Raw genomic sequence first — 114723 nt, 5'->3', positions numbered from 1 at the left:
CACCGGCCCGGGAGACGACCACCACGCCGCCGAGGCCCGCATCGAGGCGGCCCGGCTGCTGCTGCGGGCGGGGGAGACCGCCGTGCCGGTCCGGGTCGCCGCCGACACGCTCGACGGCGGCGGGCGCGTGGCGGCCGGGGCCGAGCTCGCCGGTCTGATCGGACCGGCCGCCGGGGAGCTCGTCCCACGGCTGCGGGCCCTGCTCGACGACCCGTACGACTTCGACGCCGCGGCGCTGGCCATCCGCCGCGTGACCGGCGAGGCCGCGCCGCTCGTCGACGCCGTACGCAGGGAGCTCGCCCGGCTGGGCGCCGGCCCGTGGCTCGCCGAACCGCTGCGCGAGCTGGCCGCCGACGCCGCCCCGCTCCTGCCCGAGCTACGCGAGCAGGCGTACGGCGACGCCCCCGCATCGCGCTACGGCACCTACGGCCGGCAGGTGCGCGAGGACGACGAGGCCCGCGCCGAACTTCTCGCCGCATTGACACGGCTGGAGACCTGACGAGGACCCGGCCGACGGCCGGAACCGACCGACCGGTGGGCACCGGGGCGACAGCGGACCGGTGCCCATGGTCACGGACGTTCGGACGCGCTGGGTCGCGGACGTTCGGCGCTCAAGGCCGAGGCCACCCGACGCCCGGGGGCGGGGGTCACGGGCGCCCGACGCTCATGTACGTGAAGCCCAGCCCCCGCATCTCCGCCGGTTCCAGCAGGTTGCGCCCGTCGAACAGCACCGGGCGGCGCATCACCGACCCCGCGTGCGCCCAGTCGACGTCCTTGAGCTGCGGCCACTCGGTGACCACGATCGCCGCGTCCGCGCCTTCGAGCGCCAGCTCCGGTGTCGCGTGCCGGGTCGTGGACGTCCACGGCTCCGTCTCGGCCGGGCGGGCCATCGGGTCCCAGCACCGTACCTCGGCGCCCTCGGCCAGCAGCCGGCCGGCCAGCACCGTGCTCGTCGCCTCGCGCATGTCGTCCGTGCCCGGCTTGAACGTCAGCCCGAGCAGCGCCACCCGCATGCCCGTCAGCGTGCCCAGCTCGTCCTTGAGCTGCTGGATGGCGCGGCGCTTCTGCAGGTTGTTGACCTCGATCACGGCCGACAGGAGCTGCAGGTGATAGCCGGTGTTGCTGGCCAGCTGGCGCAGCGCCTCGGAGTCCTTCGGGAAGCAGGAGCCGCCCCAGCCGATGCCCGGGCGCAGGAAGTGGGGGCCGAGGCGGTGGTCGAGACCGACGGCGCGGGCGACCTCCTCGACGTCGGCGCCGGTCTTCTCGCACAGGGTGGCGATCTCGTTGATGAAGCTGATCTTCGTGGCGAGCAGCGCGTTGGAGGCGAGCTTGACCATCTCGGCCGAGCGTACGTCCATCACGACGACCGGGCCGTCCACGCCGTCGTGCAGCTCGGCGATCAGCTGGGCGGTCGCCTCGTCGGCCGCGCCGATGACGATGCGGTCGGGGTTCAGGAAGTCGGAGACCGCCCGTCCCTCGGCGGTGAACTCGGGGTTGGCGGCGTACCCGACGTGGGCCAGGCCCGCCTCGTCCAGCGCGGTCCGCACCCGGGCGCCGGTGCCCACCGGAACGGTCGACTTCACCACGACCGCCTTGAGCTGGGTGGCGCCCTCCAGCGACCTGACGACCGACCAGATCCGCGACAGGTCCGCGTCGCCGGAGGCGGACGGCGGGGTGTCGACGCACACGTACGCGATCTCGGCGCCGTCCAGGGTCTCCCGCAGGTCCGTGGTGAAGGTCAGGCGCTCCTTGTTCCTGGCGATCATGTCGCCGAGGCCCGGTTCGTAGATCGGCACGTCGCCGGACCGCAGAAGGGCGACCTTCTCGGGGTTGATGTCCCGGACCACCACCCGGTGACCGAGCTCGGCGAGGCAGGCACCGGTCACCAGACCGATGTACCCGGCACCGAACACGGCCACCTGCCGTTCCGGCTTGCCAACCATGGCTGACCATCCATTCTCGCGGGCGCCCGTCGGGCGTCCCGCTTAGCTCGGGAAGCTGAGTTGCCGAAACCGGCGGAGGATCATCACCCTACTGTCCTCCCCGTTATTGTCCTCGCCCCGCCACCACCCCGGCCCCCGGGTACCGCCCCCGGCCCCCGTCCGATCGCCCCACCCGACACGCCCCGTGCGCGCTCCGCTCGGCCCTGCCATGATCGCCGCTTGTGGATACCGATGAGTTCTGGCGCCTGATAGAGCAATCCGGGCGCGAAGCGGATGGGAAGAAGGCGCGCGCGGCATGGCTTCAAGACGTGCTGGAACAACGCTCCGCCGAGGACGTCATCGATTTCGCGTCGCACATGATCGCGGCCCGGCGCCGAGTGGACACGTGGTTGATGTGGGGTGCCATGCGCGCTCTGTTCGGGTTCGGCTCCGGCGACGGCTTCTGGTACTTCCACATGTGGCTCGTGGGCCTGGGACGGGAGGTCTTCGAACGGGTGGCCGGTGACCCGGACGCCCTGGCCGACGTGCCGGAAGTGCGGCGCCTGGTGACCATGGAGCATCGTGGACCCTCATGGACGAACGACGACCGGCCGCAGTTCGAGATCTTGGACTACGTGACTGGTAGAGCCTGGGAACGAGTGACAGGAAAGGACCGCGAAAGCTTCTCCGACGCTCTGCAGGCACGTGGCCATGAATTGCTCGCATTGCCCTGCCCCGGCGACGAGGCCTGGGAGTTGGACGACGAGGAAGAATCAGCCCGAAGGCTGCCAAGAATCAACCGTTACGTGCACGAGGTGTACGGCCGGTCCTGAATCGCGAGAGCCATGCCGTTGCCGCTGAGCTCCTCGGGAGCCGCCGGGGGTGGTTGGTGGGGGGACACAACGGGGGCGGTGGTGTTCGTCGGGGAGACCGAAGCAGGGCGGGTGGCGGTGGCCTACGGTTCGGATATGCCACGTCTCTCCCTGGACGATCTCTACCGCTTCGCCGTACCGTCCGATCCCGCGCTGCGGCCCGATGGCGGTGCGGTCGCGTACACGCTCACCACCGTCGATCGGGATGCCGACGAGAACCGCGCGGAGATCTGGCTCGCCGCGCCCGGCGCGCCGCCGCGGCGGCTGGCCGAGGGGAGCGCGCCCCGGTGGTCGCCGGACGGGAGGTGGCTGGCGTTCCTGCGGGCCGTGGACGGTAAGCCGCAGCTTCATCTGCTGCCCATGGACGGCGGCGAGCCGGTCGTGGTCACCGAGGCGCCGCTCGGCGCCGGCGCGGCGCGGTGGTCGCCGGACGGGGCCCGCATCGCCTACGCCGGTCCGGTCGGCTCCGGTGGGCAGGCGCCTGATCCGCATGCGCCCGTCGTGGCCGAGCGGCTCGACCACAAGGCCGACGGGGCCGGGTTGCTGCGCGGGATCACCACGCACCTGTTCGTGGTGGACGTCGAGTCCCGGGAGGCGGTGCGGGTCACCGAGGGTGACTTCCACGCCGGTGAGCCGTCGTGGTCGCCGGACGGGAAGCGGCTGGCGTTCGTGGCGAGCATGGCGCCCGACGGTGACCTCGAGGCCGAAGGGGCCGTGTACGCCGTGCCGGTCGCGGGTGGGACGCCCGAGCGGCTGACCGGGCCGGAGATCATCTGTACCGGCGTGTGGTGGACGGGGGATGACGAGCGGCTGATCGTCGCGGGGCTGAAGGGCGGTCCCGTCGGGCACACGCGGCTGTTCACCCTGGAGTCCGGCGGCCTGGCCGAGGTGGAGACGGGGCTCGATCGCAACGTGATGACGGGGCATCCAGGCTACCCGGGCGCCTCCCCGGCGCTGCTCGGCGATGACCTGCTGTTCTGCGTGCGTGACCGGGGCTCGACGCACCTCTACCGGGCGCCGGCCCACAGGCTCGTCCCCGAGGACGTCAGCGTGTCGGGGGTGAGCGTGGCGGCCGGGCGGGTCGCGTACGTGGCCGCGACCGCGCACAGCGCCGGCGAGGTCTACCTGCTGGAGCCCGGCGAGCAGGCCCCGCGCCGGCTCACCGGGCACGCCCTCCCGGACGTGGAGCTGTACACGCCCGTCCGCCGCACCTTCACCGCGCCCGACGGCACCGAGGTCGAGGGCTTCGTCCTGCGCGACGAGAGCGCCACGACCCCCGGCCCGCTGCTCCTGGACGTCCACGGCGGCCCGCACAACGCCTGGGCCCCCGTGCTCGACGGCTTCCACCTCTACCACCAGGCCCTGGCCGCCCGCGGCTGGACCGTGCTCGCCCTCAACCCCCGCGCCAGCGACGGCTACGGCGAGGACTTCTACACCGCCGCCGTGGGCGCCTGGGGCCTGGCCGACGGACAGGACTTCCTCGCCGCCGTCGACGACCTGGTGGCCGACGGGATCGCCGACCCCGAGCGGCTGGCCGTCACCGGCTACAGCTACGGCGGCTACATGACGTGCTGGCTGACCGCCGCGACGGACCGGTTCAAGGCGGCCGTCGCGGGCGGCTCCGTCACCGACCTGACCAGCGTGTCCGGCACCTCCGACATGGGATTCGCGCTCAAGGCGTACGAGTGCCCGGGCGACCTGGCCGCCCAGTCCCCGATCACCCGCGTCACCGAGGTCACCGCCCCCACCCTCATCCTGCACGGCGAGAGCGACGACCGGTGCCCGGTCGGCCAGGCCGAGCAGTGGTTCGCCGCGCTGCGCGAGCGGCGGGTGCCCGTCCGGCTCGTCCGCTACCCGGGGGCCTCCCACCTGTTCATCCTGAACGGCCGGCCCTCACACCGGTACGACTACAACGAAAGGATCATCGCGTGGCTGGAGCAATGGGTCAGCGGCTCCCCGAGCTGATCGCCGAGTACGAGGTTCCCGGAGCGGCGCTGGCGTACCTGCACGAGGGAGAGCTGCACGAGTTCGCCGCCGGTACCCTCAACACCGCCACCGGCGTCGACTCCACCCCCGACTCGCTCTACCAGATCGGCTCGATCACCAAGGTGTGGACCGCCACGCTGCTCATGCTCCAGATCGAGCGGGGCAGGCTCGGGCTCGACACCCCCGTGGCGGAGGTGCTGCCGGACTTCAAGGTGGCCGACCCCGAGGTGACCAAGACCGTCACGATCAGGCACCTCCTCACCCACACCAGCGGCATCGACGGGGACCTGTTCCTCGACACCGGCCGCGGCGACGACTGCGTCCAGAAGTACGTGGAGGCGTGCGCCGACCTCGTCCAGAACCACCCGCTGGGCGTCACCCAGTCCTACTGCAACTCCGGCTTCACCATCGCCGGCCGCGTCCTGGAGGTGCTGACCGGCAAGCGCTGGGACGACGTGCTCCAGGAGGACATCGTCGAGCCGCTCGGCCTCACCCACACCTGGACCCTGCCCGAGGACGTGCTGCGCTTCCGTGCCGCCATGGGCCACGTGGAGGGCGGCCCCGCCCCGATGTGGGGGCTCATGCGCTCCGCGGGGCCGGCCGGGCTGATCTGCGCGCGCCCGGCCGACGTGGTGGCCTTCGCCCGGGCCCACGTGGAGGGCGGGCTGCTCGCCGACCCTCAGGCGATGTGGGAGCCGCAGGTGGAGATCCCCAACCCGTACGCGCTGGGCCGCCAGTGGGGCATCGGCTGGATCCTGGACGAATGGGACGGCCAGCGCGTCATCTCCCACGGCGGCAACACCATCGGCCAGCACGCCATGCTCTGGGCCGTGCCCGGCACCGGCACCATCGCCTGCGTCACCACCAACGGCGGCCACTCCGGCTCCTTCACCCGCGCCGTGGCCACCGAGCTGTTCAAGGAGCTCGACGGCCTGACCGTGCCGCCCACGCTGGGCCCGCCCGAGACGCCGGTCGAGGTGGACGCCGGCCGCTACACCGGCGTGTACGAGCGCGCCGGCGCCCGGATGACGGTGTCGCTGCGCGACGGGGAGCCGTGGCTGCGCATGGAGGCCACGGGCGCGCTGGCCGACCTCCACAAGCCGCAGGAGAGCCGGCTCGTCGCGGTGGACGACACCACGTTCGTCTTCAGGTCGCCGGAAGACCCCGACTGGATGTCCGCCGTGTTCTACGAGCTGTCCGACGGCTCCCCGTACGTGCACCTGGGCGCCCGCGCGACCCCGAAGACCGGGTGAGCCGATTCCACCGGCCGCCGTGGGATGTGCCGTGGATTATCGTGAGCGGATGAGAAACCGCCCGCGCGCCAGTCTCGGGCGGATCCTCCACGACCTCGGCACCACCGTGCTCGATGTGGCCGCCTCGCCCGGTGAGCTCGACGCCGAGGTGACCGGCGTGCACGTCTACGACCCCCTCGACGAGCTGATCGTGCCCTCGGGCGCGATCCTGCTCGCCGTCGGGGTGCAGGGCGCCGGCGAGATCTGCGCCCTGCTCGACCGGGTGCCGCACGCCTCCGGCGTGGTGGTGAAGCTGCCGGTGGACGTGGACGAGCGGGTGCGTGCCGCGGTGCTGGAGACCGGCGTGGCCGTGCTCGGCCTCACCAGGGCCGCCTCCTGGGCGCAGGTGGCCGCGCTGCTGCGGTCCCTGCTGGCCGAGGGCGAGCTGGCCGAGCCGGACGGGGAGGGCGCGCACGGCGACCTGTTCTCCCTCGCCAACGCCGTCTGCGCGCTCCTCGACGCGCCCGTCACGATCGAGGACAGGTCCTCGCGGGTCCTGGCCTTCTCGGGGCGGCAGGACGAGACCGACCCGGGCCGCGTGGAGACCGTGCTCGGCCGCCAGGTGCCCGAGCGCTACCTGCGCCAGCTCGAGGAGCAGGGCGTCTTCAAGCGGCTCTACCAGAGCCACGGGCCGATCCACATCGAGCTCGACGACGAGACCATCGTCAACCGGGCCGCCATGGCGGTGCGGGTCGGCGACGAGATCCTCGGCTCCATCTGGGCGGTCGTGCGCGAGCCGCTCAGCCCGCAGCGGCAGCGCGCGCTCGCCGACGCGGCCAAGATCGTGGCGCTGCAGCTCCTGCGCGAGCGGGCCGGGGCCGACACCCAGCGGCGGCTGCGCGCCGACCTGCTGTCCACGGTGCTGGCCGGGGGCGCGGACGCGGCCGAGGCGGCGGGCCGGCTCGGCATCGCGACCACCCGCCTGTGCGTGCTGGCCGCCCAGCTCGCCGGCGTGCCCGCCGACCCGGCCCAGGGCGAGAACGACCGGCAGCGCTTCTGCGACGCGCTCGCGCTGCACGTCGGCGCCATCCACCCGAAGGCCGCGGCGGCGCTGGTCGGCTCAGTCGCGTACGCGGTGCTGCCGCTGGCCGCCGGCGGCGACGAGGAGGCGCGGGCCGTACGGGTGGCCGAGAGCTTCCTGGCCAGGGTCGGGCCCCGGCACGCCGCCAACATCGGCGTCGGCCGCCTCGCGCTCAGCCTCGCCCAGGTGGCCAGGTCCCGGGCCGACGCCGACCGGGCCCTGCGCGTGCTGCGCACCCGGGGCACCGCCGGGCAGGCCGCCGGCTACGCCGAGGTGCACTTCGAGTCGCTCCTGCTCCAGGTCGCCGACGTGGCCGCGGCCGAGGAGCAGGCGCCCACCGGGCCCTACCAGCGGCTGCTCGACCACGACGCCGAGCACGGGACGGAGCTGGCCGCCACGCTGGGGGCGTACCTGGACGCGTTCGGGGACGTCAACCTGGCCGCCGCCCGCGTGCACGTGCACGCCAACACCTTCCGCTACCGGCTCAAGCGCCTGGTCGAGATCAGCGGCCTGGACCTGGCGGACCCCGACGCCCGGCTCACCGTCATGCTGCAGATGCGGATCTTCGGCCGGTAGGACGAGGCGGCCCGGCTTTTTCGTGATCGGCCACGAAGAAGCGGCACCTGACAGCGGCGAAGGTGGTGCTCTCCCCCCACGCTCGTCTGGAGTACCCATGAGAACACCACAAGCCGCGGCGCTCACCGCACTCGCCCTGCTCGCGGCCGCCTGCGGAGGAACGGGAGGAGGTGGCGAGCCGGCCGGGGGCGGCACGTTCACCTACGCGCTCCCCTCCGACCCGGGCGTGCTCGACCCCGCCACGGGTGTCCTGAACGTCACCCTCACCACGCTCTCGCTGGCCTACGACACCCTGGTCGGCGTCACGGCCGACGGCAAGATCGTGCCAGGCCTGGCGGAGAAGTGGACGGTCGAGCCCGACAAGGTCACCTTCAACCTGCGCAAGGGCGCCACCTGCTCCGACGGCGCGCCGGTCACGCCCTCCGACGTGGCCGCCAGCGTCAACCACATCGCCGACCCGGCGACCAAGTCGCCCATCTACGGCGTGCTGGTGCCCACCGGCATGAAGGCCGCGGCCGACGACGCGGCCGGCACGGTGACGCTGTCCATGCCGAACCCGTTCAGCTTCATCCTGGACAGCGCCCGCATGATCTACGTCGTGTGCGGCAAGGGCGTCAAGGACCGCTCGCTGCTGGCCCGCGGCACCTCCGGCAGCGGCCCCTACAGGCTCACGGAGGCGGCGCCGGGCGACCACTACACGTTCAAGGTCCGCAGGGAGTACACCTGGGGCCCGTCCGGCGGCACCGCCAAGGACGTGCCGGAGACCGTGGTGCTGAAGGTCGTGCCGAACGAGCAGACCGCCGCCAACCTCCTCGTCTCCGGCACCATCCACGGCGCCACCATCTACGGCCCCGACCGCAGCCGCCTGGAGGCCGCCCCCGGGCTCACCAAGGAGGTCATCCCGGTCGCCAACGGCCAGTTCTTCTACCACCAGGGCGACGACCGGCCCACCCGCGACCCCGTCGTGCGCAAGGCGCTCACCCAGGCCATCGACCTGAAGGAGCTGGCCGGGATCGCCTCCAGCGGCACCGGCAAGCCCCCCACGGGCCTCGTCCTGCACCCGCGCCCCTGCCAGGGCGACACCGTCACCGGGCACGTGCCCGCCCACGACCCGGCGGCCGCCGCCGCGGCGCTCGACGCGGCGGGCTGGCAGGCGGGTCCCGACGGCGTGCGGGTCAAGGACGGCAAGCGGCTGACCCTGCGCCTCCTGTACGCGACCACCCGGGGCGCCGGCACGCAGGCCGCCGCCGAGTACCTGGCCGCCGCCTGGAAGAAGGCCGGCGCGGAGGTGAAGCTGAACGGCGCCATCGACACCAAGCTGTCGGAGTCGCTGAACGCCACCCAGGACTGGGACGTCGTCTGGCTGCCCATCGGCGTCACGCTGCCCAGCCAGCTCGTCGGCTTCCTGTCCGGCCCGGCCGCGCCCAAGGGCGCCAACTTCGCGCACCTGGCCAACAAGAAGTACGACTCCCTTGTCGCCGAGGCCACGCTGAAGCCGGCCGCCGAGGGCTGCGCGCAATGGCTGGCGGCCGAGTCGGCGCTGTTCGAGAGCGCGGACCTGGTGCCGGTGGTCGAGACGACGGTGGTGCAGGCCGCCAAGGGGGCCACGTACCAGATGGTCGCCGGGCTGTTCGCGCCCACCTCGATCCGCCTCGCGCAGGGAGGCTGAATGGCAGGCCGTGCAGGCGTGCGGCGGGTGGTGCGGCGGGTGCTGCGGTTCGTGGTGTCGCTGGCCGTGCTCATGGCGGTCTCGTTCGCGATGATCCACCTCATCCCGGGCGACCCGGTGCGTGCCGCTCTGGGGCCCGCCGCGCCCGTGGAGCTGGTCGAGGCGCGCCGGACGGCGCTCGGCCTCGACCGGCCGCTGCCGGAGCAGCTCGTCACGTACGCCACCAACGTCATATCCGGAAATTTCGGGACCTCGTTCCTGACCGGGGAGCCCGTCGGGGAGGTCATCCTGACCCGCCTGCCGAACACCCTGACGCTCGCCCTGCTCGCCACGGCCCTGTCCCTGCTGGTGGCCGTCCCCCTGGGCATGTGGGCGGCCGTGCGCACCGAGAACGGCCGCAACCGCGGCACCGAGCTCACCTTCAGCGCCACGACCGGCACCGCCGTGGCCGTGCCCGAGTTCCTGTACGCCATCGGGCTCGTGGCCGTCTTCGCCATCGGGCTCGGCTGGTTCCCGCCCGCGGGCAAGGCGGGGGCGGTGACGTACGTGCTGCCCGTGCTCGCCCTCGCGGCCGGCCCGGCCGCCATGATCGCCCGCATCTCGCGCGTCGAGACGCTGCGCGAGCTGGGCAAGGACTACGTCCGGCTGGCCCGGGCCAAGCGCCTGCCCGCCGCCCGGCTGCACCTGCGGCACGTGCTGCCCAACACGCTGACGGCCACCCTGACCGTCGGCGGGCTGCTGCTGAGCTCGCTCATCGCCGGCGGGGTGCTGGTCGAGTACGTCTTCGCCTGGCCGGGACTCGGACTGAAGATCGTCGAGTCGATCACCCAGAAGGACTATCCGGTGGCCCAGGGCGTGATCCTGGTCTACGGGGCGATCGTGCTGGTGGTGAACCTGGCCGTCGACCTGACGCTGGGCGCCCTCGACCCGACGTCCGCGATCAAGGAGGCCTGATGACCCTGCTCGGAAACAGGGTGCGGACCACGGGCCGCCCGCGCGCGAACGGGCCCGGGGGGCGCGGCCGGTTGCGCAGGAACGCGCCCGGGGTGGCCGGGGCCGTCATCGTGGTGGCCATGGCGGTCCTGGCCGTGGTGGGGCCGATCTTCTGGGGCGCGGACGCCGAGCGCATCGACGCCGCCGCCATCCTCCAGGGCGCCTCGCCCGAGCACCCGCTCGGCACCGACAACCTGGGCCGTGACCTGCTGGCCAGGGTCCTGGTGGCGGGCCGTTACTCGCTGCTGCTGGCCCTGGCGGCCACGCTCATCGGCGCCGTCGCCGGCGTCGTGCTGGGCACGCTGCCCTCGGTGCTGCCCAGGCGCGCCGCCCGGCTGGCCACCGGCACGGTCAACGCCCTGGTGGCCTTCCCCGGGCTGCTGCTGGCCATGTTCACGGCGGTCGTCGCCGGGCTCGGCGCGCGTGGCGCGGTGCTCGGCATCGGGGCGGCGATCGCGCCCGGCTTCGCCCGCCTCACCCAGACGCTGGCCGCCACCGTCGCGGGGGCCGACTACGTCGCCGCCGCCCGCATGCTCGGCGTGCCCCGCCGCCGCATCCTGACCAGGCACGTGCTGCCCAACATCGCCGAGCCGCTCATCCTCAACCTCACCCAGGCGCTCGGCGGCGCGCTGCTCGGCCTGGCCGGGATGTCGTTCCTGGGGCTCGGGGTGCAGCCGCCGGACTTCGACTGGGGGCGGGTGCTGTTCGACGGGTTCCCGCGCATCTACGTCACGCCCGAGGCGGTGCTCGGTCCCGCCGCCGCCATCGCGCTCGCCGGCATCGGCTTCAACCTGCTGGGCGACGCCCTGGCCAGGGCCGCCGCGCGGGCTCCCGTACCGGGAAGCGAGCGTGGGCGGCGGGCCGGGCCCGTCGCGGGGGAGGCCCCCGACCCGGACGCGGTGCTGGAGGTGCGGGACCTGAGCGTCACGTTCCCCGGCGGCGTCACCCCGGTGCGGGAGCTGTCGCTCACCGTGGCGCCCGGCGAGATCGTCGGGCTGGTGGGCGAGTCCGGCAGCGGCAAGAGCCTGACCGCCGGCGCCATCGGCGGGCTCGTGCCCTATCCGGGTGCCGTCACGTACGCGGCGCTCCGCCTGGGCGGCAGGGACGTGGCCACGCTGTCGGACCGCGAGCTCGGCACCGCGCTCGCCATGGTGTTCCAGGACCCGCTGGCCGCGCTCAACCCGGCGCTCAAGGTGGGCGGGCAGCTCGCCGAGGTGGCCATCGTGCACCAGGGCGCGAGCCGCGCCGAGGCCCGCCGCCGCGCCGTGGACCGGCTCGGCCACGTCCACCTGCCGGAGCCCGGGAAACGGGCCGCGCAGCACCCGCACGAGCTGTCCGGCGGCATGCGGCAGCGCGCCGTGATCGCGATGGGCCTCATGGGCACGCCGCGCCTGATCGTCGCCGACGAGCCCACCACGGCCCTGGACGTGACCGTGCAGCGGCAGATCCTGCGGCTGCTGCGCGAGGTGGTCGAGGAGACGGGCGCGGCGAGCCTGTTCATCTCGCACGACATCGCCGTCGTGGGGGAGCTGTGCGACCGGGTCGTGGTCATGTACGCCGGGCGCGTGGTGGAGGAGCTGCCCACCGACCGGCTCGCCGCCGGGGCCGCGCACCCGTACACGAAGGCGCTGATCGCCTCCCTGCCCGACCTCGACACCGACCGCTCCCTGCCGCTGGCCGGCATCCCCGGCACCCAGCCGGCGCCCGCGCAGGTCGGCCCCGGCTGCGCCTTCGCCCCCCGCTGCGCCCTGGCCACCGACCGGTGCCGGGACGAGCGCCCCGAACTCGTCGCCCACGGCCCCGCCCAGCGGGTCGCCTGCTGGGAGGTCAAATGATCATCAAGAACCTGAGCGTGCGCTTCGGCGCCTTCACCGCCGTGGACGACGTCACCCTGGAGATCCCCGACGGCAGCGTCGTCGGGCTCGTCGGGGAGTCGGGGTCCGGCAAGTCGTCGCTGGCCCGGGCGGTGTGCGGGCTCGTCCCCCACACCGGCACCGTGGAGGGCGCCCGCCGCGTGCAGATGGTGTTCCAGGACCCGTACGCCTCGCTCGACCCCCGCATGACCGTCGCCCAGACCATCGCGGAGGGCGCCGGCGCCGGCGAGGTGGAGCGGCTGCTCGGCCTCGTCCGGCTGCCCGCCGAGCTGGCCGGCCGCTACCCGCGCGAGCTGTCGGGCGGGCAGCGCCAGCGCGTCGCGATCGCCCGCGCCCTCGGCGGCGACCCCGGGCTGCTGGTCGCCGACGAGATCACCAGCTCGCTCGACGTGTCCGTGCAGGGCGCGGTGCTCAACCTGGTGCGCGGGCTGCGCGACGAGCTGGGGCTGGCGATGCTGTTCATCTCGCACAACCTGGCCGTGGTCAGGTATGTCGCCGACGTGGTGGCCGTCATGCACCACGGCCGGCTGGTCGAGGTCGGGCCCACCGAGCAGGTCGTCGGCGAGCCCGCGCACGACTACACCCGCGCCCTGCTGGCCGCGGTGCCCAGGCTCAGAGGGTGATCCACTCCGTCGAGGTCGTCACCTCGTCGAGCACGGACGGGATCGGCTCGACCCCCAGGCCAGGCCCGGCCGGCACCTCCAGGTGCCCGTCCACCAGCTCGAACGGCTCGGTGATGTCGGTCGCGTAGTAGCGCCGCGACCCGGAGGTGTCGCCGGGCAGCGTGAAGCCCGGCAGGGCGGCCAGCGCCACGTTCGCCGCCCGGCCGAGGCCCGTCTCCAGCATGCCGCCGCACCACACCGCGATCCCGTTCGCCCGGCACAGGTCGTGGATGCGGCGGGCCTCCAGGTAGCCGCCGATCCGGCCCGGCTTGATGTTGACGATCGAGCAGGAGCCGAGCGCGATCGCCGCGGCGGCGTGCTCGGCCGACTCGATCGACTCGTCCAGGCAGATCGGCGTCTTCAGCCGCGTGGCCAGCTTGGCGTGCTGGACCAGGTCGTCGTTGGCCAGCGGCTGCTCGATCAGCAGCAGGTCGAACGCGTCCAGCCGGGCCAGGCGGCGGGCGTCGGTCAGCGAGTAGGCGGCGTTCGCGTCCACCTGGAGCAGCACGTCGTCGCCGAACCGCTCGCGCACGGCCCGCACCGGCTCGACGTCCCAGCCGGGCTCGATCTTCAGCTTGATGCGGACGTACCCCTCCTCCAGGTAGCCCCCCACGGCGTCCAGGAGCTGCGGGACCGAGTCCATGATGCCGACCGACACCCCGCACGGCACCCGTGGCCGGGCGGCGCCGAGGAAGCGGCCGAACGACTCGCCCGCCGCCCTGAGCTGCGCGTCCAGCACCGCCGTCTCCAGCGCGGCCTTGGCCATGCGGTGGCCCTTGATCGGCTCCAGTGCCCGGCCGACGTCGTGCACGTCGAGGTTCGCCGGCAGCGCGGGCAGCAGGAAACGCCGGATCACCTCGGCGGCGCCCTCGACGTACTCGGAGGAGTAGAGCGGCTCGGACATGGCCACGCACTCGCCCCAGCCCTCGGCGTCCGGCGTCACGACCCTGACCAGCAGCACGTCGCGGGACGTCTCGGTGCCGAACGAGGTGCGGAACGGCGCCACGAGCGGCATCGCGATCCGGCGCAGCTCAACTCCAGTGATCTTCACATCTTCTCCACTACGTAGTACGACTTCCCGGAGAACCCCGTGACCCGGCGGCCCTCCGCCATCAAACCGCCCAGCACATCACGTACGGCGTGCCGCCACGCCTTGCCCGTCCCCGGGTCGGCGCGGCGCAGCGCCTCGATGTCGGCCGGCACCGCGACCAGCACGGTCCCGGCGTCCGCCGCCCCGGGGACCGTCACCGGCCGCCCGCCCTCGTCGGCCAGCGCCACCACCGCGTCATCGGGGACCGGCGCGACGCGCGGCTCCCGCCGTGCCAGCGCCTCCACGTGCGGCGCGGTCAGCGGCCAGGAGGCGAGCACCCGGTCGGACTCGTCGCCCTGGTTGATCGCGTCCTCCATGACGCCGTAGAAGCACGGCAGGTATTCCAGCGGGCGGGCGCCCAGCTTGGCCAGGTTGAAGTGGGCGTTGCGGCGGACCAGGGGGTCGTAGGTCCAGGTGATCCGCTCCAGCCCGCGCGCGAGGGCCCAGCGGCGCTGGTGCTGCTTGAGCTGGAACCCGATGCCGCGGCCGGCCAGTGTGCCGGTGACGTGCGAGTGCAGGGCGCCCCCGGTCGCCAGGAAGCCGGCCGAGGCGCCCACCATGCGCTCCCCGTCGAAGGCGCCGGCCACGTAGCCTCCCGCGTGCGCGAGCGCCCGCATCAGCTCCAGGGTGATGGGCGGGTCGCCGGCGCCGAAGTGCCAGATGCCGTCGAACAGCGCGTAGACCCGCTCGAGCTCCGCCAGCTCGTGGAGCTCCCTGACCTCGATCAACGTGCCAACCCTTCCCCTCACGGACATCCCATGGCGACGGTATGCCATCGCCGGTCGCCGGGATTCGTCCGGGACCACCAAGAGGGCGGCGGTCTTTCGTAGCATCGCCTCACCGCCGGCGGGGGAGATTGTTACCCGTACGCGCCCGGCGGGCGGCGGCGCGTACGGGCTCAGCGGGATCCGGCGCGCAGGGCGATGCGGATCCGGCTGGGCGCCTCCTGGCTCAGGCGTACGGACTCCAGCGGCACCGTGACCTCCGGCGTGCGGTAGCGGCCACCCGGGAAGCGGGCCGCCAGGCGCGCGCGCACGGCCGCGGCGGTCACGTGGCCGTCGAGCGAGCTGCGGCCGTCGCGCCAGATCTCCACCGAGCACGGGCCCGCCTGCGCCGCCATCGCCAGCCCCGCCACGGTCGCCCCCGCCAGCGCCCCGACGTCGCCCCGCGTCCAGCCGTAGTGCCACATCCCCGCCGCCACCACGGGCGCGGCCGGGCAGCAGCCGGGAGCGGTGAGCACCACGTCCAGCCCCTGGCACAGCAGCTCGGCGATCTCCTCGGCGCCCTGTGCGGGCCGGGCGCCGACGCGCAGCCCGGGGAGCTCCGGCACCCGGCCGCCCGTCCCGTAGATGAGCTTGATGCCCGTCGCGAGGGCTCCAGGGCCGCTGTCGTGCCAGCCGCAGGCGACGACATCGACCGACTCGGCAGACCTCCATGTGCCGATGCGCAGCATGTTGGTTGACTACCCTTTGCCGCGAACCATCACACACCGTTACTCACGGAAGGCGGCCGCGAGGACGGCGACCATGCCGCCGGAGGCGCTCAGCGCAGGCTCCAGGCGTCGAGCCGGCGCGCCGCCGGCAGCAGCCACACCAGCCGGACGAGCACCACGACCCCGATCACGACGGCGCTCCAGCCGAGCGGGGAGGCGACCGTGTGCCCCCTCCCAGGTCAGCGGTCGAGGACGTGCAGGGTGTGCGGGCTGGACCCCAGAACCACCGCACCCGTCTCCGCACCCATTTCCGCACCTATCTCAGGGCCGGGCTCCGCGCAGGCCACCACGTCCGCCACCCGGGCGCCGAACAGGTCGGGCACGTAGATGGCCGGCTCCAGGCAGAACGTCATCCCGGCCGCCAGCACGGTGTCCTCGCCGGTACGCGGCCCCTCGTCGGGCCCCAGCCCGACACCCCGGCCGACGTGCGCCGCCGCGAACCGCCCGTACCCGCTGCCGTCGATCACCTCGCCGATCACCCTGGCCACCTCGGCCACCGGCGCGGCGGGGCGCATCGCGGCCAGCCCCGCCCGGTGCGCCGCCAGCACCACCGAGTACATCGCCTCGAAGTCCTCCGGCGGCTCGGCCACGACGAACACCCTGGCCGACTCGGCGCAGTAGCCGCCCCACCGCCCGCACACCGACACCGTCACCGCGTCGCCGGGGTTGATCACCCGCTCGCCGGGCACGTGCGCGGGCCGGGCCGTGTGCTCGCCCGCCGCCACCCGCAGCGCCACCACGTCCTCGCAGCCCGACTCCACCAGCAGCAGCCGCAGCCGGTGGGCCATCGCCCGCTCGGTCGCCCCGAACCAGGCCAGCTCCCGCGCCTGCCCCAGCACCCCTTCCGCGGCGGCGGCCGCCCGTGCGACGGCCTCGACCTCGTACGGCTCCTTGCGCAGCCGCAGCGGCGCCAGCACGGAGGAGGCGGGCACGAGCTCGGCCTCGATCGCCAGCCCGAACAGCTCCCGCACCCGCATCTCCGGATCCACCCCGACCCGCCGCGCCCCCTCGGGCACCACCCCGGCCGGATCGGCGGTCTCGGCCAGCGCGTCGGCCGTCACCACGAGGAAGGCGCCCCCACCGCCTTCTCCCGTGCCCCCGCCCAGGAACCGGTAGTCGGGCGAGGGCCGCAGCACGATCGCGTCCACCCCGGCGTCGGCCATCGCCTCCCGCACGGCCGCCAACCGCCCGGCGGCCAGGCCGTCCGGCACCGTGAGGGCGTCCCCCACCGTGAGGGTGGCCCGCGGCGCCAGGTCCTCCAGGGCCGCGGGCCGCTCGTCCCGGGCCGCGGGCTCCCGCGGCGCGGCCCCGTCGTACGGCCGCGGGCTCACTTCGGCTCGTGCAGCCAGCAGGCGACCGGCCCGAAGTCCGGCTCCTTCTCGCGGCACACGTCCATCACCAGTGGGCAGCGCGGGTTGAACCGGCACCCGCCCGGCGGGTTCGCCGGATCCGGCACGTCCCCGGGCAGCTCCGCCGGCAGCACGCCCAGCCCGTCCGGCTTGGGAATGGCCCCCAGCAGCGCCTTCGTGTACGGGTGCCGCGGATCGGCCCACACCTTGGCCGTGTCGCCCACCTCGACGATCTTGCCCAGGTACATGACCGCGATCCGGTCCGCGATCAGCCGCACCACGGACAGGTCGTGGCTGATGAACAGCAGGCCCGCGCCCGACTCCACCGCCAGGTCCCGCATCAGCCTGGCCACCTGCGACTGCGCGGAGGCGTCCAGCGCCGAGATCGGCTCGTCGCCGATCAGCAGCCGCGGCCGTGCGGCCAGCGCCCTGGCGATGGCGATGCGCTGCCGCTGCCCGCCGGAGAACTCGTGCGGGTGCCGCCCCGCGAAGTCGCGCGGCAGCCCGACGCGTTCCAGCAGGTCGGCGGGGGAGGTGGCGGTGTCCCGCGCGGTGCGCAGCCCGTCGGCGATCTGGTCGCCCACCCGCCGGCGGGGGTTCAGCGACGCGTACGGGTCCTGGAACACCATCTGGATCCCGGTCAGCTTCCTGCGCCGCAGCCCGAGCGGCGTGACCGGCTGCCCGTCGAACGCGATCGAGCCCGCGCTGATCGGGTTCAGCCCGCAGACCGCGCGGGCCAGCGTCGACTTGCCGCACCCGGACTCGCCGACCAGCCCCACGACCTCGCCCGGGCCGACCGCCAGGCTGGCCCCCGCGACCGCCCGCACCACGGGACGGCCGGGGGAGCGGTGCTCGACGACCAGGTCGTCGATGGTCAGCAGGCTCATGACGTCTCCGCTTCGGGTAGCGAGTCCAGCAGCGATCTCGTGTAGGCGTGCGCCGGCTCGCGCAGCACCCGGCCGCGCGGCCCCGACTCCACGACGAGGCCGTCCTTCATCACGCTGACCTCGTCCGCCACCGCCGACATGACCCCGAGGTCGTGCGTGACCAGCAGCACGGCCAGCCCCAGCTCGTCGCAGAGCCCGCGCAGCAGCCGCAGCACGCCCGCCTGCACGGTCACGTCCAGGGCGGTGGTCGGCTCGTCCGCGATCAGCACCTTGGGCGAGCAGGCCAGCGCGATGGCGATCGCGACGCGCTGCCGCATCCCGCCGGAGAACTGGTGCGGGAAGCGCCCGTACGCCTCCTCCGGCCCCGGGATGCGGACCTTGCCGAGCAGTTCCACCGCCCGTGCCCGCGCCTCGGCCCTGCCCAGGCGGAGGTGGTGGCGCATGTGCTCGGTGAGCTGCTTGCCGATGGTCAGCATCGGGTGCAGGCTGGTCGCCGGGTCCTGGAAGACCATGGCGACCTCGCCGCCGCGCACCCGGTTCAGCTCCTTGGGCGGCAGGGCCAGCAGGTCGCGCTCGCCGAGCGCGATCGTCCCCGACACGCGCGCGCCGTGCGGCAGCAGGCCCAGCGTGGCCAGGCCGGTCATCGTCTTGCCCGACCCGCTCTCCCCGGCCAGCCCGTGCACGCGGCCGGCCGCCAGCCGCAGGTCGACGCCGCGCAGGATCTCCTTGCCGCCGATCGACACCTTCAGATCGCGGATGTCCAGCGTCACAGCGCACGCTCCTTGATCGCGCGAGCGGTACGGGGGTCGAGGGCGTCCCGCAGGGTGTCACCGAGGAAGTTGAACGCCAGCACCACCGTCAGGATCGCCAGCCCCGGGAACGTCGCCACCCACCAGCTGTCGAACACCTCCACGCCGGAGGCCACCATCGCGCCCCACTCGGGGGAGGGCGGCTTGGCGCCCAGGCCCAGGAACGACAGCCCGGACAGCAGCAGCAGCGCGGTGCCGATGTCCAGGGTGGCCAGCACCAGGACGGGGCCCGTCACGTTCGGGAGCACGTCCACCCGCAGCGAGCGCCACACCGAGAAGCCCAGCAGCCGCCCGCTCAGCACGAACTCCCGCTCCCGCACCCCCAGCACGAGCCCGCGCGTCACCCGGGCGTAGGCGGGCCAGGCGACGACCAGCACGGCCAGCACCGCGTTCGTCAGGCTCGCGCCCAGCGCCGCGGCCACCACCATGGCCAGGATCACGGTCGGGAACGCGAACACCAGGTCCGCCACCCGCATGATCGTCTCGTCGACCCACCGGCCGAAGTAGCCGGCGCACGCGCCGAGCAGCCCGCCGATCAGCACCGACAGCGCCACCAGCAGCAGCGTCAGCGGGATCGACACGCGCGCCCCGTACATCACCCGGCTGAGGATGTCGCGGCCGAGCTGGTCGGTGCCGAACCAGTGGCCGGGCCCGGGGGGCGCCAGCCGCGGCAGCTCCTGGGCGAGCGGGTCGTGCGGCGCCAGCAGGGGCGCGGCCAGCGCGATGACGAGCCAGGCCACGGCCAGCACGCCGCCGACGATCGCCAGCGGCTGCCGCCACGCCTCGGGCAGCCGCCGCAGCAGCCCCTTGCGGGCGAGGGGGTCCCGCCGTCTCATTGCAGCCTCACTCGGGGATCGATGACGCCGTACAGGACGTCCACGATCAGGTTGATGACCAGGTAGACGACGCCCACGACCAGGCCGACGCCCATGACGGCGGGCAGGTCGAGGGTGGTGGCGCTCTTGTAGGCGTACTGGCCGACGCCGGGCCAGGCGAAGATGGCCTCGACCAGCACGGTGCCGGACAGCAGGCTGCCGAAGGCCAGGCCCGCCACGGTGATGATGGGCACCAGGGCGGAGCGCAGGACGTACCGGAAGAGGATCGTCCGGCCCGGCAGGCCCTTGGCCCTGGCGGCGCGCACGTAGTCCTGCCCCAGCACCTCCAGCACCGCCGAGCGGGTGAAGCGGGTGAGCAGCCCGATCGTGTAGAGCGCCAGCACCAGGGCGGGCGTGATCAGGTGGCCGACCGCGGAGGAGAAGATGTCCCACCGCCCGGCCAGCAGCGCGTCGATCGTCTGCAGCCCCGTCACGGGCGGGGCCGAGCCGAGCGCCGCGTCCACCCGGCCGCTGCCCGGGGTGAGCTGCAGCCGGTAGAAGAAGATGTAGAACGCCACCAGCGCCAGCCAGAACGTCGGCACGGAGATGCCGATGAGGCTCAGCACCCGCAGCGCGTGGTCTGCCAGCCGGTCCCGGCGCAGCGCCGCCACGACCCCGAACGCCACGCCCAGCACGAGCGAGACGAGGATCGCCGCGCCCGCCAGTTCCAGCGTCGCCGGGACGAACTCGGCCAGGTCCTGGCTGACGGGGCGGTGGCTCTGCTGGCTCGTGCCCAGGTCACCCTGGACCAGGCCCTGCAGGTGGATGAGGTACTGCTGCCACAGCGGCTTGTCCAGGCCGTGCTCGGCCCGCCACTGCGCCACGATGGCCGGGTCGCCCAGGGCGCGCTGGCCGAGGTTGGCGGCCACGGGGTCGCCCGGCACGAGGTTCGTCAGGACGAACGTCACCAGGGTGATGCCCCAGGCCATCAGCACGGCCAGCAGGATGCGGCGCACCAGGAACCGCGCCAGCGGATGCGCCCGCGGCCGCCGCGCCCGCGCGGGTGCCGGGCCGGCGGGCGGCGTGCCCGCCGGATCCGGGGATTCGGACACCTGGGAATCCCTACTTCACGCCGAGGTCGGCGACGTCCACCGTCCACACCGGGTGGTACTCCAGCCCGGTCACCGACGCGGCCGTCACGATGTTCTGGCCCGGCTGGATCAGCGGGATGAACGGCCCGGACGCGTTGAGCTTGGTCTGGACGTCGACGTAGGCGGCCGTACGGGCGTCGTCACCGATCGCCGCCGCGGCCTTCTCGCCCGCGGCCTCGATCTCCTTGGCCGCGCCCTCCTTCCAGCCGGCCCGCAGGCCCACCGTCTTGCCCGGGAGGAAGGCCAGGTAGTCGCTGGGGTCGGGGTAGTCGGGGCCCCAGTACCACAGGCCCATCTCCTCCTTGCCGTTGCGGTAGTTGTCCAGGGCCGTGGTGACCGGCGCGGGCTGCAGGTCCACCGTGATGCCGACCTCCTTGAGGTTGGCCTGGACGCGCTCGGCCAGCGGCTGGAACGACAGGCCGTTCACGGTCAGCTCGCTCGGGTACTCCAGCTTGACGGTCGGGTTCGACAGGCCGCTGGCGGCCAGCGCGGCCTTGGCGCCCTCGACGTCCCGCTTGGCCCCCTGGTCGGCGGGCAGCGCGCCGAGCAGCTGCGACGGGATGACGCCCGGCGCCTGCGTGGAGCCCTCGCCGGCCAGCTCCAGCAGCCCCGTGTAGTCCACGCCCTTGCGCACCGCCTCGACGAACTTGGCGTTCGTCGTGGTCTTGCTGATCGCGGAGTCCTGGTTGGCCAGCAGGAAGATGACGTTCGCCGAGGCGGTCTTCTTGACCTGCAGGGTCGCGGGCATGCCGGTGACCTGGTCACCCGACAGGTTGAGCGCCACCTGGCTGTCGCCGCGCTGGACGTTCAGCTTCTGGGTGGCGGCCTCGACGTTGCGCAGGACGATCTTGTCGTAGGCGGGCTTGGTCCCGTAGTACTTCGGGTTCGCCTTGAGCGTGACCTGGCTGCTCACGTTGAACGACTCGATCTGGTACGGGCCCGAGCCGGCCGAGTTGGCGTTCAGGTACTGCTCGGCCTTGTCCTGCGGGTCCGTGGTGGCGCCGTTCTGCTTGGCGAGCTTGCTGTTGATGATGCCGAGGGCCGGGTTCGGCAGGATGTACGGCAGGGCCGGGTTGGGGGCCTTCGACGTCAGCGTGATCGTCGTGTCGTCGGTCTTGGCCACCTCGACACCGTCCAGCAGGAACGACGGCGTACCCTTCATGTCACGCACGCGCGTCAGCGAGAAGACCACGTCGTCGGCGGTCACCGGCGAGCCGTCGGCGAAGGTGGCGCCCTGCTTCAGCTTGAGCGTCAGCGTCTTGCCGTCCTCGGACAGCTCGTACGACTCGGCCAGCGCCGGCACCGGCTTGGTCACGTCGGCGCCGTCGAAGGTCAGCAGCGTCTCGTAGAGCGCCTTGCCGACGATGAGGCCCGTCGGCTCGTAGGTGCGGCCGGGGTCGGCCGTCTTGAGGTCGAAGGACGTGTCGATGACGAGGGTCTTGCCCCCGGAGGCCCCGGAAGCGCCGGGGGCCGGGGAGGTGCCGCCGCCGCTTCCGCAGGCGGCGAGGGCGAGTGCACCGGCGAGCAGTACAGCCGCCGTCTGCGAGCGGGTCGCCATGTTGGTCCTCCAAGATTGGACGTTCAGCAGAAGGATGTCGAGGATTGTCCGGCAGAACGTCCAGGTCCTGTGCGGTCGGCGAGACGTATATAAAGGTCGATGAGGTAATGATGAGTGATATTTCCAGGAATGGTGTCGGCGGCGGCGGTCAGGCTGGACGGATCGGTATCGGTCTCGAGCTGGACGACATCCACATGAAGATCCTCGAGGTCCTGCGCGAGAACGGCAGGATCTCGGTCGCCGCGCTGGCCGAGCGGGTGGGCATCTCCCGGGCCAACGCCTACACCCGGTTCGAGGCGCTGCGCGCGGACGGCGCGATCAAGCGGTTCACCGCCGAGATCGACCACGTCAGGACCGGGCTCGGCATCACGGCGCTGATCTTCGTGACCGTGCGCCAGCAGATGTGGAAGCAGTTCAGGGCCGAGCTGGCCAGGATGCCGGAGGTGGAGTACTGCGCGATCACCACCGGCCAGCACGACGCGATGATCCAGGTACGCGTGTCCGACGTGGCCGCGGTGCACACCATGGTGACCGACCGGCTGGCCAACATCCCGGCGGTCAAGGCGACGGAGACGGTGTTCATCCTGGACGAGGTGCTCAGGCGGCCGTACGTGCTGCCCAGCGACCGCGACCAGGCCCGTCCCCAGCGGCGGCCCGCCCAGGAGGCGCAGGGCGACGTGCCGCTCGGCAAGATGCGCTTCGTCGGCGCCGCCGAGGGCCGGGCCGCCCTGCGCAAGGACGGCTGACAGGCGGATGTGACGGATCGGGCGGGGTCAGGCGACCTCGGCGCACACGCTGACGTGCGGCGTGTCGTCCCCCTCGAACGTGAACTCCTCCACCAGGCGCAGCAGCCCGTCGTCCCCGGTCTCGATGCGGCTGCTGCTCTTCCCGCCCGCCGTGCCCCCGGCCACCAGGGCGTGCACGTAGGAGATGGAGACCCGGTCGCCGTCGCGGGTGCCGACGAAGCGTCCCTCGGTCACGGTGTCGCCGGTGTAGCTGCCCCACACCACCCCGTCCGTCTCCCAGTACTCGAACGCCGTGGGGCTGCCGGGGTTCACCGCGCTCGCCGTCGAGCTCACCATCACGAATTTACGACCGTTGAGATTCACGCCCCCATGGTCCCCAGATTTCGGAAATATCAGCAATCGGTTGGACATACGGTGAGGGATGCTAGTCAGCGGTCGCAATCCGTCCAGCCGGGAGCGGAACGGCGGCCGTACGCCGGCGGCTCAGTCCATCGGCGCCTGGATCTTGGTGGTGAGCGCCACCCGCGAGGCGACGCCGAGCTTGGCGAAGGCGTTGCCCAGGTGGTATTCGATGGTCTTCACGCTCAGCACCAGCTCCCTGGCGACCTGCCTATTGGTCATCCCGGTCGCCACCAGCCGCGCCACCGCCTGCTCCTGCGGCGTCAGCCGCATCAGCGGGGAGGACCCGGTCTCCGCGCGCGGCAGCCCGCAGGCGCTCAGCTCCCGCTCGCACCGGTCCACGTACGGCCGCGCGCCCAGCCGCGCGAACATCCCGAGGCCCACCTCGAGCTGCGCCTGCGCCTGCTTGCGCCGGCCCAGCCTGCGCAGGAACCGCCCGTACGCCAGCCGCAGCCGCGCCTCGTCGAACGGCAGCCCCGCCACCCCCGAGTGCGCCAGCCCGGCCGTGAACGCGGCGTCGGCCAGGTCGTTCTCGTGCCGGGCCGCGTGCAGGCCGCCCCGGCAGCGGGCCGCCGCGGCCAGCGCCGAACTCCTGCGCCGCCGCCCGGCCAGCCGCTCCATCCCGGCGAGCTGGAGCTCCGCCCGCTCCAGGTCGCCCAGCGCCACCAGGGCGTCGACGAGCAGGTCGAGCCACTGCACGATGCCGGGCTCGTACACGATGTCGTGCACCCGCACCGCCAGCAGCGGCTCCAGCGCCTCCACCGTACGGCCGTGCTCGCCCCTGGCGGCGGCCAGGTGGGCGGCGGCGCTGCACGCGTGCGCGAGCGCGGCCACCGCGTCCATGCTCGAATCCCTGGCCGGCATGGCCGCCGCCACGTGCGACTCCGCCGCCGGCCAGTCGCCGCGGGCGGCCGGGACCAGCGCGGCCAGCGCGTGGCAGACCGGCGCCAGCCACCGCTGGTCGGCGTCGTCGGCCACGGACGCCGCGGTCGCGGTGTGCAGGTGGGCGTCGTCCCAGCGGCCCGCCCGGTACTCGGCCTGCCCCAGCATCGCCATGGACAACATGCGGAACGGCACCGAGCGCTCCCCGCAGGCGGTCACCACCCCCGACAGGTCGGCCAGCCCGCCCGCCAGGTCGTCGCTGCACGTGCGCAGCAGCCCGCGGCCGAGCAGCGCGTCCAGCTCCGCGATCGACGCGGTCGCGGCCGGCGGCAGGTCCGCGGTGGCCGCCAGCGCGGCGTCGATCTGGCCCGAGATGCCCAGACCGGTCAGCAGCATGTAGCGGTTGTAGTCGATGCTGAAGCGGTAGCCGGGGGAGCTCCTGGCGCGCTCGGCCCACCGCGTGGCCTGCCTGCCCTCGGCCCTGACCAGGCAGAGCATGGCGAGCTGCTGGGCCGCCCGCGCGGCCAGGCCCGACTCGGGAGGCCCGGCGCGCTCCCACGCGGTGACGAGGTGCGCGCGGGCCTCCTCGACCTCGCCGCGCACCATGGCCAGGTGCCCCAGCGCGTAGCCGCGCACCGCGGGGTGCGCCCGCTGGGGCAGGCTCGCGGTCAGCCGGGCCGCCTCCTCCACCCGGCCGTCCAGCAGCAGCGCCTCCACCGCCTCGGCGGCCAGGGGGTCGGGATCGCCCGACAGCTCCGCCGCGGCCTTGAGGTGCTCGGCCGCGCTGCCGAACGCGCCGAGCCGTACCTGTGCCCGGCCCAGCTCCGCCAGCTCGGCGGCCAGCTCCGGGTTCGGGCCCGACACCGCCTCGATGCGGTGCCGCAGCCGCGCCTGCTCGCCCTCGGCCACCAGCGCCGCCCGCGCGTGCAGCGCCGAGCGGCGCGCCGGGCCGAGGTCGCGGTAGACGGCCGCGCGGACCAGCGGATGCGGGAACGCCGCCACCGTGCCGCGCGTGGAGGAGCGTTCCAGCAGCACCCCCTCGCGCACCGCCTGCTCCAGCGCCTGCAGCGGCTCCTCCACCCCGGCCACTCCGGCGGCCAGGTGCAGCGGGGCCGAAAGGCCCAGCACGCTCACCGCGCTGACCAGCTCCCGCACCGGCGGCGCGCACCTGGCCACCTTGCCCAGCACCAGCAGCGCGTACGAGCGCGGCGCCGGCAGCGGCTGCCCCAGGTCGTCCAGCGCCGCCGGGGGCACCTCCTCCAGCAGCGCCCGCAGGTGCAGCGGCACCCCCTCGGTGTGCGCGACCAGCCGCGCCAGCCCCCGCTGCGACACCGGGCCGCCGACCAGGCCGCTGACCAGGGCCTCCACCTCGGGTGCCCGCAACCCCGGCAACCGCAACCGGGTGGAGCGCGCGGCGACGAGCCGTACCAGGCCTTCGGGACCCGACAGCGCGGCCGCGTCCCGCAGCATGAGCACCGTCAGCACCCGGTCCACGCGCAGCCGGCGCAGGCAGAACGTCAGCGCCCGCAACGTCGGCTCGTCCGCCCAGTGCACGTCGTCGACGACCAGGCAGAGCGGCTCGCCGAGCTGCCGCTCGCTCAGCACGTCCAGCAGGGCCGCCCCGACCGCCAGCGGGTCCGGCAGCCCGGCGGGGTCGTCGAGCCCGGGCGCCAGCGCGGCCAGCCGCCGCGGCAGCCCGCCCGGCCCGCCGAACAACCTGACCAGCGTCCCGTACGGGAGCAGCACCTCGCCCTCGTCACCATCGGTGAACAGCACGTTCGCCGTCCCGGACCGCTCCAGGAACCGGTGGATCAGCGTCGTCTTCCCGATCCCGGCCGGCCCCTCCACCACCACCAGCCGCGGCTGCCCGGCACGGGCGCGCCCGAACTCCTCCGCCAGGTGCCGGAGCTCCTGATCTCGCCCGACGAACGTCGCGATCGGCTCAGCCATGGCGGCCTCCGCTTCCCGGGGAATCCCACGGTTGCGCGGGACGGCCGGAGCCTCAAGTAAGAGTTGCCTGTCTACCTGTCCAGAGGCCGCGCGAAAATCAGGGGTTATCCCCAGGATGCCGTCCCGGGGCGGGTCTCTTACGCTCGCGGTGAGCCGGGAGGCGTGATGCGGTTCATCGTGGAGCTGGAGTACGGTGCGGACGGCGTCCACGGGCTGGTCACCCGTGAGGACGCGGACCGGGCCGTGCCGTTCCACGGCTGGCTGGAGCTGCTGCGGCTGCTCGAGGGGCCGCACACCCCGGGTGATCCCCGGGACGAACCCTGACGCGCGCCCTCCCGCCGGACCGGAACATGTGAGGCGTCCCCCGTGGGAGGGGCGCAGGTGGAGGACCTCACGGCCGTTCGCGGAGGGACGGCCAGGCCCCCAGGGCGCGCAGGGGGGACGGGTGCCCGCCGGACCCCGTGGAGCAACTGCCACGATGCCGCGCAGGTTCGCGCCGACCCGGCGCCGGGTCCGGCGGCTCCCGCGCGTGGCCGTGCGGCCCGCGCGTAGGCGGGAAAGCGGCCCGGGCCGCCTTCCGGGTCAGGGGCGGCCGCGGGGCGGGCGGGAGCGGGCTTGCCCGGGACTTTACCTTTCAGGGGCCTGACGCCATCATTGCGCTGTGTGATAGTAATGTGACACTGCGTATCCGAAGAGATCCGGGAGATCTTCATGGTGGCGTACACGCTCTCGATATTGGCGGCGGTGGGCGCGGTGGCGCTCACCGCGCTGGTGTTCAGGCGGGTGAAGAGAGCCGGCGAGGACCGCGACCCCAACGGCCCGTCCGCCGCGCACGCGGGGGCGATGTTGTCGGCCATGTTCCTGCTGGTGTTCGCCATCGCGATCATCGTGCCGTGGACCACCGCCGACGCCGCCCGGCTCAACACCCACGCCGAGAGCCAGTCCGCGGTCGACGCCTACTGGGCGGCCTCCGACCTGCCCGGCTCGGCGCCCGAGGAGGTGCGCAGGTCGCTGCGTGACTATGTCACGTTCGTGATGCGGGACGAGTGGCCGCTCATGGCCGAGGGCAAGATGCACCCGCTCGGCGCCGAGCGGATGGACGACCTGCGCGGCCGCGTCAACGAGCTCCAGACCCGAGACGGCGACGAGGAGGACGCCAAGGAGACCGTGCTGGAGCACATCAGCGCCATCTCCACGGCCCGCGCGCAACGCACCGCCGACGCCGCCGCGACGCCGCCCGAAGGGCTGCTGCTCCTGACGATCCTCACCGGCGCGCTGGTCATCGTCTTCCCGTTCCTGGCCGGGGCCAGGCCGCGCGGGCTGGCGATGCTGCCGCTGGTGGCCACGGCGGCGCTGCTCGGCTTCGGCATCTACCTGACCTGGGACATCTCGCACGCGTTCGCCGGGCCGCTGGCGGTCGGGTCGGAGGCGTTCCAGGGGGCGCTGGACGAGTTCGCGCGGATCGCCGGGGGGTTGTGACCGTGGCCGTCAGGCGCGCGCCGCTGCTGCTGGCCGCCGCCCTGATCGCGGCGGCCGCCGCGGGCCCCGCGGCCGACCGCGAGCCGTGGCCCGGCGGGGCGCGGGAGGTCAGCCGGATGGCGCTCGCCGGGGCGCCGGAAACCGGCCGCGTGGCCCCGCCCCGTCGGATGACGGGACCCGGCCGGGTGGCGCGGCCCCGTCCGGTGCCGGGAGGCGGCCGGGTGGTGCCGCCCCGGCCGGTGCCGAAGGTGTCCGTGCGCCCGCCCGCCCCGCCCAGGGGCGTCACCGTGGGCCCCCGGGTGAAGGTGCCGAGGGTGTCGGTGCGGCGCTCGCCCGATCCCAGGGTGTCGATCTCGATGCCGCGCGGCAGGCGGGCGGAGCCCCAGGTCACGGTGCCGCAGGTGACCGTCTACCACGACGGGGTGTGCTCGGGCGGGGTCGTGGTGGGGGAGTGCCCGCGCCGCCCGCCCCGCGAGGTGCGCGCGGCCGCGCCGCCAGTGGTGCCGCCCGCGGCGCCGCCCGTGGTGCCGGTCCGGGTGCTCCCCTCGCCGAAGCCCGAGCCCACCCCGGCCCCCACCCGGTCGGCCCGTTCTCGCGTCAAGAGCCTCGAGCCGCCGGCGCGGCGGCGGAACCCGCTGAACAGCGTCCTGCTCACGGTCGTGCTCGTGACGGCGATCACCTCGACGACGGCCGTGGCCTTCCGCGCACGGCGATGATCGCGCGAGCGACCTGAGCGCCTTCGCCCGAAATCTCGAGCGTCGTCCACCACGGGAAGTCCGGGCGGTGCGTCCATGGCGCCCGTGCATCCGGTCTGCCCGGTGAAAAATGGGGAGCGACGGCTCCGTGACGCGTGGCACACTGGCCGGACGCGATCAAGGAGGGGCGGTGCCCGGCGAAGAGGTGCTGGCCGGCGGCGGCGTTAACCACGTGGTCCGGGTGGGCGACACGGTGCGCAGGCCGGCGGGACCCTGGACCCCGGCCGTCCACGGGCTGCTGCGCCACCTGGCCGGGCGCGGGTTCACCGGCGCGCCCAGGAGCCACGGGATCGACGGGCAGGGGCGGGAGGTCCTCGACTTCGTGCCGGGCGAGACCGCCGACTACCCGCTGCCCGCATGGGTGCGCACCGATGAGGTGCTGGTGGCCGTGGCCCGGCTGCTGCGCGAATACCACGACGCCACGGTCGGCCTCTCCCGCGAGGGTGACTGGTACTTCCCGCCGGTCGAGCCGTACGAGGTGATCTGCCACGCGGACGTGGCCCCGTACAACTGCGTGTTCAGGGAGGGCCGGCCGGTCGCGTTCATCGACTTCGACACGGCACACCCCGGACCGCGCGTCTGGGACGTGGCCTACGCGGCCTACCGGTTCGTCCCCCTGCACGATCCGAGCGACGGCGACGGGATCCCGGTGGCGGAGCAGGCGCGGCGGCTACGGCTGTTCGCTGACGCGTACGAGCTCGGCGAGGCCGCCCGGCAGGCGCTGGCGAAGACCGCGATCAAGCGCCTGGAGCATCTGGTCGGCTTCATGCGGGAGCGTGCCGCCGCGGGCGACGCGGCCTTCACCGACCACGTCGCCCGCGGCGACGATCGCTTCTACGAGATGAACGTCGAGCACTTGCGCCGCCACGAGAGCGCCCTCATTACTTGCTGAAGCCCGCGGTCAGGCCGCTGAGGAGCTGGCGGCGGCCCACCACGTACAGGACGAGGATGGGCAGCGTGGTGAGCACGACCGAGGCCAGGACGGCCGGCACGTTGATGCTGTACTCCTCCTGGAAGGACCACAGCGCCAGCGGCAGCACGCGCTTGTCCGGGCTCTGCGTGAGCACCAGCGGCAGCAGGAACCCGTTCCAGATGTGCAGCGCGTTGTAGATCGTCACCGTCACCACGGCCGGGCGGGCCAGCGGGAACGCCAGCCGCCAGAGCATCCCGCGCTCGGTCGCGCCGTCGATCCGCATCGACTCGAACAGGTCCTTCGGCACGTCCCTGATGAAGTTCGACAGGACCAGCACCGACAGGGGGATCGCGAACGCGATCGACGGCAGGATCATCGCCATCAGCGAGTCGTACAGCCCGAGCTGGATGATGATCAGGTAGACCGGGATGATCGTGGCCTGCAGCGGGATGGCCAGCCCCATGAGGAACAGCGAGTTCGTCCAGCGCAGCAGCCGGTTCCGGCCGGCGCCGCGGACGATCGCGTACGCCGCCATGAAGCTGACCGCCACGGCAGGCACCACGGCGCCGATCGTGACGATGACGCTGTTGATGAAGTACTGCACGAAGTCCGACTCGATGACCAGCCGGTAGTTCGCCAGCGTCGGCTCCGACGGCGGGGCGAACGGGTTCTCCAGGTAGTACCGCGACTGGGACTTGAAGCTCGTGATGACGATCCAGTAGATCGGCACGACCACGATCAGCAGCCACAGGACGCTGGTCAACCCGGCCAGGTAGTTGGGGCGCTCCTTGCCGCGCGAGGTGCTGCGGCGGTGGCGCGGGTCCGCCTTGGCGGTGCCGAGCTGCTCCGGGGCCCTGGTGGTGGGGGCGGTCGTCATGCGTCAGGCCCCTTCTAGCTGGCTGTGACTGGAGTCGCGGCCGCCGAGCCGGCGCAGCAGCAGCGACAGGGCAAGGCCGACGAGGACGAGGATGATCGCGATCACGCTGGCCGGGCCCATGAGATTGGCCATGAAGCCGCGCTTGTACATGTCGACCGCGAGCACCCGGGTGGCGTCACCGGGACCCCCCGCGGTCAGCACGAAGATCAGGTCGAAGAGGGTCAGCGACCCGACCACCATCAGCGTCGAGGACGTGATGATCGTGTACTTGAGCTGCGGCAGCGTGATGCTGAAGAACCTGCGTACCCGGCCCGCGCCGTCCAGCTCCGCGGCCTCGTACATCGAGCGCGGGATCTGGCGGATGCCGCCCTGGTAGATCAGCGAGTGGAACGGGATGTACTGCCAGGACACCACGAAGATCACCACGCTGAAGGCGAGGATCGGCTCGCCCAGCCAGTCCTGGACGAGGATGGGGATCCCCAGGCCCGCGCCGAGCCCGAAGTTCGGGTCGAGCAGCGCCTTGTACGTGATCGCGAGGGCCGCGGAGCTGAGCAGCAGCGGGATGAAGAACAGGACCGACAGGATCGCCCGGTAACGCTGCTGCCCGGCCAGGAACGCGCCCATCAGGATGCTCGCCGGCGTCTGGACCGCCCACGACACGGCCATGAGGAGGAACGTCACCCAGAGTGCGTGCGGCAGGCCCGGGTCGCTCAGGATCGCCGCCCAGTTGTCGAAGCCGGCGACGCTGATCGCACCGAGCCCGTCCCATTGCGCGAAGCTGAGAGCGAGCACCCCGACCAGGGGGATCACGGCGAAACCGAGGAAGAACACGAGTGCCGGGATGGTCATCCATCCCAGTGAGCCGCCACGGCCCGCGCGAGCCGCGGGCCTGGCGGTGGTCGTGACGGCGCTCACTTGCCGATGACCGCGTTCATGTTCGTGGCGAACTCCTGCGGCGAGATCGACATCTGGAACAGCTTGGAGATGTTGTCCAGCAGCACTTCGGCGGCGGTCGGGCTGAGCGCCTGGTCCCAGGACTGCGCGAAGGTCTTGGCGTTGACGGCGATGTTGTAGACGAAGGTCAGGAAGTCCTTGTCCTTGGAGGTGGCGAACTGCGCGTCCGCGCCCTTGATGATCGGGACGGCGCCGGTCCCGACCCAGTCCTTGACCGCGGTGTCGTCGGTCAGCGCGCCGGTGAAGAACTTCTTGGCGATCTCCTTCTGCTCGGCCGTGGCCTTGGAGGAGATCGAGAGGTACTGGCCGGGGTTGCCGACGGTGTTGCCGGGGTCGCCCTTGCCGCCGTCGATCGGCGGGAAGTTCATGTAACCGAGGTTGCCGCCGGAGACGAAGTCGCCGCCGTCGGTGGACATGCTGCCGTACGTCCAGCCGCCGTGCAGCATCATGGCGGCCTTGCCGGTGTACAGCAGCGCCTGGTCGGCGTTGGAGTCGGCGGTGATCGAGGAGAAGCCCTTGACGAACCCGTTGGCCTTGACCAGCTTCTGCACCTCGCCCAGGGCCTGGATCGCGAGCGGGTTGTTCCAGGCGTCCTTCTCGCCGTCGAAGACGGCCTGGAAGACCTCGGGTCCGCCGAGGCGGTCGAAGAGGAACTCCAGCCACATCATGTTCGTCCAGCGTGACTGGCCGCCGAGGGAGAACGGCGCGATGCCCTTGGCGTTGAACTTGGGCACCAGGTCCAGGATGTCGCCCCACGTCTGGGGCGGCTCGGCGCCGATCTTGTCGAAGGCCCGCTTGTCGTAGTACAGGACGATCGGCTGCAAGGTCTCGCAGGGCATCGCGTAGATCTTGCCATCGATGGTGGCCGCCCCGAAGGAGGAGGGGAACAGCTTGTCCTTGACGGCGGCGTTCTGGTCGAACCACGAGGTCAGGTCCTCGACCTGGCCGGCCTGCACGTAGCTGCGCAGCGTGCCGCCGCCCCAGCCCCAGATGAGGGTGGGCGCCTGACCGGCCCCGATGGCCGTCTTGATCTTCGTCTTGAACGCGTCGTTCTGGAAGGTCGTGCCGGTGATCTTGCCGTTCGGGTTGGCCTGGTTGTGGCGCTCGACGGTCCTGGTGCGCACGCCTTCCTGCGGCTGGGTCGACAGGTACCAGTACGTGGCGCCGGCGCCACCGCCGCCGCTCGTGGCGCCGGTGCCGGTGCCGCCCGCACCGGTTTGGGTGGGCCCCGAGCCGCCGCAGGCGGCGAGGGCGGCTCCCAGGGGAACGCCCATGGAGAGGCTGAGGAAGGTGCGGCGAGAGGTTTTCCTGGACTCCACGCTGATCTCCATACTCGAGTGCCGCGGGCTGGGGATGCGGCTCGTTGATCACTGGGTGCGATGGCCGGCGGTCGTGGATCGGCACCGTACCGATGCCGCTCGTCCACTCCTCCCAATGTCAGCTCATCGAAACATTTTCGACATGACCGCGGGGGTCGCCAATCTAGGTTTCGGGAATAAAGGTGTCAAGAGTTTGTCGATCAGGCAACCACTGGATTTCCGGCGGGTCACGTGTAAGGTACTTTCGCGCGTGCCTTCAGCTGGGGGTCCGTGAGACCGAAGGTTCCGCGCGGAGTGTCGTCCAGGTGTCGAAACATTTTCGAAAACTTACGACAGCACCGCACCTCTTTAAGGAGCGCAGTACATGACGGCTCTTGATCGGACACCGACGGCGGACAGGGCCCTGCGCCCGTGGCAGGACCCGGCGCTCGCCGTGGCCGACCGAGTCGACGCCCTCCTTGCGGAGCTGACCCTGGAAGAGAAGATCGGCCAGCTCGGCAGCCGGTGGATCGGCAACGACATGCAGGAGGCCGAGCCGGAGCCCGGGGCGGAGACGCTCAACGTCGCGCCGATGCAGGACGTGTTCGCCGCGTCGGGCACGATACCCCTGGAAGAGGCGGCCCGTCACGGGCTCGGCCACCTGACCCGCGTCCACGGCAGCGCCCCGGTCACCCCCGAGCAGGGCGCGGCGGAGGTCGTGCGCCTGCAGCGGGCCGTCGTCGAGCGCTCCAGGCTCGGCATCCCGGCGATCGTGCACGAGGAGTGCCTGACCGGCTTCACCGCCTACGGCGCCACCGTCTACCCCGCGGCCATCGCCTGGGCGGCCACGTTCGACCCGGAGCTGGTGGCCCGGATGGCCGCCGCGATCGGCCGCGACATGGCCGCCGTGGGCGTGCACCAGGGGCTGTCGCCGGTCCTCGACGTGGTGCGCGACTACCGGTGGGGGCGGGTCGAGGAGACCATGGGCGAGGACCCGTACCTCGTCTCGATGCTCGGCGCCGCCTACGTGCGCGGGCTGGAGAGCGCCGGCATCATCGCCACCCTCAAGCACTTCGCCGGCTACTCGGCCTCGCGGGCGGCCCGCAACCACGGCCCGGTGCCGATGGGGCGGCGCGAGCTGATGGACATGATCCTGCCGCCGTTCGAGACCGCCATCGCGCTCGGCGGCGCCCGCGCGGTGATGAACTCCTACTCCGACGTGGACGGCGTCCCCGCCGTGGCCGACTCCTGGCTGCTGACCGACGTGCTGCGCGGCGAATGGGGCTTCACCGGCACCGTCGTCTCCGACTACTGGGCGGTCCCGTTCCTGGCCACCATGCACCGCGTCGCCGCCGACCCCGAGCAGGCCGGCGTGCACGCGCTGGCCGCCGGGGTCGACGTCGAGCTGCCCGACACCCTCGGCTTCGGGCAGCACCTCGCCGAGCGGGTGCGCTCCGGCGAGCTGCCGGAGGCGGTCGTGGACCGGGCGGTGCGCCGCCTGCTCACCCAGAAGGTCCAGCTGGGGCTGCTCGACCCGGACTGGACGCCCGAGGGCTCGGTCGCCGGGGCCGCCTCCACCGACCTCGACTCCCCGGGCAACCGCGCCCTGGCCAGGGAGCTGGCCGAGCGGTCGGTCATCCTGCTCACCGCCGGGACCGCGCTGCCCCTGCTCGGCGAGGGACGGCCCGCGCCGCGCCGGGTCGCCGTCGTCGGGCCCGCCGCGCACGACCCCCGCACGTTCATGGGCTGCTACGCCTTCCCCAACCACGTGCTGCCCCGCCACCCCGGACTCGGGCTCGGCGTCGAGGCGCCCAGCGTCCTCGACGCGCTCAGGGCGGAGCTGCCCGATGCCGAGATCCGCTACGAGCAGGGCTGCGAGGTGCGCGGCGACGACCGCTCCGGCTTCGCCGCCGCCGTGACCGCCGCCCGCGAGGCGGACGTGTGCGTGGCCGTGGTGGGCGACCTGGCCGGCCTGTTCGGGCACGGCACCTCGGGCGAGGGCTGCGACGCCGAGGACCTGCGGCTGCCGGGCGCCCAGGCGGACCTGCTGGCCGAGCTGGCCGCCACCGGCACGCCGGTGGTCGTGGTCGTCGTCTCCGGGCGGCCGTACGCGCTGGGCGAGGTACGGGCCGGCGCCGCCGCGCTCGTACAGGCGTTCATGCCCGGCGAGGAGGGCGGCGCGGCCATCGCCGGCGTGCTCTCCGGCCGGATCCAGCCCGCGGGCCGGCTGCCCGTGCAGATCCCGCGCGGCCCCGGCGGGCAACCGGGCACCTACCTGCAACCGCCCCTGGGCACCGACAGCCACGGCATCAGCAACCTCGACCCGAGCCCGCTGTTCCCCTTCGGCTACGGCGCCTCCTACACCACCTTCGAGGTCGCGGGCCTGCGGATCAGCGACACCGAGGTGCCCACCGACGGGGAGTTCACGGCGACGGTCACCGTCCGCAACACCGGCGGCCGGGCCGGGGAGGAGGTCGTCCAGCTCTACCTGCACGACGTCCTGGCCCAGGTCACCAGGCCGGTGCGGCAGCTGGCCGGGTTCGCGCGGGTCCGGCTGGAGCCGGGCGGGAGCACGGAGGTGAGCTTCCGCGTACACGCCGACCGCACCGCCTTCACCGGCCGCGACCTGCGCCGGGTCGTAGAGCCCGGGGACGTCGAGGTGCTGGTCGGCACCTCGGCGGCCGACCTGCCCTGCCGGGGCGTCGTACGATTGACCGGCCCGTCACGGTACGTCGGCCACGACCGGCGGCTCGTCACCCCCGCTGACGTGGGCGCCGAGGTGGGCGCCGAGGTGGGCGCTGACGTGGGCGCCGATGCGCGCGCGGGCTCCGCCGGGCGGCGGCAAGGGGGTGCAGATGCCGGCCAGTTCTAGGCGCGCCACGCTCGCCACCGTCGCGGCCTCGGCCGGCGTGTCGGTCGCGACCGTCTCCAAGGTGCTCAACGGCCGCAGCGACGTCGCGCCGGCCACCCGCTCGCTCGTGCAGTCGCTGCTGCGCCAGCACGACTACGTCGGCCCGGCGCCGCGCCGCGAGCCCTCCGGGCTGGCCACGGTCGAGGTGCAGTTCGACGCCGACCTCAACGCCTACTCCACCGAGATCATCCAGGGCGCGGTGGCGGCCGGGGCCGAGGCCGGCGTCGGGATCGTGGTCAGCATCAGGAGCGGCACCGAGCGCACCACCGCCTGGGCCCGCGAGCTGGTCGCGGCCGGGCGCCGCGCGCTGATCGCCGTCACCGGCGAGCTGACCGCGGGCCAGCCGGCCGCGCTGGCCAGGGCCCGCCTGCCGCTGGTCCTCATCGACCCGCTCAACCTGCCCCGCACCCGGGTCACCAGCATCGGCTCCACCAATTTCGCCGGCGGGCTGGCCGCCACCCACCACCTGCTCTCCCTCGGGCACCGGCGCATCGCCTACATCGGCGGCCCGGCCACCGCGGCCTGCAACCAGGCGCGCCTGCACGGCTACCGCGCCGCCATGGAGGCCGAGGGGGCGCCGGTCCTGCCCGGCTACGTGCGCTCGAGACACTTCCACTACCAGGACGGGGTGGAGGGCGGGGCGGCGGTGCTCGGCCTGCCGCACGCACCGACGGCCATCTTCGCGGGCAGCGACGAGATGGCCGTCGGGATCATGGAGGCGGCGCGGGCGCGGGGCCTGCGCATCCCCGAGGACCTCAGCATCGTGGGGTTCGACGACACGCAGATCGCCCAGGTCACCTCGCCGCCGCTGACCACCGTCCGGCAGCCGCTGCGCGAGATGGGCGGGGTCGCGCTGCGGACCGCGCTGCGGCTCGCGGCCGGGGAGAAGGTCGACTCCCACCACGTGGAGCTGGCGACGGAACTGGTCGTCCGCGGCTCGACCGCCCCCGTCCCGGCGGGCGGCGGCAGACGGGCTTGACCTCCCCGGATGCCGGCGTACGGGCAGGCAGGCCCGGCGTCCCTGCACTGGTGTTCCTGCACCGGCGTTTTGCGCTGGCGTCCCTGCACTAGCGTTCTTGTACCGGCGTCCCGGTCCGGGGGAAGAGCGGCGGGTGCGGCGCGGTTGACGTGTGTCGTGGAGCTGAGCGAGGTCGTGGTCATCGGCGCCGGGCAGGCGGGGCTGTCCAGCGCGTACTTCCTGCGAAGGTTCGGGTTCGAGCCGGTCGTGCTGGACGCGGCCGACGGTGCCGGCGGGGCGTGGCGCCACCGCTCGCCCTCGCTCACCATGGACAAGGTGCACGGCGTCTTCGACCTGCCCGGCCTGCCCCAGCCGGCCGAGGGGGACGGGCGGCGGCCCGCCGCCGAGGTGGTCCCCGCCTACTACGCCGACTACGAGCGCGTGACGGGGCTCGACGTCGTGCGGCCGGTGCGCGTCACGGCCGTCCGCGACGACGGGGCGGGGGAGCGGCTGGTGGTCGCGACGGACGCGGGGGAGTGGGCGGTCCGGGCCGTGGTCAACGCCACCGGCACGTGGACCCGGCCGTACTGGCCCTACTACCCGGGCGCGGCCGGGTTCGCGGGCCGTCAGCTGCACTACGCCGGATACCGGGGGCCGGAGGAGTTCGCGGGGCGGCGGGTGGTCGTGGTCGGCGGCGGGCACTCGGCCATGCACGTGCTCTCGGAGGTCGCCGGCGTGGCCGCCGCGACGACCTGGGTCACGCGCCGGCCGCCCGTCTTCGCGGAGGAGGAATTCAGCGAGGAGGCCCGGCGGGAGGCGGTCGGCCTGGTGGAGGAGCGCGTACGCGCCGGCCTGCCGCCGCAGAGCGTCGTCAGCGTGACCGGCCTGCGTTACAACGCCGTCGTCAGGGAGGCGCTGGCCAAGGGGGCGCTGGAGCGGCTGCCGATGTTCGACCGCGTCGTGGCGGACGGGGCCACCTGGGACGGGGGCGGGTACGTCGCGGCCGACACGATCGTCTGGGCCACCGGCTTCCGCTCGGCCCTCGACCACCTTGCCCCGCTCCGCCTCAGGGAGCCGGGCGGGGGCATCCGCGTGGACGGCACACGGGTGCTGCGGGAGCCCCGGCTCCAGCTCGTCGGCTACGGCCCGTCGGCCAGCACGATCGGCGCCAACCGCGCCGGCCGCACAGCCGCCCGCAACGTCCGCACCCTCCTCACCGCCGCTGGTATCCCGGACCGTCCCGGCGCCGCCCCGATCCCCGGCGCCGCCTGATCCGAGGCGCCGCCCGTAGCGCCCGCACCCTCCTGTCCCGACCGAAGTCCCGGCCGTTCCGGCGCTCACCCGGGTCGCGGGGCGGCGTGACCCGCCGCCGCCTGACGCCGCGCCGCCTTACCCGCCGCCGCCTGATCCGCCACGCTGCCCGTAGCGTCCGCACCCTCCTCTCCCAACCGAAGTCCCGACCGAAGTCCCGACCGAAGTCCCGACCGAAGTCCCGACCGAAGTCCCGACCGTCCCGGCGCCCACCGATCCGCGGGGCGGCGTGACCCGCCGCGCCGCGCGTAGCGTCCTCCTTGTCGCCGCGGGCTTCCCGGGTGGTACCGGCGGGTGCCCGATCCTGGGGCCGTCTGATCCGCTGTGTCGGTCAGGACCCTTCAGGCCGGTCAGGGCGGGTCGGGGCTGGTGCGGGGGTGGTGCGGGTGGGGCGAAGGTGCTCGGGGTGGGTCAGCGTTCGGCGACGCCGAAGGCGGTCCAGCCGCGGTCCGGGAAGCCGGCGGCGTTCGCCACGGCCGCCGACGCCGTGTTCGTGAGCGCGTGCAGGTACGTGGGCACCGCCCCCTCGTCCAGCACCCGCCGCGCCGCCTGTGCCACCAGCCGCCGGGCCAGCCCGCGCCCGCGCGCCGCCGGGGCCGTCACCACCGACAACTCCCGCCCGTACCCGTCGTGGCGCTTGATCCCCACGCCGGCCAGGTGTTCGCCCGAGTCAGGGTCCACCGCCACCAGCACCTCCCCGCCGAACGGCCAGAGCCAGTCCGGCACGCCCGGCGCGTCGGCGGGCATCCACTGCCCGGCGTCCGGCAGCGGGGCCGGCCGGGTGCTCCACCGGAAGACGGCCTCGAACCAGCCGCGCTCCGCGTACCCGACCAGTTCGGGCACCTCTCTCAGGGATCGCGCGGCCGTCACCCGCCCCACGTGCTCCGGCGCCACCGACAGCACAGCCCCGTCGGGTGAGCCGACGCCGAGCGCCGGGTAGACGCGGCCGTCCCAGCCGGGTTCGGTGCGTCGCACCGAGCCTGTGACCTGCAGTTTCTCCTGCGGTGGCCACGCACCGAGCCAGTGGCGCAGATGATCTGTGAGTGACACGGAACTACTATAAGAAGTAGTAAAAATACCGATTGCAGCAGGGTGGTGGTTACTCGCGCGAAGGGGCTCGACACGGCCTGTGACGCCGGGATAGCGTCCTGACATAAGGATCTTTATCGGCTCAGGAGGTCCCAGGATGGAAGTTCCCGGCTACACGGAGATCCGGGAACTCGGCCACGGTGGGACCGGCCGGGTGATGCTCGCCGTGCGCGAGTCCGACGGGCTCGCGGTCGCGATCAAGCACTTATCCGAAGCCCTACGCGAGGACGCCCGGTTCGTCGCGCGGTTCCGGGCCGAGGCCCAGGTCATCCGGGAGATCGACAGCCCCCACACCGCCCGCCTGCTGGACTACGTCGAGGGCGACGACGACGCCGTCATCGTGATGGAGCTGGTCGACGGCATCACGCTGCGCCGGCTGCTGGAGCACGAGGGCGCGACCGGCGCCGAGGCCGCGCTCGCGGTGCTGAAGGGCGCCCTGCTGGGGCTGGCCGAGGCGCACCGGCACGGGATCGTGCACCGCGACTTCAAGCCCGAGAACGTCCTGATCACCCAGGACGGCGACAGCAAGCTCGTCGACTTCGGCGTGGCGGCGCACTTCGGGGAGACGGCCACGCTCGCCGGCACCCCGTCGTACATGGCGCCCGAGCAGTGGGACGACGCCCCGGCCGGACCGGCGACCGACGTGTACGCCGCGAGCCTGGTGTTCTACGAGTGCCTGACCGGGCACCGTGCCTTCCAGGGCGAGAACGTGGCCGCCCTGGCCTACCAGCACCAGCACGTGCCGCCCCCGCTGGACGACGTCGCGGAGCCGCTGCGCCCGCTGGTCGAGCACGGCCTGGCCAAGGACCCCACGGGCCGCCCGGAGTCGGCGGAGGCGTTCCTGGAGGAGCTGGAGGAGGTCGCGCGGGCGGCGTACGGGGAGGAATGGGAGCTGCGGGGGCGTACCGGGCTCGGGATCCTCACGCTGCCCCTGGCCGCCCTGCTGCCGAAGCCCCAGGCGGCCACGGACGGTGGTGGCGGCGGCGCCACGAGCATGTTCCAGAGCACGCTCACGCCGGTCGGCAAGTTCGCGGTGACCGGTGGCCTGGTGCTGGCGACGGCGGCGGCCGTGGCGTCGGCGTTCGTGATCCTGGGCGACACGCCCGACCAGCGGAGCGGCGCCGCCCTGCCGCCCGCCACGTCGGCCCCGCCGTTCACCCCCGGCTCGCCGTCGCCGGTCGAGCCGACGCCTTCCGAGGCCGTGCCCTCGGAGGAGCCCACGGGGAGCGGGCCCATCACGCCGACCATCACGTACGCGGGCCTGCCGACCACGCCGCCCACGGGCGGGCCGCCCCAGGGCACGGGCCGGCCCACGGGCCGGCCCACGGGCCGGCCCACCGGCGGGCCCACCGGCGGGGCGACCACCCGCGAACCGACCAGGGAGCCCACGCGCGACCCCACGAAGGAACCGACCAGGGAGCCCACGCGGACCGGCGGGCCGGCGCCGACCACCCGCCCGCCCACCAGCTCACCCCCGGACAACGACCCGCCCGCCAGCGACCCGCCCGGCAACGGCGAGCAGCCGCCCGCCACCCGGCCCCCCACGTCGAGCGCGCCCGAGCCGCCGCCGACCAGGGAGAGAGGGCCGCTGATCTCGATCTCGATCAGCGTGTCCCTCGGTCTTCCGCTGCTCGGCGGCGACGGCGACGGGGTGGTGGACGCCGACGTCGGCGTCGGGGTGGGCTCCGGCCTGCTCGGGCTGGTCCTGGTGGTGCCCGGATCGGTGCTGCTCGGACGGCAGATCGTGGTCCGCAGGGTACGTCGGCCCCGCGATGGTGAAAAAGGCTGATTTGCACGCCGGTGGCGCTGATCCCCTACTATCGTGCGTCGGATAGAGGGCGTCCCCCCGGGCTGAATAGTTCATGACCGGAACCTGCCCTGTGGCTCGGGGTAAGGAGAAGAGTGGCGGTTGCGTCCTCCGCCGACCGGCCTGCCCGCACGCCCCGCACGTGGCGGGGCACGAGCGCCGCGCTGGCCGTGGTGCTCCTGCTCGCGGCGGCACCGGCCCAGGCCGATCCCAAGCCCACGGTCAAGCAGCTCAAGAAGGAACTGGCCGCGCTGCAGAAGGACTCGGACAAGCTCATCACCGAGTACTACAACAGCCGCATCGCCAGGGAGAAGGCGGAGAAGGCCGAGAAGGCGGCCCGCGAGAAGCTGGCCGCCGCCCAGGAGGTCTACGACCGCCAGTCCGCCGAGCTGCGCGCCATGGCGCTGGCCAAGTACATGGGCGGCGAGCCCGGCCAGATCGCCCTGCTCAGCAGCAGCCAGGACCCCTCCGGCCTGCTCGGCCGGATGGCGCTGACCCAGCACCTGATCGACGTGCAGGACGCCAGGCTGCGCGGCTACGCCGCCGTCAGGAACACCCACCGGCAGGCCAAGGACGAGGCCGCCGCGCGTTCCGGGGAGCTCGAGGAGACCGTCGAGGACCTGGAGGAGCGCAAGGCCAAGGCCGAGAAGCAGATCGAGCGGATCAAGGACAAGATCGACCAGCTCTACACGGCGCCGGGGGTGCGGCGGCCCGACGGCACGTGGGTGCCGCAGCTCCCCGAGGGGCCGGACCACATCACGCCCCGGATGCGGCTGGTCAAGCAGCTCATCCAGGAGCGGTTCGAGGTGCCGTACGGGATCGGCTGCTACCGGGCGATCCAGGACGGCGGCGAGCACCCGCTCGGCCGGGCCTGCGACTTCATGCTGAGCCGGGGCGGCGCGATGCCGTCGGCGGCCGAGCTGGAGCGCGGCGACCAGATCGCCGCCTGGGCGATCAAGAACGCCAAGCGGCTGGGGATCATGTACATCATCTTCCGGCAGCGCATCTGGCACGTCAGGACGGGCTCATGGCGCACCATGTCCGACCGGGGCGGCACGACGGCCAACCACTACGACCACCCGCACATCTCGGTCTACTAGAGATCCGGTGACACGTCGCGACCTTGCGGAGGACGGACATCGCCTGACGCGGCATCGGCGAGGGCTAACGCTCCACGTAGGCGGCCAGGTTCGTCAGGGAAGAGGCGAGCCCCTCGGCGTGGTCCGCCGCGGAGATGCCGTCCGGGACGTCGTCGGCGACGATGTCGACCCGCGTCCCCGCTCCGACGGCGGTGACCTCCCAGGTCATGGTCATCGTGCCGGCGTAGGCAGGATCGTCGGAGACGAAGTCCACCGCCTGCACGACCCGCACGCCGGGGACGATGTCGACGAAGCGCGCCTCGACGATGTCGGAATCGACGGTCGCCTTGCCGGCGGCGCCGGACGCGTCGGAGTAGGTCAGCACCAACCGGTACGACCCGTCCGGCCGGGCGTCGAATCGCTCGAACCTGCCGGTCATCCCGGCCGGCGGGAGCCACGCCGCGAGCGCCTCGCGATCGACGAGCGCGGCCCAGACACGATCGGGTCGCGCGGCGATCAACCGCGACGCCCTGTCCGTACGTGGCATGGCGCGACCCTAGCACCCTCGTGTGCCCCGCATGACCCCGGGAATCGCCCTGCCCGACGCGGCACCCGCACCCCGCTAGTCCTTCGCCAGGGCCGCCAGCAGGCGGTCCTCGGTGACCTCGGGGCCGGTGAGCTGGTCGGTGATCGCGCCGTCCCTGAGGACCACCACGCTGTCGCAGTTCTCGACCAGCTCGGCGACGTCGGAGGAGATGAGCAGGATGGCCAGCCCGTCCACGGCCAGCTCGTCCAGCAGCGCCTGCATCTCCAGTTTGGTGGCCACGTCCACGCCCCTGGTCGGCTCGTCCAGCAGCAGCACCTTGGGGTGCATGGCCAGCCACCGGGCCAGCAGCACCTTCTGCTGGTTGCCGCCCGACAGCTCCCCGGCCGGCTGGCGGGGCGAGACCGCCTTGATGCCCAGCCGCCGCATGAACGTCGCCACGATGGCGTCCACCTGCGCGTCCGACACGATCCCGGCCCGTGACAGGCGCGGCAGGGCGGCCAGCGCGATGTTGTCGCGTACCGAGAGGGTGGGCACGATGCCCTCGGTCTTCCGGTTCTCCGGCACCAGGCCGATCCCGGCGCGCACGGCGCTCCTGATCGACCACTTGCGCGCCGCCGAGCCGGCCACCGTGACCTGCCCGGCGTCCACCGGCAGCACCCCCGCGATCGCGCGGGCGGTCTCGCTGCGGCCGGCGCCGAGCAGCCCGCCGAGGCCGACCACCTCGCCGGCCCGCATCACGAGCGACACCCCGTCCAGCACGTGCTGCCGGGTCAGGCCCTTGGCCTCCAGCACCGGCGCGTCGGCGGGCACGTCCGGCTCGCCCGCCTGGAGGGCGGGCTCCACCGGGTGGAACGGCCGGCCCAGCATGAGCGAGACCAGCCGCAGCCGGTCGAGGCCGGCCAGCGGACCCGTGTGCACGACCCGGCCCTCGCGCAGCACCGTGACGCGGTCGCAGATCCCGTAGAGCTCCTCCAGCCGGTGCGTGACGTAGATGACCGAGCGGCCCTCCTCGCGCAGCCTGGTCACGGCCCCGAACAGGGTCTCCAGCTCGGCGTGGTCGAGCGCGGTGGTGGGCTCGTCCATGATGACCAGCCGGGCGTCCGCCGAGGCCGCGCGGGCCAGGGCGACGATCTGGCGGGCGCCCTCGCCCAGCGAGCCGAGCGGGCGGCGCACGTCCACCTCCAGCCCGTACGCGGCCAGCACCTCCCCGGCGCGGGCGTGCACCGCGGCCGAGTCGATCAGCCCGAGCCGGCCCCGGGGCTCCCTGCCGAGCAGCAGGTTGCGGGCCACGCTCATCGTCGGTACGAGGTTCGTCTCCTGGTGGATCGTGGCGATCCCCGCGCGCCTGGCGTCGGCCGGCCCGGCGAACCTGACCGGCTCCCCGAGGAGGCGCAGCTCGCCCGCGTCCGGCTGGTGGACGCCCGACAGCACCTTGACGAGGGTCGACTTGCCCGCTCCGTTGCCGCCGATCAGGGCGTGCACCTCGCCGGTACGCACGGACAGGGTCACGTGGTCGAGGGCGGTGACACCCTGGAACGCCTTGAGAACGCCAGCCACCTGTAGCACGGTTGCCTCCGCCTCGATCGTGGTCCGGAAAGGAAACGTTCCAGTAACGGGATTGTCACATTCGATCAGAAAAGGCGATCAGCAGAGCGATCAGAACTGGGCGACGTGCAGGCGGACGCCGCGCGCGCTCAGCTCGTCGAGCACGTCGCGCGGCGCGGAGTCGTCGGTCACCAGGTGGTCGATGCGGTCGGGCGCGACGGTCTGCACCATCGTGTCCACGCCGATCTTGGTGTGGTCGGCCAGCACCACGACCTCCTCGGCGGCCGCCGCCAGTGCCCGGTCCACCCCCGCCACCTGCATGTTCGGCGTCGACAGGCCACGCTCGGCGGTCAGCCCGTTGCCCGAGACGAACGCCCGGCGCACCCGCAGCCCGGCCAGGGAGTGCTCGGCGGCGCTGCCCACCAGGGCCAGGATCGAGCCGCGCAGCGTGCCGCCGGTCAGCATCACCTCGATCCGCGGCGAGCCGGCCAGCACCTGGGCGACCAGCAGCGAGTTGGTCACCACCGCCAGCTCGGAGTGCCTGGTCAGGCGGCGGGCGAACTCCTGCGTGGTGGTGCCGGGACCGATCACGATCGCGTCGCCGTCCTCCACGAGGGCGCCGGCCAGATCGGCGATGGCGGCCTTCTCGGCGGACTCCAGGGAGACCTTGTGCGCGTAGCCGGCCTCGCGCGACAGCTCGCCGGGCAGGGTCGCGCCGCCGTGGTGGCGGTTGAGCAGGCCCTCCGACTCCAGCGCGCGCAGGTCGCGGCGGACGGTCACCTCGGAGGAGTGGACGGCCTGGGCCAGCTCGCGCAGCGACACGGCGCCGTTGGCGCGCACCAGCTCGAGGATGCGCTGCCGGCGTTCAGCGGCGAACACGGGCCGGCGTCCGTCGCTCTGCGTGTCGCTCACGTCCCGATCATAGTAGACGCGCCAACATGAGTTCACCTCTGACCGAACGAGAACGAATTTGATCGGAAATCTTGACCGCCTCGGTCCACCGGTGCTTACTTTGGAGCGTGTCAGGGTCAAAAGCTGTCCGAACCTGATCGGCGCGTTTCGAAAGGACCCCCCGTGCGTAAGCGCCTTGCGTTGCTGCTGGCCGTGCTGATGTCCGTGCTGATGTCCGTGTTATGGCACATGCCGGCCCCCGCCTCCGCCCAGTCGACAGCCCTTCCCGAGCGGAACGGGTTGCGCGGCGACTACTACCTCGCCTCGGCGGCGGGAAAGTTCGACTTCGCCGAGCTCAAGGCGAGCATCATCGACCCGAACCTCGAGCTGGCCGACCTGAACCCGACGTTCAAGCTGCTGACCGGCAGGGAGGACGACGTCACCGTACGGTGGACCGGCCAGATCACCGCCGAGTACACCGAGAGCTACACCTTCTCCATCATCGGCGACAACGGCTTCCGCCTCTGGGTGGACGGCAAGCCGATCATCGACCACTGGGTGGACGACTGGGACCGGGAGCAGATCGGCACCCCGATCGCCCTCGAAGCGGGCCGCAAGTACGACATCAAGGTCGAGTACTTCGAGCACTTCGGCGGCGCCAACCTGCGCCTGCGCTGGCAGAGCCCGAGTCAGCCGAAGGCCGTCGTCCCCATGGACGCGCTCACCGTGCCCGCGGACTTCCAGCCGGACGGGCCCTACGACGCCCGCCTGAACACCGCCGGTGACGTCGCCACCCTGACGTACGCCAAGCCGCTGGCCGCGCTCCCCGCCGACGCGGCCAGGAAGCTGGCCGTCACGGTCGGCGCCGCGGCCTGGCCGGTCACCTCCGCGGTGCAGAAGAGCCCGGAGACCGTCGAGCTCAAGCTGCGGTACCCGGTCCCGTCGAAGGCGGGCGGCACCGTCCGCACCTCCTATGACGGCGCCGGCGGCATCGCCTACGCCGACGGCACCCCGCTGGCCGCCTACCCCTTCGCCCACGTGGTCAACGCCTCCACCTACGTGCTCAAGAGCAAGTTCGCCGACGACATGAACCCGGCGAACCCGCTGCCCGAGTACCCCCGGCCGCAGCTCGTCCGCGACCGGTGGCGCAGCCTCAACGGCACCTGGCAGTTCGCCCCGGCCAAGGAGGGCGAGGCCGCCCCCTACGGCAAGGAGCTGCCCGAGCGGATCGTGGTGCCGTACCCGGTGGAGTCGCAGCTGTCCGGCATCGGGCGGCACGAGGAGCGCATGTGGTACCGCCGCACGTTCGAGGTGCCCCGCACCTGGCGCGGCGAGCGGCTGCTGCTGCACCTCGACGCGGTGGACTGGGACGCCACGGTCCACGTGAACGGCAGGCAGGTCACCACGCACAAGGGCGGCTACGGCCGGATCAGCGTGGACGTGACCGACGCGCTCAGGCGGTCGGGCCCGCAGGAGCTGGTCGTCGGCGTGTACGACCCCACCGACAACGGCGCCCAGGCCATCGGCAAGCAGCGCCTCAACCCCAGCGGCATCTGGTACACCTCCGTCTCCGGGATCTGGCAGACCGTCTGGATCGAGCCGGTCGCCAAGGACCGCATCGACCGCGTGGACACCACCCCCGACCTGCGCGGCCAGGCGCTGTACGTCACCGTCCAGGGCTCGCCCGGCACCGCCACCGTGATCGCCAGGGACGGCCGGCGCGTGGTCGGCATCGTCCGCGGCCAGGTCGGCAAGGAGCTGCGGCTCCCGGTGCCCGATCCCAAGCTGTGGTCCCCTGACGACCCCCACCTGTACGACCTGGAGGTCAGGCTCAAGAACGACAAGGTCGAGTCGTACTTCGGGATGCGCTCCATCTCGGTCTCCGGCAACCGGATGCTGCTCAACGGGCAGCCGGTCTTCCAGATCGGCCCGCTCGACCAGGGCTTCTGGCCCGACGGCATCTACACGCCGCCGACCGACGAGGCCCTGCGCTACGACCTGGAGCAGACCAAGGCCCTCGGCTTCAACGCCGTGCGCAAGCACGTCAAGGTCGAGTCGGACCGCTGGTACCACCACGCCGACAAGCTGGGCCTGCTGGTCTGGCAGGACATGCCGTCGGCCTTCCGCACCACCGACCGGCCGCAGTTCGAGGCCGAGCTGAAGGAGCTGGTCGACCAGCACCGCAGCAGCCCGTCGATCGTGATGTGGGTGCCGTTCAACGAGGGCTGGGGCCAGTACGACCAGGCGCGCGTCGCCGACCTGGTCAAGAGCTGGGACCCCTCGCGCCTGGTGAACAACATGAGCGGCATCAACTGCTGCGGCGCCGTGGACGGCGGCAACGGCGACGTCAAGGACTTCCACATCTACCCGGGCCCCGGCAACCCCGGCAAGCCGTCGGGCGGCCGGGCGAACGTCATCGGCGAGTACGGCGGCCTGGCCCTGCCCGTGGTCGGCCACACCTGGTCCGGCGGCGGCTGGGGCTACGCGGGCGAGCCGGACCCCGAGGCCCTCACCAACCGCTACGTGAACATGGTCGAGGAACTGAAGAAACTGCACGCCTGCGAGCAGCTCAGCGCCGCGATCTACACCCAGACGACGGACGTCGAGACCGAGATCAACGGCCTCATGACGTACGACCGGGCGATCACCAAGCCCGACGTCAAGCGCGTCCACGACGCGCACAAGGCGCTGACGGGCGCGATCAACCCCACCTGTAGCTGATCCTCCCCCGCGCCCGGGCCCCTGCGGCCCGGGCGCCGCACCTGATAGGAAGGAACCGCGATGACCCCCCATCTCCGGACAGCCGCGTTGGCCCTGGCCGTCCTCCTCACCGCGGCCGCCTGCGCCAAGGCCGAGGAGCCGCAGAGCGCGCCGGCCGCCGCCAGTACGGCCGGTCAGCAGGTCGTCCAGACGCCCTCCGGCACGGCCGGGCCGACGTGCACGCTGCAGCAGTTCGGCGGCACGAAGTTCGACCTCAAGACGGCCACGGTCGGCTTCTCCCAGTCGGAGAAGGAGGCCAACCCGTTCCGCATCGCGGAGACCAAGTCCATCAAGGACGAGGCCGCCAAGCTGGGCATCACGAACCTCAAGGTCACCAACGCCCAGTCGCAGTTCTCCAAGCAGATCACCGACGTCCAGCAGCTCATCGCGCAGGGCGTGCAGCTCCTGGTCATCGCCCCGCTGAACTCCGACGGCTGGGAGCCCGTGCTCCAGCAGGCCGCCGCCAAGAAGATCCCCATCATCACGGTCGACCGCAAGATCAACGCCAAGGCGTGCAGCGACTACCTGACCTTCATCGGCTCGGACTTCTACGAGCAGGGCAAGCGCGCCGCAGACCGGATGATCGAGGCACTGTCGGGCAAGGGCAAGGTCGCCATCCTGCTGGGCGCCCCCGGCAACAACGTCACCACCGAGCGCACGAACGGCTTCAAGGACCGCGTCAAGGAGAAGGCCCCCGAGATCACGATCTCGTTCGAGCAGACCGGCGAGTTCGCCCGCGAGAAGGGGCAGCAGGTCACCGAGCAGCTCATCCAGTCCAACCCCGACATCAACGGCATCTACGCCGAGAACGACGAGATGGCGCTGGGCGCGGTCACCGCGCTGAAGGGCGCGGGCAAGGAGCCCGGCGAGATCAAGATCGTCTCGGTGGACGGCACCCGCAGCGCCGTCCAGGGCATCGCCGACGGCTGGCTGCACGCGGTCATCGAGTCGAACCCGCGCTTCGGCCCGCTCGCCTTCGAGACCGCCCAGAAGTTCCTGGACGGCCAGGCGATCCCCGACAAGGTGATCATCTCCGACCGCGACTACGACACGACCAACGCCAAGGACTCCCTCGGTGAGGCGTACTGAGTTGGAACCGGTTCTCGAAGCTCGGGGGGTCAGCAAGCGCTTCCCCGGCGTGCTCGCCCTCGACGGCGTGTCCCTGGCCCTGCTCCCGGGCCAGGTGCACGCGCTCGTCGGCGAGAACGGCGCCGGGAAGTCCACGCTGATCAAGGTCTTCACCGGCGTGTACCAGCCGGACGGCGGCGAGCTGCGCTACCGGGGCACGGGCGCCGCCTTCGGCACCCCCATGGACGCGCAGCGCGCCGGGATCTCGACCATCTACCAGGAGGTCAACCTCGTCCCCATGATGTCGGTGGCCCGCAACCTGCTGCTCGGCCGCGAGCCGCGCGGCAGGTTCGGGGTGATCGACGCCGCCGCCATGTACGGCGAGGCCGAACGCGTCCTGTCCGGCTACGGCGTCGAGACCGACGTGCGCCGCCCGCTGCGCACCCTCGGCGTCGGGGCGCAGCAGATGGTCGCCCTGGCGCGGGCGGTGTCGGTGGACGCGCGGGTGGTCATCATGGACGAGCCCACGTCGTCGCTGGAGCCGCGCGAGGTGGACACGCTGTTCGGCGTGATCAGGCGGCTGCGCGACAGCGGGATCGCCGTCATGTACGTCAGCCACCGCCTCGACGAGCTCTACCGCGTGTGCGACCAGGTGACCGTGCTGCGTGACGGCCGCCTGGCGCACACGGGGCCGCTGGCGGAGCTGGAGCGGCTGAGGCTCATCTCGCTCATGCTCGGCCGCGAGCTGAACGAGGTCCGCTCCCAGGGCCTGACCCGGTTCTCCCGCGACCGCCGCGCCGCGCCGCCCGCAGAGCCGCCCGCAGAGCCGCCCGCAGAGCCGCCCGCAGAGCCGTCCGCGGCGCCGGACGAGGCGGCGGCGGGCCCGCGCACGAACGGGCAGGTCCCGGTCGTCGAGGCGCGGGGCCTGACGCGCCGTCACGTCCTCGAAGGCGTGGACGTGAGCGTCCGGCCGGGCGAGGTCGTCGGGCTGGGCGGCCTGCTCGGCGCGGGCCGTACCGAGACCGCCAAGGCCATCGTCGGCGCGCTCCCCCTGGACGGCGGGCAGGTGCTCGTGGCCGGGCTGCCGCTGCGCGCCGGCTCCACCGCGGCGGCGATCAGGGCGGGCGTCAGCCTGCTGCCCGAGGACCGCAAGGCCGAGGGCATCATCCCGACCCTGTCCGTCCGCGAGAACATCGCCCTGGCCGCCCTGCCCTCCCTCGGCAGAGCGGGCGTGGTGTCCGAGGCGAAGATCGACCGGGTGGTCGAGATCTTCATGCGGAGGCTGAGGATCAAGGCCGCCTCGCCGCACCAGCTGGTCTCCGAGCTGTCCGGCGGCAACCAGCAGAAGGTGCTGCTGGCCCGCTGGCTGGCCGTGCGGCCCAAGGTGCTGCTGCTGGACGAGCCCACCCGCGGGATCGACGTCGGCGCCAAGGCAGAGGTGCAGGGGCTGATCGACGAGCTGGCGCAGGAAGGACTGGGCGTGCTGCTGATCTCCTCCGACCTGGAGGAGCTGGTCGAGGGCGCCGACAGGATCCTCGTGCTGCGCGAGGGCGCGGTCGTGGGGGAGCTGTCGGGCGACGAGGTGACCGAGGAGAGGATCATGGCGACGATCGCCGAGCAGACGATCGCGGGGAAGTCGGATGGCTGAGCTCACGCACGATCGGGGCTCGCCGTCGGGCGGCCGCGTCGCCGTGCTCAAGCCGCAGGTGTACGCCTGGGTGCAGGACTACGGCGTGTACGCGGCCGTGCTCGTCCTGCTGCTGTTCAACGTGCTGTTCACCCCGCACTTCCTGGACGCGTCGAACTTCCGTACCCAGCTCGTCCAGGTCACCCCCATCGTGATCGTCTCGCTGGGCATGGCGCTGGTGATCGGCACCCAGGGCATCGACCTGTCGGTCGGCTCGGTGATGGCGCTGGCCGCCGCGCTGACCGTGCTCTACCTCGGGTACGGCTGGCTGCCCGCCCTCCTCGTGGCCGTGGTCGGCGGCGCGGTCGTGGGCGCCGCGGGCGGGGCGCTGGTGGCGTACGTCGGGGTGCAGCCCATCGTGGCGACGCTGGCGCTGCTGGTCGGCGTGCGCGGGCTGGCGAACGTCCTGGTGCCGCAGCTCGTCGAGTTCCGCAACCCCGACCTGATCGCCCTGGGCAGCAGCTCGGTCGCCGGGATCCCGGTCATCGTGCTCATCGCCGCCGCGCTGACGCTGATCGTGCTGTTCGTGGTGCGGCGCACCACGTTCGGGCGGCAGGTCGTCGCCATCGGCGGCAACCGGTCGGCCAGCGAGCTGTCCGGCCTACCGGTCAAGCGGGTGCTGCTGATCGTGTACGTGATCTCCGGCCTGCTCGCCGCCCTGGCCGGGGTGCTGGCCACGGCCCGGCTGCAGGCCAGCGACCCGACCTCGCTCGGCCTGTTCATCGAGCTGTCGGCGATCACCGCCGTCGTGGTCGGCGGCACGCCGCTGACCGGCGGCCGGATCAGGGTGCTCAGCACGGTCATGGGCGCGCTGCTCATGCAGCTCCTCGCGGCCACGCTGATCAAGCACAACCTCCCGCAGTCGTGGACCCAGATGGTCCAGGCGGTCATCATCCTGGCCGCCGTCTACGCCACCAGGAAGCGGGGGACCCGATGAACCGCGAGCAGGTGAGCCGGACGCTCCAGCAGCACGGCGCCGTCATGGTGCTGGGCCTGCTGGTGATCGTGGGCAGCCTGGCCTTCGACTCCTTCGCCACGCCGGCGAACGCCGCCAGCGTGGTCGTGTCCTCGTCGTTCCTCGCGATCATCGCGATCGGGATGACGTTCGTGATCATCAGCGGCGGGATCGACCTGTCGGTGGGATCGCTGTTCGTGCTGGGCGGGGTGCTGGCGGCCTACGGCTCGCAGTACGGCCCGGCCGTCGCGCTGCTGCTGCCGCTGGCGGTGTGCGGGACGGTGGGGCTGCTGCAGGGCCTGGTGATCGCGCGTACGGGGATGGCCCCGTTCATCGTGACCCTGGCCGGGCTGCTCGGCGTGCGCGGCCTGATGCTGGCGATCTCCGACGAGGGCGCCACCACCTACCTCGTCAAGGACCGCTCCTTCGCCGCCCTCGGGCAGGGCGAGATCCTCGGCCTGTCCTACCCCGTCCACATCACCATCGCCCTGGCCCTGATTGCGATGGTGCTGCTGCAGCGCACGGGCTTCGGCCAGAACGTCTACGCCATCGGCGGCAACGAGCAGGCCGCGGCCCTGATGGGCGTGCCGGTCGCGCGGACGAAGGTGTACGTGTACGTCATGTCGGGCCTGCTCGCGGGCCTGGCCGGCGCCCTGAACGCGGCCCGGCTCTCCTCCGGCGTGACGATCCTCGGCATCGGCCTCGAACTGGACGCCATCGCCGCCGTGGTGATCGGCGGCACCCTGCTGACCGGCGGCGCCGGTGGCATCACGGGTTCGGTGGCCGGGGTGCTGCTGCTCGGCGTCATCCAGAGCCTGATCAACCAGGTCGGCAGCCTGACCTCGGCGTTCCAGCAGGTGGTCAGTGGCGTGTTCCTGGCGCTCGTGGTGGTCGCGCAGCGGCTGCTGAGCAAGGCGCAGCGGCTGACCTGACAGGCGGGTCCCCGGGACCATTTCCCGGGGACCTTCGATCGAGTCAAGCCGATTGCAAGATTCGACGCTCATAATCCGGACATGCCGTCGATTACTGAGCTGAGAGCAGGAGACCCCGCCGGCCTCGGAGGCCACGAGATCCGCGGACGGCTGGGGGAGGGCGGGCAAGGAGTCGTCTACCTGGGGGTGGACGAGCAGGGGAGACAGGCGGCGATCAAGTGGCTGCGCCCCCACCTCGCGGGGGACGCGGTGGCGGCGGAGCGCTTCGCCAGGGAGGCCGCGGCGGCGCGGCGGGTGGCGCCGTTCTGCACGGCGCAGGTGCTGGCCACCGGCGTGCACGAGGAGCGGCCGTACATCGTCAGCGAGTACGTGGCGGGCCCGTCCCTGCAGCGGGCGGTCGCCGAGGACGGGCCGCGCACGGAGCCCGCCCTGCACCGCCTGGCCGTCGGCACGGCCACCGCCCTCGCGGCGATCCACCAGGCCGGCATCGTGCACCGCGACTTCGGCCCCGCCAACGTGATCCTGGCCGGCGACGGCCCCCGCGTGATCGACTTCGGCATCGCCAGGGCGCTCGACGCGACCTCCACGATCACGTCCATGCCGGTGGGCACGCCGGCGTTCATGGCGCCCGAGCAGATCCTCGCCCAGCCGGTGGGACCGGCGGCGGACATGTTCGCGTGGGGGAGCACGATGGTGTTCGCGGCCGGCGGGGCGGGGCCGTTCGAGGCGGAGACGGTGCCGGCGATCATCCAGCGGGTCCTCCACACCGAGCCGGACCTGTCCCGGCTCACCGGACCGCTGCGCGAGCTCGTCGCGGCCTGCCTGGCCAAGGACCCGGCCCGGCGGCCGACGGCCGAGCAGGTGATCCACCACCTCCTCCGCCAGCCCTCCACCGACCCCCGCCAGGCATCCGCCGTCGCCGGCTCCGGCCCCCAGCAGCAGCCCCCACCGCCTACCGGGCCGCCGATCCAGCTGCCGCCCCCACCGCCTACCGGGCCGCCGATCGGGCCGCCGATCGGGCCGCCGATCGGGCCGTCACAGTGGCGGCCGCCCGGCTCCGGCCACCCATCCGGCCCGCAGCACCCCGCCGGCGCGCCCTGGCCGCCCCCGGCCGCCGACCAGGGACCGGGCCAGCAGAACGCCGCCTACCAGGGACCGGATCACCAGAACGCCGCCTACCAGGGGCCCGGCCGGCCAGGCGCGTCCCACCAGGAGCCCGGCTACCTCAGCGCGCCCCACCAGGGCCCCGGTCACCAGCCGCCCGGGACGGCTCCGTACCCGCCGCCCCCGCTGCCACCTCCGCCGCAACCCCTTCCGGGCAACCGGAGGGGCCGGCTGATCGGGGCGGCCGTGGCGGGGGTGGCGCTGCTGGCGGCCGTCGCCGTCGTCACGGTCACCGTCGTCGACCTCCCGGCCGTGCCGCCGGCCCGCCCCACCGGCCCGACCACGCCGACCCCGTCCCCGACGCCGACCCCCGTGCCCACCGCGAACCTGGCCGCGGTCAAGCTCCCCGACACCGCCGCCACCGTCTACGAGAGCCCGGCCGACCCCATCAGGCTCACCACCTACCTGGTCAAGGACGCCAAGTCCGGCGGCTGGGTCTACTACACCCGCGACTCCCTCACCGGATCGTTCACCGGCTACAAGAACACCTGGGAGAGCATGCTCTCGCCCGACGGCCGCTACCTGGCCCAGCGCGGCAAGAGCTTCGTCGACGGCTACGACACCGTGGAGATCACCGACAAGGTCACGGCCCGGCGGTTCACGGTCAGGACCTCGCGGCAGCCGCTCAGCGCGTACGTGCAGTCCTGGTCGCGGGACAGCACCCACCTGCTGGTCAACGTCGGCAACCCGGTCAAGGGCGTCTGGCAGTCCACCGGCTTCGCCATCGTGGACGTGAACACCCGCCAGGCCGAGGTCGCCTCGCTGCGGGAGGGCTCGCTCAAGGGCATCCGCTACGGCTTCGACCACACCGGCACCGGCGTGGTCGCCCTGTCCAACGACGCCGGCCAGCAGGCGCTGCGCTTCTTCGACGCCGGCGGCACGCGGGTGCGCCGCCTGCCGAACGTGGGCGCGGGCCTGGCCGACGCGCTGTTCTCGCCGTCCGGCCAGAGGTTCGTCACCGACTGCCCGGGCCTGCGCAGCGGCAACAACTGCGTCTACGACACCCGGACGGGGGCCGAGGTGAAGCGGATCGAGTCGCCCTGCGCCGGCCTGGCGACCTGGTACGACGACGACCACCTGGCGTGCTGGGTGCGCCCGGACGGCACGGCGGACCGGCAGCAGATCCAGGTGATCGACTTCACCGGCAGGATGGTGCGCCTGCTGGCCGACGTGCCGGAGAAGGCGACCAGCCTCGACGTCGTCTACACCTACACCCGCCGCTAGCGGACCCGGCCGCGCGGCTTGAGCCGCGTGCCGGGCAGGACGGGCGCGGGGAGCGGCTCCCCGTCGAACCCCTCGACGGAGCCGAACCCCTCGCCCTCCATCCACTCCTTCCGGTAGGCGTCGATCTCGTCGTGGGTGCGGCCGACGAAGTTCCACCACATGACGATCTCCTCGCCGAACGGCTCGCCGCCGATCAGCAGCACCCGCCCGCGCCCCGACAGCCGCACGGCCGACCGCCCCGGCGGCAGGTACACCAGCGGCCCCGCCGCCAGCTCCGCCACCTCGCCGTCGAGCAGCAGCAGCCCGTGCTCGAACCCCGGCTCGACCGGCACCTCGCACGCTCCGTCCACGGCGATCTCGGCTCCCACGAGCGGGCTGTACGCGGTCGCGGGCGAGGTCACCCCGCCCAGCGACCCCATCATCACGGTCGCCTCGAACCCCGGCCCGGACAGCACGGGCAGCGACGCGTGGTGCTCGAAGCCCGGCTCGACGTGCCGGTGCCCGCCGGGCAGCGCCACCCAGAGCTGCACGCCGTGCAGCAGCGTCTCCGGCGACTCCTCCGAGTGCGAGATGCCGCGCCCGGCGGTCATGAGGTTCAGCTGGCCGGGGCGGATCTCCTGCAGCGTGCCCAGGCTGTCGCGGTGCAGCACCTCGCCCGCGACCAGCCAGCTCACCGTCTGCAGGCCGGTGTGCGGGTGCGGCGGCACCCGCATGGTCGCCGTCTGCGGCCCGTACGCGTCCACGAAGCACCAGGCGCCGATCATGCGCCGGTGCGCGCCCGGCAGCGTCCTGCTCACCGCCATCGCGCGCGGCCCGCCCAGCGGCACCTCGCGCCCCTCCAACACCTCGCCGCCGGCCTCCTCGCCGGCGGCACAGCGGATCTCCCGCGGGTCAAGCTCCAGGTTGCTCACGGCAAGACTGTACGTTCTGCCCACCTCGGGACTGCAAAGGGCCCACCAGGGCAGGAGAGACGTTCATGGCAGAGCCATTGGACAGCCGCAGGGCCACCCTGATCGAGGCGGCCCAGGCCAACTGGATATCGGCGCTCACCGACCTGGGCGGGCGCAACACGCTGCTCTACTACAAGGACCGGCGGGCCGGCACCCTCGACCTGGCCCAGGCCGATCCCGACAAGCTCGAACGCTTCCTGCGCACCGGCTCGATCAGGCTCACCCGGCTGTTCTCCGACACCGACGTCAGGGCCGACGCGATCAGGCGCGTGCAGGCCATCCACCGCAAGTCCCGCGAGCTGCTGGAGGAGCGCGGCATCAGGGCCGCGTACCTGGCCACCGGCATGGCCCGCTGGGACGAGCTGTTCCTGGAGCCCGCCGCGCCCGTGCTGCTGCGCGGCCTGACCATCACCCCCACCCGGGCCAGGCACGACGACTTCGACCTCACCCTCGACGACGAGCACGAGGTCAACCCGGTCCTGCTGCACAAGCTCACCACCGTCTTCGGCGCGAATTTCGGGGCGGACCCCGAGCGGGCCGCCGCCGACCACGACCGGTTGCGCGCGATCGCGGCGGCGGCCGAGGTGCCCGGGTTCGACATCGAGGACCGGCTGGTGATCGGCACCTTCACCTACTCCAAGCTGCCCATGGTCAGGGACATGCAGGCGGCCGGAGACCTGCTGGCCGACAGCGACGTGGTGGCCGCCATCGCGGGCGACCCGGGCGCGCAGGAGCTGCTGTCGGGCGACCGCGGCGATGCGCTCGCCCTGGACTCCCCGCAGGACGACTACTCGGTGCTGGACGCCGACTCCTCCCAGCGCAGCGCCATCGCCGCCGTGCTGTCGGGGCGCAGCCTGGTCGTGCACGGCCCGCCGGGCACCGGCAAGAGCCAGACCATCGCGAACCTCATCGCCGCGCTCGTCGCCAAGGGCAGGAAAGTGCTGTTCGTGGCCGAGAAGCGGGCCGCCATCGACGCCGTACTGTCCCGGCTCAAGGGCGCCGACCTGGGCGACCTGGTGCTCGACATCCACGAGGGCACCCGTGACAGGCTGCGCATCGCCCGCGACCTGGGCGACACGCTGGACCTGGCGCAGACCGTGACCGAGGGGCCGGAGCAGGAGCTGGACCGGCGGCTGGTGGACCGGCAGCGGCGGCTGTCGCGGCACGTCGCCGGGCTGCACGAGCCGCACGAGCCGTGGGGGCTGTCGGCGTTCCAGATCCAGTCGGCGCTGCTCGGCGTGCCCGCGCAGGCGCGCACGCCCGTACGGCTGACGGACCCGCGGCGGATCGACGCGGAGGCGGCCGACCGCATCAGGGACGAGCTGCGCGAGTTCGCCCACCTGGGCGGCTTCACGCTGCGGCCGGGCGGCACCCCCTGGTACGGCGCCGCGCTGCGCACCCCCGAGCAGGCCCGGCAGGCCGGCGACCTGGCCTCGCGGCTGCACTCGCACCTGCTGCCGCTGCTGGCCTACCGGGTGGGCCAGGCGTGCGCCGCGGCCGGGCTGCGCGAGCCGGAGGGGCATCGCGAGCGGCTGGAGCGGCTGCGGCTGTTCGCCGGGGTCGCGGAGACGATGCGGCGGCTGTCGCCGCGCGTCTTCGAGGCCGGGCCGGCACGCCTGGCCGAGGCCACGGGGGAACGCGCCCAGGCCGGGCTGCGGGAGCGGCACGCCCTGCGCAAACGGGCGCGGGCGCTGTGGCTGGGCACCGCCAAGCCGGAACGCGCCGAGCTGCACGCCGCGCTCGCGCGGGCGGCCGCCCAGCTCGGGGAGTGGGACGGGCTCCGCGCGGAAGGGGAGCCGGGCCAGCCGCCGTGGCCGCCGCCCGACCTGGGCGACCTGCTGCGCCTCCAGGGCGAGTGCGAGGAGCGGCTCACCTCGCTGCGCGCCTACGTACGCGTGCCCGACGACCCCGAGGAGGCGCTCGCCGCGCTCTGCGACGACCGCGACACCGCGTGGAAGCTGCCCAGGCTGTACGAGCTCGGCATGCGCCTCGACGGCCTGGGCCTGGGCCAGCTCCTCGACGACCTGGCCCGCAAGCAGGCGGACGCCGGGCTGGCCGCGGCCGCGTTCGACCACGTCTGGCACTCCTCGGTGCTCGACCACGTCAGGGTGAGCGACCCCCGCTACGCCGCCGAGCGGGGCGAGGCGCTGGACGAGATCGCCGGGGACTTCCGCGAGCGCGACGTCCGGCACCAGGCCGCCAACCGGGCCAGGGTGCGCAGGGCGTGGGCCGTCAGGCTGAGCGACGCCGAGGACCGGCACCCGCTGCAGGCCCGGGTGATCCGCAAGCAGGCCGCCCTGCGGCGGGGCCATCTCCCGCTGCGCCGGCTGCTGGACCAGGCGGGCGACGTGCTGTTCGCGCTCAAGCCGTGCTGGGCGATGTCCCCGCTGATCGTCAGCCAGGTGCTGCCCACGACCCGGCTGTTCGACGTGGTGATCTTCGACGAGGCCAGCCAGATCGTGCCCGCCGACGCGGTCCCGTCCATCATGCGGGCGCACCAGATCGTGGTCGCCGGGGACGACCGGCAGCTTCCGCCGACGAACTTCTTCCGTCAGGTCGCCGACGGCGCCGAGGAGGGCGAGGACGAGGAGAGTCTGGTGTCGTTCGGGGCCGGGTTCGAGTCGGTGCTCGACGCGCTCCGGCCGCTGCTGCCGACGTGGCCGCTGACCTGGCACTACCGCAGCAGGGACGAGCGGCTCGTGGCCTTCTCCAACGCGCGCATCTACGGCGGCGCCCTGACCACGTTCCCGGGCGTGTCGCGGGGTGACTGCCTGCGGCACGTGGTGGTCGAGCACTCACCGGTGGAGGGGGACGGGGAGGTGGGCAAGGTGGTGGAGCTCGTGCTCGACCACGCCCGCGCCCGCCCCGGCGAGTCGCTCGGCGTGATCGCGCTCGGGATGCGCCACGCCGAGCGCGTCGATCAGGCACTGCGGGAGGCGCTGGCCGGGCATCCGGAGCTGGAGGAGTTCTTCGCCGAGGACGCGCCCGAGCCGTTCTTCGTCAAGAACCTCGAACGCGTCCAGGGCGACGAGCGTGACGCGATCATCCTGACCGTCGGGTACGGCAAGCACCGCGACGGCCGCATGCGCTACCAGTGGGGGCCGCTGCTGCGCGACGGCGGCGAGCGCCGCCTGAACGTGGCCGCCACCCGCGCCAAGCACCGGCTGACCCTGGTCAGCTCCTTCTCCAGCCACGACGTGGACCCCGCCCGGGTCACCAAGGCCGGGGCCCGGCTGCTGGCCGACTACCTGGAGTACGCCGGCTCGGGCGGCACCCCGGCCGACGCCTCCGGCGGGACGGCGCTCAACCCGTTCGAGGCCGACGTCCGGGACCGGCTGGCCGGGTACGGCATCACCGTCGTGCCCCAGTACGGCGTGGGCGGCTTCCGCGTCGACTTCGCCGCCACCCATCCCCGCGACCCGGACAAGATGGTGCTGGCCATCGAGGCGGACGGGGCCTCGTACCGGGACTCGCGCAGCGTCCGCGACCGGGACCGGCTGCGCAAGGAGCACCTGGAGCGGATCGGCTGGAACTTCCACCGCCTGTGGTCCACGAACTGGTTCCACGACCCGCAGGCCGAGGCCGACAAGCTGCGCCGGGCGTACGAGCGGGCGGTCGCCGAGACCGATCCCACCCCTGAACCGGCGCCCACTGCTGGGCCCGCCTCTGGGCCCGCCCCCGCCCCCGGAACCGCTGCCGCGCCGGAGCGGTCGCCGGGCGGGGAGCTGGACCGGCGCGGCTGAAGCCCCGGGGGGCGGGAGAACCCCGGGTCTCCCGCCCCTCGGTTCAGCTCAGCGTCTCCCACCAGCCCTCCACCGGCGGGGCGGCGGAGGTGTCCACCGCCTCGCCCGGCCGGGGCACGACGATCTCGACGTCGCGGGCCTTGGCCTCCAGCCACAGCCGCTCGACCGGCTCCGCCCACGGGTGCAGGGCCAGCGTGAACGTCGCCCAGTGCACCGGCAGCAGCAGCCCGCCGCCCAGGTCGAGGTGGGCGTTGACGGCCTCCTCGGGGTTCATGTGGATGTCCGGCCAGGCCGGGCTGTAGGCGCCGATCGGCATCAGCGTCAGGTCGAACGGCCCGTGCGCCGAGCCGATGCCCCGGTATCCCGCGAAGTATCCGGAGTCGCCCGCGTAGAACACCCGCCTGGCCGCCCCGGCGACCACCCAGGACCCCCACAGCGTGTCGTTGCGGGTGAACGCCCGGCCCGAGAAGTGGCGGGCCGCCGTGGCGACGAAGCGCAGCCCCGCGACCGTCGCCTCCTCCTCCCAGTCGAGCTCGATGATCCGGTATGCCGGCACGCCCCACCGCTCCAGGTGCGCCCCGATGCCCAGCGGCACCAGGAACGGCGCCCTCTGGGTGCGGGTCAGCGAGCGCACGGTGGCCATGTCGAGGTGGTCGTAGTGGTCGTGCGAGATGGCGATCGCGTCGACCTGCGGCAGCTCGCCCAGCTCCACCGGCACCGGATGGTGCCGCTTCGGGCCGACGAGCTGCGAGGGAGAGGGCCGCCGGCTCCACACCGGGTCGAACAGCACCCGCTTGCCCTCGATCTCCACCAGCGTGGAGGCGTGGCCGTACCAGACGGCGCGCACCCCGTCGGCGGGCGGCGGGTCGGACGGCGGAACGCGCAGCGGCACGATCCCGCCCGGCCGGCGCCGCTCCCGGTCCTTGGCCAGCTCGCCGACCAGGCTCACGGGCGGCGTGGTCATCAAGGTCGTCGCCTCGGGCATCGTGTTGACGAACGTGCCGTTCCTGAACTGCGGCGAGCGGCGTATCCTGGCCGCCCGGTCCGGCCCCGACGTCAGCGGCCGCACGCCCAGCTCGGCGGGCACCTCGCGCAACACCCAGCCGGCCGCGGCGAGGGCCGCGCCGCCCGCGAGGATCCGCCGTGCCGTCCGCTTTCCTGCCATCGCCCACTCTCCCCTGGAATTCTCTGCGTCCCGCTCGGCCGAACGGGACTCCCCGGTAGTCCTCTTCTACGATATATCGCGATAGGTCAGACGGTTTTGATCGCTCCACCGTCGATGACGTAGTCGGCGCCGCTGACGCTTCCCGCGTGCGGCGATGCCAGCCACGTCACCAGCGCGGCGACCTCGTCCGGTTCGACGAACCTACCGGTCGTCATCCCGGCGTTCGACGGCAGCCCCGCCAGGAAGTGCTCGTGTTCCACGCCGTGGGCCGCCGCGACGGCGGCGCCGTACCCGTTCTCGGCCTCCCACATCGAGGTGCGGGTGGCGCCGGGCGAGACCGTGGTCACCCGCACCCCCTGCGGGCCGAACTCCTCCGCCAGCGCCTTGCCGAACGCGGTCAGCGCGGCCTTGGCGGTCGCGTACGCGACGGGCCCCGTGTGCGGGATCCGGGCGCTGTTGGAGGAGATGTTGATCACCGTGCCGCGCTGCCGGAGCAGGCTCGGGACGGCGGCGCGGGTGGCGCGTACGGCGCTGAGGAAGTTCAGGTCGTGGACCTGGCGCCACACCTCGTCGCCGGTGTCCAGGAACCCGCCGACGAGATCCCCGGCCGAGTCGCCGCCGCCCACGTTGTTGACCAGGAGGTCGATCTCGCCCAGCTCGGCCAGCGCCCGGCCGATCAGCTCCTCGGGCCCGTGAGCGGTGGACAGGTCGGCGGTCACCAGGGTGGCGCCGGTCTCCTTCAGCGCGGGCGAGATCGTCCGGGAGGCGGCAACGACGCGCATTCCCTCGCCGGTCAGCGCCCGTACGATCGCCAGCCCGATGCCTCTGCTCGCGCCCGTCACCACGGCGGTCTTGCCGGTCAGTCCCATGTCCATGGCATGTTCTCCCGTATTAGTCGCATCAGTCGTGATGCCATGACCCTACGACTTGCAACATCAGTGACGCAAGTTGAAGGTTAATGGGGACGATGCCGTACTCTGTGGGGCGTGAGTGACACGACCAGGGCACTGCGGTCCGACGCCGAGCGCACGGTGCGCACGATCCTGGAGGCCGCCGAGCGCGTGCTCAGCAGGAACCCGGCGGCCAGCATGGAGCAGATCGCCGAGGCGGCGGGGGTGGCGCGCACGACCGTGCACCGGCGCTTCGCCTCGCGCGAGGCGCTGGTGGACGCGATGGCGGCGTGGGCCACCCGGCAGTTCGCCGAGGCCGTGGAGGCCGCCAACCCCGACACCACGCCGCCGCTGGTCGCGCTCTACCAGGTCACGGCCAACGTGCTGCGGGTCAAGAGCGACTGGAACTTCGCGATGAGCCGCGCGCTGTCGGCCGACCCCGAGGTGGCCAGGGTGCACGCGGACGTCGAGGAGCGCTGCGAGCGGCTGTTCAGCAGGGCCCAGGAGGCCGGGGTGCTGCGCGGCGACGTGGACCCGCAGTGGGCCAAGCGCGTGTACTACGCGCTGATCCACGAGTCGGCGCAGGTCCGCGACGGCGAGCCGGACGCCCTGGCCGCGCGCCTGGTCGACACGCTGCTGCGCGGCGTCGGCACGGGGCGCGGCCTGGCCTGAAACCGGGCCCGCCGGAGCCTCCGCTCAGCGTTCCTCGTCCCGCCCGCGATGCGGGAAGGGCCACGGGTTCGGGCGGCACCGGCCCAGCGACTTCGACTGCTGCGTCATGACCGGGGCCAGGCGGCCGGGCCCCGGGCAGGGGCGATGCCGGTGCCCCAGGCCGTGGCCGACCTCGTGGCTGATGAGATAGCGGCGGTAGGCGACCAGGTCCGCGCCGTAGTGCGGGACGCCCGTCGCCCAGCGCAGGGCGTTGATGACCGAGCGGCGGCCGTTCCAGCAGGACAGCTCGCCTCCCGTGCGCAGCGGGCGGCACTGGCGGCTGGTGAGGCCGGGGCTGGACAGGGCGACGCGCACCCGTACCGGGCCGTGGTCGACCCGCTGGAAGCGGCCCCAGCCGCGTACGTCGTTGAGCGTCCTGTGCACCTCCGCGGCGAACTCGCCCGGATCGAACGGCAGCCCGCGCTCCACCTCGACCAGATACCGCACCACCGCCCCGCGGCCCCGCCGGGCGGGGGCGGTGCCGGGGACGACCGCGTACCGGCCCGAGGCCCTGTGCGGCACCTCGACCGGAGCCGGCTCCGGTGCCCGGGGCGCGAGCGGCTTCGGCGGCGACGTGGGCGGCGACGTGAGCGGCGACGTGAGCGGCGACGTCGGAGCCGCCGGTTTCGGTGGTGGTGGCGCGGCCGGCTCGGTGGTGGTGGCGCAGCCGGCGGCCGTGACGAGCAGGAGCAGGAGCAGCGGCGGCAGCGGCAGCGACCGTGGCAGCGACCGTGGCAGTGGCGGCGGCAGTGGCAGCGGCGGTGGCAGCGGCGGTGCGAGCAGCGGCAAGGCGGCCTCCCCACGACATCACGGTGGGGAGGTTTTCGATGTTACGTGGCTCCTTGTCGCGCTTGACGGGCAGGGTGTCTATCGTCCGCTTTAGGGCTTGGTGGGGGCATAGGGCGTGATGTCGATGGGCGGCGTCTCGCCGAGGGCGAGCGCGGCGGCGATCTGGCCGGTGAACGGGCCCGCCGTCAGGCCGTACGCGCTCAGGCCTGTCGCCACCACCACGCGACCCGTGAGGGGGCCGATGAGGGCGGAGCCGGGGGCGTACACGGGACGCAGGCCGACCCTCGCCTCCGCGACCGTCGCGTTGTACAGCCCCGGCGCCACCCGCAACCCCGCCTGGATCACCTCGTCCAGCCCGCCCATCGTGACGCGCGGGGCGAACCCCACGTCCTCGACCGTCGCGCCGATCACCACCCGGGAGTCGGGGAAGCCCAGCAGGTACGGGCCCATCCGGGGCAGGATCATGGGCCACCAGGCGGTGTCGACGCCCTCCATGGTGGCGTGCAGGATCTGCCCGCGCCTGGGGAAGACCGGCAACTCGACTCCCAGGGGCCGGCACACCTCCCCGGTCCAGGCCCCGGCCGCGACGATCACCATGTCGGCCTCGATCGGCACCCCTTCGCCGGAGAACCGCCGGGTTCCGGCGTCCATGGGAGGTGTGGGGGTGGGCGCGAGGGGCGCGGCCTGCCGCCAGGACGTGGTCTCACCGCCGGCCGGCTCCTGCCCCGCCGAACCAACCGGCCCGCCCCCGGCCCGCCTCTCTCCGCCAACCGCCCCCACCCCGGCCCCGCCAGCCGCCCCGGCCCCGGCACCACCGGTTTGTGCCCCGCCGGCCCCGGCGCCACCGGCAGCGCCAGCCGCACCGGCCCCGGCACCATCGGCTTCTGCCCCGCCGGCCCCGGCGCCACCGGCCCCTGTCCCGCCGGCTACATCCGCCCTGCCCGCGCCCGCTCCTGCGACCCCGCTACCCGCGTCGGCGCTGCCCGCTCCTGCGCCCGCGTTGCCCGCGCCCGGGGGCGGCTGGGGCGCCGGGGTTCCCTCCGGGGGCTGCACCTCCCACTCTCCGTTCCAGGTCGCGCCCGTGCCGGCCGGAGGGTGCACGAACACCTGGCCGTCCGGGCTGAGCGAGGCGGCGCCCGTACGTACCTCCGCGCCCCTGGCCACGGCGGCGCGCAGGAGCGCGTCGCGTACCGACCGGCCGTCCACCCGCGCCGCACCCGGCACGAGGATCGCGCTCAGCGTGTCCGACAGCGGCGGGAACAGCTCGGTCGGGTCGGGGACGTCGACGATGTCGCCCATCTCCGGCGCGTCGGGGTGGCGGCGGCGCAGCAGCGTCCGCACCGGTTCCAGATCGACCGGATCCTCGGCCACCAGCAGGGCGCCCACCTTGGCGTACCCGATGTCCTCGCCCAGTTCCTCCACCAGCCCGGGGTAGTGACGGGCGCCCTCGCGGGTCAGGCGGTACCAGTCGTCGTCCTCCGGATGGTCCACCCACGGGCACACGATTCCCGCGCCCGCCTGCGTCGCCTCGCCCGGGTACCCGCCGTCCACGACGGTCACCGTCGCGCCCCGGCGGGTGAGGTAGTAGGCCGCACCGGCCCCGACGATGCCATTTCCGATCACCACTACGCGCATGGTCACAATGTTCGCAGCCGAGGTGACCTGGGCCGATGACCGGGTTCGCCCACTTGCCATGCGGATACCTCACCACGGCCTTCTCCGTGCCTGAACGCGCCGCCTGGCCCGCTCGTGAAGGGCCGGCGGTCCGATGTGGCCGGGGGGTGGGGGTACCGCTCGGGGGCCGCGGGTTTAGGGTCGGCGCATGGACGTCGTGGTCACCAGGATCGACCTGCCGCGCCCCGTGCGCGCGGCCGCGTCGGACGGGACCACGGTCTGGTGCGCGGAGGCCGGTGGTGTGCGGGCCTACACGGCGTCCGGCGTCCCGCTGCCCGCCCGCCCTGACCCGGCACCGAACCCGCTGTCCCCGGGATCGGGTTCACGGCCCTCGCCACAAGCACCGGCATCCCGGTCACGGTCGTCGGCACCCGGCGGCCGGTCACCGTCATCCGGTCACCGGCCACCGCCATCCGGTCGACGGCCGCCGACGTCCGGTTCACGACCGTCGGCATCGGAGTCACCGTCGCGGGCGTCGGAACCGCGGCTCTCGACACCCCCACCGGCCTCGGATCCGCGGTTATCGGCGGCCGAGCTGTGGTCCCTGGCGGCGGTGCCGGGGACGGTGGCCGCCACGCCTGCGGGGGTGCCCGGCATGCTGGCCGAGACCGTGGTGGTGCCCAGGTCGTTCGCGGGGCCGTACCCGTCGAACTCGTTACCGAAAGGGACGCTGGCGGGCGCCTCCCGGGACCGCGTCCACTGGCTCGACCCGTACGGCGCACCGCTCGCGGACGTGCCCTTCGACGGGCGGGTGGTGGCGGGCGGCGGGGAGATCTGGGCGGTCGGCGACGACCTGGCCCGCCGGCTCGCCGAGCCCGGCCACCTGCGCGAGCCGCTGCACCTGCCCGCATTGGACCAGTGCGCCGTGGAGGGCGAGCGGCTGTGGTGGACGTCGAAGCGCGACAACCTGCTGCGCGGCGGCCCGAGAGAGGTGGACCTCGGGCGGAGGAAACGCGGCGCCATGACGGTGTGCGCCGGCTCCCTGTGGATCAGCGTGACCGGCGGGCTGCTGCGTGTGTCGGCCTGGTCGGGGGAGCCGGGGCGGTTCGTGGGGACGCCGGAGGGGCCGGTGCCGTTCCTGGTCTGCGCGAACGGGGTCCTGGCGGGTGGCGGCCGTGACCTGTTCGTCCTCGCCCCGGCCGCCGGTGCCCCTCTCCACGTGATCAGGCTGGGGCCGGACGCGCCGCTCGCGCTGGTGATCGCGGCGGGGAAGCACGTCTGGGCCTTCCCCGCCGACCGCCCCGAGGCGCTGATCGTCTCGGTGTGAGGCCGCGAGGCAACCCCACGAGGCGACGCCACGAGGCGACGCCACGAGGCGACCCCGCGAGGCGAGGCCACGAGGCGAGGCCGGGAGGGAGCCGCAGCCGGCCGAACCTCGGTGGCCTTCGACCCGTCGCCGCGAACCCCGACTCTGGAGGGTGAGCCGCCTTTGGTGAGCCGACTCCGGAGGCCGGCCGGTGAGATCGTCGCCCGTCCCTCAGGCGGCGACGACCGTGGGCTGCCCGCCTACCGCCCGGTGGTGCCGGTCCTGACCTGCGACGGCAGGAAGGACGACCGAGGCCCGGCCAGCGCCGCGTCCATCCGCTCGGCCTGGCCCTTCGTGAACATGAACATCGCCGCGTCCTCGACATAGTCCATGTAGTTCATGAACATGTCCCCATTGGGGCCGTTGTCGCAGCTCAGCTTGGGGAACGTGGGAGTGCCGCGGTTCTGCCCCGCCTGGTTCGGGGTGTCGTCGACGAAGTCGCTGCCCGAGCAGCCGTCGCCGTCGTCGCCCCAGATGTGGCGCAGGTTGAACCAGTGGCCGATCTCATGGGTGGCGGTGCGGCCCCCGTCGTAAGGTGCCTCCGCCGTGCCCGTCGTGCCGAACGCGCTGTGGCGGACGACGACCCCGTCGATGTCGGCGGGCCCTCCGGGGAACGTGGCGTACCCGAGCGCGTTCTTCAGCTCGCACACCCACAGGTTGAGGTAGCGGTCGGCGGGCCAGGCGTCGGAGCCGCCCTGGGCGTCGAACTTGACCTTGTCGTCCGGCTGGAACTCCCCGACGTCGGTCTGCCGGCGTACGACGCCCGAGGTCGGCTGCCCGTCAGGGTCCTTGTCGGCCAGCTTGAACTCCAGCCGCGCGTCGGCGGCCAGGTCCTTCCACACCTCGGGCACCTTGTCCGCGTCGGGGTTGGCCCGCCGGAAGTCCTCGTTCAGGACCTTGAGCTGGCTGTCGATCTGGTCCTGGCCGATGTTCTGCTCGGAGGTTTGGTAGACGACGTGGACCACGACGGGAATGGTGACGACCTCCTCGCGGGGGGCCGCCCGTGCGTTCTTCCTGGCGAACGTCTCGTTCTCGATGGCGGCGAGGGCGACGGCGTAGCGGGGCGAGGCGGCGAGGAGCCGGCGGTGGACGGGCATGGTGGCACAGCGATCGGAGCTGGACACGGGGGTTCCCTTTCGTACGCGGGGGAGGGAAATGGGGTTTCTGTACGCGTACCCGTACTGTAGCCGTTTAATCACTCACAGTTATGAGTTGAACCTACCGTGGCGGGAGGTCCTACCTTCGTACCGTGACCGAGAACGACGGCAGCGGGCGTCGCTGGAGCATCGGTGAGCTGGCCAAGGCCACCGGTGTCACCATCCGCACGCTCTACCACTACGAGGAGATCGGCCTCGTGCCGGCGAGCGAGCGGACCGCGTCCGGGCATCGCCGTTACACCGAGGCCGACCTGCGGCGGCTCTATCGCGTGCGGGCGCTGCGCGGGCTCGGGCTGTCCCTCGACGAGATCGCCCGCGTCCTCGACCGGCCGGGCGACGACCTGACGGCGCTGCGCGCCCTGCTCGGCGCCCAGCTCGCCGAGCTCGACCTGCGGGCCGCCCGCATCGTCCAGCTCAAGGAGCAGATCAGCGGGCTGCTGTGGCTGCTGGACAAGACGATCATGCCCGATGCCGAGAAGTTCATGGCCACGCTCGAGCTGCACTCGGTCTACGAGTCCTATTTCAGTCAGGAGCTGCGCGACCACCTGGCGAGACGGCGGGCCGAGCTCGGCGAGGAGCGCATGGAGGGCTTCCGCGCCCAATGGCTCGACCTGCTGCGCCAGGTCCATCGGCACATGCTCGACGGCACCCCCGTGGAGGATCCCCGGGTGCAGCACCTGACCACGCAGTGGGAGGCGATGGCGGCCGGCCTCCAGACCGGAGACCAGCAGGTCGACGACCGGCTCACGGAGGCGGGCATGGCGCTGTGGCGCGACTCGGGGCCCGAGCTCAGCGCGGAGCTCAGCCGCCAGATCGACTGGCTGGACGCAGGCGACCTGCCCGCCATCATGCATTACTTCGAGCGCGTCAGAAAGGTCCGCGACACCCCTGGCGCCCAGGGTGATGAGGAAACCCCGGGAGCGCCCTGATGCCTGGGAGATCAGGGCCGTAGCGAAAGCCGCCCGAAGACGCAGACGTCCAGGGCGGTGTGCAAACCCGCAGAAACGCCCCGTCACCCGGGACTGGGGAGCACGGAAGGCTGCCCGTGCGGAGGCAGACCAGGAAGAAGCAGCGCTCCCCGGGGACGGCGCCGAAGACCGGGGGACGTGTGGCCGCCGGGCCTGGAGCAGGAGAGCGGGAGAGGCCCGGGCACCTGGCTCGGAGCATGGGGCCGGGAGAGGTCCGGGCACCCCACCCGGAAAAGGACCGGCGGACGTATGCCGCCCGGCCTGGAGCAAGGGACCGGGAGGCCGTGAGACGGCGGCCCCGTGAGATCGCCTAGCCCTGAACACGGGGGCGCATTCCGTGAGACATCAACCAGCAAGGAGAGCACGAACGTGAGCGCGAGCATGCCCTATCCCGGCGCGCCGGTCCGGCCGGAGCGCAACGAGGTCGGCGGCCTGGTGTTCGACGACCCCTACCAATGGATGGAGGATGACGACGGCGAGGGCGTGGCGGAATGGCAGCGGGCCCAGGACGAGCTGGCCCGCTCCTACGTCCACGGCTGGCCGCATTACGACCGCCTCGCCGCCCGCGTCGGCGAGCTGGTCGAGCAGATGGACGCCCGCAACCTGGTGGTCCCGATGCGATGCGGCCCCCGGTGGTTCCGCGGCCGCATCCCCGAGGGCCGTGACCTCATGGTGCTGGAGACGGCCGACGACGTGACGGGGCCATGGCGTACGGTGATCGACCTCAACGAGCTGTCCAGCGACGGCGCACCACTGCGCATGAGCCCCCAGCCGTCCCCGGACGGCAGCCTGCTGGCCTACTCCCTCGACGCGTCCGGTCGCGAGCTGCCCGTGCTCAAGGTGATCGAGATCGACACGGGCAAGGTCCTGCTGGACGGCGTGCCACAGCAGCGGCCCGGCCTGGTGACCTGGCTCCCGGACGGCAGCGGCTTCTTCTACATGGCCAACGAAAGCACGGACCCCCGGGCACCGCTCCGCTGGCGGGTGTTCTTCCACCGCCTCGGCCAGCCGCCCCCCACCGAGCCGGAGCCCATCGACATCCCGCACATGTTCGCCATGCCCAAGATCTCCCGAGACGGACGCTGGGCACTGATCCAGGTCGATCACCTACGGCCCCGCCCCCACTACCTGGCCCGCCTCGAAACCCACCCGGCCCAGCGCCCTGGCACCCACCCACAAGAAGCCTCCGCAAAGACCGAGCGCGACCACCCGCACGGGCACCCGGCGGACCACCCGAACAGGCACCCAGCGAGCGGACACTCGGGGGTCGGAGATTCGGCGGGCGGAGGCCCGGAAGGGCTGCGTGCCGAACGCCCGGCCGAAAGCCCCAGCGCCGACCGTCCGCACCAACCCCAGGACGAACAACCAGGCGTCTCCTGGCAGTGGCGCGAGTTCATCACCGACTCCGACCACCTCTACAAGGGCGTGATCGTCGGCGACTCCTACGTGGCCGTCACCACGGCGGGCGCCGCGCGCGGACGGCTGGTACGCATCCCCCTCGACAGCCCCGGCGACCCGGCCACCTGGACCGAGCTGATCCCCGGGGGAGACACCGTCCTCACCGGTGTCACGCTGGTCGGCGATCGGCTGGTGCTGGGCGAGCTGGTGGACACCGTCTCCCGCGTACGAATCCTGGACCTTGACGGCAAGGAGCTCGGCGAGGTGCCGCTGCCGGGCCCCGGCTCGGTCAGCTCCGTCGCCCAGGGCGTCATCGCCCTCGGCGTGATGGACCAGGTCATCGGCTGCGAGGACGCCATCACCTTCGGCTACACCTCCTACACGCAGTCCCCGACGGTCTACCACTACGCGCTGGAGACCGGCGTCCTGACCCGGCTGCAGGGGGCCGGCCACACCCTGCCCGGGCTGGTGACCAGCCGTGTGTGGGCCACCTCGGCGGACGGCACCCGTGTGCCGTGCACCCTGGTCCACCGCGCCGACCTGGACCGCTCGCGCCCGCAGCCCACGCTCCTCCACGCGTATGGAGGCTTCAACATCGCCGAGCTGGCCTCCTACCTGGGCCCGCTGGCCGCGTTCGTCGAGGCGGGCGGCGTGTACGCGCACGCCCACGTACGCGGGGGCGGCGAGTTCGGCCTGCAGTGGTGGGAAGGCGGGCGGCTGCACGCCAAGCAGAACTCCTTCGACGACCTGTACGCCGTCGCCGAGCAGCTCATCGCCGACGGAGTCACCACACCCGACCGGCTGGCCGTCCAGGGTGCCTCCAACGGCGGCCTGCTCGCCGCCGTGGCCGTCACGCAGCGGCCCGATTTATGGCGGGCCGCGGTGTGCACGGCGCCGAAGCTGGACCTGATGCGTGTGGTCCGCGACCCGGTGGGCACCGCCGCGACCCTGCCCGAATACGGCAACCCGAACAATCCCGCCGACGCCCCCGTGCTCATGGCCTACTCGCCGTACCACCACGTGGAGCCCGATACCGCATACCCGGCGATCTTGCTCGACGCGGGCGCCAACGATCCGCGATGCCCCGTCTGGCACTCCCGCAAGTTCGCCGCCCGAGCCCAGGCCGCCACGACCTCCTCCCACCCGGTGCTGCTGCGGGTGTGGTCGGGTGCGGGGCACGGGGGCACCGGGTGGAGCACGATCGTTCAGCAGCAGACCTACTGGCTGGCGTTCGTCATGCACGAACTCGGGCTCACGCCACTACCGCCCGACCACACCACCGGATGACAGACACCGGGGGCCCTTACGACCAAGCCGCTCGGGGCACTGGCCAGCGCGCTTGTGTGGTTGCCTGCCTCCCTGGGCCCTGGGCCCTGGCGCTGGTGTGCCGCCAGGGGGTGGGCCAGTGCGGCTGCCGTCCCCAGGAGGTGGGCCCGTGCGGTTGTGTGCCTCCGGGGGGCGGCCCCTCGCGGTTGTGTGCCGGCGGAGGGGCCGCCGGGTGGCGTCAGCGAACGGGTGCCTGCGAGGCCGCTGTGCCGCCGCTGGGGGCCTGCCAGCCGACCACCACCGTAGGCCGGGCGGTCAGCGTGCGGGTCAGGGGGACGGTCACCGTCCTGGTGCCCTTGCCGGATACGGTCACCACGCGGCTGCCCGCCGTGCCGTCGGCGTCCCGTACGAACAGGTGGGCCTTGCCGGAGGCGGCGGTACGGAGGGTGACCTGGACCGTGTCCTGCCCGGCGGACGCCGAGAGTGCCCGGGCGCTCTCGGCGGCCGTCGCCGCGGGGCCGCCGGCCAGCGGGACGTGGACGCGCACGGCCTGCTCCAGGGACTGCGGCGAATCCAGGCTGGACAGTGCCGTGTCGGGGATCACCGCGTCGGGCGGGGTCGTCGGCCGGTCAGGTGGGGGCTGGTAGCCGGGCAGGGAGGCCACACCCCACCGGTACGGGTCGCCCTGCACCCCGCCCCAGGTCGACCAGCCGATCCGGGTCTGGCCGGTCTTGTCCTGGGTGTCGGAGTCGTAGACCAGGAAGTTCAACCCGAGGTGCGCGGGGTCGACGGCACCGGGCAGGACCTCCATCGGGATGGACATCTCCACCACGTACTCCCCGGCGGACACCTTCGAGGCCACCCGCATCCCCGGAGCCGTCTGGGCGCCCGGACCCTGCCGGTTGTCGGCGTCGCGCAGGTGGCAGGGCGGGCCTTCGGCCGTCACCGGCAGCACCGCGGCCTTGAACGTCGTGGAGGTGTTCTCGGAGGTGCCGCGCGGGTCGAGGGTGACCTCCACCGAGTCGGTACGCCAGTGCCGTTTGCAGTCGGACGCGGCCAGGCGCGTGCCCAGCACGTCGTCCTTGACGTGCACCAGCACGTACAGCGTGTCGTCGTGCCAGGTGACCTTGGCCGTGCCGGAGCAGTCGGCCGCCGACGAGCACGCGGTGCCCTCCCAGAGGCGGGAGATGTTCAGGGCGGTCGCGGCGTACTCGCCGTCACCGTCCGTCCCGTCCACGGCCGGGGCCGACGCCGCCCGTGGGACGGAGGCCGCCGGTACCAGCTCCAGGGCGGGGCGGCTGGTGCTGGTGCCGTCCTGGCTGGTGGTGGTGATGGTGTACGCGTAGTCGCCGCCCTCGTTGGAGGTCTTGAGCGAGGGGTCGGAGTTGGTGACGGTGAACGGCACCGTGGTGCTCGCGCCCGGGCTCAGATCGTTGTACCCGGCCTCCGTACGGTCGGCGGTGAACCCGGCCGGCAGGTCCAGCCGTACGTTGCCGGACCGCGCCGCGCCGCCCACGTTCGTGACCACGACGCCGATCTGCCGGGCGCCGCCCGACGGGAGGGTGAGCACGGGCGTGACCAGCCCGCGCAGCTGCGGCACGCCCACGTCCGTGGTCCACTTCTCGTACTGGGCCACCTGGGGGAGCGGCTGCTGCGCACCCCGTACGGACGGGCCGAGCTCGACCTGCCGGTCGGTGTGGCCGCCGCCCCGCTCCGTGGTGAGCGTGGCCGCGATGCGCACCCGGCCCCCGGCCCCGGCCCCGGTTCCGGACGGCGGGGTCACCGTGAACGTGGCCGAGCCGCCACGCCCGGCGCCGATCCTGCCGAGGTTCCGCTGATGCGGCTCTGCGACAGCGCCCTTGACCGCCGGGGAGTTGCTGCCGGACGCGAGGGAGCCGTCGGTTGTGGTGGGAGCGCCGGCGACCTGCCAGCCGTCAGGGACGCGGAGCGTTACCGATGATCGGCCGAGCGGCTCGCGGGGTGGGGCGGTGACGGTCACCTCGACCGTGAACGGCTTCCCCGGGTGCACGTCGAAGGCGCTGGTGCGCAGGCCGAGCTGGGTGCCGAGCGGGACAGCGCCCTTGGCCCTGGTCAGCGAGCCGTCGAGGACGGCCGTCGGGGCGGCGGCCGCCGGGGAGCCCGGCTCGGGGAACGGCACCCGCGCGTCCACCTGGGTGAAGAAGTCGCAGCCCAGCTGGGCAGGGTCGGACGGCACGTCGGGGAAGCCGGCCCAGCCCTGGGAGGCGTACGTGCGCTGCGCCTCCCGTTCCACGGCCGCCCACGTCTTGCCGCGTTCGGCGGAGGTGCGCCCGCTCCACACGCCGAACACGTTCTGCGCCGGATTGGCCGGGCGGAACGTCGAGCCGCACGCCTGCCCGGTCTGGGAGGTGCCGCGCGCGCCGCCGGTGAGCAGGCGGGCCGGGGCGAAGGGACGCAACCCCTCACGGGTGATCTGCTCGGGGAACGCCTTCGGGTCGGCCGCCGCGTAGTACGCCTCCACGGCCAGCCGCGCCGCTTCCTGGTGGTTGCCGTGGTTGCCGGGTGTGGGTGCCGGGTCCATGGTCAGCAGGACCTCGGGCCGGGTCTGGCGGACGAGTCTGACGACCTTCTCCAGCGTGTCGCCGCCCCACACCTGGTCGGTCAGCGGGGCACTGACCGTGTAGTAGAAGTCGACGTCGTCAAGGTTGAACACCTCGCTCACGCCGGCCTTCCCGACCGCCGACCGCTCCTCCGCCTCGCGCAGCAGCCCGAGCGCCGGCCCCTCCTCGGGCCTGACCGCGTTGCCGCCGCCCTCGCCCCGGGTGACGGTCACGACGCCGGTACGAACGTCGTGATCCTCGTTCCACTGGCCCAGCGTCGACAGCGTGAACGCCTCGTCGTCGGGGTGAGCGCCGACGAACAGCGCGTCGAGATCGACGGGGGTGGCGGCTCCGCTGGTCGATAGGGCGGCGTTGGGTGGGGCCGCGGTCGACAGAGCGGCGGCCCAACCGGCTGGGGCGTAGGTGGTGGCGCCCCAGGCCGGTGAGGCGGTCTGGGTGGCGGTGCCTCCAGTCGGCGCGGCCAGGGCGGGGGCGGTGGGCAGGAGTGCGAGTGCGGCTGTGGTGACGAGCGTCGCCACACGGCGTGGTGCCCGCCATGCTTCCCGCGTCGCGGCCCTGGTCGCGGGGCTGATCGCGCCGCCGGGCCGAGGGCTGGGCGCAGGGTCGGGTGCAGGGCTGGGCGGGGTGGTGGGCGCAGGGTCGATCACGGAGCCGGGCGTGGGGCCGGGCGCAGGGTTGGGTGCAGGGTTGGGTGCAGGGCTGATCGCGCTGCCGGGTGCAGGGCTGGGCGCGGCGGTGGGCGCAGGGTCGATCACTGAGCCGGGCGGGGGGCCGGGTGGGGAGCCGGGCTTGGGTGTGGCCGTGGGTCTGGTGCGCATCGGACCTCCGGAGTTAGTCGCGGACCGCTCCCTGGAGCAGTCCGCGGACGAAGTGGCGCTGGAGGAACAGGTAGAACAGCACGACAGGGGTGGCGACGATGACCGAGCCGGCCGCCAGGAGCGTGAAGCCGGAGGTGTACTGGCCCTGGAAGAAGGCCAGCCCCAGCGGCGCGGTGCGCAGCGACTCGCTGGTCACCATGATCAGCGGGATGAGGAACTCGTTCCACGTCCACATGAAGACCAGCACGGTCAGCGTGACAACGGCGGGCCGGGCGGGCGGGAGCAGCACCTGCCACAGGATGCGCCAGCTGGAGGCGCCGTCGATGCGGGCCGCCTCGACGATCGCCCGGTTCGAGGCCCGGAAATACGCCCGCATCCAGAAGGTCCCGAACGCGACCGACAGCGCCACCTGCGGCAGCGAGATCGACCAGAAGGTGTCGATCAGCCCGAGCGAGCGCAGGTCGAAGTAGAGCGGCACCGCCACGGCCTCGCTGGGCATCATGATCCCGAGCATGAACAGGTAGAACAGCACCGACTGCCCCCGGAAACGCATCGTGCCGAAGGCGTACCCGCTCAGGATCGACAACACCACGCTGACCACCACGACGAACGCCGACACCGCCAGGCTGCTGCGCAGGTACGTGCCGAACCGGCCCACCTCCCAGGCCGCCGCGAAGTTGGCGAGCCCGGCCGTGCCGCCGCTGTCGGCCGGCCCGAGCGCGGCGGACAGGATGACCACGATCGGGTAGAGCGCGAACGCGGCGAACACCGACAGGATGACGTAGTTGGCCACCCGCTCCCCGCGCGAGATCACGAGACCCTCCTGTCCGCGAACCGGTTGATCCCGAACGAGATCACGAAGATCACCACGGTGAGCGTGACGCCGATGGCCGCCGCCGAGCCGACCTGGCCCAGGCCGAAGGCGCGGTGGTAGACCTCGTACGACGGCACGGAGGTGGAGTCGCCGGGCCCGCCGCGCGTGGTGACGTACACCAGGTCGAACGTGCGCAGCGCGGCGATCACGGTCAGCGTCAGCGCCACCGCGATCTCCCCGCGCACCGACGGCAGCGTGACCGCGAAGAACTCCCGCACGGCTCCGGCCCCGTCCAGCCGCGCCGCCTCGTACAGTGACGTGGGGATGCGGCTCATCCCGGCCAGCAGCAGCACCGTCACCAGCCCCGTCTCGAACCAGGTGCCCACCACCCCGACCGCCGGCAGCGCGAACGTGTAGTCGCCCAGCCAGCCCCGCGTCAGCGAGTCCAGCCCGAGCGCGCCGAGCAGGGAGTTGAGCGAGCCGTCGGGGGCGTACACGCGCCGCCACGCCACCGCCACCACCACCATGGCGATCACCTGCGGCAGGAACACCACGGTGCGGAAGAACCCCAGCCCGCGCACCTTGGCGTGGTTGAGGATCGCGGCCAGTGCCAGCCCGATGGCCAGCGGAAAGACGGCGTAGAACGCCATGAGCACCAGGGCGTGCGCGAAGGCGGCGCGCAGCCCCTCGTCCGCGACGATGGCCACGTAGTTGTCCAGCCCGGCCCAGGTGCCCAGGGACAGCCCGTCCCAGTCGTACAGGGAGATCTGGAGGGCCCGGCCGATCGGATAGAGCAGGAACACCGCGTAGACGGCGAAGGCGGGCAGCAGGTAGAGGTAGGCGACGCGGCGGGGCTCGCCCGGAGGCCCCCCGGCTCGGGCTGCCATGCTCAGTCGTTGCTCTCGGCGAACGTCTGGTAATCCTTCTCCAAGGTGCCGAGGAACTCCTGCGGCGTGGCCTTCTTGGCGAGCAGATCCTGCAGCGCCGCGCCCAGCGTGTCGGCGAACGTCGGGGTGGCGTAGTCGAGGTAGGGCACCAGCCCGTCCTTCGCGCTCGCCGTGCCGAACGCCGTGAACACGTCCCGCTGCGGCCCCTCCGCCACCGTCTGCGCCCCGGTGTCGGCGACGGGCAGGTTGCCGGTGTCGGTGAGCACCTTCATGGCGTCGGCGTTCGTGATGAAGTCGATGTACGCCGCCGCCGCGTCCGGGTTGGGGCTCTTGGCGGTGATCGCGAACGGCAGCCCGGTGCCCCCGGTCGCCACCGGCGCGGCGCCGTCCGTGACGCCCGGCGGCAGCATGAACCCGAGGTCCGAGCCCAGCGCCTTCTGCAGGTCGGCCAGCAGCCAGGTGCCCGCGATCAGGAAGACGCCCTGCCCCTTGCCGAACGCCTGCCACGCCGCGTCGTAGCCCTGCCCGTTGAAGCCCTTGGCGAAGTAACCCTTGTCCACCCAGCTCACGAGCTGCTCGGCGGCCTTGACGTTCTCGGGCGTGTTCCAGGAGGCGCCCTTGCGGCCGAAGGCCAGCGCGCCGATCTGGTCCGGCGGGACGCTGCGCCCCTGTACGGTGCCGAAGACGTGCACCGCCGGCCACTTGTCGAGGTTGCCGAACTGCAGCGGCACCTCGCCGGCCGCCTTGGCCTTGTCCAGGGCGGACTCGAACTCGGCCCACGTCCTCGGCGGCGCCAGCCCCAGCTCGGTCAGCTTGGCGGCGTTGTAGAAGAGGCCGACGACCTCGCCGACCTGCGGCAGGCCGTACAGGTTGCCCTCGCCGAAGAGCTTGCCGTCGGCGCTGTAACGCGAGTACCGCAGCACCGACTCGGGATAGCGTCGCTGCCACCCGTACGCCTTGGCGTAGGCGTCCAGCGGGCGGAGCTGGCCCGCCTTGACGAACGCGCCCATCGAGGAGCGGCCGTTGTTGGCCTCCACCACGTCCGGCGGCTCGTTGCCGCTCAGCGCCAGGCGCAGCGTGGTGTTGAGGTCGTCGAACGAGCGGGACACCCGGTTCAGCTTGATGTTGGGGTATTTGGCCTGGAAGGCGGTGTTGAGTTTCTCCATCTGGGCGGCCTGACCGCCGCGTACCTCCTGGTCCCAGACGGTCAGGGTGACGTTGCCGAGGGAGGCGGCGTCGGTGCGCACCGGGGCGCCGCTCGGCTGCGCGGCGGGGGTGGTGGGGGGAGGGGCGGAGGAGCCGGGCGCGCACCCGGCCAGGACCACGGCGCTCGCGGCGAGCAGGGTGAGAGTCCTGGAACCGCGCGGCTGTCGCTTCATGGGGTCACTCCTTCTGCGCGGACACGCGGGGCGTGCCGGGGTCCTCGTCCGCGGGTGGGGGAGGGTTGTCGTCCCTGGGCGGGGGCGGGGTCTCGCCCGCGGACCGGGGCGGGGTGTGGTCCGGCTGCCTGCCCGTGGCGGGGGGCGGCATGCCCACGTCGGCGTGCCGGGCGATGGTGGCGACCGCGCGGCGCACCGCGCCCACCGGGTCCGAGGGCACCAGCCGGTCGAGGAAGGCGTAGCGGCGGGCCAGCGAGCTGCCGTACGCGCCGCTGTGATCGGCCGCCGCGCGCACCTCGTGCCACCAGTCGGCGATGTCGCCCCAGCCGGGCGCGGCCAGCGAGCCGCCGAACTGCTGCACCGCCAGCGCCGCGCACACCCCGGCGAACGCCAGCCGGTCGTTCAGCGGCCAGCGGCACAGCGTGCCGAGCACGATGCCCGCGCCGAAGACGTCGCCCGCGCCCGTCGGGTCGAGCGCCGTCACCCTCGGCGCCGGCACGAACGCCTCCTCGCCCGTGTCGGAGTCGATCGCCATGGCGCCGTTGGCCCCGTCGGTCACCACGGCCAGCGGCACCTTGTCGGCGATCGCGTACAGCGCGTCGCGCGGCGTCTCGGTGCGGGTGTAGGCCATGGCCTCGGTCGCGTTCGGCATGAACGCGTGGCAGACGCCGAGCTGGTCCAGCAGCGTGCGCGACCAGACGCCCGACGGGTCCCAGCCCACGTCCGCGAAGATGAGCGCGCCGTCGCGGTGGGCCAGCTCGGCCCAGTTGCACGCGCCGCCGGGCTTGCCGAGCGGCTCCTCCGCCGACAGCGTCACGATCACCGCGCGGGAGCGGGGCGGCTTGCCGATCATCTCGGCGGCCGGCATGGGCGACGGGTGCCCGTGGGTGACCATGCTGCGGTCCCGGTCGACCGCCATGGAGACGGTCACGGGGGAGTGCCAGTGCTCGAAGCGCCGCGACCGGGACAGGTCCACCGACTCCTGCTCCTCCAGGGTGCGCCAGCAGAAGTCGCCGTAGTCGTCGTCGCCGAACGCGGCCGCCAGCGACGTGCGCAGCCCCAGCCGGCTGGTGGCGATGGCCAGGTTGGCGATGCCTCCGGGGCACGAGCCCATGCCCTCGGCCCAGATCTCCGTGCCCGCCGCGGGCATCGCGGGCAGGCCCGTGAAGATGATGTCCAGGAAGACAGTTCCGGCCAGGAAGACGTCGAATTGCGGTCCCTCCGGGGTCCGCTCACCGGCGAGAGGGTCGTACGCCTGGACAGACACGGGAATAGGTCCTCCTCGACACACCGAGATGTGCGCAATCTTGCACGTTTACTCGCACACTTCAAGTGTTTCGCGTGATCGTTTGACGCAAGATGCTTACTTCTGCGCGATTTTGACTGATAGAATGCCGTCGTGCTCCAGCGCCTCCGGCATGCCGAGATCATGCGCCGCGTCCGCGCCTCGGGCGCCACCAGCGTGCGCGATCTCGCCAGCCAGCTCGGCGTGAGCCCGTCCACCATCCGCAGGGACCTCGAAGTGCTCGACCGCGACGGCACGCTGCGCCGCGTCCGCGGCGGCGCCCTGGCCGGCGTCCTGAACGGTGTCGACGCCGACGCCGACCGGCCCTTCGCCGAGGTGGCGGTCACTGACGAGCAGGACAAGGAGGCCGTGGCCGCGCGCGCCGCCGGGCTCGTCGGCGACGGCGACGTGGTGCTGCTCGACATCGGGACGACCACGATGCGGCTGGCCCGCCGGCTGCGCGGGCGCCGCGTCACCGTGGTGACCTCCAGCCTCGCCGTCCTCGACGTGCTGCGCTCCGATCCGCAGGTCGAGCTGCTGCTGCTCGGCGGCATGGTGCGCCGGACGTACCACTCGCTGGTCGGGGTGCTGACCGAGGCCGCGCTGAGCCAGGTGGTGGCCGACCGGGTGTTCCTGGGGGCCAGCGGCGTGCGCCCCGACGGGCAGCTCGTGGACACCACGCTCGCCGAGGTGCCGCTGAAGCGCGCCATGATCGCGGCGGCCGGGCAGGTGGTGCTGCTGGTGGACCGGCACAAGTTCCCCGGCACCGGCGCCCTGCGGGTGTGCGGGCCCGAGGACGTCGACGTGATCGTCACGAACGAGGGCGCCGACGCGGCGACGCTGCGCGCCTGCGCCGCCGCGGGCGCCGAGGTGCTGCTCGCGTGAAGGGACGACGATGAGACTGGCCGTTCTCGGCGGCGGGGGCTTCCGGGTCCCGCTCGTGTACGGCGCGCTGCTGCGCGACTCCGCCAAGCCCCGGGTGGAGGAGGTGGTGCTGTACGACGTGTCGCCCGAGCGGCTGGAGGCCATCTCGCACGTGCTGCGCGGGCTGGCCGCCGGGCACGACGACCCGCCTCGCGTACGCACCACGACCGACCTCGACACCGCGCTGCGCGACGCGGCGTTCGTCTTCTCGGCCGTCCGCGTCGGCGGGCTGGCCGGCCGCACCGCCGACGAGCGGGTGGCGCTGGACCTCGGACTGGTCGGCCAGGAGACGACCGGACCGGGGGGCATCGCGTTCGGCCTGCGTACCGTGCCGGTCGCGGTGCGCGTGGCGGAGCGGGTGGCCGCACTCGCGCCCCGGGCGTGGGTCATCAACTTCACCAACCCGGCCGGGATGATCACCGAGGCCATGCGGCGGGTGCTCGGCGACCGCGTGATCGGCATCTGCGACTCGCCGATCGGGCTGATCCGGCGGGCCGCCGCCGCCCTCGGGCTCGACCCGGCGCGCGTGGCGCCCGACTACGTGGGGCTCAACCATCTCGGCTGGCTGCGCGGTCTCTCCTACGAGGGGCGCGACGTGCTGCCCCGCCTGCTCGCCGACGACGCGGCGCTGCGGCAGGTCGAGGAGGCCCGGCTGCTCGGCGCCGACTGGGTGCGGGCGCTGGGGGCGCTGCCGAACGAGTACCTGTACTACTACTACTTCGCGCGGGAGGTCGTCGCGGCGAGCTCGGGGCGTACCCGCGGGGAGGCGCTGCTGGAGCAGCAGGACCGGTTCTACGCCGCCGTGGCCGCCCGGCCCGGCGACGCGCTGGCCGAGTGGCGGCGGGCACGCAGGGAGCGGGACGCGACGTACATGGCGGAGGCGCGCGGCGCCACCGACGCGGGCGAGCGCGACGCCGCCGATCTGGAGGCGGGCGGGTACGAGGGGATCGCGCTCGCGCTCATGGCCGCCATCGCGCGCGGGGAGCCGGCCACCATGATCCTCAACGTCCGCAACGGGGCCGCGGTGCCCGGGCTGCCCGAGGAGGCGGTCGTGGAGATCCCGTGCGCCGTCGACGGCTCCGGCGTGCGGCCCCTGGCCACCCGCCCGCTGCCGGGCTCCTTCCTGGGCCTGGCGCAGCAGGTCAAAGCGGTCGAGCAGACGGTCATCGAGGCCGCGCTGACGGGGTCGTCGCGGCTGGCGGTGGCGGCGTTCGCGCTGCATCCGCTGGTGGACTCGGTGACGACGGCGCGGCGGCTGCTCGACGGCTACCGCGCCCGCATCCCGGAACTGGCGGCCGTCCTCCCGGACTGACCACCGGGCGCGGCCCGCGCGGGCCCCTGCCTTGGACCATGCCTTGGACCCCGCCGTGCGCTCATCCGTCGTGCGCCTCCAGCCGTGCCGCCGCCGTGGCCTTGATCCCGCTCTCCAGGAACCGCCCGACGACCTGCCGTTCCTCGGGCGTGAACGCGTCGATCGCGGCCGACAGGTGCCGGGCCAGCGGGGCGAAGAACCGGCGGGCCAGCTCGGCGGCCTGCTCGTTGAGCACGACCTCGACCTTGCGGCGGTCGGTCGTGCTGCGCCGCCGCTCGACGTGCCCGGCGTGCTCCAGCCGGTCGATCAGGGCGGTGGTGGCGGGCGGGCTGAGGTTGAGCGCGCCGCCGAGCCCGCCCGGGGTGAGCGGCCGGCCGGCCCGCGCCGCGTCGAGGATGACCACCAGGGCGTTCAGGTCCGTACGGTGCAGCCGGTGCAGGGCCGCGAAGCGCTCGGCGAACCGGTCGCTCTCCACGTACAGCGCGCGGATCAGCACCATCAGCTCGAACGCGTCCGGTCGTTCCTCTCGGCTTGCTGCCATGCCGCTATTATTCCATAATCGAAACGTTCCATGATGGAAGCACTTTGAACGGAGCCCTTGTGCTGAGGAACGTGAGTGCGGGCCGCGCGCTTGTCCTCGGCGTGGTGGCCAGCGCCGCCATCACCGCGCTGATCTGGCTGCTGGGCCGGCGGCTGCACGGCATCGACCTGCTGCCCGACCAGGGCGCCTCCTGGTACTACTGGCAGCTCCCCGACCCCACCGTCTGGACCCGGGTGTCGGCCTGGACCGGCTACGCGGCCCACCAGCTCGCCTTCTGGTGGCTGATCCACCATGCCCAGACCAGGGTTCGCCGCTACACCTCGGGCCTGCACCGGGTCAACGTCGTCGCGCTGGCCGTCAACGCCGCCTTCATCGCCCTGCACACCCTGCAGACGCACCTGTTCTACGACGGGCTCGCCCAGGACGTGTCGATCTACAGCTCGCAGGGCTCGGTGATCCTGCTGCTCGTGGTCGTCCTGCTGATGGAGAACCGGCGGCGCGGGCTCTTCCTCGGCCGGCCCGCCCCCATCGGCCGGGCCGTCGTCGGCTTCGCCCGCCGCTACCACGGCTACCTGTTCAGCTGGGCGGCCGTCTACACCTTCTGGTACCACCCGGTGGAGGCCACCTCCGGCCACCTGATCGGCTTCTTCTACATGTTCCTGCTGCTCCTGCAGGGCTCCCTCTTCCTCACCAGGGCCCACACGAACCGCTGGTGGACGTTCACCCTGGAGGCCGCGGTCGCCGTGCACGGCACCCTGGTGGCCGTCATGACCTCCGGTCCGGACGGGGCGTGGCCGATGTTCCTGTTCGGCTTCCTGGGGGTCTTCGTCATCACCCAGATGCACGGCCTGGGCCTGTCGGCCGCCACCCGCTGGGTGCTGGCCGCCTGCTACGTGGGGGCGGCCATGGTCGTGTACGGACTGCGCGGCGACCTCGGCGGCGCGGCCCGGGAGGCGGTCAGGATCCCGGCGATCGAGTACGTCCTGGTCGGCCTGCTCGCCCTGCTGCTGTGGCTGGCCCTGCGCGCCGCCGCCAGGCTCCGCCCGGAGGCGGAGAGCCTCCGGTAGAGGATTTCCCCCGCCCGCGCCGACGAACGCACCAGCGCCAGCCCACCGGCCGGATTGGCCGGCCCCCACGCCAGGTTCACCCCCGGCCCCGGACGTCTTGCCGGCCGGCGGCCCGAGGTGCAGGGTGACCGGCGACGGCCGTGGCGATCGTTCCTCGCATACGAGTGCCGCTAGCCGGCGCCCCAGCCGTGGGTCTTCATCAGGCGGGCCGCGACCCGGGCGAAGCGATCGCCGTCCAGCACGGCGCCCTCTCGCCTGATGTCGTCCTCGTCCAGCACGAACACCCGGTCCAGGCGTACGTACGACACCCGGCCGTCACGCCCCCACGCGCCCAGCTCCAGCCAGTCGGGCCCGTCCTCGCCCCTGCTGGACAGCATCATGCCCAGGAGCCTGCGCCCCGTGCGGCCCACGATCAGCAACGGCCGGTCCTTGCCCCGGGACGGGTCCTCCTCGTACGGGACCCACGCCCAGACGATCTCGCCGGGGTCGGCCAGGCCGTCGAGGTCGGGGGAGTAGGCCAGGGTGGCGGGGCCGTGGAGGGAATGGATCTCGCGGACGGCGCCCCGGGCCGGGCGGGGGTCCTCACCTAGATCACGCATTGGGGGAGCTTATGGCGGCGGGTCGGTGAAAATCCACTCGGTCCCGCATTCCGGGCCGTGAGCAGGCGGCGCAGGGCGGTGGGGGTGTGGCAGACGTGGCGGCGGATCGTCCGGGTCAGGTGCGCCTGGTCGGCGAACCCCAGGTCGGCGGCCAGCACGGCCAGGCTCGGCTCGCCGAGCTCCAGCCGGTCCAGGGCCCGGCCCACGCGCACACGGTTGCGGTGGTGGGTCAGCGAGACGCCCAGCTCGCGGGTGAAGGCGCGGCTCAGCTGGAACGGCGACACGCCCAGGAGCCCGGCCGGCGAGACGAGGGCCCCCGCCTCGGGGACGTCGAGGCCGCCGCGAAGGAGCTCGCGGGGCTCGGTGCCACCGTGCCGAACGTCCAGCCGGGCGGTGCCGGCTGGACGGTGCTCGTCGACCCCGAAGGCCACCCCTTCTGCCTCATGCCCACCGGTCAGAGGGCGGAGAAGAACGCCCGGATGTCGGTCACGAGCAGGTCGGGGGCCTGAAGGGCGGCGTAGTGGCCGCCCCTCGGGAACTCCGACCAGTGCACCACGTGGTGAACCCGGTCGGCGTACCGCCGCACGGTCGTGTCGCCGGGGAAGATCGCGAAGCCGGTCGGCGTGGGGTCGGGCTCGGCGGGCGGGGCCCAGTCGGGGGCGCTCTCCTTGTACAGGCGGCCGGCCGAGCCCGCCGTGCCGGTGAACCAGTAGATGGCCACGTCGGTCAGGATGTCGTCGGGGGAGAGGCCGCCGATGTCCTGGCCCCAGGAGGCGAACGCGTCCAGGTTCCAGGCGAGCTGCCCGGCCGGCGAGTCCACCAGGGCGTACGCGAGGGTCTGCGGCCGGGTGCCCTGGATGACGGCGTACCCGGAGACCTCCTGCCACTCCTCCACCCCGGCGGCCCGCGCCCGCTCCTCCTCCGTCAGGCCGGACAGGTCGTCGGTGGGGAAGGCGGTGACGGAGGCGTTCAGGTGCACCCCGGCCACCCGGCCGGGGGCGGCCCGGCCCACCGCGGCCGAGATCAGCGAGCCGAAGTCGCCGCCCTGCACGCCGAACCGGTCGTACCCGAGCCGGTCCATCAGCGTGACCCACGCGGCGGCGATCCGCCGCACCCCCCAGCCCGGCGAGCGGGTGGGGCCGGAGAAGGCGAAGCCCGGGATGGAGGGGACGACCAGGTGGAAGTCCCGGCTGAGCGGCCCGGCCACGCGCGCGAAGTCGGCGAACGAGCTGGGCCACCCGTGCGTCAGCAGCAGCGGCAGCGCGCCGGGACGGTCCGAGCGGACGTGCGCGAAGTGCACCAGTTGCCCGTCGATCTCGGTCGTGTACTGCGGCAGCTCGTTCAGCCGGGCCTCGTGCGCCCGCCAGGAGTACCCGTCCAGCCAGTACGCCGCCAGCTCCCGCACCGCCTCCGGCGGCACCCCGTACGACCAGCCGGCCCCGTCGATCGCGTCCGGCCAGCGCGTCCTGGCCAGCCGCTCCCGCAGATCGTCGAGCCGGTCCTGGGATATGTCGATGACGAATTCGTCCATGCCGCCAAGCTAGGCACTATTGCGGCCAATATCGGGACACAATGGGAGGCGTGCTCGACACCTCAGCGAGACTGCTGCGCCTGCTGTCCCTCCTTCAGGCCCGGCGCGACTGGTCCAGCGCCGACCTGGCGGACCGGCTCGGGGTGGCCCCCAGGACGGTGCGCCGCGACGTCGAACGGCTGCGCAGCCTCGGCTACCCGGTCCACTCCACGCCCGGGGTGGCGGGCGGCTACCGGCTCGGCGCGGGTGCGGAGCTGCCGCCGCTGCTGCTCGACGACGAGGAGGCCGTGGCGGTGGCGGTCGGGCTGCGTACGGCCGCGAACGGCACGGTGACCGGCATCGAGGAGACCTCCCTGCGCGCGCTGGCCAAGCTCGAACAGGTCCTGCCCGCCCGCCTGCGCCACCGGGTGAACGCGCTGCAGACCCACACCGTACGGATCGACCACGGCGGCCCCACCGTGGACGCCGACGTGCTGACCCGCATCACCGCCGCCTGCCGCGACCACGAGCAGCTCCGCTTCGACTACACCGGCCACCAGGGCGAGCCCGCGCTCAGGAGGGCCGAGCCGCACAGCCTCGTCAGCCGGGGCAACCGCTGGTACCTGGTGGGCTGGGACGCCGATCGCGGCGACTGGCGCACCTACCGCGCCGACCGGATCCGCCTGCGCACCCCCAACGGCTCCCGCTTCACTCCCCGCGAGCCGCCCGGGCCCGACGTGGCCGCCTGGGTGCAGAACCGCCTGGCCCACGAGATGTGGCCGGTGGAGGCCCGCTTCCTGCTGCACGGCCCGGCCGAGCGGTTCGCCGGCCGCACCTCCGGGACGCTCGCACCCGTCGGCGACGACCGTTGCCTGCTCACCCTGCGCGGCGACGACCTGCACCTCATGGCCGTCGTCGTGGCCTTTCTCGACGTCGACTTCCAGGTGATCGAGCCGGTCGAGCTGAAGGAGCACCTGCGCGCGCTCGGTCGCCGCCTGCTCTCCTCTAGAATCTGATTCTGTGTCGTCGACGTCAGCGTTTTTCACCCGAAAGAGGGACGAGCTCGTCCCCGCGCCGCACGCCCGCGGCCCCTGGTCCCCCGACATGTTGCACGGCCGCCTGCTCGGCGGGCTGGCCGCCCGGGCCCTGGAGGAGCGCCATGCCGAGCCCGGCCTGCACTTCGCCCGGCTGACGGTCGACCTGTTCCGCAACAGCCCGATGCTGCCGGTCACCGTGGAGACGGCCCTGGTCCGTGACGGACGCAGGATCCGGGTGGCCGACGCCACCATCTCCACCGACCAGGGGGTGATCGCGCGGGCGAGTGCCGTGCTGCTGCGGCAGGGCGAGCAGCCGGAGGGGGAGCGGTCGATCGTCACGCCCGCCTGGGACGAGCCGGCGCCCTCCGGCCCGCCGGTGGAGGGGGGCGGGTGGACGCCGCCGTTCGACCTGTGGCGGGTGACGGAGTGGGGCGCGCCGGGGCCGGGCCGGGTGTGGATGCGGGAGAAGTACCCGCTGGTGGACGACGAGCCGCTGACCCCGTTCGTGCGGGTCGCGCTGGCCGCCGACTTCGCCAGCCCGCTCAGCAACGCCCAGGCCGACGGGCTGCGCTTCATCAACGCCGACTACACGCTCACGCTGGCCCGGCTGCCGGAGGGCGAGCTCGTCGGCGTGGAGTCCACCGGGCACGTCGGCGCCGGCGGCGTCGCGACAGGCCAGGTGACCGTGCACGACACCGCCGGGCCGATCGGCTTCTGCGTGGTGACGGCGGTCGCCAACGCGGTGGCGATGGGCGGCCCTCCACGCGGACAGGCCGGCGCCGCCCGCTGACAAGCTGGGGCGAGGGCTACGCCGGGCGCTCCGCGCGGTCGCCGGACCAGTCGGTGTGGAAGGCGCCCTCCTTGTCCACCCGGTGGTAGGTGTGCGCGCCGAAGAAGTCGCGCAGCCCCTGCACCAGCGCCGCCGGCAGCCGGTCCCGGCGCAGCCCGTCATAGTAGGCCAGGGCCGAGGAGAACCCGGGCGTCGGCACGCCGATCTGCACGGCCGTGGTCACCACCCGCCGCCACGACTCCTGCGCCGCGTCCAGGGCGGCCGCGAACGTCGGGTCGGCCAGCAGCGTCGGGAGCGCCGGGTTCGCGTCGTACGCGGTCCGGATCCGGTCGAGGAACTTGGCCCGGATGATGCACCCGCCCCGCCAGATGGTCGCCATCGCGCCCAGCTCGAGATCCCAGCCGTATTCCTTCGAGGCCGCCGCCATCTGGTCGAAGCCCTGGGCGTAGGCCACGATCTTGGAGGCGTACAGGGCCTGGCGTACGTCCTCCACCAGCTCGCGCCCGCCGACCCCGGACAGCTTCGGCCCGCTCAGCTGCGCCGCCGCGGCCCGCTGCTCCGGGTGGCCGGACAGGGCGCGGGCGAACGTCGCCTCCGCGATGCCCGTCACCGGCACGCCCAGGTCGAGGGCGCTCTGCACGGTCCAGCGGCCGGTGCCCTTCTGCTCGGCCTGGTCCACCACGACGTCCACGAACGGCTTGCCCGTCTCGGCGTCCACCTGGTCGAGCACCTCGGCGGTGATCTCGATCAGGTAGGAGTCGAGCTCGCCGCGGTTCCACTCCCGGAACACCTCGGCCAGCTCGGCCGGGGTCGCGCCCAGGGCCTGCCGCAGCAGGTCGTAGGACTCCGCGATGAGCTGCATGTCCGAATATTCGATGCCGTTGTGCACCATCTTCACGAAATGCCCGGCCCCGTCCGGGCCGACGTGCACCGAACACGGCACACCGTCCACCTTGGCCGCGATGTCCTGCAGGATCGGGCCGAGCGCCTCCCACGACTCCTTCGACCCGCCCGGCATGATGCTCGGGCCGTTCAGGGCGCCCTCCTCGCCACCGGAGATGCCGGTGCCGACGAAGTGCAGGCCCCGCTCGCGCAGCGCGGCCTCGCGCCGCCGCGTGTCCTCGAAGTGGGCGTTGCCGCCGTCGACGATCATGTCGCCCGGCTCCATCAGGTCGGCGAGCTGGTCGATCACCGCGTCGGTGCCCGCCCCCGCCTTCACCATGATGATCGCCCGCCGTGGCCGCTTCAGCGAGGCGACGAAGCCGGCGAGGTCCTCGGACGGCACGAACGTGCCCTCCCCGCCGAACTCCTTCACCAACTGCTGCGTACGGCCGTACGAGCGGTTGTGCACGGCCACCGCGTAGCCGTGCCTGGCCAGGTTCCTGGCCAGGTTGCGCCCCATGGTCGCCAGGCCGGTGACGCCGATGTCTGCCAAGTCCATCTCAGCTCCTCTTCGGGGAATACGCATGGTCCAGCTCGGAGGTTCGGTGGGATATTCCCACCTCAGTCGCCAGGTCAATCACTCTGCCGTACGCCGAGTTCGTCGAGCCGGTCCAGCATGTCGGCCGGATCGGCGTAGACCCTGAAGGCGCCCGCGCGCTCGAGCTCGTCCCTCCCGTACCCTCCGGACAGCAGCCCGATGCCCAGCGCGCCGGCCCGGCGGGCGGCCAGCAGGTCCCAGACGCTGTCGCCCACCACCATGGCGTGCGCCGGGTCCACCTGCACCAGTGCGGCACCGGCGAGGAACAGGTCGGGATCCGGCTTGGCCCGGCGCACCAGGTCGCGGGTGACCATCGGCGTGTCGTCCGGCAGGCCCAGCAGGCCCAGGGCGAGCCGGGCCGTGCGGGCGTAGCCGCTGGTGGCGATGGCCCACGGCACGCCGCGCGCGGTCAGCTCCGCCAGCAGCTCCGCCGCCCCCGGCAGCGGCCGGACCGATCCGGCCTGCCGCTCGTACCACTCCATGTGCGTGGTCTGCAGCTCCTCGATCTGCTCCCGGGTCAGCTTGAGCCCGGTCTCGCGCAGCAGCGCGCTGACGAACAGCCCGCCGCTCATGCCGATGCGGCGGTGGATGCGCCACACCGACAGGTCGATGCCCATCCCGGCCAGCGCCTGCCGCCAGGCCACCACGTGCTGGTAGACGCTGTCGATCAGGGTGCCGTCCAGGTCGAACAGGAACGCGGGCGTGGGCGCCTCCGGGAAGTCGTACATGTGTCCATGACACCATGGCGGTATGCGGATCATCATCGCGGGTGGACACGGGAAGATCGCGCTGCGGCTGGCCGCCCGGCTCAAATCGGGCGCGGTCGGGCTGGTGCGCAACCCGGCGCACGTCGCCGACGTCGAGGCCACCGGGGCCGAGGCCGTGGTGTGCGACCTGGAGAAGGCGAGCCTGGACGACGTCGTACGCGTCGTCGAGGGCGCCGACGCGGTCGTGTTCGCGGCCGGCGCGGGCCCCGGCAGCGGCGTGCCGCGCAAGGACACCGTCGACCGGGGCGCCTCCGTGCTGCTGGCCGAGGCGGCGGAACGGGCGGGCGTGGGGCGGTTCATCCAGATCTCGTCCATGGGTGCCGGCAAGCCGCCCGCACCCGGCACCGACGAGGTGTGGGCCGCCTACATCAAGGCCAAGACCGAGGCCGAGGACGACCTGCGCGCCCGCGACCTGGCCTGGACGATCCTGCGCCCGGGACGCCTCACCGACGAGCCCGGCACCGGTCTGGTGCGGCTGGCCCCGGAGGTCCCGAGGGGCGCGGTGCCGCGCGACGACGTGGCCGCCGTCATCGTCGCGCTGCTGGAAAACCCCGGCACCGCCCACCGGACGCTGGAACTCGTCTCCGGTGACACTCCCGTCATCGACCTCGTTGCGACAGAGTGAGAGCCGTGACGGAATATCGCGTACTCGGACGTACCGGTCTCAAAGTCAGCCCCCTCTGCCTCGGCGCGATGATGTTCGGGTGGTGGGGCGAGTCCGACCCGGAGGAGTCGGCCCGGATCATCGACCGGGCGCTCGACTCGGGCGTCAACTTCATCGACACCGCCGACGTCTACTCCCAGGGCCAGTCGGAGGAGTTCGTCGGCCAGGCGCTGGCCAAGTCGGGCAAGCGCGACGACGTGGTGCTGGCCACCAAGTGCCACGGCGTCATGGGCGAGGGTCCCAACCAGGGAGGCAACTCCCGCCGCTGGATCTTCCAGGCCGTCGAGAACAGCCTGCGCCGCCTCGGCACCGACTGGATCGACCTCTACCAGATCCACCGTCCCGACCCCGGCACCGACATCGACGAGACCCTCGGCGCGCTGACCGACCTCGTCCGGCAGGGCAAGGTCCGCTACATCGGCAGCTCCACCTTCCCCGCCCACCGCATGGTCGAGGCCCAGTGGGCGTCGGAGCGGCGCGCGCTGGAGCGGTTCGTGTGCGAGCAGCCTCCCTACTCGCCGCTCGTGCGCGGCATCGAGGCCGACGTGCTGCCCGTGGCCGAGAAGTACGGCATGGGCGTCATCGTCTGGAGCCCGCTCGCCGGCGGCTGGCTCACCGGCCGCTACCGCAAGGGCCAGGACCTGCCCCAGACGCGCCGCGCGGCCAACCTGCCGCAGCGCTACGACATGGCGCTCGAAGGCAACCAGCGCAAGCTGGACGCGGTCGAGCGGCTGGCCGTCCTGGCGGAGGAGGCCGGGATCACGCTGATCGAGCTGTCGCTGGCGTTCACGATCAGGCACCGGGCGGTGACCTCGGCCATCATCGGGCCGCGCACCATGGAGCACCTGGAGAGCCAGCTCAGCGCCGCGGAGGTGCGGCTGAGCGACGACGTGCTCGACCGCATCGACGAGATCGTCCCGCCCGGCGTCACGCTCAACCCGGCCGACGCGGGCTGGCAGCCTCCCGAGCTGGTGGAGGCGGCCCTGCGCCGCCGCCCGTGACCGAACGATCGGCGCCTGCCCGCGACCGGATGCTTTGCCGGCTCTTGGCTATGTTGTGCGGTGCTCGCGGCTAGATGTCCCCCTGAGCGCGAGGGGGACATGCGATGTCGGAAATGCCGTTCAGGTCGTTCTTTGGCGGGGACCCGTTCAGGGGGTTCGAGGAGCTCACGGGCCGGGTGTTCGGCGGCATGGAAGGCTGGCCGCCGTCCCGGCCCGGCGTCCAGCGGGTGGACGTCGGCCGGCTGCTCAGCGCCTCGGCCAGGGAGGCGCTGAGCCGGGCGCTGGAGGCCGCCGGCCGGCGCGGCGCGCCCGACCTGGACGTGCTCGACCTGCTCGACGCGCTGCTCGACGACGACGCCATCGGTAACCTGCTGCGCACGGCCGGGGCGGACGCCGGGCGGCTGCGCGACCGCATCGACGCGGTGGCCGGCCCCGGCGAGGCCACCGAGCCGCCCACGACGCTCTCCCCGGCGGCCAAGCGCGCCGTCCTGGACGCCCAGCGCATCTCCCGCGCCCTGCAGTCGTCGTACATCGGCCCCGAGCACCTCCTCCTCGCGCTGGCCGCCAACCCCGACTCCGTCGCCGCCCGCCTCCTGCAGGAGCAGGGCGTCTCGGCGAACGAGCTGCAGCAGGCCCTCATGTCCGGTGCGGGCAGGACCGGCGGCGACGGGCAGCGGCGGACGGACACGCCCTCGCTCGACGAGTACGGCCGCGACCTCACCGAGGAGGCCAGGCAGGGCCGCATCGACCCGGTCGTCGGCCGCGAGGACGAGATCGAGCAGTCCATCGAGGTGCTCTCGCGCCGCACCAAGAACAACCCGTGCCTCATCGGCGAGCCGGGCGTCGGCAAGACCGCGATCGTGGAGGGCATCGCCCAGCGCATCGTCAACGGCAGCGTCCCCGACACGCTCAAGGACCGCCGCGTCATCGGCCTCGACCTGACCGGGATGGTGGCCGGGTCCAAATACCGGGGCGAGTTCGAGGAGCGCATCAAGAAGGTCATCGACGAGGTACGCGCGCACGCCGACGAGGTCATCGTCTTCATCGACGAGGTGCACACGCTGGTCGGCGCGGGCTCGGCCGAGGGTGGCATGGACGCCGCGAACATCCTCAAGCCCGCCCTGGCCCGCGGCGAGCTGCACGTCATCGCCGCCACGACCATCGACGAGTACCGCAAGAACATCGAGAAGGACGCCGCCCTCGAACGCCGCTTCCAGCCGATCCTGGTCGCCGAGCCGAGCGTGGAGCAGACGGTCGAGATCCTGGCCGGGCTGCGCGACACGTACGAGGCCCACCACCAGGTCCGCATCACCGACGAGGCCCTCGACGCGGCGGCCAACCTGTCGGCCCGCTACATCTCCGACCGCTTCCTGCCCGACAAGGCCATCGACCTGATGGACCAGTCCGCGGCCCGGGTGCGGCTGCGCTCGCGCACGCCCGGCAGCGACGTGCGCGAGCTGGAGGAGCGCCTCGACGGGCTGCGCCGCGACAAGGACCAGGCCGTCGCCGCCGACGACTTCGACCGGGCCAAGGAGCTGGCCACGCAGATCGACAAGCTCCGGCCGGAGCTGGAGCGGGCCAGGCACGGCGCGGACACCGTCCCGCAGGTCATGGTCGAGGACATCGCCCAGGTCGTCTCCCGCCGCACCGGCATCCCGGTCACCCAGCTCACCGAGCAGGAGCGCGACCGGCTGATGCGCCTGGAGGAGCACCTGCACGAGCGCGTCATCGGCCAGGACGAGGCCGTCACCGCCATCGCCGAGGCCGTACGCAGGTCCAGGGCCGGCCTGTCGGACCCGAACCGCCCGATCGGCAGCTTCCTGTTCCTCGGCCCGACGGGCGTCGGCAAGACGGAGCTGGCCAGGGCCCTGGCGGCGGCCCTGTTCGGGGGCGAGGACCACATGGTGCGCATCGACATGAGCGAGTTCCAGGAGCGGCACACGGTCTCGCGCCTCATCGGGGCGCCGCCCGGATATGTCGGCTACGAGGAGGCGGGCCAGCTCACCGAGGCCGTACGCCGCCGCCCGCACGGCGTGATCCTGCTCGACGAGATCGAGAAGGCCCACCCCGACGTCATGAACATCCTGCTGCAGATGCTCGACGACGGCCGCCTGACCGACGGCCAGGGCCGCACCGTGGACTTCACGAACACGATCGTCATCATGACCAGCAACCTCGGCGCGGAGCTGATCCTGGAGGCCACCGGCGACGCCGGGCAGCTCGAGGACCGCCTGATGGACCTGCTGCGGCACTCGCTGCGGCCGGAGCTGCTCAACCGCATCGACGAGACCATCGTCTTCAAGCGGCTGGAGCGCGACCAACTCCGCCAGATCGTGGACCTGCTGCTGGACCGCACCCGGCAGCGCCTGCGCGGCCAGGACGTGGCGCTGGAGGTCACGGACGCGGCCAAGGACTGGCTGGCCGGGCGCGGCTACCAGCCCGAGTTCGGGGCCCGGCCGCTGCGGCGCACCGTGCAGCGGGAGCTGGACAACCGGCTGTCGGCGATGTTGCTGACCGGCGAGGTGCGCGAGGGCGGCAAGGTGACGGTGGACGTCGAGGGCGACCGGCTCCGGCTCAGCGCGCACAACCCCGAGCCGGTCGCCTGACGGTCACTCCAGGGCCGCGCGGGCGCGCTCGCGGCACTCCTCCAGGGTGAGCCGGGCCAGCGCCTCGCGGACCAGCGGCACGCACACGGGAGCCATGGACAGGCTGGTCACCCCCAGGCCCACCAGCAGGGGGGCCAGCAGCGGGTCGCCCGCCGCCTCCCCGCACACGCCCACCGGCTTGCCCGCCTCCAGGCCGGCCCGGGCGCACATGGCGACCAGTTCCAGCAGCGCCGGCTGGCTCGGGTCCAGGAGGTCTGCCAGGGCGGAGTGCTGGCGGTCGGCGGCGAAGGTGTACTGGGCCAGGTCGTTGGTGCCGATGCTGAGGAAGTCGACCTCCTGCAGCAGCCGCGCCGCCCGCAGGGCCGCCGCCGGGACCTCGACCATCACCCCGACCTGGGTGATGCCCCTGGCCCGGGCGCGGCGGGCGAAGCTGCTCGCCTCCGCCAGGGTGGTGACCATCGGCGCCATCACCCACGGCCGCGTGCCCGTCTGCCGCGCCGCCGCCGCTATCGCGTCGAGCTGGGTGTCCAGCACCTCCGGCAGCAGCCGGTCCACTCGCAGGCCGCGCACGCCCAGGGCGGGGTTCTGCTCCTCGGGGAGGCCGAGGAAGGGCAGCGGCTTGTCGGTGCCCGCGTCGAGCGTGCGCACGATCACGTGCCCGGCCTGGCCGAACACCTCCGCGTACGCGCTGACCTGCTCCTCGTACGACGGCGCCAGCTTGCGGTCCAGGAACAGGAACTCCGTCCTGAACAGGCCCACCCCCTCGGCGCCCGGTCGCAGGTCCGCCGCCGAGCCGACGTTGTGCAGCAGCTTGACCGGGTGCCCGTCGGCGGTCGTGCCCGGCCCCTCGCTCGCCGCCAGCCGTACCGCGCGGGCTCGGCCCTCCTCGGCGACCTCCGCCGCCTCCTGCGCGGTGAGGCCGACCGCGATCTCGCCGGTGCCGCCGTCCACGCCGATCACGGTGCCGTCGGGCACGGCCAGGGCGCCCGCGCACGCCACCACGGCGGGCAGGCCCCTGGCGCGCGCCAGGATCGCGGTGTGGCTGGTGGGGCCGCCGCGCTCGGTGACCAGCGCCAGGACGTCCGGCCCGAGGCCCGCGGTGTCGGCGGGGGAGAGGTCCTCGGCCACCAGCACGTAGGGGTGCCCGGGGGCGGGAAGGCCGGGCATGGGCAGGTCGAGCGCGAACGCCACCGCCCGGTGCTTGAGGTCGTCCAGGTCGGCGGCCCGCTCGGCCAGGTAGCCGCCGAGCGCCGCCAGCGCCTCGCGGTGCCGGCCGAAGGCGGCGTCCAGGGCGTGCGCGGCGTCCAGGCCCTCACGGGCCTGCGCCTCGGCGTCCTCGCGCAGGATCGGGTCGTCGGCGATCATGGCGAGGGCCTCGAGGATCTCCGCCGCCTCGCCCTCCGTGCCGGCGGCGCGCCGGTTGAGGTCGGCGGCCACGGCCTCCAGCGCCTTGCCGACCGCGGCCGCCTCCGCGCCGGGGTCGGTGACGCCGCGCGGCGCGGGCAGCGCGGGAGGTCCGGCCATCCGGACCAGCGGCCCGGCGGCCCGCCCCTGGCTGACCCCCAGCCCGGTGAGCCGCCCGGCCGTCCCCCTCCAGGGGCCCGCGCCCGGGTCAGCCATCGAGGGCCTCCTCCGCGTCCAGGTCGCGCGACAGCAGCGCCGCCAGCGCGTCCAGCGCCTCTTCCGCGCCCGGCCCGTCCGCCTCCAGCGTGACCTCCGTGCCGCGCACCGCCCCCAGCGACAGCACCCCCAGCATGCTCCTGGCGGGCACGGCCTTGTCCCCGGCCCGGATCGTCACCGGCACCGCCGCCTTCGCCGCCGCCTGCACGAACAGCTTGGCGGGACGGGCGTGCAGGCCGCTGGCCGAGGCCACCGTCACCGTTCGCTGAGCCATCACCATCTCCTAGGGTTCGATCGTGACCTTGATGGCCGTACCCCGGCTGACGAGGTCGATCCCGTCCAGCGCCCGGGGCAGCGGCAGCCGGTGCGTGATCAGGTCGGACACCACGACGGCCCCCTCGGCCACCAGCCGCAGCGCCTGCGCGTTGTGGGCGGGGCTGGAGCCGTTGGCGCCGACGACGGTCAGCTCGCGGTAGTGCACGAGATTCGAGTCGAGGGCGATGACCGGGTCGTCCTTGGGCAGCCCGCCGAAGAAGCTGATCCGGCCCTGCCGGGCGGCCATGCGCACCGCCTGTTCCTGCGCCGCGCCCGAGGCCGCCGCCGTGATCACCACGTCGGCGCCCCGGCCGCCGGTCAGCTTGAGCACCTGCTCCACGGGGTCGGAGTCGATGGCCGCGTCGGGGTTCACCAGCTCGGCGGCCATCGCCAGGCGCTGCGCGTTGACGTCCACGAGGAAGACCCGGGCCGCCCCGCGTGCCCGCGCCAGGCGTACGTGCAGGCAGCCGATCGGGCCCGCGCCCATCACCACCACGTCGTCGCCGGGGCCCACCCGCGCCAGCGTCTGGCCGTTCAGCACGCACGCCAGCGGCTCGGCCACCGACGCCTCCGCGAAGCCGACGCCGTCGGGGATGGCGTTGACGCCGTCCACGGCGAGCACCTTCGCCGGCACGATCATGTACTCGGCGAAGCCGCCGTCGTAGTGGTAGCCCATCGACTCCTGGTTCGGGCACACGGTCTGGCGACCCCGGCGGCACTCGGCGCAGGCGCCGCACGGGATGGCGGCGATCACCTGCACCCGCGCGCCGGTGTCCACGACCTCGCCGGCGATCTCGTGGCCCATCACGCGCGGCGGCACGATGTGGTGATGGCCGAACTTGAAGATCTTGGCGTCGGTGCCGCAGGTCGAGCAGTTGCGTACGCGGATCTTCAGCTCGCCCGGCCCGGCCACCGGCTCGGGCGCGTCCTCGATCCTGATGTCGCCTGGGGCGTGGAATCGGGCGACCTTCATGTGAGCTCCTGTACCACTTGGGAGACCTCGGTGGCCTCGCGCAGCGCTCGCGCCCGGTCCGGGTCGAGCAAGATCTCGGCCAGCGCCGCCAGCAACGGCACGTGACCGTCGTCCTTGGCGGCGATGCCGACGCACAAGGTGACCGGCTCGCCGTCCCAGTCGATACCCCCGGGGAAGCGCACCACGCAGATGGCGTCGCGCTTGACGTCCTCCTTGGAGGCCGCCGTCCCGTGCGGGATGGCCACGCCCTCGCCGACGTAGGTGGAGATCGTCCGCTCGCGTTCGAGCATTGCCTCGATGTACGGCTCCGCGACCGCACCCACGTCGACCAGCGCCCGCCCGCACCGGCGGATGGCCGCGGCGCGGTCGGGGGCGCTCTCGTGCAGCAGCACGGCCCGCGGGTCGAGCAGGCCCTCACGCATCGACCGTGCCACCGTTCTTGATCGTGTTCACCAGCCGGGTCACCGCCGGGTCGCCCAGGAAGATCTGGAACGACACCAGCACCTTCCCCGGCGCGGCTGCCCGGGCCCGGGCAGCCAGGCCCGAGTGGCACACGACCACGTCGGCGTCGTCGGGGATGGAGTTGACCGGGGTGTGCTCCACGGTCACGCCGGTCTCCTTGAGCTGCTTCTTGAGCGTGGAGGCGAGCATCACGCTGCTGCCCATGCCCGCGTCGCACGCCACGATGATCTTGCGGATGTCCTTGCTGTCGATGCCGGGCATGGCTCAGCCTTCCTTGGAAGCGGTTTCCGGGGTTTCGGTGGGCTCGGCGGGCTCCTCCGCGGGCTCGGCCTTCTCGCCCCTGCCGAACCCGAGCAGGATGGCGGCGACGGCGAACGACACGCCCGTCGCCACGAGGATCCCCAGGCTGGAGCCGAGCCAGCCGCCCTTGGGGGTGACCGCGAGGTAGGCGAAGATGCTGCCGGGCGACGGGGTGGCGACCAGGCCGGCCCCCGTGACCATGAACGTGAACACGCCGGCCGCGCCGCCCGCGATGACGGCCAGGATCAGCCGGGGCTTCATGAGCACGTACGGGAAGTAGATCTCGTGGATGCCGCCGAAGAAGTGGATGATCATCGCGGCGGGCGTGCTCGGCCGCATCGCGCGCGGCCCGAACAGCAGGTACGCCAGCAGCAGCCCCAGCCCGGGCCCGGGGTTCGACTCCAGCATGAACAGGATCGACTTGCCCTGCTCGGCGGCCTCGGCGACGCCCAGCGGGCTCAGCACGCCATGGTTGATGGCGTTGTTCAGGAACAGCACCTTGGCCGGCTCGATGAGCACGGAGGCGATCGGCAGCAGGTTGTTGACGATCAGCCACTCGACCGCGTTGCCGGCCGCCGTGGTGACGGACTGCACGACCGGGCCGATGCCCAGGAAGCCGACCACGGCCATCGCGGCGCCCACGATGCCGGCGGAGAAGTTGTCCACCAGCATCTCGAACCCGGCCTTGGTCCGCTGCTCCGTGAACCTGTCGACATATTTCAGGATCAGGGCGGTCAGCGGGCCGATGATCATGGCGCCGAGGAACATCGGAGCTTCCGTGCCCACCACGACGCCCATCACCGCCACCGCGCCGACGACCGCCCCGCGCTGCCCGTGCACCATCCGGCCGCCGGTATAGGCGATGAGGACCGGCAGCAGGGTCGAGATGATCGGGCCGACCATCTTCGCGAGCGTCTCGTTGGGCAGCCAGCCGGTCGGGATGAACAGGGCGGTGATCAGGCCCCAGGCGATGAACGCGCCGATGTTCGGCATGATCATGCCGGCCAGATGACCGCCGATGCGCTGGATGGTGGCCTTGACCCCGGTTCCGGTGACCGGGGGAGTGTACGTGTCGGCCATGGACTTGCTCCTTTGGGGGGACGAGCAGTAGATCAGCCGGTGGGCAGGGGGGAGGAGAGGGGGCGTTCGGGGTCGGGCGGGCGGACGGTGACGGAGTCCAGGCAGATGTCGGCGGGGCCGGGCATGCGGCTGCCGGGCAGGCTCACCGCGGCGGCGCCCCAGGCCAGCGCGCGCGCCAGGGCCTCGGGTCCGCGGCCGCCCGCGGCCAGGAAGCCCGCCAGCATGGCGTCGCCGGCGCCGACGGAGCTGCGCGGCTCGGTCACGGGGGCCTCGCCGTACCAGCTGCCGCCCTCCTCGACGAGTACGGCGCCGTCGGCGCCCAGGCTGGCCAGCACCGTACGCGCCCCGGCGGCCCGCAGCTTGCCCGCCGCCTCGGCCACGTCGCCCAGGTGGCGGAGCGGCATGCCGGTGGCCGCCGACAGCTCCTCGAGGTTGGGCTTGACCAGGGCGGGCGCGGCGCCGAGCGCGCAGGCGAACGCGGGGCCGCTGGTGTCGACCGCCACGTGGATGCCCGCGCCCGCGAACCTGCGGCAGAGCCGGGCGTAGACGTCGGCGGGCACCTCGGGCGGCAGGCTGCCGGAGGCGACCACCCAGTCGGCGCCCTGGTCGCCGGAGTGCGCGGCGGCCAGCACGGCGTCGGCGATCGTGTCGAGCTCAGCCGGCGACAGGGCGGTGCCCGGTTCGTTGATCTTGGTGGTTGTCCCGTCGGGCTCGGCGAGCGTGACGTTCGACCGGGTCGGGCCGGCGACGGGCACGGTGACCATGTCGAGCCCCTCGGCGGCCAGCAGGCGGACGAGCTGCCGGCCCTCGTCCCCGCCGTACGGCACCACCGCCCTGCTCGCCACCGAGTTGGCCAGCAGCGCGCGCGAGACGTTGACCCCCTTGCCGCCGGGGTCGAGGCGGGCGGCGGCGGCGCGGATGACCGCGCCCCGGTCGAGGGAGGCGATCTCGATCGTGCGGTCGAGGCTCGGGTTCAGGGTCAGGGTGAGGATCACGCCCTGATCACCTCCGGGCCGGCCGCCGCCAGATCGGCGGCCAGCGACGCGTCCAGCCCGGTGTCGGTGATCACCACGTCGATCTCGCTCAGCTCGGCGAACGTGGCCAGGTAGGTGTTGGTGAACTTCGTGTGGTCGGCCAGCAGCACGCTGCGCTGCGCGGCCTTGACCATCGCCCGCTTGATCGCCGCCTCGGCCGGGTCGGGCGTGGTCAGGCCGCGGGTCAGCGAGCAGCCGTTGGTCGCCATGAACGCCACGTCCACGTTGAGGCAGGCCAGCGGGCGCAGCGCCCAGTCGTCCACCGTGGCCAGGGTCTTGCCGCGCAGCCGCCCGCCCAGCATGATCACGTGCAGGTTGGCGCGGGCGGCCAGGGCGGTGGCCAGCGGCGGGGAGTTCACCACCACGGTCAGCTCCCGGTCGGCCGGCAGCACCTTGACCAGGCGGCCGGTGGTGGTGCCCGCGTCGATGATCACCGAGCCGTCCTCGGGCAGCTCGGCGAGCGCGGCCTTGGCGATGCGCTCCTTCTCGGCCGTCATGACCTCGTCGCGGGTGGCCAGCGCGGGCTCGAACCCCAGCCGCTCCACGGGGATCGCGCCCCCGTGCACGCGGCGCAGCACGCCGGCCCGCTCCAGCGACGTCAGGTCGCGGCGGATCGTCTCGGTGGTCACGTCGAGCTCGGCGGCCAGCGTCACCACGTCGACGCGGCCCGCGGCCCGCGCTCTCCGCAGGATCTCCTGCTGCCGTTCCTCGGCGTACATGATGTTGATTCACCGCCGTTTCGGGTTGGTTTCCTCTGTGTTTATACCCGTTTACGTTGGCTGGTCAAGGGTGTGCTGCCGGAATCTGGTAGTTATAGGCGGGTGCGAATCAAGCCCCTGGCCCCCCTGCTCCTCACCGGGCCCCTCCTCCTCGCCACGCTCGCGACGCCCGCCCGCGCCGCCGAGACCGCCGCGGGCCGGCCGCCCCGCGTCCCGGCCGGGACGACGGCGGCCTGGGTGGTGTTCGACCGGCAGGCCGGCAAGATCGTCGCGACGAAGAACGCGCACCGGAAATACCGCTCGGCCTCCGTCGTCAAGATCCTCATCGCGATCGACTACCTGGAGCGGCGCAAGAGCGTGCCGGCGGCCGACGCCAAGCTGCTGAAGGTCATGCTGCGCTCCAGCGACGACGACGCGGCCTCGGCCTTCTGGGACCGCCTGGGCAAGGGGCAGATCATCGTCAGGCAGGCGCGCAGGCTGGGCCTGTCCGACACCGCCCCGCCGCCGGCCTCCAAGCCGGGGTTCTGGGGCTACAGCTCGCTGAGCGCGTACGACATCGTGCGCACCTACCGCTACCTGCTCGACAAGGCCGACGCCCGGGTCCGCGACACGATCCTGGGCCACCTGCGGCGGGCCACGCCGTGCGGGACCGACGGTTTCGACCAGACCTTCGGCATCCCCGACGGGGTGCCCCGGCCGTGGGCGGTCAAGCAGGGCTGGTCGGGGTTCGGCACGACGCCGCCGGTCCGGTGCGGCGGCAACGCCAGGGCCGTGGGCGCGCCCATCTCGTGGATCGCGCAGCGGGCCACCGGCTCGGGCGTGCCCGACTACGGCCGCCCCGTGCTGTACACGACCGGGCTGGCCGGCCAGGGCGACCGCTACGTCATGGCCGTGCTGACCGCACACCCGGCCGGCGGCACGTGGAGCTCCTCCGTCAAGCGCATCACCACGCTGACCCGCGACCTCTACCGCAGCGTCACCGGCTGAGCCTCACTGGCCGACGAAGGCGAACATCCGCGTGCCGGGTTCCAGCGGCACGGGCGGGCCGGTGTAACGGTGCACGCCGACCCCGTAGTCGGTGCCCTCGACGCCGACCCGCTCGAACCCGGCGTCCTCGAACCAGTCGCAGATCACCGGCACCAGGTCGGGCTCGTGCCGCCCCCTGGTCCAGATGACCATCGCCCCGGGCGCGCAGAGCTGGGGCAGCGTGGCGACCGTGCGGCGGATGTCGTCGTCGGTGATGTTCCCGAACACCCCGCAGACGAGCACGAGGTCCGCCGGCACCGCGCCCTCGTACGCGCGCACCACGGCGGCGTCCCCGCACACCACCTCGGCCCCCTCCGGGGCGATGCTCCGGGCGGCGGCGGCGTTGCGCTCGTCGAGCTCGACCAGCCGCGCCCGCACCTGCCCGCGCCGGGGATGCCCGGCCAGCACGGGCAGTAGGTCGCGCCCCTGCCCGGCGCACAGGCTCACGACCCGCGACGCGCCCTCGTCGAGCGCCACCTCCACCCACTTGCGGACCGTACGCAACCGTCGTTCCAGGGAGGAACCCGGCTGATCGTAGAAGTCATGCCATTTAACCCAATCGCGCTCCGTCATGATCATTGATAGTTGTAGAGGATGGCGGAGCGAGCAAATGCTTTTGACCGGGTGCTCAGGCAGGCGGGCGGACAGGAGACCTTCGACGTCCTGGCCGGGCGGCTGCCCGGCGCCGACCTGACGACGCTGCTGCTGGAGGTGATGCGCCACCGCTCGCGCGCGCTCTCCCCGGCCGACGTCCTGCGCCGCTACGGCCACGACCGTTTCGTGGCGCCCGCGCAGGTCCCGTTCCGGCGGCTGCGGCGGGCCGAGGATGCCGTGCTGTCGGCCCTGCCGGACGAGTTCGAGCTGGTCACCCTGGCCCCGGTCGCGCCGCTGGGCACCCACTCGGCGCTGGCCCCGGTCGACCAGAACAACGTGATCTCCACGATCAGGAACAGCGAGGTCGCGGCCGACCCGACCAACGCCCTCGCCCTGGAGGCGGCGCTGCGCCGCCGCGCCGACCCCACCCGGCCGGTACGCCTGGCGGCCCTGCAACGCGTCGTGCGCGCCCAGCGCTTCGGAGGCGCCGCCAGCTACGCCCACTTCACCCTGTTCGCCGTGATCACCGCCGGTCGCGACACCGGCGACCTGGCCTTCGAGCGCGCACACGCGGCCGAGCACGTGGCCGTCCTGACCGCCGCCGTCCGCGCCTGCGGAGGCGCCGACGCCGAGACCCGGGTCACGGTCCTGGACGAGCGGTTCGAGCGGGTGGCGGCGGAGCTCGACGCCACCCCGGACCCGGACCGGCAGGGCGGGCGCGGCTACTACACCGGCCTCTGCTTCAAGATCTACGGCAAGGGCGTGGAGGTGGGCGACGGCGGCTTCGTCGACTGGACGGCCCGCCTGCTCGGCAACCGCAAGGAGCGCCTGCTCATCAGCGCCCTGGGCATCGACCGCCTGAGCTGAGGCCGGGCCCGCGCGGCTCTAAGGGGCCGCGCGCGCTCTAAGGGCTGGGCGGCTCTAAGGGCCGTGCGGTTCTAAAGGGTCGTGCGGGCGGCGGCGCGCTCCTGCTCCAGGCGCACCTTCTTGGGCACGCACATCCGCCAGGCCTCCAGCACCAGCTCCCGCATCTCCGCCACGTCGATGGCCGCCGTGCGCACCTCCACCCAGTTGAAGCGCATGTCGGACTCCCCCGGCAGGAGGAACTTGGCCGGCTCGGCGGCCACCAGCGCCGCACGCTCCTCCTTGGGGAAGCCGAACCCCATCTGCGTCTCGTCACGTGAGAACGCGACGTAGACGATCTGGCCCACGCGGAACTTCACGCGGTCTCGGATGAGGTGCTCCGACGAGCGGGGGAGCGTGCGCGCGAACTGTCGTACGTCGTCGACTGTGACCACACCGCCACGTTACCGGTTGCCCTCGGCGGCGGAAATGTCGGCGAGCGCGGAGTTCGGGTCGCGCTCGACGGCCAGGTCGCCCAGGCTCACCACGCCGACCGCGCGGCCGTCCTCGACCACCGGCAGGCGGCGTACGGCGTGCGTACGCATGAGCTGGACGGCCTGGTCGATGCTGGTGTCGGGGCCGACGGCCTCGACGGACGGGCTGCACGCCTCGCGTACCGGCGTGTCCGGGCCCCGGTCGTCGGCGACGACGCGGACGGCGATGTCACGGTCGGTGACGATGCCCTTGATGCGGCCGTTGTCGTTGACGATGATCGCCCCGGTGTCGTTGTCGCGCATGAGCGTCGCCGCGACGGACACCGGCTGGTCGGCCTCCACCGTCGCCGGGTGGGAAGTCATCACATCTGCCACGGTCTTCGCCATGGGAGCCTCCTGTGGATCGGTCCGGCCGACCCCCTACCCGGGCGGGTGCGCGATTCACGGGACCCGGCCGCTTCTCTTCGCCCGCCGTGCGTGCCGGGCCGGCGGGCCGCGCGTGTCGTCACCCGCCGTGACGAGCGCCGCATCGGCCCGCCGGGCCCGCTCCGGCGCCGGGGCCCCGATCGTGGGGTCAGAGGCTCTTGGCCGCCACCCGGATCTCGTCGAGCAGCATCGCCAGATCCCCCTCGGTCGTGTCCGGGTGCAGGAAGCACGCCCGCAGCGCCTCGTGCCCGCCCAGCCGGGTGCCGGTGAAGAAGACGTTGCCACGCGCCTGGACCGCACCGGGGATGGCCCGGTTGAGCGCGTCCAGGCCGTCGGGGCGCGGGATGTGGCGGAACGCGGTGATCGAGGTCGTGACCGGCGCGAGCAGCTCGAAGTCCGGGGCCTGCTCGACCATGGCGGCCAGGGTGCGGGCCAGCCCGGTCGTGTGGTCCACCAGGCGCTTGACGCCCGTCCGGCCCAGGTACGACAGGGTCGCCCAGGTCTTCAGCGCGCGGAACGGGCGGGTCTGCTCGGGGCCGTACTCGGCGAACCAGCCCAGGTCGTCCGCGTTGTCGTCGATCAGGTAGGAGGGCACCAGGCTGAACGCGGCCCGCGCGGCGGCCGGGTCGCGCAGCAGCGCGCAGCCGCAGCCCACCGGCACCCCGAGCCACTTGTGCGGGTCCAGGGCCAGCGAGTCGGCCCGCTCCAGCCCGGCGTAGTGCGGCGCGGCGCCGTCGGCCAGGACGCCGAGCGCGCCGTACGCGCCGTCCACGTGGAACCAGAGCCCGTACGAGCCGGCCACGTCGGCGATCTCGTCCAGGGGGTCCACCGCGCCGGAGTTGACGGTGCCCGCGCTGCCCGCCACGCAGAACGGCCGCAGCCCCGCGTCCAGGTCCTCGGCGATCATGGCGCGCAGCGCGCCCACGTCCATCCGGTACGCCGCGTCCACCGGCACCGTACGCACGTTCCGCGCCCCCAGGCCGAGCAGCTGCGCCGCCTTGTGCAGGCAGCTGTGCCCCTCCTCGGTCACGTACATGACCATGGGCGGCCGCCCGGCCAGCCCCTCCTCGCGGGCGTCCCACCCGTCGGCCAGCGCGGCCCGCTGGCGGGCGGTGGCCAGGCAGATCACGGTGGCCATGGACGCGCCGCTGGTCAGCAGCCCGCCACCGGGCGGGTGCGGGAAGCCGACGAGCCCGGCCAGCCAGCGCACCACCGTGCGCTCCAGGTGCGGCCCGGCGTGGTCGCCACCGGCGACGCTCGGGTTCAGGGCCGCGGCCAGCGGCTCGACGAGCACGCCCGCCGGGTTGGGCGGCGAGTTCACCCAGCCGAAGAAGCGCGGGTGCCCGTTGCCCATCGGGTACGGCAGCACGCGCGCCCGCGCGTCCTCCAGCAGCTCGTCCAGCGCGCGCCCCGTCTCGGGCAGCTCCTGGCCGGTGAGCCAGGCCAGGTCGCCGTCCGGCACCGGCCGCCACACCGGCCGGTCGCCGACGCCCTCGAGGTGGTCGGCCATGATCGCGGCCGCCTTCGCTCCGGCCAGGCGCAGCTCATCCATCGGGCGATTCCCTCCGTGGTTCGTGGTGCCCGACTGCCCCCGTCGTCTGGCCCAGCTCCATGGCCAGGTAGAAGACGCAGTCGGTGGTGCCGTCGTTGGCGAAGGCGTGGCGGCGGTCGCCCGGGTAGTACGCCGAGTCGCCCGCCGCCAGCGTGTGCGGCCTGCCGTCGATCGTCAGCCGCAGGCTGCCGCGCTCGACCGCGAGGTATTCCCGCGACCCCGGCGCGTGCGGCACGAACTCGCCCGCGTCCACGCCCGGCCCGATGGTGGTGCGCATGAACTCGAACTCCACCTCGCCCAGCACCGGCGACAGCACCCGCCGCTCCCAGCCGGACGGGTCGCGCAGGACCCGCTGCTCGGCGTGGCGCAGCACCCGCATCGCTCCGTGCGCGGGCTCGTCGAGCAGCCGGGAGATCGAGGTGCCCAGCGCCGTGGCCAGCCGGTCGAGCACCAGCACGGTCGGGGTCTTGGTGCCCCGCTCGACCTCGGAGACCATGCTCCTGCTGATGCCGCTCAGCCCGGCCAGCCGCTCGATGGACAGCCCGCGCGCCCGGCGCTCGCCCCGGATCCGCAGGCCCAGCTCGGCCATGGACAGCCCGCTGGACAGGACCCCTTCGCCTTCCATTCCTCCACTATAGCGATGCTTTATCCGCTTTAGTGGATTCCTGGTAGGCGGCCAGCACCTGCTTGCGGCGCTTGGCGGGCAGGCGGTCGATGTAGAGGTGGCCGTCGAGGTGGTCGGTCTCGTGCTGCAGGCAGCGGGACAGCAGGCCGGTGCCCTCGACCGTGACGGGCTCGCCGGCGGCGTCGAAGCCGCGCACGGTGGCGTGGTCGGCGCGGGGGAGCGGCGCGTACTGGCCGGGGACGGACAGGCAGCCCTCGTCGCCGGTGTCGAGCTGCCGCTCGCCGACGCCGGGCAGCTCCAGCTCGGGGTTGACGACCACGCCCTTGTGCCGCTGCCCGTCGGCGTCGGGGCAGTCGTAGACGAACACGCGCAGCGGCACGCCGATCTGGTTGGCGGCCAGGCCGACGCCCTCCGCCGCGTACATGCTCGCGAACATGTCCTCCACCAGCTCCGCCAGCTCGCCGTCGAACCGGGTCACCGGCTCGCACGGGTGGTGCAGCACCGGGTCGCCCACGTGCACGATCGGCCGGACCTCTCCCACGACCACGCCTTTCCTGTGGTTTGCGAATGTTTCGCGACAAGTTTACGAGGGGTTGCGGATGGGCGTCTCGTCTCGCTATGCAAGACGTTCTCTCTTGAATGCTGAGACAGCGCTAGGGTGATCCCATCGTCGCGAAACGAGGGAGTCTGCCGATGGACGCCGTCTACACCCATGGCCACCACGAGTCCGTGCTGCGCTCGCACCGCTGGCGCACCGCCGAGAACTCGGCCGCGTACCTGCTGCCCCACCTCAAGCCGCACATGAAGGTGCTGGACGTGGGCAGCGGCCCCGGCACGATCACCGCCGACCTGGCGGGCCTGGTCGGGCACGTGACGGCGTCCGAGGTGAGCGAGGAGGCGCTCGACCTGGCGAGGGCGGAGGTGACCGCCCGGGGGGTGGAGAACGTGGACTTCGCCGTGGCCGACGTGCACGCGCTGCGGTTCCCCGACGACACGTTCTGCGTGGTGCACGCGCACCAGGTGCTGCAGCACGTCGGCGACCCGGTGCTGGCCCTGCGGGAGATGGGCCGGGTCACCAAGCCGCGCGGGTTCGTGGCGGCGCGCGACAGCGACTACTCCGGCTTCACCTGGTATCCGCGGGTGCCGGCGCTGGACGACTGGATGGAGCTGTACCAGCAGGTCGCGCGGGGCAACGGGGGCGAGCCGGACGCCGGGCGGCGGCTGCTGTCGTGGGCCAGGGCGGCGGGCTTCGAGGACGTCACCGCCACCTCCTCCACCTGGTGCTTCGCCACGCCGGAGGACCGGGCCTGGTGGGGCGGGATGTGGGCGGAGCGGATCCAGCGCTCCGCCATGGCCGAGCGGGCCCTGGCCACCGGTGCCGCCACGGAGTCCGACCTGCGGCGCATCTCGGAGGGGTGGCTGGAGTGGGCGGCGGCCGGGGACGGCTGGCTGTCGATCCTGCACGGCGAGATCGTCTGCCGCGTCCGGGAGAGCTGATCCCGGCGGCCCGGCTCCACCGCCGCGCTGCCGGGCTCGGAATAGGGCGGTGACCGGCGCTGTTCTGGCCTGCTGTTCAGCTTCGAACTCCTGGTGAAGGAATCGACATGGCAATCGCCTTCATGCTCGTCGTGAGCGGCATCTTCGGCACCCTCCTCACCGGCGCGGTGACCGCCGGCGTGCTGCGCGGCATCAAGGGCCGGCAGTGGCCGGTGCTCCAGCGGCGGCGCGTCGTCTACCGCGGCTTCGTCCCCCGCTGACGGTCCCGATGACGGCCCCGATGACGGCAGGGCTGACGGCCGGGCCGACGGCAGGCGGTCACAGGCCGAGCGTGCGGGCGCGCTGCCACTGCGGGTCGCGGTAGAGGACCATGTCCGCGCCGACCATCTCGTCGGGCGCCGACAACATGGTGATCTCGCCCGCGGCCTGCAGCTGCAGGAGCAGGTCGCGCACCCGCGGGCCCACCGGGAGCCGCCCGGCGGGCAGGCCCAGCCCGTTCCTGACCGTGTCGGCGATCTCCGACAGGTGGAACGGGCCGTCGAACCCCGCCACGATCCCGCGTACGACGGTCATGGTGATGAGGTGCTCGGCCTCGGCGTGCGCGAGCTGCCAGGTGATCTGCTCCCGGCGCCGCCCGGTGCCGGCGCAGCTCGTGCAGCCGCGCGTCAGCCCCGGCGCCGCCTCCTCCTCGGCCGTGCCGAAGCAGGCCGAGCACAGCCCGTTCTCGGCGGCGTGCAGCTCGGCCGTCATCCGGCCGCCCAGCACGACGCCGCACTCACAGGCGAACGCGTCGCCCAGGATGCCGGTCTGAGGGAAGATCACATGCTTGGTCACCGAGCCGACTCTACCGGCGCTCTCCCGGGGTGGGTGTCGCGCCGCCGCCCCGGACCCGGCGGATCCCCGGGCTCTCGACGCTTTCGACCGTGCGGTTGAGGTGGGCGTACCGGTCCATGCCCGCGCGAAATTCCCGACGTTTCGTGATCGCGCGGTATTCCGCAATATTTTGCCGGACTGCGTGCTGGCGCGGTGGCGGTCGAGCACGTCGCAGACGGAGTGCCGCCGCAGGTTGCAGGGGGTACGGGCGGTTGCCGCGCAACTTCCACGCAACCCATGCGGCATGACAATGCTGCGGCATGAGACGAGATGTCGGCTCTGATAAGAGGATTTCTGTTTGCTCATATGGCGACGAGAAAAAGGAGTGCCCTCACCCCCGCGCGTCGGCCAGCCCGTGCAACCGCCGCAACGCCTTGCGGGCCGCCGCCGCCACACGCTCGTCCGGATGGTGCTCGATGAACACCCGCAGCACCTGCCCCGTCCAAGGATGATCCCCGAAGGCCAGGATGGCGATCGTCCCCGCCTGCTCCTCGGCCTCCATGCCCATGGCGATCGACTCGATCACCTCGCCGGTCTCGCCCCCGAACTCCAGCAGCGCCGCCGCCATGTCCACCAGCACCCAGGCGATCTCCTCGGGCGCCGGCTGCCGCTCCTCCCGGCCGGTCCTGGCCGCGATCACCGCTCCCAGCTTGGGCTCCTCCAGCAGCCGGGTCAGCGCCAGTCGGCCCTCGTCGCCCAGGCCCGTCGCCAGCACCTCCACGCCGACCGCGCGGCTCAGCGGGCTCACGGTGCCCAGGGCCGAGGCGATCTCGGCCGCCGCGGCCGCGGCGTCCCTGTCCTTGAGCCATCCGGCCAGCTCCTCGCCCCGCTCGCCCTCCGGGTACGACCGCAGCCCGTGCAGCAGCGCCGCCGCGTCGGCGTCCGCGAGCGAGCCCATCACGGGGATGTCCTGCCCGGTGGTCTCGGCGATGATCTGCCGCGCCACCCACAGGCCGAGCCAGCTCAGCGTGTACGGCTCCGCCTGCCGTACCAGGCCGAGATCCGTCAGCGTCCCGGGCCGCTCGCCCGTGACCGGCTCCCTGGACAGGAACATCCTGATCAGCTCCAGCAGCAGCCCCTCGTCCTCGGCCAGCCGCTCGCGGCAGTGCTCCGCCCAGACGGCCAGCACCTCCGCGTCGTCGCCTTCCGGCTTCAGCTCGTCGGCCAGGGGAGCGGTGCGTACGGCCGCGGCGAGCGTGGCCTCGCCGGGCAGCCGGATCGGCGGCTGCAGGGGCAGCGTGTCGTCGTAGGAGCTCACGAGCCCATCCTTTCGCGATATTTCCGATAGAGTGCCCGCTGACGCCGAAAAGTCGGAAGAAAGGAGGCGCTGAGATGTTCGGTACTTACCTGGGCGCTCTCCGCGCCCGCTTCTGCTTCTCGGAGGATTCATGCGTTTCCGTCCCGCCGTCGAGGACGATCTAGACCGCCTGCTCGGCTGCGTCGTCGACGAGTCCATCAGCTGGTCCCACCCCGACCGGCTGATGTCGTACCTGGAGAGCGGCAACTACCGCTTCGACCACATCTGGCTCGCCGAGGACGAGGAGAGCGGCGAGATCCTGGCCCGAGCCGTGTGGTGGGGCTTCCCGGACAGCACCGGCCCGCTCGCGCTCGACTGCCTGTACGTTCACCCGTCGGCCGGCGACCGCGTGAGCGTGGCCGCCGAGCTGCTGCGCCGGGCCCATGCCCGTTACGGGCAGGCGCCCGCCTATCACGTCTTCGTCCCCAACGGCTGGCGCGACGACCCCAGAGCCGGCGCAGCGGTGGCCTGGCGATGGGCGGCGGCGGGGCGCGCCGGGCTGACAGAGGAGCTGGAACGCCTGCGTTACGCCTGGACGGAGGGCGACGCCCCCGTGCCCGAGCCCTCGGAACGGCTCGTCTTCCGGGGCGATGACGACGACGGGGCGTTCGTGTCGGCGTTCCGGAGGGTGGCGGAGGGGACGCTCGACTTCCACACCCGCCAGGCCCTGGCCACCATGGACCCGGTGGCCCAGGCGCGGGAGGACGTCCGCGACTACCGGTCGATGCCGGGGGAGCGGGCCTGGTGGCGGCTGGCGTACGACAAGGGCGGTGCGCTCGTCGGGGTCGCGCTGCCGTCGGCCAACAGCGGCGGGCCCGTGGTGGGCTATCTCGGGGTGGTGCCGGAGCAGCGCGGCCACGGGTACGTCGACGACCTGCTCGCCGAGATCACCCGCTGCCACGCCGGGCGCGGGGTGCGGCGGATCGTGGCCGACACGGACGCGGGCAACGTGCCGATGGCCAGGGCGTTCGAGCGGGCCGGGTACCGAAATTTCGCCATCAGGCTGGTCTTGTCGGCGAATCCCGTGAACACGTGATGCGCGCCGGACCACGTACCGGCCATCGTCGATCCCATGACATGGGACATCGAGAAGCTCGACCTTGACGCCTATCTGAATCGCATCGGCCACGACGGGCCGCGTACCCCGACGGCGGAGACGCTGCGCGCCATCCACCTGGGGCACGTGCGCTCCATCCCGTTCGAGAACCTGGACGTGCTCCTCGGCCGGGGGATCCTCCTCGACCTGGGCAGCCTTCAGGACAAGCTGGTGACCGGCGGGCGCGGCGGCTACTGCCACGAGCACAACCTGCTGTTCGCCGCCGCCCTGGAACGCCTCGGCTTCCCCGTCACCCGGCACCTGGCCAGGATCCGGCTGGGCCGCCGCCACCTGCCCCGCTCGCACGCCACCCTCACCGTCCGGGCGGGCGGGCGCACGTGGCTGGCCGACGTCGGGTTCGGCGGGGAGGGGCTGGTGGAGCCGATCCCGTTCGAGGAGGGGGCGTCGCTGGAGTCGGGCGCGTGGCGGTGGCGGCTCGGGCGCGACGAGGAGTTCTGGGTTCTGTCGTCGGAGGAGACGGAGCTGTACGCGTTCCGGGCGGACGAGCCGCAGCTCCCGAGCGACTTCGAGGTGGCGAACTTCTACGTGGCCAACAGCCCGCATTCGCCGTTCGTCCGGCACGTGCTCGCCCAGCGGACGACGGCCGACGCCCGGATCCGGCTGGAGGGGATGACGTTCTCCGGGGCGGGGGAGCTGGCCGGGTGGCTGCGCGACGAGCTCGGGATCTCGCTCACGGAGCAGGACGCGCGAGCCCTGCTGCCATTGCTCCCGCCCTGACCGCCCCGCCGGTGTGATCGGCAGGTGTCACGGGCCGGGGGGCTCGTGGGTGAGCGCCTGGCGGGTCAGCTCCACCCTGCTGTTCACCCCGAGCTTGGCGAAGGCGTGGCGGAGGTGGGTGTCGATGGTGTGCGGGGACAGGAACAGGGCCGCCGCGGCCTCCCTGTTCGTCATGCCCTGGGCGACGAGCCGTACGACCCGCAACTCGGCCGCCGTCAACGCCGCCCACCCCTGCCCGGCCCCCGCCTCCCGGGCCCCCGGCCCTTGCCCCGGCCGGCCGGGGGATGTCGGCGGTCCAACCCCAGGCCGGCCGGGGGATGTCGGCGGTCCAAGCCCAGGCCGGTCGGGGGAGGCCGGCGGTCCTATGCCGGATTCGGCGGGAGATACCGCGCCACACGCCCGGTACACCGCGAGAGCCTCGGCCCGCCGCCCCGCCTCCTCCAGCGCCGCCGCCAGCCCGAGCGGCCTGGGACCGGCCCGATAGAGCCCGATCGCCTCCTCCAGCCTCCCCTCGGCGTGCGCGGCCCCCGCCGCCAGGGACAGGTGACCGGGATTGCGCCGAGCCAGGTCCCGCACGCACTCCACCACCCCGGCCACCCCCCGCCACCGCGCCGCCATCCACGGCTCCTGCACGATCAGGTACGCCATCGCCCCACTCACCGCGCCCCCGCCCACCGCAGCACCGAGCCCGGAAGGACCGGCACTAAGGAGCTCGCCCGCCGAAGGGTCGGGCACGGACCGGCGACCATCCGTGAGCGCGGCTGGTTGAGGCGCCGAGAGAGCGGGTGAACGCCATCGCAGTTCCTCGGCCACCAGCCCGGCCCCGTCGCCCGCCAGTTCCCGTCCCCGGTCCAGGAACTCCTGCGCCGTCTGCGGGTCACCGCGCAGGAGCGTCACGTGCCCGAGCACGCCCAGCAGCGCCGGGGCCAGCGCCATCGCCGAGAGCTGCTCCGCCACCCGCAGCCCCGTCTCCGCCTCGGCCGCCGCGTCGTCCAGCCGCCCCCATGCCAGCCACAGCTCGGCCCGGAACCGGTGCAGCAGCGGCAGCGCCCATGCCGTACCGAGCCGGCCGGACTCCCGCTCGACCACCGCGTACGTGTCCCGCGCCTCCTCGAACCGGTCCAGCGCCGTCAGCGCGGACCCCAGCCACAACCGCGGATGCCGGTGCGCCGTCTCCCCGCCCGCCGCGTCCGCCAGCCCCACCGCCCGCTCCGCGTGCCGCAGCGCGTCCCCCAGGTCGCCACGGAAGATCGCCACGGTGGAGCGTGCCTGCAACCCCACCACCTGGGCGAACACCTCGCCCTCCGCGACCGCCTCCATCGCTGCCGCGTCGGCCGCATCGATCCGGCCGGTCATCATCAGCGCGTGCGCCCGTACGGCCAGCAACCGCGCCCGCTCCCGCACCGGCACCCCGGGCAGCGCCAGCACCCGGCCGGTCCGCCGGATGACCCCCTCGTCGTCACCGGCGTGCTTGAGCGCCTCCGCCAGCCCGAGCGCGATCCCCGCCTCCTCCGCCACCCCCAGAGCCACGCCCTGCCCGTCGGCGATCTCCCGCGCCTCACCCAGCCGCCCCGCCGAAGCCAGCAACCGCACCACCCCAGCCACCAGCCCCCCACCCACCAGCCCGCCACCCACCAAGCCCTCCGGCTCATCGCCCGGCACGGCTTCCGGCACACCGCCTGGCACGGCTTCCGGCACACCGCCCGGTACGAGGCCCGGGCCACCGCCTGTGCCGGCGGCGGGCTCGTCAGGCTCGTGGGGCGCCTCGGACGCCGGACCGCCAGGCTGGCCGGGCATCGGGAGGTCACCTGGGCGGCCGGGCATCGGGCTGTAGGCGGTGGCGGGGGCGTGTCCCTCTTGGGGCGGGGTTGCCGCGACCGGGCGCCGGCCCGTCAGGTCGAGTGCTCGGAGCATCAGGTCGGCGGCGGCCGAGGGGGCGACGGCCTTCATCTCCTCCGCCGCCGCCCGTAGCTCCCGGACCGCCGCCAGGTCGCCCACCCGGGCCCCGTGCCGCAGGTGCTCGGCCAGTTCCGCCGGCGGGCGCCCCTCGCGCCGGAGTACGGTCGCCGCCTCCCGGTGCAGGGCGGTCCTGATCGCCGCCCCGAGACCCCCGTACACCGCCTCCCTGATGAGGTCGTGCCGGAACGCCAGCCGGTCACCCTCCCCGACGAGCGCGCCCGCGCGCACGGCACCGTCGACGTGCCCGAGCAGCGCCCCGGGCGGGACCCCCAGCATCCCGGCGGCCTCGTGCACGGAGAACGGCCGCCGCAGCACCGCCCCCACCTCCAGCAACCGCCGGGCCTCCGCCGACAGATCGCGCAACCGCCGCTCCACGGCCGCCACGAACCCCGCCGGCAGCGCCGACGCGCCGGACACCGAGGCGAGGCCGCCGCGCACCGAGGCGACACCGCCGCGCACCGTGATCCGGCCCTCCGCCAGCAGCCCGCTCAGGACCTCCTCCAGCAGGAACGGGTTCCCGCCGGCGGCCCGCGCCAGCTCCAGCACCGACGCCCCCGGCTCGGCCCCGAGCAGCCGCCCGCACAGCTCGGCCGCCTCGTCCGGGGCGAGCGGCGGCAGCGGCACCCTCCGCGCGCTGCCCTCGGCGATCAGCCGCTCCACCGCCTCCTGCTCCGGCAGCGGCCGCCGGGCCAGCAGCCACACGACCGGCGACCCGGCCAGCCCGGGCACGAGCTGCCGCAGCGCCAGGCACGTCAGCTCGTCCGCCCACTGGACGTCATCCAGGACGATCGCCAGCGGCCGGGACCGGGTGAACCGGTCGATCTCCTCCCCGAGCCGCTCGATCGCGCGGAAACCGCCGTCCGGCCCGCGCTCCGGAGCCGGCAGCGCGCCCTCCAAAGGGCCCGGCGCCCCCTCCGAAGGGCCCAGCGCCCGCCACAGCGTGGACAGCGGCGCCACCCGGTCCAGCTCGGTGGCCCGCCCGGCCGCCACCACCCGCCCGGCTGACCGCTCGAGTCCGGCCGGCCGCCCGAGTCCGGCTGACCGCCCGAGTCCGGCGGCCTCCTCCAGCAGGCGGCTCTTGCCGATCCCGGCTGGCCCCTCCACCACCACGCACCCGGACCCGGCCAGCAGGACCTCCTCGACGACCCCCAGCGCGTCCTTCCTGCCCACCAACGTCACATCACCGATTCTGCCCGCAGGCACCAAGGGACGGCGTCAGGCTCCCCCGGCGCGGAGCCGAGGAGGGGCGCCGGCGGGGCCGGGCACGGGTGACGGCAGGTTCTCCACGCGCACCCCGACCAGGAACTCCTCCACCCGCTCCCGATCCGGCAACTCCGGCAGCACGCTCGGCTCGGCGGCCAGCTCCGCCGACAGGGCGGCCCGCCAGGCGTCCACCTCGCCCCACGGCACCTCGCCGCGCCGGATCGCCAGCAGCCGCTCCCGGTGGGCCCCCACCCCGACGAGCGGCTCCCCCTCACGCACCAGGTGCTGGCCGCTGAGCAGCAGCCGCACCATGTGCATGGCCTGCTTCCCGTTCATCCGGTCGGGGTCGAGGCGGCGGAACTGGGCCTCGGCGTACCCGGTGAACGACCGGTGCGCCCGCTGCGACAGGAACGCCCCGCGCAGGTCCCGCAGCCGCCGCCCGGCCGGCGTGATCACCTCCACGATCGGGGACCACAGGCACTCCAGGACGGTGGGGTTGGCGTCGAGGGCCAGGGAGCAGAAGCGCTCCACCTCCCAGGAGAACTGCTCGGGCAGCGGCCCGTCCCGGTGCGTCGCCGGTTTGTCCAGCCGCCAGAACGCCGAGGTGGGCGCCACGAACACGCCCCGGCGGTCGGTGTCCGAGGCGTCGGTCTCCAGCCCGTACGCCCGGGACCCCACCACCACGGAAAGGATCACGTCATCGTTCACCCGCCCTATCTTGCGCCATGGGGGCAACGGCTGTTCTGATCGACAAGTGAGCGCTTATGACGAGGCATACCGGCGGAGCATCGAGCGGCCCGAGGAGTTCTGGGGTGAGGCGGCGCTCGGGATCGACTGGGACGTGGCGCCCGCCACCGTGTACGCCGAGGGCCGGTGGTTCCCCGACGGGCGGCTCAACACCTGCCACAACGCCCTCGACCGGCACGTCGCGGCCGGGCGGGGCGGGCAGGCGGCACTCATCCACGACAGCCCGGTCACCGGCTCCACGCGCACGTACACCTACGCCGAGCTGCGGGACCAGGTGGCCCGGACGGCGGGGATGTTGCGCGGCCTCGGCGTGGTGGCCGGGGACACCGTGGTGATCTACATGCCCATGGTGCCGGAGGCCGTGGTCGCGATGCTGGCCTGCGCGCGGCTCGGGGCGGTGCACTCGGTGGTGTTCGGCGGGTTCGCGGCCAGGGAGCTGGCGGTGCGGATCGACCATGCCCGGCCCAAGGTGGTGCTGTCGGCGTCCTGCGGGATCGAGCCGAACCGGGTGGTGGCGTACAAGCCGCTGCTGGACGCCGCGCTGGAGCAGGCCGGGCACCAGCCCGGCCGGTGCGTGGTCCTGCAGCGGCCCGAGTGCGTGGCGGAGCTGCGGGAGGGGCGCGACCTCGACTGGGCGGCGGCGGTGGGCGAGGCCGAGCCGGCCGAATGCGTGAGCGTGGCCGCGACCGACCCGCTCTACATCCTCTACACCTCCGGCACCACCGGCTCGCCCAAGGGCGTCGTGCGCGACAACGGCGGGCACGCGGTGGCGCTGCACTGGAGCATGGCCAACGTGTACGGCGCCGCCCCCGGCGAGGTCTACTGGGCCGCCTCCGACGTGGGCTGGGTGGTCGGCCACTCCTACATCGTCTACGCGCCGCTGCTGGCGGGCTGCACGACGGTGCTGTACGAGGGCAAGCCCGTCGGCACGCCCGACCCCGGCGCGTTCTGGC

At 73.2% G+C, this 114723-nt stretch carries 101 protein-coding genes (2 of these 101 cut by a window edge); 46 read left to right on the top strand and 55 right to left on the bottom strand.

Annotated elements, in window-relative coordinates:
* On the top strand, positions 1 to 499 hold the end of the coding sequence (locus ACBJ59_RS02400) for a hypothetical protein (protein ID WP_375108498.1). It extends 1922 nt beyond the left edge of the window; 499 of the gene's 2421 nt are visible here — the last part of the coding sequence; its start codon lies off the left edge, out of view; it ends in the stop codon at positions 497 to 499.
* A gap of 148 nt (positions 500 to 647) precedes the next feature.
* On the opposite strand, the gene ACBJ59_RS02395 is transcribed toward ACBJ59_RS02400, so the two are convergent.
* Entirely contained in the window at positions 648 to 1943 is a 1296-nt protein-coding gene (locus ACBJ59_RS02395; RefSeq protein WP_375108497.1) for a UDP-glucose dehydrogenase family protein, read from the bottom strand.
* 221 nt (positions 1944 to 2164) lie between these two features.
* On the opposite strand from ACBJ59_RS02395, the gene ACBJ59_RS02390 reads away from it, so the two are divergent.
* The 8 genes from ACBJ59_RS02390 to ACBJ59_RS02355 all read left to right on the top strand — a co-directional run bounded on the left by ACBJ59_RS02390 (position 2165) and on the right by ACBJ59_RS02355 (position 12828).
* On the top strand, positions 2165 to 2755 hold the full coding sequence (locus ACBJ59_RS02390; RefSeq protein ID WP_375108496.1) for a DUF4240 domain-containing protein: 591 nt from the start codon (positions 2165 to 2167) through the stop codon (positions 2753 to 2755).
* A gap of 135 nt (positions 2756 to 2890) precedes the next feature.
* Entirely contained in the window at positions 2891 to 4759 is a 1869-nt protein-coding gene (locus ACBJ59_RS02385; RefSeq protein WP_375108495.1) for a S9 family peptidase, read from the top strand.
* Positions 4723 to 6033 (top strand): serine hydrolase domain-containing protein, encoded by a 1311-nt coding sequence (locus ACBJ59_RS02380; protein WP_375108494.1) that lies wholly within the window; start codon positions 4723 to 4725, stop codon positions 6031 to 6033. Before ACBJ59_RS02385 ends, ACBJ59_RS02380 begins: the two co-directional genes overlap by 37 nt.
* A 49-nt stretch (positions 6034 to 6082) precedes the next feature.
* Positions 6083 to 7669, top strand: a complete 1587-nt coding sequence (locus ACBJ59_RS02375; RefSeq protein WP_375108493.1) for a PucR family transcriptional regulator — start codon at positions 6083 to 6085, stop codon at positions 7667 to 7669.
* A 97-nt stretch (positions 7670 to 7766) separates the two neighbouring features.
* Positions 7767 to 9338 (top strand): ABC transporter substrate-binding protein, encoded by a 1572-nt coding sequence (locus ACBJ59_RS02370; protein ID WP_375108492.1) that lies wholly within the window; start codon positions 7767 to 7769, stop codon positions 9336 to 9338.
* Complete coding sequence (locus tag ACBJ59_RS02365; RefSeq protein WP_375108491.1) at positions 9339 to 10292, top strand: ABC transporter permease; 954 nt, start codon at positions 9339 to 9341, stop codon at positions 10290 to 10292. It abuts the gene before it with no gap.
* The gene (locus ACBJ59_RS02360) at positions 10292 to 12166 is read left to right on the top strand and encodes a dipeptide/oligopeptide/nickel ABC transporter permease/ATP-binding protein (protein ID WP_375108490.1); all 1875 of its coding nucleotides are present in this window, start codon (positions 10292 to 10294) and stop codon (positions 12164 to 12166) included. The genes ACBJ59_RS02365 and ACBJ59_RS02360 overlap by 1 nt, the downstream gene beginning before the upstream one ends.
* Positions 12163 to 12828, top strand: a complete 666-nt coding sequence (locus ACBJ59_RS02355) for an ATP-binding cassette domain-containing protein (protein WP_364129278.1) — start codon at positions 12163 to 12165, stop codon at positions 12826 to 12828. Before ACBJ59_RS02360 ends, ACBJ59_RS02355 begins: the two co-directional genes overlap by 4 nt.
* Here ACBJ59_RS02355 and menC read toward each other — a convergent pair.
* From menC to ACBJ59_RS02305, 10 genes are all read right to left on the bottom strand, one after another.
* Positions 12818 to 13918 (bottom strand): o-succinylbenzoate synthase, encoded by a 1101-nt coding sequence (gene menC / locus ACBJ59_RS02350; protein ID WP_375108489.1) that lies wholly within the window; start codon positions 13916 to 13918, stop codon positions 12818 to 12820. The genes ACBJ59_RS02355 and menC overlap by 11 nt on opposite strands.
* On the bottom strand, positions 13915 to 14706 hold the full coding sequence (locus ACBJ59_RS02345; protein ID WP_375108488.1) for a GNAT family N-acetyltransferase: 792 nt from the start codon (positions 14704 to 14706) through the stop codon (positions 13915 to 13917). Before ACBJ59_RS02345 ends, menC begins: the two co-directional genes overlap by 4 nt.
* A 149-nt stretch (positions 14707 to 14855) precedes the next feature.
* The gene (locus ACBJ59_RS02340) at positions 14856 to 15410 is read right to left on the bottom strand and encodes an acyclic terpene utilization AtuA family protein (protein WP_375108487.1); all 555 of its coding nucleotides are present in this window, start codon (positions 15408 to 15410) and stop codon (positions 14856 to 14858) included.
* A gap of 218 nt (positions 15411 to 15628) precedes the next feature.
* Entirely contained in the window at positions 15629 to 16780 is a 1152-nt protein-coding gene (locus tag ACBJ59_RS02335) for a M24 family metallopeptidase (RefSeq protein WP_375108486.1), read from the bottom strand.
* Complete coding sequence (locus ACBJ59_RS02330) at positions 16777 to 17685, bottom strand: ABC transporter ATP-binding protein (RefSeq protein ID WP_375108485.1); 909 nt, start codon at positions 17683 to 17685, stop codon at positions 16777 to 16779. The genes ACBJ59_RS02335 and ACBJ59_RS02330 overlap by 4 nt, the downstream gene beginning before the upstream one ends.
* A complete protein-coding gene (locus ACBJ59_RS02325) occupies positions 17682 to 18455 on the bottom strand; it encodes an ABC transporter ATP-binding protein (RefSeq protein WP_375108484.1) in 774 nt (257 codons plus the stop codon). The genes ACBJ59_RS02330 and ACBJ59_RS02325 overlap by 4 nt, the downstream gene beginning before the upstream one ends.
* Positions 18452 to 19330: an ABC transporter permease gene (locus ACBJ59_RS02320; RefSeq protein ID WP_364129296.1), complete on the bottom strand. Its 879-nt coding sequence runs from the start codon at positions 19328 to 19330 to the stop codon at positions 18452 to 18454. The genes ACBJ59_RS02325 and ACBJ59_RS02320 overlap by 4 nt, the downstream gene beginning before the upstream one ends.
* A complete protein-coding gene (locus tag ACBJ59_RS02315) occupies positions 19327 to 20421 on the bottom strand; it encodes an ABC transporter permease (protein WP_364129299.1) in 1095 nt (364 codons plus the stop codon). Before ACBJ59_RS02315 ends, ACBJ59_RS02320 begins: the two co-directional genes overlap by 4 nt.
* A gap of 10 nt (positions 20422 to 20431) precedes the next feature.
* Positions 20432 to 22018: an ABC transporter substrate-binding protein gene (locus tag ACBJ59_RS02310; RefSeq protein ID WP_375108483.1), complete on the bottom strand. Its 1587-nt coding sequence runs from the start codon at positions 22016 to 22018 to the stop codon at positions 20432 to 20434.
* 23 nt (positions 22019 to 22041) lie between these two features.
* A complete protein-coding gene (locus ACBJ59_RS02305) occupies positions 22042 to 22212 on the bottom strand; it encodes a hypothetical protein (RefSeq protein WP_375108482.1) in 171 nt (56 codons plus the stop codon).
* Here ACBJ59_RS02305 and ACBJ59_RS02300 point away from each other — a divergent pair, their 5' ends adjacent.
* Positions 22213 to 22764 (top strand): Lrp/AsnC family transcriptional regulator, encoded by a 552-nt coding sequence (locus ACBJ59_RS02300; protein WP_364129306.1) that lies wholly within the window; start codon positions 22213 to 22215, stop codon positions 22762 to 22764.
* Between the two features lie 27 nt (positions 22765 to 22791).
* Here ACBJ59_RS02300 and ACBJ59_RS02295 read toward each other — a convergent pair whose 3' ends face one another.
* Positions 22792 to 23127, bottom strand: a complete 336-nt coding sequence (locus tag ACBJ59_RS02295; protein WP_375108481.1) for a hypothetical protein — start codon at positions 23125 to 23127, stop codon at positions 22792 to 22794.
* Between the two features lie 120 nt (positions 23128 to 23247).
* A complete protein-coding gene (locus tag ACBJ59_RS02290) occupies positions 23248 to 25995 on the bottom strand; it encodes an AAA family ATPase (RefSeq protein ID WP_375108480.1) in 2748 nt (915 codons plus the stop codon).
* A 165-nt stretch (positions 25996 to 26160) separates the two neighbouring features.
* On the opposite strand from ACBJ59_RS02290, the gene ACBJ59_RS02285 reads away from it, so the two are divergent.
* The 4 genes from ACBJ59_RS02285 (at position 26161) to ACBJ59_RS02270 (ending at position 29121) form a co-directional block, all read left to right on the top strand.
* On the top strand, positions 26161 to 26319 hold the full coding sequence (locus tag ACBJ59_RS02285) for a hypothetical protein (RefSeq protein ID WP_375108479.1): 159 nt from the start codon (positions 26161 to 26163) through the stop codon (positions 26317 to 26319).
* 387 nt (positions 26320 to 26706) lie between these two features.
* Positions 26707 to 27474, top strand: coding sequence for a hypothetical protein (locus tag ACBJ59_RS02280; RefSeq protein ID WP_375108478.1), 768 nt, complete (start codon positions 26707 to 26709; stop codon positions 27472 to 27474).
* A 2-nt stretch (positions 27475 to 27476) separates the two neighbouring features.
* Entirely contained in the window at positions 27477 to 28190 is a 714-nt protein-coding gene (locus ACBJ59_RS02275; protein WP_375108477.1) for a hypothetical protein, read from the top strand.
* 169 nt (positions 28191 to 28359) lie between these two features.
* The gene (locus ACBJ59_RS02270) at positions 28360 to 29121 is read left to right on the top strand and encodes a phosphotransferase enzyme family protein (RefSeq protein ID WP_375108476.1); all 762 of its coding nucleotides are present in this window, start codon (positions 28360 to 28362) and stop codon (positions 29119 to 29121) included.
* Here ACBJ59_RS02270 and ACBJ59_RS02265 read toward each other — a convergent pair.
* From ACBJ59_RS02265 to ACBJ59_RS02255, 3 genes are all read right to left on the bottom strand, one after another.
* On the bottom strand, positions 29111 to 30019 hold the full coding sequence (locus tag ACBJ59_RS02265) for a carbohydrate ABC transporter permease (RefSeq protein WP_375108475.1): 909 nt from the start codon (positions 30017 to 30019) through the stop codon (positions 29111 to 29113). The genes ACBJ59_RS02270 and ACBJ59_RS02265 overlap by 11 nt on opposite strands.
* A gap of 3 nt (positions 30020 to 30022) precedes the next feature.
* Positions 30023 to 30868 (bottom strand): carbohydrate ABC transporter permease, encoded by an 846-nt coding sequence (locus ACBJ59_RS02260; RefSeq protein ID WP_375108474.1) that lies wholly within the window; start codon positions 30866 to 30868, stop codon positions 30023 to 30025.
* A 62-nt stretch (positions 30869 to 30930) separates the two neighbouring features.
* On the bottom strand, positions 30931 to 32292 hold the full coding sequence (locus ACBJ59_RS02255) for an extracellular solute-binding protein (protein WP_375108473.1): 1362 nt from the start codon (positions 32290 to 32292) through the stop codon (positions 30931 to 30933).
* Positions 32293 to 32656: 364 nt separating this feature from the next.
* Here ACBJ59_RS02255 and ACBJ59_RS02250 point away from each other — a divergent pair, with 364 nt between their 5' ends.
* The 3 genes from ACBJ59_RS02250 to ACBJ59_RS02240 all read left to right on the top strand — a co-directional run bounded on the left by ACBJ59_RS02250 (position 32657) and on the right by ACBJ59_RS02240 (position 37412).
* Positions 32657 to 35143 carry a glycoside hydrolase family 3 N-terminal domain-containing protein gene (locus ACBJ59_RS02250; protein WP_375108472.1) on the top strand — a complete coding sequence of 829 codons (2487 nt, stop codon included), beginning with the start codon at positions 32657 to 32659 and terminating at the stop codon, positions 35141 to 35143.
* Positions 35127 to 36161, top strand: a complete 1035-nt coding sequence (locus ACBJ59_RS02245; protein ID WP_375108471.1) for a LacI family DNA-binding transcriptional regulator — start codon at positions 35127 to 35129, stop codon at positions 36159 to 36161. Before ACBJ59_RS02250 ends, ACBJ59_RS02245 begins: the two co-directional genes overlap by 17 nt.
* Before the next feature lie 144 nt (positions 36162 to 36305).
* Positions 36306 to 37412 (top strand): NAD(P)-binding domain-containing protein, encoded by a 1107-nt coding sequence (locus tag ACBJ59_RS02240; RefSeq protein ID WP_375108470.1) that lies wholly within the window; start codon positions 36306 to 36308, stop codon positions 37410 to 37412.
* 450 nt (positions 37413 to 37862) lie between these two features.
* On the opposite strand, the gene ACBJ59_RS02235 is transcribed toward ACBJ59_RS02240, so the two are convergent.
* A complete protein-coding gene (locus ACBJ59_RS02235) occupies positions 37863 to 38501 on the bottom strand; it encodes a GNAT family N-acetyltransferase (protein ID WP_375108469.1) in 639 nt (212 codons plus the stop codon).
* A 136-nt stretch (positions 38502 to 38637) separates the two neighbouring features.
* Between ACBJ59_RS02235 and ACBJ59_RS02230 the strand changes: the two genes are divergently transcribed.
* Complete coding sequence (locus ACBJ59_RS02230; RefSeq protein ID WP_375108468.1) at positions 38638 to 40329, top strand: protein kinase; 1692 nt, start codon at positions 38638 to 38640, stop codon at positions 40327 to 40329.
* Between the two features lie 113 nt (positions 40330 to 40442).
* The gene (locus tag ACBJ59_RS02225; protein WP_375108467.1) at positions 40443 to 41447 is read left to right on the top strand and encodes a coiled-coil domain-containing protein; all 1005 of its coding nucleotides are present in this window, start codon (positions 40443 to 40445) and stop codon (positions 41445 to 41447) included.
* 64 nt (positions 41448 to 41511) lie between these two features.
* Here ACBJ59_RS02225 and ACBJ59_RS02220 read toward each other — a convergent pair whose 3' ends face one another.
* From ACBJ59_RS02220 to ACBJ59_RS02210, 3 genes are all read right to left on the bottom strand, one after another.
* On the bottom strand, positions 41512 to 41973 hold the full coding sequence (locus ACBJ59_RS02220; protein ID WP_375108466.1) for an SRPBCC family protein: 462 nt from the start codon (positions 41971 to 41973) through the stop codon (positions 41512 to 41514).
* A gap of 75 nt (positions 41974 to 42048) precedes the next feature.
* Positions 42049 to 43530, bottom strand: a complete 1482-nt coding sequence (locus ACBJ59_RS02215) for a sugar ABC transporter ATP-binding protein (protein WP_375108465.1) — start codon at positions 43528 to 43530, stop codon at positions 42049 to 42051.
* Positions 43531 to 43629: 99 nt separating this feature from the next.
* A complete protein-coding gene (locus ACBJ59_RS02210; RefSeq protein ID WP_375108464.1) occupies positions 43630 to 44430 on the bottom strand; it encodes a DeoR/GlpR family DNA-binding transcription regulator in 801 nt (266 codons plus the stop codon).
* A 162-nt stretch (positions 44431 to 44592) separates the two neighbouring features.
* Between ACBJ59_RS02210 and ACBJ59_RS02205 the strand changes: the two genes are divergently transcribed.
* The 6 genes from ACBJ59_RS02205 to ACBJ59_RS02180 all read left to right on the top strand — a co-directional run bounded on the left by ACBJ59_RS02205 (position 44593) and on the right by ACBJ59_RS02180 (position 54199).
* On the top strand, positions 44593 to 47130 hold the full coding sequence (locus tag ACBJ59_RS02205; RefSeq protein WP_375108463.1) for a PA14 domain-containing protein: 2538 nt from the start codon (positions 44593 to 44595) through the stop codon (positions 47128 to 47130).
* 60 nt (positions 47131 to 47190) lie between these two features.
* A complete protein-coding gene (locus ACBJ59_RS02200) occupies positions 47191 to 48258 on the top strand; it encodes an ABC transporter substrate-binding protein (protein ID WP_375108462.1) in 1068 nt (355 codons plus the stop codon).
* A complete protein-coding gene (locus ACBJ59_RS02195) occupies positions 48245 to 49885 on the top strand; it encodes a sugar ABC transporter ATP-binding protein (protein WP_375108461.1) in 1641 nt (546 codons plus the stop codon). The genes ACBJ59_RS02200 and ACBJ59_RS02195 overlap by 14 nt, the downstream gene beginning before the upstream one ends.
* The gene (locus tag ACBJ59_RS02190) at positions 49878 to 50861 is read left to right on the top strand and encodes an ABC transporter permease (protein ID WP_375108460.1); all 984 of its coding nucleotides are present in this window, start codon (positions 49878 to 49880) and stop codon (positions 50859 to 50861) included. Before ACBJ59_RS02195 ends, ACBJ59_RS02190 begins: the two co-directional genes overlap by 8 nt.
* Positions 50858 to 51811 (top strand): ABC transporter permease, encoded by a 954-nt coding sequence (locus ACBJ59_RS02185; protein WP_375108459.1) that lies wholly within the window; start codon positions 50858 to 50860, stop codon positions 51809 to 51811. The genes ACBJ59_RS02190 and ACBJ59_RS02185 overlap by 4 nt, the downstream gene beginning before the upstream one ends.
* 81 nt (positions 51812 to 51892) lie before the next feature.
* Positions 51893 to 54199 (top strand): protein kinase, encoded by a 2307-nt coding sequence (locus tag ACBJ59_RS02180; protein WP_375108458.1) that lies wholly within the window; start codon positions 51893 to 51895, stop codon positions 54197 to 54199.
* Here ACBJ59_RS02180 and ACBJ59_RS02175 read toward each other — a convergent pair.
* On the bottom strand, positions 54196 to 55110 hold the full coding sequence (locus ACBJ59_RS02175) for a pirin family protein (protein WP_375108457.1): 915 nt from the start codon (positions 55108 to 55110) through the stop codon (positions 54196 to 54198). The genes ACBJ59_RS02180 and ACBJ59_RS02175 overlap by 4 nt on opposite strands.
* A gap of 65 nt (positions 55111 to 55175) precedes the next feature.
* Between ACBJ59_RS02175 and ACBJ59_RS02170 the strand changes: the two genes are divergently transcribed.
* Complete coding sequence (locus ACBJ59_RS02170) at positions 55176 to 58892, top strand: AAA domain-containing protein (RefSeq protein WP_375108456.1); 3717 nt, start codon at positions 55176 to 55178, stop codon at positions 58890 to 58892.
* Between the two features lie 43 nt (positions 58893 to 58935).
* Here ACBJ59_RS02170 and ACBJ59_RS02165 read toward each other — a convergent pair whose 3' ends face one another.
* Both ACBJ59_RS02165 and ACBJ59_RS02160 read right to left on the bottom strand, forming a co-directional pair.
* Positions 58936 to 60057, bottom strand: a complete 1122-nt coding sequence (locus ACBJ59_RS02165; protein ID WP_364129379.1) for an MBL fold metallo-hydrolase — start codon at positions 60055 to 60057, stop codon at positions 58936 to 58938.
* Between the two features lie 86 nt (positions 60058 to 60143).
* The gene (locus tag ACBJ59_RS02160) at positions 60144 to 60932 is read right to left on the bottom strand and encodes an SDR family oxidoreductase (RefSeq protein WP_375108455.1); all 789 of its coding nucleotides are present in this window, start codon (positions 60930 to 60932) and stop codon (positions 60144 to 60146) included.
* Between the two features lie 111 nt (positions 60933 to 61043).
* Between ACBJ59_RS02160 and ACBJ59_RS02155 the strand changes: the two genes are divergently transcribed.
* Positions 61044 to 61619 (top strand): TetR/AcrR family transcriptional regulator, encoded by a 576-nt coding sequence (locus tag ACBJ59_RS02155; protein ID WP_375108454.1) that lies wholly within the window; start codon positions 61044 to 61046, stop codon positions 61617 to 61619.
* A 24-nt stretch (positions 61620 to 61643) separates the two neighbouring features.
* Here the strand turns inward: ACBJ59_RS02155 and ACBJ59_RS02150 are convergent, their stop codons facing one another.
* Entirely contained in the window at positions 61644 to 62447 is an 804-nt protein-coding gene (locus ACBJ59_RS02150; protein ID WP_375108453.1) for a DUF3152 domain-containing protein, read from the bottom strand.
* 90 nt (positions 62448 to 62537) lie between these two features.
* Complete coding sequence (locus ACBJ59_RS02145) at positions 62538 to 64082, bottom strand: NAD(P)/FAD-dependent oxidoreductase (protein WP_375108452.1); 1545 nt, start codon at positions 64080 to 64082, stop codon at positions 62538 to 62540.
* 604 nt (positions 64083 to 64686) lie between these two features.
* Between ACBJ59_RS02145 and ACBJ59_RS02140 the strand changes: the two genes are divergently transcribed.
* Complete coding sequence (locus ACBJ59_RS02140) at positions 64687 to 65388, top strand: hypothetical protein (protein WP_375108451.1); 702 nt, start codon at positions 64687 to 64689, stop codon at positions 65386 to 65388.
* 239 nt (positions 65389 to 65627) lie between these two features.
* On the opposite strand, the gene ACBJ59_RS02135 is transcribed toward ACBJ59_RS02140, so the two are convergent.
* Positions 65628 to 66551: a zinc metalloprotease gene (locus ACBJ59_RS02135; RefSeq protein WP_375108450.1), complete on the bottom strand. Its 924-nt coding sequence runs from the start codon at positions 66549 to 66551 to the stop codon at positions 65628 to 65630.
* A 125-nt stretch (positions 66552 to 66676) separates the two neighbouring features.
* Here ACBJ59_RS02135 and ACBJ59_RS02130 point away from each other — a divergent pair, with 125 nt between their 5' ends.
* A complete protein-coding gene (locus tag ACBJ59_RS02130) occupies positions 66677 to 67513 on the top strand; it encodes a MerR family transcriptional regulator (RefSeq protein WP_375108449.1) in 837 nt (278 codons plus the stop codon).
* A 408-nt stretch (positions 67514 to 67921) separates the two neighbouring features.
* Positions 67922 to 70237, top strand: coding sequence for a prolyl oligopeptidase family serine peptidase (locus ACBJ59_RS02125; RefSeq protein ID WP_375108448.1), 2316 nt, complete (start codon positions 67922 to 67924; stop codon positions 70235 to 70237).
* Positions 70238 to 70454: 217 nt separating this feature from the next.
* Here the strand turns inward: ACBJ59_RS02125 and ACBJ59_RS02120 are convergent, their stop codons facing one another.
* The 5 genes from ACBJ59_RS02120 to ACBJ59_RS02100 all read right to left on the bottom strand — a co-directional run bounded on the left by ACBJ59_RS02120 (position 70455) and on the right by ACBJ59_RS02100 (position 77981).
* Positions 70455 to 73334, bottom strand: a complete 2880-nt coding sequence (locus tag ACBJ59_RS02120; protein ID WP_375108447.1) for a sugar-binding protein — start codon at positions 73332 to 73334, stop codon at positions 70455 to 70457.
* Between the two features lie 313 nt (positions 73335 to 73647).
* Positions 73648 to 74448: a carbohydrate ABC transporter permease gene (locus tag ACBJ59_RS02115; RefSeq protein WP_364129404.1), complete on the bottom strand. Its 801-nt coding sequence runs from the start codon at positions 74446 to 74448 to the stop codon at positions 73648 to 73650.
* Positions 74445 to 75335 (bottom strand): carbohydrate ABC transporter permease, encoded by an 891-nt coding sequence (locus ACBJ59_RS02110; protein WP_375108446.1) that lies wholly within the window; start codon positions 75333 to 75335, stop codon positions 74445 to 74447. Before ACBJ59_RS02110 ends, ACBJ59_RS02115 begins: the two co-directional genes overlap by 4 nt.
* 2 nt (positions 75336 to 75337) lie before the next feature.
* Positions 75338 to 76714 (bottom strand): ABC transporter substrate-binding protein, encoded by a 1377-nt coding sequence (locus tag ACBJ59_RS02105; RefSeq protein WP_375108445.1) that lies wholly within the window; start codon positions 76712 to 76714, stop codon positions 75338 to 75340.
* 4 nt (positions 76715 to 76718) lie between these two features.
* Positions 76719 to 77981, bottom strand: a complete 1263-nt coding sequence (locus ACBJ59_RS02100) for a carbohydrate kinase family protein (RefSeq protein ID WP_375108444.1) — start codon at positions 77979 to 77981, stop codon at positions 76719 to 76721.
* Positions 77982 to 78113: 132 nt separating this feature from the next.
* Between ACBJ59_RS02100 and ACBJ59_RS02095 the strand changes: the two genes are divergently transcribed.
* The gene (locus ACBJ59_RS02095; protein ID WP_375108443.1) at positions 78114 to 78884 is read left to right on the top strand and encodes a DeoR/GlpR family DNA-binding transcription regulator; all 771 of its coding nucleotides are present in this window, start codon (positions 78114 to 78116) and stop codon (positions 78882 to 78884) included.
* 10 nt (positions 78885 to 78894) lie between these two features.
* Positions 78895 to 80235 carry a 6-phospho-beta-glucosidase gene (locus ACBJ59_RS02090; protein WP_375108442.1) on the top strand — a complete coding sequence of 447 codons (1341 nt, stop codon included), beginning with the start codon at positions 78895 to 78897 and terminating at the stop codon, positions 80233 to 80235.
* 61 nt (positions 80236 to 80296) lie between these two features.
* On the opposite strand, the gene ACBJ59_RS02085 is transcribed toward ACBJ59_RS02090, so the two are convergent.
* Positions 80297 to 80776 (bottom strand): MarR family winged helix-turn-helix transcriptional regulator, encoded by a 480-nt coding sequence (locus ACBJ59_RS02085; protein WP_375108441.1) that lies wholly within the window; start codon positions 80774 to 80776, stop codon positions 80297 to 80299.
* A gap of 71 nt (positions 80777 to 80847) precedes the next feature.
* On the opposite strand from ACBJ59_RS02085, the gene ACBJ59_RS02080 reads away from it, so the two are divergent.
* Complete coding sequence (locus ACBJ59_RS02080; protein ID WP_375108440.1) at positions 80848 to 81843, top strand: hypothetical protein; 996 nt, start codon at positions 80848 to 80850, stop codon at positions 81841 to 81843.
* A 170-nt stretch (positions 81844 to 82013) separates the two neighbouring features.
* On the opposite strand, the gene ACBJ59_RS02075 is transcribed toward ACBJ59_RS02080, so the two are convergent.
* On the bottom strand, positions 82014 to 82442 hold the full coding sequence (locus tag ACBJ59_RS02075) for a type II toxin-antitoxin system PemK/MazF family toxin (protein WP_364135741.1): 429 nt from the start codon (positions 82440 to 82442) through the stop codon (positions 82014 to 82016).
* A complete protein-coding gene (locus tag ACBJ59_RS02070; protein WP_375108439.1) occupies positions 82430 to 82873 on the bottom strand; it encodes a helix-turn-helix domain-containing protein in 444 nt (147 codons plus the stop codon). The genes ACBJ59_RS02075 and ACBJ59_RS02070 overlap by 13 nt, the downstream gene beginning before the upstream one ends.
* Between ACBJ59_RS02070 and ACBJ59_RS02065 the strand changes: the two genes are divergently transcribed.
* A complete protein-coding gene (locus tag ACBJ59_RS02065) occupies positions 82814 to 82951 on the top strand; it encodes a hypothetical protein (protein ID WP_375108438.1) in 138 nt (45 codons plus the stop codon). The genes ACBJ59_RS02070 and ACBJ59_RS02065 overlap by 60 nt on opposite strands.
* On the opposite strand, the gene ACBJ59_RS02060 is transcribed toward ACBJ59_RS02065, so the two are convergent.
* Complete coding sequence (locus tag ACBJ59_RS02060) at positions 82897 to 83973, bottom strand: epoxide hydrolase family protein (protein WP_375108437.1); 1077 nt, start codon at positions 83971 to 83973, stop codon at positions 82897 to 82899. The genes ACBJ59_RS02065 and ACBJ59_RS02060 overlap by 55 nt on opposite strands.
* A 50-nt stretch (positions 83974 to 84023) precedes the next feature.
* Between ACBJ59_RS02060 and ACBJ59_RS02055 the strand changes: the two genes are divergently transcribed.
* Together ACBJ59_RS02055 and ACBJ59_RS02050 are read left to right on the top strand one after the other, a co-directional pair.
* Entirely contained in the window at positions 84024 to 84968 is a 945-nt protein-coding gene (locus ACBJ59_RS02055) for a helix-turn-helix transcriptional regulator (RefSeq protein WP_375108436.1), read from the top strand.
* Between the two features lie 4 nt (positions 84969 to 84972).
* Positions 84973 to 85779 (top strand): thioesterase family protein, encoded by an 807-nt coding sequence (locus ACBJ59_RS02050; RefSeq protein ID WP_375108435.1) that lies wholly within the window; start codon positions 84973 to 84975, stop codon positions 85777 to 85779.
* A gap of 16 nt (positions 85780 to 85795) precedes the next feature.
* Here ACBJ59_RS02050 and gndA read toward each other — a convergent pair whose 3' ends face one another.
* Complete coding sequence (gene gndA / locus ACBJ59_RS02045; RefSeq protein ID WP_375108434.1) at positions 85796 to 87220, bottom strand: NADP-dependent phosphogluconate dehydrogenase; 1425 nt, start codon at positions 87218 to 87220, stop codon at positions 85796 to 85798.
* A gap of 74 nt (positions 87221 to 87294) precedes the next feature.
* Positions 87295 to 87987, bottom strand: coding sequence for an HAD family hydrolase (locus ACBJ59_RS02040; protein ID WP_375108433.1), 693 nt, complete (start codon positions 87985 to 87987; stop codon positions 87295 to 87297).
* A gap of 22 nt (positions 87988 to 88009) precedes the next feature.
* On the opposite strand from ACBJ59_RS02040, the gene ACBJ59_RS02035 reads away from it, so the two are divergent.
* The 3 genes from ACBJ59_RS02035 to ACBJ59_RS02025 all read left to right on the top strand — a co-directional run bounded on the left by ACBJ59_RS02035 (position 88010) and on the right by ACBJ59_RS02025 (position 92297).
* Positions 88010 to 88651 carry an SDR family oxidoreductase gene (locus ACBJ59_RS02035; RefSeq protein ID WP_375108432.1) on the top strand — a complete coding sequence of 214 codons (642 nt, stop codon included), beginning with the start codon at positions 88010 to 88012 and terminating at the stop codon, positions 88649 to 88651.
* Positions 88652 to 88656: 5 nt separating this feature from the next.
* Positions 88657 to 89691, top strand: coding sequence for an aldo/keto reductase (locus ACBJ59_RS02030; protein ID WP_375108431.1), 1035 nt, complete (start codon positions 88657 to 88659; stop codon positions 89689 to 89691).
* A 104-nt stretch (positions 89692 to 89795) separates the two neighbouring features.
* Positions 89796 to 92297: an ATP-dependent Clp protease ATP-binding subunit gene (locus ACBJ59_RS02025; protein WP_375108430.1), complete on the top strand. Its 2502-nt coding sequence runs from the start codon at positions 89796 to 89798 to the stop codon at positions 92295 to 92297.
* A gap of 3 nt (positions 92298 to 92300) precedes the next feature.
* Here the strand turns inward: ACBJ59_RS02025 and ptsP are convergent, their stop codons facing one another.
* From ptsP to ACBJ59_RS01985, 8 genes are read right to left on the bottom strand one after another with little or no spacing between them, the layout of a single operon-like run.
* Positions 92301 to 93917, bottom strand: coding sequence for a phosphoenolpyruvate--protein phosphotransferase (gene ptsP, locus ACBJ59_RS02020; RefSeq protein ID WP_375108429.1), 1617 nt, complete (start codon positions 93915 to 93917; stop codon positions 92301 to 92303).
* Entirely contained in the window at positions 93910 to 94191 is a 282-nt protein-coding gene (locus tag ACBJ59_RS02015) for an HPr family phosphocarrier protein (protein ID WP_364135770.1), read from the bottom strand. Before ACBJ59_RS02015 ends, ptsP begins: the two co-directional genes overlap by 8 nt.
* Before the next feature lie 9 nt (positions 94192 to 94200).
* Positions 94201 to 95205, bottom strand: a complete 1005-nt coding sequence (locus ACBJ59_RS02010) for a zinc-dependent dehydrogenase (protein ID WP_375108428.1) — start codon at positions 95203 to 95205, stop codon at positions 94201 to 94203.
* On the bottom strand, positions 95202 to 95627 hold the full coding sequence (locus tag ACBJ59_RS02005) for a PTS sugar transporter subunit IIA (protein WP_375108427.1): 426 nt from the start codon (positions 95625 to 95627) through the stop codon (positions 95202 to 95204). The genes ACBJ59_RS02010 and ACBJ59_RS02005 overlap by 4 nt, the downstream gene beginning before the upstream one ends.
* Positions 95620 to 95928, bottom strand: coding sequence for a PTS lactose transporter subunit IIB (locus tag ACBJ59_RS02000; protein WP_364135776.1), 309 nt, complete (start codon positions 95926 to 95928; stop codon positions 95620 to 95622). The genes ACBJ59_RS02005 and ACBJ59_RS02000 overlap by 8 nt, the downstream gene beginning before the upstream one ends.
* A gap of 3 nt (positions 95929 to 95931) precedes the next feature.
* On the bottom strand, positions 95932 to 97047 hold the full coding sequence (gene mtlA, locus ACBJ59_RS01995) for a mannitol-specific PTS transporter subunit IIC (RefSeq protein WP_375108426.1): 1116 nt from the start codon (positions 97045 to 97047) through the stop codon (positions 95932 to 95934).
* A gap of 32 nt (positions 97048 to 97079) precedes the next feature.
* Positions 97080 to 98042 carry a 1-phosphofructokinase gene (gene pfkB / locus ACBJ59_RS01990; protein ID WP_375108425.1) on the bottom strand — a complete coding sequence of 321 codons (963 nt, stop codon included), beginning with the start codon at positions 98040 to 98042 and terminating at the stop codon, positions 97080 to 97082.
* Positions 98039 to 98800 (bottom strand): DeoR/GlpR family DNA-binding transcription regulator, encoded by a 762-nt coding sequence (locus ACBJ59_RS01985; protein WP_364135784.1) that lies wholly within the window; start codon positions 98798 to 98800, stop codon positions 98039 to 98041. The genes pfkB and ACBJ59_RS01985 overlap by 4 nt, the downstream gene beginning before the upstream one ends.
* A 102-nt stretch (positions 98801 to 98902) precedes the next feature.
* Between ACBJ59_RS01985 and ACBJ59_RS01980 the strand changes: the two genes are divergently transcribed.
* Complete coding sequence (locus tag ACBJ59_RS01980; protein ID WP_375108424.1) at positions 98903 to 99787, top strand: hypothetical protein; 885 nt, start codon at positions 98903 to 98905, stop codon at positions 99785 to 99787.
* 3 nt (positions 99788 to 99790) lie between these two features.
* On the opposite strand, the gene ACBJ59_RS01975 is transcribed toward ACBJ59_RS01980, so the two are convergent.
* On the bottom strand, positions 99791 to 100399 hold the full coding sequence (locus tag ACBJ59_RS01975; RefSeq protein ID WP_375108423.1) for an SAM-dependent methyltransferase: 609 nt from the start codon (positions 100397 to 100399) through the stop codon (positions 99791 to 99793).
* Positions 100400 to 100420: 21 nt separating this feature from the next.
* Between ACBJ59_RS01975 and ACBJ59_RS01970 the strand changes: the two genes are divergently transcribed.
* A complete protein-coding gene (locus ACBJ59_RS01970) occupies positions 100421 to 101287 on the top strand; it encodes a hypothetical protein (protein WP_375108422.1) in 867 nt (288 codons plus the stop codon).
* Positions 101288 to 101358: 71 nt separating this feature from the next.
* Here the strand turns inward: ACBJ59_RS01970 and ACBJ59_RS01965 are convergent, their stop codons facing one another.
* From ACBJ59_RS01965 to def, 5 genes are all read right to left on the bottom strand, one after another.
* Positions 101359 to 101718 carry an MmcQ/YjbR family DNA-binding protein gene (locus ACBJ59_RS01965; RefSeq protein WP_364135793.1) on the bottom strand — a complete coding sequence of 120 codons (360 nt, stop codon included), beginning with the start codon at positions 101716 to 101718 and terminating at the stop codon, positions 101359 to 101361.
* A gap of 9 nt (positions 101719 to 101727) precedes the next feature.
* Entirely contained in the window at positions 101728 to 102144 is a 417-nt protein-coding gene (locus ACBJ59_RS01960; protein ID WP_364135795.1) for a CBS domain-containing protein, read from the bottom strand.
* Between the two features lie 187 nt (positions 102145 to 102331).
* Positions 102332 to 103735 carry a pyridoxal phosphate-dependent decarboxylase family protein gene (locus ACBJ59_RS01955; protein WP_375108421.1) on the bottom strand — a complete coding sequence of 468 codons (1404 nt, stop codon included), beginning with the start codon at positions 103733 to 103735 and terminating at the stop codon, positions 102332 to 102334.
* A complete protein-coding gene (locus ACBJ59_RS01950; protein WP_375108420.1) occupies positions 103728 to 104360 on the bottom strand; it encodes a helix-turn-helix domain-containing protein in 633 nt (210 codons plus the stop codon). The genes ACBJ59_RS01955 and ACBJ59_RS01950 overlap by 8 nt, the downstream gene beginning before the upstream one ends.
* A 7-nt stretch (positions 104361 to 104367) precedes the next feature.
* Entirely contained in the window at positions 104368 to 104901 is a 534-nt protein-coding gene (def, locus tag ACBJ59_RS01945; RefSeq protein WP_375108419.1) for a peptide deformylase, read from the bottom strand.
* A gap of 152 nt (positions 104902 to 105053) precedes the next feature.
* Between def and ACBJ59_RS01940 the strand changes: the two genes are divergently transcribed.
* Both ACBJ59_RS01940 and ACBJ59_RS01935 read left to right on the top strand, forming a co-directional pair.
* Positions 105054 to 105857: a class I SAM-dependent methyltransferase gene (locus ACBJ59_RS01940; RefSeq protein ID WP_375108418.1), complete on the top strand. Its 804-nt coding sequence runs from the start codon at positions 105054 to 105056 to the stop codon at positions 105855 to 105857.
* Between the two features lie 107 nt (positions 105858 to 105964).
* Positions 105965 to 106117: a hypothetical protein gene (locus ACBJ59_RS01935; RefSeq protein WP_364135807.1), complete on the top strand. Its 153-nt coding sequence runs from the start codon at positions 105965 to 105967 to the stop codon at positions 106115 to 106117.
* Positions 106118 to 106175: 58 nt separating this feature from the next.
* On the opposite strand, the gene ACBJ59_RS01930 is transcribed toward ACBJ59_RS01935, so the two are convergent.
* A complete protein-coding gene (locus tag ACBJ59_RS01930) occupies positions 106176 to 106691 on the bottom strand; it encodes a hypothetical protein (protein ID WP_375108417.1) in 516 nt (171 codons plus the stop codon).
* A 370-nt stretch (positions 106692 to 107061) separates the two neighbouring features.
* Positions 107062 to 107988: a hypothetical protein gene (locus ACBJ59_RS01925; protein ID WP_375108416.1), complete on the bottom strand. Its 927-nt coding sequence runs from the start codon at positions 107986 to 107988 to the stop codon at positions 107062 to 107064.
* Positions 107989 to 108118: 130 nt separating this feature from the next.
* Here ACBJ59_RS01925 and ACBJ59_RS01920 point away from each other — a divergent pair, with 130 nt between their 5' ends.
* Positions 108119 to 109063, top strand: a complete 945-nt coding sequence (locus ACBJ59_RS01920) for a GNAT family N-acetyltransferase (protein WP_375108415.1) — start codon at positions 108119 to 108121, stop codon at positions 109061 to 109063.
* 36 nt (positions 109064 to 109099) lie between these two features.
* Positions 109100 to 109861: an arylamine N-acetyltransferase gene (locus ACBJ59_RS01915; protein ID WP_375108414.1), complete on the top strand. Its 762-nt coding sequence runs from the start codon at positions 109100 to 109102 to the stop codon at positions 109859 to 109861.
* 27 nt (positions 109862 to 109888) lie between these two features.
* Here the strand turns inward: ACBJ59_RS01915 and ACBJ59_RS01910 are convergent, their stop codons facing one another.
* On the bottom strand, positions 109889 to 112999 hold the full coding sequence (locus tag ACBJ59_RS01910; RefSeq protein ID WP_375108413.1) for an AAA family ATPase: 3111 nt from the start codon (positions 112997 to 112999) through the stop codon (positions 109889 to 109891).
* Between the two features lie 36 nt (positions 113000 to 113035).
* Positions 113036 to 113731 (bottom strand): DNA polymerase beta superfamily protein, encoded by a 696-nt coding sequence (locus tag ACBJ59_RS01905; protein WP_375108412.1) that lies wholly within the window; start codon positions 113729 to 113731, stop codon positions 113036 to 113038.
* 46 nt (positions 113732 to 113777) lie between these two features.
* On the opposite strand from ACBJ59_RS01905, the gene ACBJ59_RS01900 reads away from it, so the two are divergent.
* Positions 113778 to 114723, top strand: the 5' portion of a protein-coding gene (locus ACBJ59_RS01900) for a propionyl-CoA synthetase (RefSeq protein ID WP_375108411.1). 920 nt of this gene lie beyond the right edge of the window; the window shows 946 of its 1866 coding nt (coding positions 1–946); its start codon is at positions 113778 to 113780; its stop codon lies off the right edge, out of view.

The sequence above is a fragment of the Nonomuraea sp. MTCD27 genome (assembly GCF_041950495.1).
Lineage (GTDB): Bacteria > Actinomycetota > Actinomycetes > Streptosporangiales > Streptosporangiaceae > Nonomuraea.
Note: the sequence above shows the minus strand (reverse complement) of the source record. Positions and strands in the feature narration are given on the sequence as shown.

Bases quoted from the DNA above. Each gene is read 5' to 3' on its own strand.
- ACBJ59_RS01915 (WP_375108414.1), top strand. From the start codon at position 109,100: ATGACATGGGACATCGAGAAGCTCGACCTTGACGCCTATCTGAATCGC.
- ACBJ59_RS02360 (WP_375108490.1), top strand. From the start codon at position 10,292: ATGACCCTGCTCGGAAACAGGGTGCGGACCACGGGCCGCCCGCGCGCG.
- ACBJ59_RS02355 (WP_364129278.1), top strand. From the start codon at position 12,163: ATGATCATCAAGAACCTGAGCGTGCGCTTCGGCGCCTTCACCGCCGTG.
- ACBJ59_RS02060 (WP_375108437.1), bottom strand. From the start codon at position 83,973: ATGGACGAATTCGTCATCGACATATCCCAGGACCGGCTCGACGATCTG.
- ACBJ59_RS02190 (WP_375108460.1), top strand. From the start codon at position 49,878: ATGGCTGAGCTCACGCACGATCGGGGCTCGCCGTCGGGCGGCCGCGTC.
- gndA (WP_375108434.1), bottom strand. From the start codon at position 87,220: ATGGACTTGGCAGACATCGGCGTCACCGGCCTGGCGACCATGGGGCGC.
- ACBJ59_RS02000 (WP_364135776.1), bottom strand. From the start codon at position 95,928: ATGCCCGGCATCGACAGCAAGGACATCCGCAAGATCATCGTGGCGTGC.
- ACBJ59_RS02245 (WP_375108471.1), top strand. From the start codon at position 35,127: ATGCCGGCCAGTTCTAGGCGCGCCACGCTCGCCACCGTCGCGGCCTCG.
- ACBJ59_RS02290 (WP_375108480.1), bottom strand. From the start codon at position 25,995: ATGGCTGAGCCGATCGCGACGTTCGTCGGGCGAGATCAGGAGCTCCGG.
- ACBJ59_RS02040 (WP_375108433.1), bottom strand. From the start codon at position 87,987: ATGTACGACTTCCCGGAGGCGCCCACGCCCGCGTTCCTGTTCGACCTG.
- ACBJ59_RS02090 (WP_375108442.1), top strand. From the start codon at position 78,895: ATGAGACTGGCCGTTCTCGGCGGCGGGGGCTTCCGGGTCCCGCTCGTG.
- ACBJ59_RS02265 (WP_375108475.1), bottom strand. From the start codon at position 30,019: ATGACGACCGCCCCCACCACCAGGGCCCCGGAGCAGCTCGGCACCGCC.
- ACBJ59_RS02320 (WP_364129296.1), bottom strand. From the start codon at position 19,330: ATGAGACGGCGGGACCCCCTCGCCCGCAAGGGGCTGCTGCGGCGGCTG.
- ACBJ59_RS02185 (WP_375108459.1), top strand. From the start codon at position 50,858: ATGAACCGCGAGCAGGTGAGCCGGACGCTCCAGCAGCACGGCGCCGTC.
- ACBJ59_RS02250 (WP_375108472.1), top strand. From the start codon at position 32,657: ATGACGGCTCTTGATCGGACACCGACGGCGGACAGGGCCCTGCGCCCG.
- ACBJ59_RS01970 (WP_375108422.1), top strand. From the start codon at position 100,421: ATGGCGGAGCGAGCAAATGCTTTTGACCGGGTGCTCAGGCAGGCGGGC.
- ACBJ59_RS02330 (WP_375108485.1), bottom strand. From the start codon at position 17,685: ATGAGCCTGCTGACCATCGACGACCTGGTCGTCGAGCACCGCTCCCCC.
- ACBJ59_RS02230 (WP_375108468.1), top strand. From the start codon at position 38,638: ATGGAAGTTCCCGGCTACACGGAGATCCGGGAACTCGGCCACGGTGGG.
- ACBJ59_RS02110 (WP_375108446.1), bottom strand. From the start codon at position 75,335: ATGGCAGCCCGAGCCGGGGGGCCTCCGGGCGAGCCCCGCCGCGTCGCC.
- ACBJ59_RS01975 (WP_375108423.1), bottom strand. From the start codon at position 100,399: ATGACGGAGCGCGATTGGGTTAAATGGCATGACTTCTACGATCAGCCG.
- ACBJ59_RS02300 (WP_364129306.1), top strand. From the start codon at position 22,213: ATGAAGATCCTCGAGGTCCTGCGCGAGAACGGCAGGATCTCGGTCGCC.
- ACBJ59_RS02145 (WP_375108452.1), bottom strand. From the start codon at position 64,082: ATGCGCGTAGTGGTGATCGGAAATGGCATCGTCGGGGCCGGTGCGGCC.
- ACBJ59_RS02035 (WP_375108432.1), top strand. From the start codon at position 88,010: ATGCGGATCATCATCGCGGGTGGACACGGGAAGATCGCGCTGCGGCTG.
- ACBJ59_RS02165 (WP_364129379.1), bottom strand. From the start codon at position 60,057: ATGGCAGGAAAGCGGACGGCACGGCGGATCCTCGCGGGCGGCGCGGCC.
- ACBJ59_RS01985 (WP_364135784.1), bottom strand. From the start codon at position 98,800: ATGTACGCCGAGGAACGGCAGCAGGAGATCCTGCGGAGAGCGCGGGCC.
- ACBJ59_RS02085 (WP_375108441.1), bottom strand. From the start codon at position 80,776: ATGGCAGCAAGCCGAGAGGAACGACCGGACGCGTTCGAGCTGATGGTG.
- ptsP (WP_375108429.1), bottom strand. From the start codon at position 93,917: ATGGCTGACCCGGGCGCGGGCCCCTGGAGGGGGACGGCCGGGCGGCTC.
- ACBJ59_RS02340 (WP_375108487.1), bottom strand. From the start codon at position 15,410: ATGCTGCGCATCGGCACATGGAGGTCTGCCGAGTCGGTCGATGTCGTC.
- ACBJ59_RS02285 (WP_375108479.1), top strand. From the start codon at position 26,161: ATGCGGTTCATCGTGGAGCTGGAGTACGGTGCGGACGGCGTCCACGGG.
- ACBJ59_RS02375 (WP_375108493.1), top strand. From the start codon at position 6,083: ATGAGAAACCGCCCGCGCGCCAGTCTCGGGCGGATCCTCCACGACCTC.
- ACBJ59_RS02370 (WP_375108492.1), top strand. From the start codon at position 7,767: ATGAGAACACCACAAGCCGCGGCGCTCACCGCACTCGCCCTGCTCGCG.
- ACBJ59_RS01950 (WP_375108420.1), bottom strand. From the start codon at position 104,360: ATGGAAGGCGAAGGGGTCCTGTCCAGCGGGCTGTCCATGGCCGAGCTG.
- ACBJ59_RS02025 (WP_375108430.1), top strand. From the start codon at position 89,796: ATGTCGGAAATGCCGTTCAGGTCGTTCTTTGGCGGGGACCCGTTCAGG.
- ACBJ59_RS02005 (WP_375108427.1), bottom strand. From the start codon at position 95,627: ATGCGTGAGGGCCTGCTCGACCCGCGGGCCGTGCTGCTGCACGAGAGC.
- ACBJ59_RS02310 (WP_375108483.1), bottom strand. From the start codon at position 22,018: ATGGCGACCCGCTCGCAGACGGCGGCTGTACTGCTCGCCGGTGCACTC.
- ACBJ59_RS02105 (WP_375108445.1), bottom strand. From the start codon at position 76,714: ATGAAGCGACAGCCGCGCGGTTCCAGGACTCTCACCCTGCTCGCCGCG.
- ACBJ59_RS02180 (WP_375108458.1), top strand. From the start codon at position 51,893: ATGCCGTCGATTACTGAGCTGAGAGCAGGAGACCCCGCCGGCCTCGGA.
- ACBJ59_RS02075 (WP_364135741.1), bottom strand. From the start codon at position 82,442: ATGCGTGATCTAGGTGAGGACCCCCGCCCGGCCCGGGGCGCCGTCCGC.
- ACBJ59_RS02200 (WP_375108462.1), top strand. From the start codon at position 47,191: ATGACCCCCCATCTCCGGACAGCCGCGTTGGCCCTGGCCGTCCTCCTC.
- ACBJ59_RS02010 (WP_375108428.1), bottom strand. From the start codon at position 95,205: ATGAAGGTCGCCCGATTCCACGCCCCAGGCGACATCAGGATCGAGGAC.
- ACBJ59_RS01940 (WP_375108418.1), top strand. From the start codon at position 105,054: ATGGACGCCGTCTACACCCATGGCCACCACGAGTCCGTGCTGCGCTCG.
- ACBJ59_RS02160 (WP_375108455.1), bottom strand. From the start codon at position 60,932: ATGGACATGGGACTGACCGGCAAGACCGCCGTGGTGACGGGCGCGAGC.
- ACBJ59_RS02015 (WP_364135770.1), bottom strand. From the start codon at position 94,191: ATGGCTCAGCGAACGGTGACGGTGGCCTCGGCCAGCGGCCTGCACGCC.
- ACBJ59_RS02170 (WP_375108456.1), top strand. From the start codon at position 55,176: ATGGCAGAGCCATTGGACAGCCGCAGGGCCACCCTGATCGAGGCGGCC.
- ACBJ59_RS02220 (WP_375108466.1), bottom strand. From the start codon at position 41,973: ATGCCACGTACGGACAGGGCGTCGCGGTTGATCGCCGCGCGACCCGAT.
- ACBJ59_RS02280 (WP_375108478.1), top strand. From the start codon at position 26,707: ATGGTGGCGTACACGCTCTCGATATTGGCGGCGGTGGGCGCGGTGGCG.
- ACBJ59_RS01960 (WP_364135795.1), bottom strand. From the start codon at position 102,144: ATGGCGAAGACCGTGGCAGATGTGATGACTTCCCACCCGGCGACGGTG.
- mtlA (WP_375108426.1), bottom strand. From the start codon at position 97,047: ATGGCCGACACGTACACTCCCCCGGTCACCGGAACCGGGGTCAAGGCC.
- ACBJ59_RS02260 (WP_375108474.1), bottom strand. From the start codon at position 30,868: ATGACCATCCCGGCACTCGTGTTCTTCCTCGGTTTCGCCGTGATCCCC.
- ACBJ59_RS01955 (WP_375108421.1), bottom strand. From the start codon at position 103,735: ATGGATGAGCTGCGCCTGGCCGGAGCGAAGGCGGCCGCGATCATGGCC.
- ACBJ59_RS02385 (WP_375108495.1), top strand. From the start codon at position 2,891: ATGCCACGTCTCTCCCTGGACGATCTCTACCGCTTCGCCGTACCGTCC.
- ACBJ59_RS01935 (WP_364135807.1), top strand. From the start codon at position 105,965: ATGGCAATCGCCTTCATGCTCGTCGTGAGCGGCATCTTCGGCACCCTC.
- ACBJ59_RS02395 (WP_375108497.1), bottom strand. From the start codon at position 1,943: ATGGTTGGCAAGCCGGAACGGCAGGTGGCCGTGTTCGGTGCCGGGTAC.
- ACBJ59_RS02365 (WP_375108491.1), top strand. From the start codon at position 9,339: ATGGCAGGCCGTGCAGGCGTGCGGCGGGTGGTGCGGCGGGTGCTGCGG.
- ACBJ59_RS01920 (WP_375108415.1), top strand. From the start codon at position 108,119: ATGCGTTTCCGTCCCGCCGTCGAGGACGATCTAGACCGCCTGCTCGGC.